Raw genomic sequence first — 115,343 nt, 5'->3', positions numbered from 1 at the left:
TTCGGCTTCGGCAACTTCCGTCCTCATTAGATGCCTGATTTCTAAAGCTATTTTTTCGCATGATGCGGCAATGGAGGCAAGGGAATAAAAAGCATCCGCATAAACGTCTCTCTGTATAACCTGATTAGATAAAATATGTTTAAGCCCTAGAATATCGAGAGCCGCCTGTTCTACTTCGGGCGAAATGTTGGCATAATTCCCTACGGCACCGGACAGTTTGCCAAAAGATACCGATTTTATCGCCGTTTTTATTCTCTCCTCGGCTCTTTTAATTTCTTCATAAAATATGAGGAGTTTAAATCCGAACGTTACCGGCTCTGCATGTATTCCGTGCGTTCTCCCCATTACCGGCGTATGTTTATATCTTAATGCCTGATTTCTTAAAGATTCTCTTAAAATTTCTATTTTTTTAAGTATTAATTCGAGAGATTCTTTTAGCAGTAAAGAAAAGGATGTATCTCCGACGTCGGAAGAAGTAAGTCCAAGATGAATAAACCTTGAATCTTCGCCTACATATTTTGCGACGTTTGTTAAAAAAGCTATGACGTCGTGCTTTGTAACGTTTTCTATTTCCTGTATCTCATTAACGTTAAACTTTGCTTTCCGGATTATATTTTCATAAGAAGTATCGGGGATTTTTCCTATTTTATTGTAAGCCGTGCATACGGCAAGTTCAACCTTCAGCCAAGTCCTGTATTTATTTTCAAGCGACCATACTTTGGCTATTTCCGGAAGAGAATATCTTTCTATCAAATTTAGACCTCCTGATTGCTTTTCTTTTATAGTTTATCTTAATTTCGTCCGATCTTTTATTTTTTCGTAGCGATAGCTATTTTATACAATCCGTGCTCTATGCTTAATCCCATTACGTTTACTATGCTTGCGGCAGTAGATTTTTTATCCGCTTTTATAATTATAGTGGCGTTTCCCTGCGACTTTTTAACGTCTTTTAAAAATAAAGACAATTCTTTCAGCGAAAGCTCTTTATTTCTGTAATATATCTTGCCTGCTTTAGTAATATAAAGCGTTACCGGTTTTTTTGAAGAAGCGAAAGATTTTGCTCCTGATTTCGGCAGATGAATTTTTATGCCGTAATTTGAAGTAAAAGTCGTCGTCATCATAAAAAATATTAACAGGGTTAAAAATACGTCAACCATGTTAATAACGTTAATTATCGGGTCGGGCTTTCTTTTAGACGTAAATTTCATTTTACTTGTCTTATATAATCAGCGCTAATTATGATTATAATAAAATTATTTTCACTCTGCTTTAATAAAAGATATAACCCTTGATGCGGTGTCTTCCATAACCGCTCCAAAGTTAAACGCTTTAGAAGCAAAATATTTAAAAAATAAAAAAGATACTATGGCTATTATAAGTCCGATAGCCGTTGAATACAATGCCTCCGAAATGCCTAGCGCAAGAAGATGCGGATTCGCTATGCCGTTTCTGTATGATACGGCGCTGAGAGCCTTTATCATGCCTACTACGGTTCCAAGCAGTCCCAATAAAGGGGATATAGTAGTAATAGCGCTGAGTCCTTCTAAATTTTTTTCAAGATCTAAGTATGCCCTCTTGCCGGATTCCTCAACCTCTAATTTAACGGTATCTATAGGATTTTTATAGTTGTCTATGATAGAAAGATAAATTTTGGCTATAGGCGTTTTTGCCGTCATGCACATACCTTTAGCCTTTTCTATGTCCCCGTTTTTTAGAGATTTCTCTACATTGGCAAGAAAATCTTCAGGAAAAATTTTGGATTTCCTAAGGCTGTAAAAACGTTCTATTATTATTGCAAGCGCAATAACCGAACACAGTATTAAAGGATATAAAAAAAATTCCGTAAGCAGTTCGCTTTGATTAAACATAATACTTCACCCTCACCTTTTTAAATTCTTTTGTGCTTTCGAGAGCGCCGAAATCCATAAGCCCTGTTAATGAAGAAATTTTATCCATAATATTCCATGCTTCTTCTTTTGATTTTGCATGTATCATAGTAAATATATTATATTCCCATCTTCCGGGATAAACCGGCCTAAGATAACAGTGCGAAACTTCTTTAACGGAAGACATAATTTTGCCGTTTTTATCGGCTTCTTCATTGTTTGTTTTCCATATCCCCATAAGATTGTAGCTGAATCCCGCTTTTTGATGATATAAAACGCAGGCAAATCTTCTCATTTTTCTTTCGCTTATAAAATTTTTTACGGTTTCAAGCAATTTTTCCTGAGAAATACCTAAAACATCAGACATATTCTTAAAAGGCTCATGGGTAATTTCTATATCTTTTTGAAGTTCTCTTATGCAAGCTTTTTCAAATTCGGAAATTTTTATTTCCGAATCTTTTTTAAAATCTTCATGGGAAAAGAACCTAAAAGAAGAAGCATCGTCTGCGCCGGTCATATCAAAATTAACGCCGATTTTATAAAGTTTCAGGGTAGGGAGAATAAGATAGTCTTCCGCTCCCGATTTTTCCGAGAGCTTTTTTATTTCTTGTTCAAGCGAGTATTCGGAAGGAAGAGTTATCGTAAACCATATATTATATTTGTGGTTTCTTAGATAATTATGACTCACTCCGCTATGCGAATTTATTATTTCTGCAGCCGAATCCGCCGATTTATCCGCTACCTTAAAGGCCGCAAGAGTGCTTTTATAGCCGATATTGTGCGAATCGAATATTGCGCTTATCTGTCTGATAATTTTACCGCTTTTCATGCGTAATATTCTGTCTATTGCTTCATCTTCTTTTATGCCGGTAATATTGGCAATTTCTAAGAAAGGGTGTTTGGCGATAGGAAAATCGGACTGAAGAATATTTAATATTTTTCTGTCTGTAAGTTCAAGTTCCATAGATTTTAAATTCGGCAAAATATAATTAATAATTTTATTTATATAAATTATAACAGTTTAGCCGAATAACCGTCAAGAAAAAAGAAAAACCTCCGATCGTATTAAATTTTAACGATTGGAGGTTTTCAAACAATTTTTTGCGTTATCTTTTAGTTTTAAATTATCCTCGGACGATTACTTTAAAGACTCAAGATATTTTGCAATAGTATTAACATCTGAAGCCGGCATGTTTTTGTGATTCGGCATAATAGCCATATAGGACTTTCCGTTAAGAGTAACCGTACTTCCTGAAGCAAAATGCGCTCCGGGATTTACTATCTGCGTTTTAATCCATGAAAGGCTCCTCTGGGAACCTATATGAGAAAGATTCGGACCTACTTGCCCGCCGTGACCGTCGATGGTATGACAGGCTATACATCCTTCAGATCTAAATAATGCAGGGCCGGAAGCAGCAAAAGCCGAAACTGCAAACGACGATACTCCTGCAAATACTACAGCGGCAGTAATTAATTTACCCATTTTTGAAAACATTGTAATTCACCTCCTTTTTTTTAATAAATATTATTATATCTCAATAATATTTTAACGATAAAAATAATCAATAAAAAATTAAAGCGCAAAACTATAGATAAAATTTAAAAAATAAAAAATTAATAATTTATAAATTACGGTATTTAATATAGGTAAATTCGGTATTTTTAAATAATAAATTTATGTCTGTCCTGAACGCCGTCAAATAACGCCGGCATTGGACAGACATAATGATTAATAGAAAAATTATTTCAATGATTCAAGATAACTGGCAAGAGCGTTAAGCTTTGAAGCCGACATATGCTTATGCGCAGGCATAATAGCCGTATAAGATTGTCCGTTTATAGTTACGGAACTGCCCGCCGCAAAATGAGCGGAAGGGTTTGTAATCTGAGTTTTAATCCAAGAAAGGCTTCTTTTGCTGCCGACATGTGAAAGGTCCGGTCCAACCGAACCGCCCTGTCCGTTAATAGTGTGGCAGGCTATGCATCCTTCCGAGCTGAAAAGCGAAGAACCGGTGGAAGCAAAAACCGTAGTAGCGCTAAAAGTTAAAGCAGAAGCAATTAATAAAGACGAAATTACTTTTTTCATTTTCATAATAATTCTACCCCCTTAAAATTAAATAAATTAATAATGCTTTGTTTCTTTATTATCAAATAATATACTAAAAAAAAAATTAAGTCAATATTTTTATCTGTTTTTTTATATATTTTTTTCTTGCATTTTTCGGTAAATAACATATAATAAAAAATCGTGTAAAATTTTATTTATTTATTAAAATTTAGCTGGGGATTTTAGTTCTCCGAAGGAGGTATGTAAAATGAATTCATTAGGAACGCATTTGCTTTTAGAATTAAAAAAATGCAGAAAAAATATCTTAGACGATCTTGAGTTTGTAGAAACTGCAATGCTGGATGCGGCATCGGAAGCAAAAGCTACGATAGTCGAGCATAAATTTCATGAGTTTAATCCGTTCGGAATAAGCGGAATGGTTATTATTGCCGAATCTCATCTTTCTATTCATACATGGCCCGAATACGATTATGCGGCCGTAGATATTTTTACTTGCGGCGACATAATTAAACCTCAGGAGGCCGCAGAATTTTTAGTGGAAAGATTCGGTTCGTTAGAGCCGCAAATTATGGAAATAAAAAGAGGCCTTATATCTATTTACAACGAAGAACTTCCTCATAAAGTACTCTGCGAGGAGAAGCTCGTCGCTCGTTAGCGTGCAATTCCTCTTAAATTTTCGTCGAATTTGGCGTAATAAGATATTTTCTGGGAAGCCCCTGCATCTGTTTTTTTTAAATCTGCAAGGGCTTTTTTTATGCTTTCTTTATCGAACGGCTTTTTTAAAATAAAACCGTTCGAAATATTTATAAGGTCTAATAAGGGAAACATGACGAACAGCCGCTTAAAAATCTCCTTGTGAGGAATTTTTAAATCCGGTAAATCTATATGAATATATTTTTTTGAACTGACATTATAAGCAAAAAGAATATCTATATCAATAACACGGGGCATATATCTTACCGAATATTCTTTTCTGCCCATAATTTTTTCGATATTTTTAAGAAACGACAACAGTTTATGAAAAAAACTTGAGAAGTCGTCTATATTATTATACGATTTTGCCTGAATGCTAAGAATAACAGCGCAGTTTAAAAAGAAAGGCTGATTTTCGTTTCCGACCGGAGAGGTTAGATATATGGACGAAACGCCTGAAATCTTTACATCAGACAGCGGACTTTTATGCTTAGGGCTAATTCCGCTAAAAACTTTTGCTCCGTTTTTAATAAAATCCAATGCTTTTAATAAGTTAGACTCTTTATCGCCGACATTACTGCCTAATCCTAAACATACGATAAAATCTTCCTCGTCAAGCTTAGCGTCTGCTAAAATCATGCTCCCATTCTTACTAAAGCTTCTTTTATACGGTTTTCGCTTATAGTCAATGAAAACCGCACAAAACCTTCGCCGTTTTCGCCGAAACCTGAACCGGGCGTAACTATTATTCCCGTTTCATTTAAGAGCGATACGGCAAAATCCTTAGAAGTCATGCCTGTTTTAGGAACATGCGCCCAAACGTAAAACGTTGCATCGGATTTATACACTTTATAACCCAATTTTTCCAAACCGGACACTAAAAGTTCGCGTCTTTTTTTATATATTTTATTATTATCCTCGACTGCTTTAAGCTCGTTGTCTAATCCGTAGGCTCCGGCAAGCTGAATGGCTTGGAATACTCCGGAATCCAGATTTGTTTTAACGGCTCCGAGTCCCTTTATTATTTCTTCGTTTCCTGCCGCAAACCCTATCCTGAAACCAGTCATATTAAACGTTTTAGAAAGCGAATGAAACTCTATTCCTATTTCTTTTGCGCCGTTTGCTTCAAGAAAGGAATCGTTCCCCTTTTCGCCCGTATAAACTTCGGAATACGCAAAATCATGCGCGACTATAATTTCATTGGTCTTTGCAAATTTTACTACCTCGTTGAAAAAATGTCTGTCCGCCGATGCGGAAGTAGGATTGTTCGGATAATTAAGAAACATAAGTTTTGCTTTTTTTAAAATATCGTTGGGTATAATTGAAAAATCAGGCAAAAAATCGTTTTCTTCTTTAAGCGGCATAATATAAGGGATGCCGCCGGCAAAAATAGTGCCTGCCCTGTAAACTGGATACCCAGGATCCGGTATCAAAACTACGTCGCCCGGATTAACAAAAGCAAGAGGTAAATGTCCTATTCCTTCTTTTGAGCCTATTAAAGACAGAACTTCGGTTTCCGGGTCAAGCGTAATATTAAATCTTTTTTTATACCAGTTCGAAACCGATTCCCTAAATTTCAAAAGACCTTCATATGAAGGATATTTTTGATTTGCGTCTATTTCGCTTTCTTTCTTTAAAACATCGACTATTGCTTTCGGCGTCGGCAGGTCGGGGTCTCCGATTCCAAAACTTATAATATCGACGCCCCTAGCTTTTACTTGAGACTTTAGTTTATCTATTTCAGCAAAAAGATACACCGGCAATTGTTTAAGTCTATCGGACTGATTAAGACGCATGAATAGTAATCCTCCTTAAGAAATAATTATTTTTATTAATATTTTATAATAAAATTTTTTCTAAGTCTATATATTTTAAAGCAAAGTCTTTGTGTACTTTTATTTCTCCGTATCGTTTTTCTTTAGGAATAAATGGAATTTCGCCGATAATAGGAACATCGGTAAATTCGCATAAAATTTCTTTGTTGGAGGATACGCTTTCATCTTTTTCGCCTAAGACATTGTTTATAATTATGCCGGACATTTTAATTCCTTTATTCAATGCATATTCTATACTCAAAAGCGTCTGGTTTATCATTCCTAAACCGGCTTTAGTAACTAAAACAACCCCTGCGTCTAAATATTTTGCGATATCTATCATAAAATGACCGCGTTTTAAGGGAACAAGCATTCCGCCTGCTCCTTCCACCAGCATATAATCGTGAATTTTATTAAGTTCGTAAAATTTAAAAAGGATTTCCTTAATACATAATTCTCCGCCTTCTTTTTTAAGCGCCGCATAAGGCGACAGAGGCAGCCGGAAAGTATACGGAGTTATAATGTCTAGATTTTCTTTTAAATCGCAGTATGTCTTAACGTAAAAACCGTCTATATATTTTTTTAAGCCGTCTTCGCCGGTTTCGACGCCGGTTTCGACGGGCTTCATATAGCCGGCATCATAACCTTTCTCCTTAATAGCCGACAACAGCAGGGAACTGCAAAATGTTTTACCTATGCCGGTATCGATTCCAGTAATAAAAAATATTTTCTCAGCCATATTTTAAACATTAAAAAAGTTAATAGAAATGTGCAATCTATAAAAAATAAACAAAATATGAGCGCTATATATTTAAAAATTAACAACAAAAAGGCGGCAGAAAATTAATCTGTCGCCTTTTTTCCAATAAAATTCAAATTTCATGAAAAATTACTTTACGCCTAATTTTTTAAGCGTCATTGGACCTATTATACCGTCTGCCTTAAGTCCGTTTTTTTTCTGAAAAGCTTTAACGGCATTCGTAGTAACCGGTCCGATCATTCCGTCAACCTTGCCTTTAAAAAATCCGTCTTTAGCAAGAGCCTGCTGAACAGCCTTTACTGTAGCGGAAGATACTGTTTTAACGGCTTTTTTTACGGCCATCTTCTTGGCTACGACTTTTTTAGCTGATGCTTTTTTTGCCTGTTTAACTGCGGCAAAAGAGCTGGAAGGTATTGCTATTAAAGTTAGGAACAAAATCGATAATAATACTTTTTTCAATTAATTTCTCACCTCCTTATTAAAAATATTTAATTAATATTTTTACCATTTTTAATTATTAATTGCAACTTAATTTTAATTTGTCAAAGCACCTTTTTTATAGTGCTTATAAATTCTACCGGGTCGAATTTTACCACATAAAAATCTGCGCCGGCACGCTCTCCTTTTTCAGAATTTTCGGTCCCGCTCAAGGAAGAGTGCATTATAATCGGAATATTTTTATACTTATCGTCGGACTTTAAGGTCTTAGTGAATGTATAGCCGTCCATAACGGGCATCTCGACGTCGCAAATAATTGCGCTAAAATTATACTTATCTTCATAAACCTCATCAAGAGCTGCTTTTCCGTTTTCTGCAAGCACTGTTTTGAATCCTTCCTTAGTTAATGCATTATTTATTATTTTTCTCGCCGAAGACGAGTCGTCGACTATAAGTATAGTTTTATTGCCGCCGAATTCATTTTTTTCAGTTTCTATTTCCATATTTTCCCTGTTGTAAAAACCGAGTTCGTCGACTATCGATTCAAAGTCCAGCAAAAGAAGAAGTTCGTCGTTTTCGACCTTGATAATTCCCGTTACTTTAGAATCTACCGAACTTACAGACGACAGTTCCGGAGCGCTGATATCGTCCCATGAAACACGCCTTATTTTTGTGGTTTCATGTACTATAAATCCTACTTTTATCCTATTAAATTCAGTTATTATAACCTTATAATTCTTTCTGTTTAATTCTTCCGGTTCGACAATGCCCATCCATTTGGGGAGATTGACCAAAGGAACGACGTTGCCCCTTAAATTAAACATGCCCTCTACAAACTCCGAAGTATTAGGGGCTTCGGATATATCTTCCGGCATTTTAATAATTTCTATAACCTTTGCAACGTTTATCCCGTAAATGCCTTCTCTTTCCTCGCCTTCCTCGTCTATGCGAAACAGCCTGAAATCGACCAATTCCATTCTGTTTTGACCTACTTCTAAAATATCGTGGCCGGGATTTATCCTATTTGCCATAGCCTTTCTCCTTTAACAAAAAATTAATTATTTGTACAAATATCGGCGTTACAATATAAATTATAACTTATTCGTCTAACCAGGGATTTTCTTCGACTTCTATAATATCGCCGGCGTGGTCTTCGGAAATTATTCTGTTCCTTCCTCTTTTTTTTGCTTCGTAAAGAAGATCGTCCAATCGTTTCAAAAGTCCTGTCGGGTTGCTATCAAACTCTGTTCTGTAAAAAGTAACTCCCATACTGACGGTTACTTTTTTTATATCTTTTGTTTTAACGTTTAAAACCATCTGCTTAATTTTTCTCGCCACGTCCAATGCGCTCGTTATTTCGGTAGAAGGAAGGCAAAGTATAAACTCTTCCCCTCCAAATCTTGACGCAATGTCGGTTTTTCTGGTATTTGATTTTAATATATTTGAAATCTCTTTTAAAACTATGTCTCCTTTATCGTGTCCGTATGTATCGTTTATTTTTTTAAAGTGGTCTATGTCGCACATAATTAACGTCAGCGGAATACCGTATCTTGAACTTTGATTGAATATATTTTCATAAAACATGTCGAAATATCTTCTGTTATAAAGACCGGTAAGCCCGTCGGTCAAAGCCATATTTTCGAGGTCTTGATCGAATATTTTTTTCTTAAACTTTATTACAATTGCAAATAAGGCTAAGGTTAAAATAAATATAAACGGCTCTGTATATAAAATAATGCTTGAATTATTAGCCGATATATTTATAAAATTAATAATTAAAACTATAGCGGTCGATATAATCTGTAAAAAAATCAGCGAAATTATAACATAATAATATCGTCTCTTATCCATAATATTTTTAATTATTTTTTATAAAACTTAAATTATCTTAAAAGCATTTATCAAATTTTATATTTTTTTATAAATTATTACAATTTATTTTTTCACCTTTTTTAGCTTTTGCCGTCTAAATTTTAAACCGGATATTTTTATTATTTTACCTTTATGACGAAATTAAACAAGCATTCCGAAACCGCTCTTGAAAATATAATTGTTTTAATATTTATTTTCGTTCTTGCGGTTATAATAATAAACAGGTATTACGTCTATGTCAAATTAGCAAAAAAAACAGAATATGTCCAAGAAATCCAGGAATTAAACCTTGCATTGATTTCATACAGAATAAAATATAAAAAATTTCCCAAAAATCTTTCCGTTTTAATTAAAAAAGGCTATATCAAAAACATTAAAACCGATAAGGACGGCTATCCGCTTTCGCCTTTTAATAAAAGATTTATTTACGCCAGAAAATACGGGAGAGTGTATAACCCAACTTCGCCAATAAAGTCTAAAAACCCTTGATACTCCTATGTCTCATTTTGTATTAGCCTCCTAATTGACTGGAATAAAATAAGACGCTATAATTAAGTCAATCGAAGGGTAAAAAAAATGGGATTAAATTTAAGGAGTAGCTAATACATTTAAAATTCAATTGCGAAGTTTCTAACGATGAGATTGAGTACGCATCCTTTCAAAAGGTGAAGGAGCGAACTTTAGATTTATTAAGGATTATAAAATATAAGGCGTAAAACAAGGGATGCTTATGAAAAAGGCGGTTATAGCGCTCGATTTGGGCACTACCGGCAACAGGGCGATAGCTTTCGATAAAAACGGCGGACTCATACATTCTTCCTATCGCGAATTTCCGCAAATACATCCTAAGCCGGCGTGGGTCGAACAAGATCCGTACGATATATTAAATACGGCGGTTAAAGTTTTAAACGAAACGCTTGAACATTGCGGCTCTTACGAAATAGTTTCCTTAGGCATTACAAACCAGAGGGAAACCTCGGTGCTTTGGAATAAAAATACCGGAAAACCAGTGTATAACGCTATAGCGTGGCAGTGCAGAAGGACCGCCGGAACCTGCAAAGATTTATCCGAATACCGCAATCTTATAAAAGAAAAAACAGGCTTATTCTTAGACCCGTATTTTTCGGCTACCAAGATTAAATGGGTGTTAGATAATGTCGGCGGGGCGAAAAATATTGCGGAAAAAGGAGAATTGCTTTTTGGAACGGTGGACAGCTGGGTCCTTTGGAATCTGACCGGCGGTTCCGTTCACGCCACGGATGCTTCAAACGCTTCCAGAACGCTTTTGTATAATATAAATACCTTAAAATACGACGAAGAACTTCTTAAAATATTCGAAGTCAAAGAATCAATGCTCCCCTTGGTATGCGACAGCAATTATGATTTCGGCAACACCGAAAAAAAAATTACAGGAAAATCCATACCGGTAGTCGGAATTCTCGGCGACCAGCAGGCATCCCTTTTCGCGCATTCAGGTTTTGAAAAAGGAATAATAAAAAATACTTACGGAACCGGACTTTTTGCAATGATCGAAACCGGAAACAGAATTTACGCCTCCGATAAATTAGTCGCCACCGTCGCGTGGAAATTAGACGGAGAAGCTCATTACGCCCTTGAAGGCAGTATTTTTACCGGCGGCGAAATTATCCGGTTTATTAAAGACAATTTAGGTATAATAAGTTCGGCGGCGGAATCTTCCGATGCGGCAAAAAGCGTTATTTCCAACGAAGGAGTATATTTCGTTCCCGCTTTATCCGGCCTCGGCGCTCCGTATTGGGACCCGGACGCAAGGGGGCTTATTATAGGATTAACCGGAGCGGCTAATAAAAACCATATAATCAGAGCAGCTTTAGAATCTTTAGCATACCAGACCAAAGACGTCGTTATAGAATTCGAAAATACTTTAAAAAGCGGATTCGATTTATCGAAATATAAATTAAGAGTTGACGGCAAGGCAAGCGAGAACGATTTTTTAATGCAGTTTCAATCCGATATTTTAAATATGGTCGTCGAAAAAGCAGGTTTTACCGAAATGACGGCTTTCGGAATAGCCGGACTCAGCGCCGTAAGCACTGGTTTTTGGACTGACGCGATGTTCCGGAGATTCAAAAAAACCGAAAAAATATATAACCCGCAAATCGGCTATAATGCCGGAAACGCTTTGTACGCAAAATGGCGCGAAGCCGTTTTAAAATCTTTAAAGTGGGTATAATTCTATTACTTAAATAATGCTTGAAGATTAAAAAATGAGATAAAATAAATGTAAATTTATAAACAGTTTTGCATTGTTCTCATTTATCTGTTTTTTGTAAAGAGATTTGATCCCCTTGCGCATTTAAATTTGCTCCCTATATTTAATCTCTTGAATAAAATACTTTTCGCACCCTTTTATAATTTTACCGGCAGTTGCATATTTCTGTTTCACTGGACATCGATTTAAAATTAGTTAAAACGCCGAACGAAAAGTAATGTCGTTATAATTATAACATATTTTTATTTATGCTTTATAATGCCATTTAAGCTTTGAATTCAATCAAAAACTAAATTAGAATTGACAATATATAAGAAGTATCGTCGTTTGATAAAAAAATACGAGGTCTATATCGGAAGTATCAGTAAAACTAGATTTGAAATATAAATATTGATATATTTAGTGGTGGCGGTGCAGGGAATCGAACCCCGGACACTACGGATATGAGCCGTATGCTCTAACCGACTGAGCTACACCGCCAAGATTTAAATATTATAGCAATTATTTAAAATATCTTCAATAGCTTTAATTTTAGTTTTTGGCGTTTGAACCGGAAATATTATAAATCGCAATATAGCTCTTTGGGCTTTTAAAAGGCGTTCCAGGATTTTCTACTATTGCATCCGCAAGATACGTCGCGCCGTTTTCTTTAAAAACTGAAAAACCGGCGCTGTAACCTACTACCGGTTTTATTTCCCATATAGGATAAAAACCTATCTTATTCCATGCAACGCAGAAAATAGAGGTTTTTATAAAATAGTTTAAATGATGCAGGAATGCTCCCTGTTTGTAATTTTTTAACACAATAATTTCAGGTTTCTTTTGAATATTGAATCCGCTGATCTGTGCCGGTATATTATATATAAGTCCGCCTGTATATGAGGAACTTTCTACTCCGCTGAAAGATGGAACTCTAACTTGCAGTGGCGAGCCCCCATATGTTTTTGAGCCGGTATAGATTGTTTTCCCATTGCCGTTAATGATCATCAAATTACCGGATTTTGACAGCGCAACAAGATATTTTTTACCGTTTTGCTTAAAATTTCCGTAAACCGTGCCATAAAGGGTTATGTCGTTAAAAAAAGTCAGCATGGTTGATTTCGTTAATGAATTTGTGCTTTTATTAAATTTATAGATATAGGTATTCCCGCCGAACTGACCTATAGGATAATAATTCTGTCCAGTTACATAATCGTTAAAATATCTTCCTGACGGCACTACCGAGATAGGCTTTTGTCCGACGATAACCCTTCCTAAACCTGGCATATTCATAACCCTTAAAAATATGCCGTAATTCTTGGTCAGCTTTACAAGTTTTCCGTTCCTGTAAATTAGCATATACGATATAATCATACCTAATTTTGCTTTGGTTAAAACTATTGCATTGTAATTTTTAGAAATATTATAAATTCCAAGATATATAACGTTAGATCTGACCGAAAGATTATACTGTGCGAGTTTTTTAAGATTTCCGTTAAGCGAAAGTCCGTACAATATTACCCTATGTCTTGTAGCTACTGCGGTTTGAATTCCGTTTTTTAAAAACCTGCCGGCAGTTATTGCTTGAATAACGTATTTCTTTGAAACCGATTTCGTCATTCCTTCATTATTTTGGGCGAATCTTTTTATAAAAATAGAACTTTTTGCCCTTGCCTGATTTGAAAATGTCGGAGATACGGCAGAGACAGCAGGAACGGTTGGATGAACAGGCGAAACTGAAGATTGAACCGCATATTCGTTTGATTCGATCTCTTTTTTTATTACGGCGGATAATTCGTTGATATCGTCAACTATAAAGTTTACGCCGAGCGCACTAATGTGGTTTCTGAATATTACCTGCCGTTTTGCCGAATCAAAAATATTAGTCTGAATAATAAAAACGTTGCCTATTTTTTCTATTCTTCCATAGATAACGTATTTTGAATTAAAATGCTTAGAAAGGTTTAAAAGACTTGACGAGGAAAAATTAGCATGTGTTTTTTCAATATAAGAGGCAATATCGGAGTTACGTATCACCGCTATTTTTTTCCCGGCGATATTTGAACTTAAAATTAAAGGAACGCTCTTTCCAATATATGCATATCTTTCATAGTTAGACGATATAATTTTATAGGGTAAAATTGAAACTTTAGCGATTGCAAAAACGTTTTTTTGAACCGATAACGACGCAAAAGAAAAAAACAATACTAAAACTATTAATTTTAAAAATTTTTTTGTATTCATTTTATCCCCTATATTATATTTTATATATATTTTAAATATTTTAACATAATTTAACTATTTGTCAAATGATCGTCGTTATAAAAAAATTAATGCAATAATAAATTTAAATACATTCTGAATAATTCATTTCCATAAAAAATAAAAAAAACGGACGCTAACGATAAAAATGGACCGAAAGGTACTTTAAAATTAGAAATGCTTTCATGTAAAGATTCTTTTTGTTGTTGGCCTCTTTTAAATTTTAAAATAATAAATAATGCTAAAAATCCTAACAATGCTAAAACCGCGCCTATAAAAATCGTAAAAATTACGCCTTTTAATCCTAAAAATGCGCCAATTCCGGCTATTAACTTAATATCTCCTCCGCCAAGTCCTTCGCGTTTTTTAATAAATTCATAAAAAAAAGCGATTAAGAAGAAAAATAAACCTCCGGCGAGAAATCCGTATAACGGAAATAAGAATGAGGTATGTAAAAGGAAAATATTTAAAATAAAACCTGAAATTATAAGAAGTATATTTAAAGAATCAGGAATGATGCTGTGAAACAAGTCGATAAAAGCTATGGGAATAAGAATAAAAAGAAAAAATGCCGAAATAATCCATCTATCAAAAATAAAACCTAAATATTCTTTAAAATAATTTACGTCATAAGCATTAATTGAGTAATAGAAAAAAGATTTATAAAAAAATTTTAAAAACAGTGCATAGAGCAGTAAACCGGTTAAAATTTCAATTGCAGGGTATATTATAGAAATTTTATTTCCGCAGCTTCTGCACTTACCTTTCAAGATTATATAGCTTAAAACCGGAATGTTATCGTAAAACTTAATTTTTTTGCCGCATGCAGGACATGCCGACGAAGGAAAAACTATGGAAGTATTATTAGGAAGGCGGTAAATTACGACGTTTAAGAAACTTCCTATCGAAAGGCCGATTAAAAAAATAAAAATAGAAACAATGACAAAACCTTCAAAGGAAAATAAAAAATTTACAAAATTCGTCTGATTTAAAATCATAAATAAATTTTAAGATTTTATAAAATAAAAAACCCCGTAATAATGTTTTGGTTATTTCATTATTCGGGGTATTTAAATCCGGTAACGACCTACTCTCTCATGCAGCTACCCGCATAATACCATCGGCGCTGTAGGGCTTAACTTCCGTGTTCGGAATGGGAACGGGTGTTTCCCCTATGCTATAGTTACCGAAAACTTGTCTATAAAATAATTGAACGAAAATTAAGCAAATTAGTACAGGATCAGGCTTAAAAAATAATGATTAAGCCTCACGATCTATTAGTATCGGTAAGCTAAACACATTGCTGCGCTTACACACCCGACCTATCAACCTCATAGTCTATGAGGGATCTTTAGCTGTGTTGCCACAGGGGAAATCTAATCTTAGGGGGGGCTTCCCACTTAGATGCTTTCAGCGGTTATCCCTTCCGAACATAGCTACCCAGCCATTACCACTGGCGTGATAACTGGAACACTAGAGGTTCGTCCATCCCGGTCCTCTCGTACTAAGGACAGCTCCCTTCAAATTTCCTACGCCCACAACAGATAGGGACCGAACTGTCTCACGACGTTCTAAACCCAGCTCGCGTACCACTTTAATTGGCGAACAGCCAAACCCTTGGGACCTGCTACAGCCCCAGGATGTGATGAGCCGACATCGAGGTGCCAAACCTCCTCGTCGATATGAGCTCTTGGAGGAGATCAGCCTGTTATCCCCAGCGTACCTTTTATCCGTTGAGCGATGGCCCTCCCATGAGGGACCACCGGATCACTAAGACCTACTTTCGTACCTGCTCGACCCGTCAGTCTTGCAGTCAAGCTCCCTTATGCCTTTGCACTCTACAGCTGGTTTCCAATCAGCTTGAGGGAACCTTAGCGCGCCTCCGTTACTCTTTAGGAGGCGACCGCCCCAGTCAAACTACCCACCAGACATTGTCCTAAATCCGGATTACGGATTGTAGTTAGAAACACAGAAAAATAAGGGTGGTATTTCAAGGTTGACTCCACCACGGCTAGCGCCGCGGCTTCCCAGTCTCCCACCTATCCTACACATATCGTTCCATATTTCAATGCCAAGCTATAGTAAAGGTGCATGGGGTCTTTCCGTCTAGTTGCGGGTAACCGGCATCTTCACCGGTAATTCAATTTCGCTGAGCCTCTGGTTGAGACAGCGCGGAAGTCGTTACGCCATTCGTGCAGGTCGGAACTTACCCGACAAGGAATTTCGCTACCTTAGGACCGTTATAGTTACGGCCGCCGTTTACCGGGGCTTCAATTCAAAGCTTCACGCCTTGCGGCATTAACCTCTCCTTTTAACCTTCCGGCACCGGGCAGGCGTCAGTCCCTATACTTCGTCTTGCGACTTTGCAGAGACCTGTGTTTTTATTAAACAGTCGCTACCGCCATTTCATTGAAGCCTGCTAAAGCTTACAGAGTAAATCTTTAACTAAAACAGGCACACCTTATCCCGAAGTTACGGTGTCAATTTGCCGAGTTCCTTAACCAGAGTTATCTCAAGCGCCTTAGGATACTCTCCCAGTCTACCTGTGTCGGTTTGCGGTACGATTACAATATTAACTCGCTACGAGGATTTTCTTGGCAGCATGGAATCGGTCGGTTTATGAATCTTTCGACTCTCCTATTCGCATCTCGGACTTAAAGATACCCGGATTTTCCAAAGTATCAATCCTACCTGCTTAAACCTGCTATTCCGTCAGCAGGACAACCTATCCTTCTGCGTCCCCCCTTCACTGGTGACGCTAATATTGTAGTACGGGAATATTAACCCGTTTCCCATTATCTACGCCTTTCGGCCTCGACTTAGGGATCGACTAACCCTGAGAGGATTAACCTTGCTCAGGAAACCTTAGACTTACGGCGAATATGTTTTTCACATATTTTCTCGCTACTTATGTCAGCATACTCTCTTCCGATTCCTCCAGCAGTTCTTTCGATCTACCTTCAGCGGTTGTCGGAATGCTCCTCTACCCCATGTATTTACATACATAGTCGCAGCTTCGGTATCATGCTTAGCCCCGGTACATTTTAGGCGCGGATTCACTTGACCAGTGAGCTATTACGCTTTCTTTTAAGGATGGCTGCTTCTAAGCCAACCTCCTGGTTGTCAATGCGCTTCCACATCCTTTTCCACTTAGCATGAATTTTGGGACCTTAGCTGGCGATCTGGGTTGTTTCCCTTTTGACCATAGAAGTTATCTCCTACAGTCTGACTCCCGCAATAACATAACCGGTATTCGGAGTTTGATTGAGTTTGGTAGTCCGGTAAGACCCCTAGCTCATCCAGTGCTCTACCCCCGGTTACTAATTTGCGAGGCTATACCTAAATATATTTCGAGGAGAACCAGCTATCTCCAAGTTTGATTGGCCTTTCACCCCCATCCACAGTTCATCACCTAACTTTTCAACGTTAGTGTGTTCGGACCTTCACAGGATTTTACTCCTGCTTCATCCTGACCATGGATAGATCACTTGGCTTCGGGTCTATTACGTATAACTAATTCGCCCTATTAAGACTTGCTTTCGCTTCGGCTCCACCATTAACGGCTTAACCTTGCTATACATAATAACTCGCTGACTCATTATGCAAAAGGCACGCAGTCGCTCTGCTTATTATTGCTAATAAACATAGAGCTTCTACTGATTGTAAACATATGGTTTCAGATACTATTTCATTCCCCTCTCGGGGTGCTTTTCACCTTTCCCTCACGGTACTAGTTCACTATCGGTCATCCGGTAATATTTAGCCTTCGGAGATGGTCCTCCGTAATTCCTGCAAAATTTCACGTGTTCCGCAGTACTTGAGAATATCTTATGGAGACTAATTCATTTCGTTTACGGGATTATCACCCACTATGATCAACCTTTCCAGACTGTTCAACTATGAATTAATTTTGTAACTCCATCGGGTCTCTGTAAAACCCCAAAGACATCTCGTAACCCCATGCATAAAACGCTTACAGGCTATAATTATGCATGGTTTAGGCTCTTTCCGTTTCGCTCGCCGCTACTAAGGAAATCACTATTGTTTTCTTTTCCTGAGGGTACTTAGATGTTTCAGTTCCCCTCGTTCGCCTCTATAACCTATGAATTCAATTATAGATACCGAAATTTTATCTCGGTGGGTTTTCCCATTCAGAAATCACTGGATCATAGCTTGTTAGGCAGCTCCCCAATGCTTATCGCAGCTTACCGCGTCTTTCATCGCTTCCGGATACCAAGGCATCCACCATACGCTCTTAGTAACTTAATCTATATTAAAACATTCGCCTTGATCCTAATCACTAATTGCTTAATTTCACATTCAATTTTCAAAGAGCAAATAAAAAATTTAACCGGTATTAATAAAATGGTGGAGGTGAACGGAATCGAACCGATGGCCTCCTGCGTGCAAAGCAGGCGCTCTGCCATCTGAGCTACACCCCCGATATAAGCCTTAAGCTAATGGTGGGCCTATCTGGACTCGAACCAGAGACCTCACGCTTATCAGGCGTGTGCTCTAACCACCTGAGCTATAGGCCCATAAGCCTTTATAGCCAATAAATGCTAACCGGTATTTCAAAACTAAACAGCACGCTTAATATTTTACTCCCTTAAAAGGAGGTGATCCAGCCGCAGGTTCCCCTACAGCTACCTTGTTACGACTTCACCCCAATTACCGGCAACACCTTAAGCGTTAGCCTCTCTTGCGAGTTAGCATCACGATTTCTAGTATTGCAGACTTTCGTGGTGTGACGGGCGGTGTGTACAAGGCCCGGGAACGTATTCACCGCGGCATGCTGATCCGCGATTACTAGCGATTCCGACTTCATGAAGTCGAGTTGCAGACTTCAATCCGAACTGAGGACTGCTTTTTGGGATTTGCTTATTTTCACAAATTCGCTTCCCTTTGTACAGTCCATTGTAGCACGTGTGTAGCCCTGGATATAAAGGCCATGAGGACTTGACGTCATCCCCACCTTCCTTCGGTTTATCACCGACAGTTCCTTTAGAGTGCCCAACTTAATGATGGCAACTAAAAGTAAGGGTTGCGCTCGTTGCGGGACTTAACCCAACATCTCACGACACGAGCTGACGACAGCCATGCAGCACCTGTCTCTCTGTTTCCTTACGGAAAAAGCTAAATTTCTTCAGTTGTCAGAGGATGTCAAACCCAGGTAAGGTTCTTCGCGTTGCGTCGAATTAAACCACATGCTCCACCGCTTGTGCGGGCCCCCGTCAATTTCTTTGAGTTTTAATCTTGCGACCGTACTCCCCAGGCGGAACACTTAACGCGTTAGCTTGAGCACAGAAAGATAAATCTCCCCATACTTAGTGTTCATCGTTTACAGCGTGGACTACCAGGGTATCTAATCCTGTTTGCTCCCCACGCTTTCGCGTCTCAGCGTCAGAAATGGTCCAGAAAGCCGCCTTCGCCGCCGGTGTTCTTCCTAATATCTACGAATTTCACCTCTACACTAGGAATTCCGCTTCCCCCTACCACTCTCTAGTCTAACAGTTTTAAGTGCACTTTTCAGGTTGAGCCTGAAGATTTCACACCTAACTTATTAAACCGCCTACACGCCCTTTACGCCCAGTAATTCCGAACAACGCTTGCACCCTCCGTCTTACCGCGGCTGCTGGCACGGAGTTAGCCGGTGCTTTCTCTAATAATACCGTCAATCCCGTATTGTATTAGAATGCGGGAGTTTCTTCTTATTTAACAGAGCTTTACAACCCGAAGGCCTTCATCGCTCACACGGCGTTGCTGCGTCAGGGTTTCCCCCATTGCGCAATATTCCCCACTGCTGCCTCCCGTAGGAGTCTGGACCGTGTTTCAGTTCCAGTGTGGCTGATCATCCTCTCAGACCAGCTAACCATCTTTGTCTTGGTAGGCCATTACCCTGCCAACTAACTAATGGTCCATAGGCTCATTTATAATCGATAGCATTGTGAAGAGGCCACCTTTGGTACCGCATCTTGTGACACGGTACGTTATCCGGTATTAGCAGTCCTTTCGAACTGTTATCCCGAACTTATAAGTAGATTACCTATGTATTACTCACCCGTTCGCCACTTTACTCATCCCTTGCGGGACTTTCACGTACGACTTGCATGTGTTAGGCACGCCGCCAGCGTTTGTTCTGAGCCAGAATCAAACTCTCTATAACAATAAATTATTATCAAGAAATTAACTGATTTGTTTTTAATGCTTTTTAATGCGTGCTGTTTAGTTCTCAAAGACCGATCTTCATTAGCAGGTTTGTTTAATACCTAATCTCGAAGTGTTAAAATAGTATATAAAAATGTTAAATCAATGTCAAGCGTTTTTTTAATCTTTTTTTAATTTTATTTTAAATATTTTTTTCTTTCCGGATTTTATAATAAATTCTTCAATGTTTTCAGCTACTTGAAAAAAGTCCTGCCCTACCTTAGACTCAATATTTTTTTCATTTAAAGTATCGAAATATATCTTAACCGCCCCCTGTTTGATAAGCCTTTTTGCTTCGCTTTTACTGGACGCGGCATCAACCTTTACTAAAAAATCTACTATTATATCAGACGAAACCGACGCTGTATTAATATTTTTATATTCGTTTTGCTTTGTTTCACCTTTTAAAAAATTACCGTATTCTTCATATTCAAGTTCAATAACCGTAAGGTCTTCCGGATTCACCTTCTTTTGAAACTTATCTTCAAAGTATTTTAGCGCTTTATCCGATTCGGTTTTATCGTAATATCTTTCTACTATCTCTGCGGCAAGTCTTTTTTTTGCAATTATTGGATTTAAACCGCCTTTTAATTCGGCTATTAAATTTTTTAATTCGTTATTCGATATAAAACTAAGGAGTTCATAGTATTTTATCATTATTTCGTCGGAGACAGACATTATCTTGCCGAACATATCGTTTGGTTCGTCTGAAACGCCTATATGGTTTCCAAGAGATTTGCTCATTTTGTTTTTGCCGTCCAAACCTTCAAGAAGCGGCATAGTCATTATAACCTGGGAAGCAAGTCCGAAACTTTTCATCAATTCGCGTCCCACTATAAGATTAAATTTCTGATCATTGCCGCCTATTTCGACGTCGGCTTCAAGAAACAATGAATCGAAACCCTGCAGAAGAGGATAGATAAATTCATGCATTGCAATAGGCCTGTTATCCTGGAATCTTTTTTCGAAATCGTCTTTTTCAAGCATTCTTCTGACCGTATAGTTAGAAGAAATCTTAATAAATTCGTCAAGATTTAAGTTTGACAGCCACCAGCTGTTAAAAAGGATTTTAGTTTTTTCCGGTTTTAAAATTTTAAAAGCTTGAGCTTTATAATCTTTAGAGTTTTTCAATACTTCTTCTCTCGAAAGCGGTTTTCGCGTCTCCGACTTTCCCGTAGGATCGCCTATCATTGCCGTAAAATCGCCTATTATGAAATATACTATATGACCCAAATCCTGAAAAGTCCGCAGTTTGTTTAACAAAACGGTATGTCCGAGATGTATGTCCGGAGAAGTAGGATCGAAACCGGCTTTTATTTTCAGCGGTATATTATTAGATACGGAATATAAAAGTTTTTCGTAAAGTCCTTCTTCTTTTATGAGCTCGACGCTTCCTCTTTTAATAGAGTCTATCTGCCTGTCGATTTCGATTTCTATCTCTTTTTTTAACATATTTAATTAAGTGGCTATTTTATAAATTTATCCGAATTTTTTCAATATTCTTACTTAATTTCGTTTTTTTGTCAATAGTAACTGCTACTCCGTTTAGTGCGATATCGTTTTCTTCCGGCTCGAATCTTTCGGGTATTCCGGTTAAATATCGTCTAATAGCTATTTCTTTATTTGTTCCGAGAACCGAATATTTTGAGCCTACCATTCCTACGTCGGTAATATAAGCGGTACCTTTAGGCAGAATAATATCGTCGTTAGTCTGTACATGCGTATGGGTACCCAGAAAAGCAGAAACTTCTCCGTCTAAATACAGCGCAAGCGCTTCTTTTTCTGAAGTAGCTTCAGCGTGAAAATCGATAATAATCGCATCGGATTTATCTCGAACTTCCTTTATAATATCTTTAGCAACTGTAAAAGGAGAATCGGACAGAGCTTTCATAAAAACTCTTCCTTCTAAATTTACAACGGCTATTTTTCTATTAAATTTCGAATCGAATATTCCAAAACCTTTTCCATGAGATAAAGAAGGGTAATTTGCAGGACGCAAAAGCCTTTCATGATTATTAATATATGGAATTATGTTTTTTTGGTCCCATATATGGTTGCCTGTAGTTATAACGTCAATGTCTAAATTAAATAAAAAATCTGCGACATCCGGGGTTATCCCCATTCCGTGAGCGGCATTTTCGCCGTTTGCAATAATGAATTCAGGGTTATATTTATCTATTAACGAACCTATAAGCGATTTTACTGCCAAACGACCCGGTTTTCCAATAATATCCCCTATGAAAAGAATATTAATTTCGTTGTTATTTAGCAAATTCCGTAGCCCTCGTTTCCCTGATGACCGTAACTTTAATCTGACCCGGATACTGCATAGTGTTTTCTATTTTTTTTGCTATATCTTTAGATAATACTACCGAATCTTCGTCTGAAATTTTTTGACTCTGAACTATCGCCCTGATTTCTCTTCCTGCCTGTATTACGTAACTTTTTGCAACTCCGCTGAAAGAGTTTGCTATAGATTCAAGATCTTCGAGACGCTTTACGTATGTCTCGAACATTTCTTTTCTGGCACCGGGTCTTGCGGCGCTGAGAGCATCGGCAGCAGAAACCAGAACTGCAAGCACGCTGTTCGGCTCTTCATCGAAATGATGGGCGGCAATAGCATGAACCACTTTAGGCGATTCGCCGAATTTTTTTGCAAGATCGGCACCTATTATAGCATGCGAACCTTCTACTTCATGGTCGACAGCCTTGCCTATGTCATGTAAAAGCCCTGCTCTTTTAGCCTGTTTAACGTTGATATTTAATTCGGAAGCCATTATTCCGCAAAGGAATGCAACTTCAATCGAATGGTTATATACGTTTTGCGAATAACTCGTCCTGTATTTTAATCTGCCTAGAAGTTTAAGAAGTTCAGGATGTACTCCGTGAATTCCGACGTCGAACGTTGCCTGCTCTCCGGCTTCCTTCATAGTCTGATTAAGTTCTTCTTCAACTTTTACGACTATTTCCTCTATTCTTGCAGGATGAATTCTGCCGTCGGCAATCAATCTTTCCAAAGAAAGCTTGGCTATTTCTCTCTTAATAGGATTAAAAGAAGATAGAATAACAGCTTCAGGCGTTTCGTCTATTATTAAATCGACTCCGGTAGCGGCTTCGAGAGCGCGTATATTTCTACCCTCCCTGCCTATAATTCTGCCTTTCATTTCATCGCTTGGAAGTTGAACGGAAGATATAGATTTTTCTGCGACATAATCTCCGGCATAACGCTGTATAGCCGTAGCTATAATTTCTTTAGCTTTTTTATCCGCAATCTCTCTTGTTTCGTCCTCTATCCTCTTAATCGCTTTGGCGGATTCGTGCTTAGCTTCTTCAGTTATTGAATTTATAAGAATATTTTTTGCTTCCGTGGACGTCATGCCGGATATTTTTTCTAATTCGGCGATATTTTCTTTAATTTTGTCTTCTATCAATTTCTCTTTTTCGGAGATTGCTTTTTCGGATTGAGCAAGAATTTTTTCCCTTCTCATAAAATCGCTTTCTTTTTTCTCTATCAAAGATATTCTTTTTTCAAGATTGTCTTCTTTGAAGGATAATCTTTTATCGAGCTGATTTAATTCCTGCTTTTGAAGCCTTATTTCTTCGTCGGCAATTTCCTTTAGCCTTATAGATTCGGATTTAGCGGCTAAAACGGCTTCTTTCTTAATTTCTTCGGCTTTTTTTTCTGCTTCTCCGATAATATTAGCGGCTTTATAAGAAGAACTGCTTAACGAACCTTTGTCTACAAAATATTTAACTAAAAAACCGGCAACGAAAAATATTGCGGCAGTAATAATTATTAAAATCGGTAAAATATACCCAGTCATTTGTTTTCTCCTTATTTACTGCAAATCATAGTTCTATATCAACTTTATAGATTCCATTTTCCGTAATTATTGAATTCATTTTTACGTCTTCAGGCTCAAACTCCAATACATCGTTTTTAATAAACTGAAAGTCGTAACAAACGCCGATAAAATGAGAATTTTCGGCTTTTTTTAAAGACCTGTCGTAACAACCTTTGCCGTATCCAACCCTGTTTCCATATATATCAAAAGCTAACCCCGGCACAAAAAAAACATCTATATCTTTTTCGTCTATTTTATGACCGTTTTTTGGACTTAAAATACCGAAAGAATCCCTTTTCATAAGGTCTATGCTTTCAAATTTATAAAAACACATCCGTCCGCCGTTATCGCAAAATGGCATAAAAAACCGTATATCGCCGTTTTTGTTTTCGTCAATGAGATACTCTATCCTGACCTCATTTTTTATACTCATATATATTACGATTTTTTTAAATAGATTTAATATAATATAATCGTAAGCAATTTTGGAAATATTTAAGCTTGCCGCATTAATGTACGGTTCAGTTAATTCTATCCTTTTATTTTTCATTAATTCTCTTGCATCTTTTTTATTTATCATTTTAAAAGGTGTGATAAAATAGCGGAAGAAATAAAGAGAGAAAGGATAACCCCGCATGTACCGAAGAGATTTTTAAAATTGGACCTATAAAAAAATAGGTGGTAATCGTTTACCTGCTGAAAAAAGGAATTTTTGTTCCCAAAATTCCTTACCGTAGCAGACAGTGACAATCCCTTTCTATCCAACTGTTGGGTCAATTTTAACAACCAGCATCAAATACCGCAGGGTTTATAAAAAATTAAAATACTGCTAAATACTTATATTAAGACTTAGATATATATTTATATATATTATTTACTTTTTCCAAAACCCTTCTGCTCTCGTTATTAGTCTCCATTTTATTAGACATAAAATCATCCGCAATATTAAGCGCGGTTAAAACGGCTATGTTAAAAGAATCTACAGATCTAGTTTTTTTAACCACTTCATCCGCTTTTGCATTGATGTATTCCGCTAAAGATTCCAAATACTTTCTGTCTTTATCGCTGTTTAAAATAAATTTACGATTTAAAATTTTTAATTCTATAAGTTCGCTCATAACTGTATAGAATCTAAATTATTTAATATTTCATCTATTTTTTTTACTACAAAATCATTATCTGTTTCATAAGTTGAAATTTTATCTTTTAACTCTTTAATTTCATCATCTTTTGTTTTAACCTCCGCTAATAGTTTATCTCGTTCCGTTTTAATTTTCTCAAACGATTCCTTAATTAAAATAACCTTTTCTTCTATTATGCTTAAATTATTAATATCCATTTTTTGATTTCCCGAAAATAATTCATTCATAAGTTTAATTGCTAAATTTATTGATTAAATTGCACTGAATTATGCCGAAGTATATAAATGCGCGTAAGGTCTTGCGCTTGAAGGCACAATTTTATAAAACGGTTTTTTATATATCTCTTCTACGGATATATTGAAACTGTTTGAAAAGTCTGTTAAATATTCTTTTAAGAAATCTGCATCTTTATCGTCTATTTCATAAATCTCGGCTTCATTTGAAAACTTTGAAAAATCTATTTTTTTTCTAATAAATATAGTGCCTCCGTGCATGCCGGAAGCAAAATAATCTATATCTAATTCATCGGAATCATCGTCTTCCAGCCCCAGCAATACTATTACGCCGCCGGCCATATATTCTGCAAAGAAACTTCCTACTTTTCCTCCTATAATAATAACCGGCAGTTGTTCATTATATCCCTTCATATGAATCCCGACTCTGTAACCGGCATTACCCCTGATATATATCCTGCCTCCTCTCATGCCGTATCCTACTACGTCTCCGGCATCTCCGTTAATTATGATTTTACCGGCATTCATAGTATTGCCCACATTGTCCTGAGCATTATTGTTTACCGTTAAAGTAGGACCGTCCATAAAGGCTCCTAAATCGTTTCCCGGCGTTCCTTCTATATTGATAACTACATCGTCGCCTTTTATACCGTCGCCGATATAATACTGACCGTTAACGTTTTCTATAAAAAATTTTTTTATCCCGTTTGCTATGCCTTCTCTTATGAGCCTGTTAAGCTCTTTATAGTGCATTCCAGCTGCATCAATCGTCATCATATCCTTTTTTTATTGCTCCTTTTAATATATGATAATATTATATTCTAATTTTTACAAGCCGGCATGCTTAATTCCTAAGGCTTTTAATTCGGCGTCGGTTAATTCTATACCCCTTAATCTTTCTCTGGAGCCTCTCAAACTTTCTATGGAATTAACACCCATTGCTCCTAATACTTCCTGTATCTCGTGGCTCCATGCCGAAATAAGATTATATAATCTTTCTCCGTAAACTTCAGGATCCAATCTGCGAACAAGTTCCGGCCTTTGGGTAGTAATACCCCAGCTGCAATTTCCGGTATTGCATTTGCCGCAAACATGACAACCCATGACTATTAATGCCGCCGTCCCGATTGCTACGGCGTCTGCTCCTAGAGCGATAGCTTTTACGGCATCTGCGCTGGATCTTATGCTTCCTGCGGCTATTATAGAAGCTTCGTTTCTTATGCCTTCTTCCCTCAATCTCTCGTCAACCTGTGCAAGAGCAAGTTCAATCGGTATTCCCACATGGTCCCTGATAACGATAGGAGCGGCACCGGTCCCGCCGGAATATCCGTCAATATAAACTATGTCTGCGCCAGCTCTTACTATGCCGCTTACTATTGCGGCTATATTATGAACCGCAGCTACTTTAACCGATACCGGCTTTTCGTAATCTGTAGCTTCTTTAATTGCATATATAAGCTGTCTTAAATCTTCAATAGAATAAATATCGTGATGAGGTGCGGGAGAAATAGCGTCAGTTCCAACAGGAATCATCCTTGTCCTAGAAATATCGATTCCGATTTTTTCACCTGGAAGATGTCCGCCTATACCGGGTTTTGCGCCCTGTCCTATCTTAATTTCTACTGCCACGCCGCTGTTTAAATAATCCCTGTGAACGCCGAATCGTCCGGATGCAACCTGAACTATAATATTTTTGCCGAAAGGCACTAAATCGTCATGCAGTCCGCCTTCACCGGTATTCATAACTATTCCTAACGCCCTTGCCGCTAAGGCCATAGCCTTTTGGGCATTAAGAGAGATAGACCCGTATGACATAGCGCCGAAAACAAAGGGCGTTTGAAGTTCTATTTGAGGCGGCATTTTTGTTTTTAAAACAGGTTCGCCTTTTTCGTCGAAATCCAAGTCTAATTTTGAAGGTTTCTTGCCGAGATACGTTCTTAACTCCATAGGCTCTCTTAAAGGATCTATAGAAGGGTTAGTAACCTGACAGGCGTCCAGAAGTATATGGTCAAAATATTTTTTATATTTAAACGTGGTACCCATTCCTGAAATAACTATACCACCTGTTTCGGACTGTCTCCAGATATTTTTCACGAGCGGTTCCTGCCAGTTCGCATTTTCTCTGATAACGGTAGGATTTTTAATTATAGAAATAGCTCCTTCGGGGCAGTAGGTGTAACATCTGCCGCATGCTACGCATTTAGAATGGTCTGCAAGAATCTTGTCTCCGCCGAAACTGTAAGTTCCCCATCCGCAATTTTGGATGCATCTTTTACATCTCACGCATTTATTATGATCTATGACCGCTAAATATTCCGATTGAATATTGGAAAAAGAAGATTTTGTCATAAACTAAGCAGTCCTCCCTTCAAAGACGTCTTTTCTTTTATATCGTCAAACTCTACCATAACCGGTTCTCCTGCTTTCGGAGACCAAATCATGTCCGGAAACTGACAAACTGCACGAATAGCGGCTTCTTCCGAAGCGACGTATGTAAAATCGCCATTAGAAGCTGCGACAAGCGGCCTAAGTTTTATTCTATCGTTCATAGCCACCATGCCGCCCGAATATCCAAAAACTATAGCAAAAGGTCCGTTTAAAAGTGCGCTTCCGTAAACCTGTCTTAACGCCGTAAATAAATTTTTTTTGTCGTTTTCCATTTTATCTATTTTTTGATAAAACGGAGAAGCGAGCACCGTTAAAGCCAAACGTACGGGAATTTTATGTTTTCTTATTAAAAGATCTAAAATGTAGGTTATAACTTCCGTATCCGTTCTTAATGCCAGATTATATTTATACATCTCTAAATATCTTTTATTGATTCCGTAAGAAGATATTTCTCCGTTATGGACTATAGACCAGTCCAAAAGCGTAAAAGGATGTGCGCCTCCCCACCAGCCGGGGGTATTTGTAGGAAATCTGTTGTGCGCCGTCCACATATAACCTTCTATTTCTTCGAGTCTGTAAAAATCTGCTACGTCTTCCGGATAACCTACGCCTTTAAATGCTCCCATATTTTTTCCGCTTGAAAACACATAAGCGCCGTCATAATTTTGATTAATGAGCATAACGCTATTTACCACAAAATCATCGTCTTCCAACTCGTGAAACAACTTATCCTGCCTGTCGGATTTAGGTTTTATAAAATAACGGTGAAGATATGGATGGTCGTAAATTTTAGACGTCTTAAATGTAGGAATAGGCTCCTCTTTTTCCACGATGAAATTATTTCTTAGATATTCTTCGACGTCGGCCTTAGCGGAAAGATTATCGTACATTATATGGAAAGCGTAAAGATCGGCATAATCGGGATAATTGCCGTAAACGGCAAAACCGCCTCCTAAACCGTTTCCTCTGTCATGTTCCACCGATATAGCTTTTTTAATGTCGCTTCCGTTGGTCTTAACCTTTTTGGCGTTTATAATGCCGCATAGACCGCAGCCGGATATGTCTCTTTCCGTATTAAATTTATTTTTTATTTTTAACACTTTAATACCTCTACTTTTCGTAAATTTATTTATAAAACATACTTATAATTAAATATAACATATATACGTTTTTTTAACAATAAACCTATAAAATATTTTCGTCTAATATTCTTTTAAACTCATTATCTAAAACCTTTTTAGCGGGAGGAAGCCCCAGCTTTTTGCGCATTCCTTCCTGAGGATCGCCGAGCCTTAAAGTTTTAAAGAAAAGCTCTCCCGCTTTTTTAACTTTCTGCGGACCGACATCGTTTTTTAGCGCAAGATTTTTTAAAGTCGTAAGAACCTTTTCCCAACTGTAATTTTGAGGGCATAATTCGACGCATGTATGACATTCGAGACATTCCCATACTATTTTTGACGACATAGCTCTTTCGATATCGTTTTCTAAAATCATTTTTATTACTAAAGGCGGATTATAAGATTCAAAAGAAAGGCTCATAGGGCAGTCGTTTTTGCATGCGCCGCAGTTATAGCATCTGACTAACGAATCTTTATCGAAAATAGTAGTATAATCGGTTACAGCCTTAATTTTTTTAAATTTTTCAAGAAATTTTCCGGCTTTTATTTTATGCTGAGAAATTAGTTCTTCCGCTTCTTCTATGCCGAAAGCCAGACACATTAGCTCTTCTAAGGTTATAACCGGTATCTGACGCTTTACGCCTTCTTTCAAAAGCATATACTGGTTCGTGTCGAACTGCGTAAAGCACGAAGGACAAACGGTTGTGATTATGTCGGCTCCGCTTTCGTTAACGGCATCAAGTTTTATTCTTGCCATGACGAGAGATTTATCGTGTTCATCCACCCTGTCTAATGCCTGTCCGCAGCACATCATTTTGTTTTTATACTGGACCACGTTAGCTCCTAGAGCTTTTAAAATATTGTCGTATTTACGCGGCTCAAAAGGAGAATCGAAATTTATGGAATGCGACGGCCTTACTAAATGGCATCCGTAGTGTATTGCAATATTTAAACCTTTCAGCGGATACTTAACGTTTGCCCTTATTTTATCCAGCCCCACTTCGTCGTGGAGATGTTCTATAAAATGGTAAACGGACGTTTCGCCGGAAAAATTAAGATTTATTTTCTCTAGAGTTTCGTTAATTTTTTTCTGATACGGAAGGTCGGAAGCAACCTTGTTTCTAATCTGCTTAAGATTGGAATAACATCCTGTACACACGGAAATTATATCTGCATTCTGTTTCTCCGCAAGCGCTATATTCCGAATACCGGTTAAATCAAAAAGATTTTCGTCTATATTTTTAATTAAAGATTTTTCCGGACAGCACGTAAAAGAATCGATATCTTTATGTTTTATATTAAGCCTGTCCAAGACTAATCTCGTAGCTTTTTCCATAAACGGAAACTTAGCCTGTATAGTACATCCCCAAAAAAAAGTATATTCTCTATTCATATTTATTTTTTATTGTTATATAATTAATATAATATTGCTATTTATGCATATTCTATTTATTAAGTTATTAAAAAATAAACCGAGCATAAAATATGCATTATAAACAGTATAAAATATATTAAAAAAAAATTCAATTTTAAAATTATTTTTTTAAAAAACTATGGACATTTTTAATCAAGTCCAGCTTTTTGGATCGGCATCGGATTCGTCGTCGGACGTAAATTACGAAAAATCTTTTGCTTCTGCAAATATGCCTATTGCTATAAAAGGGGTTAAAGACGAAATAATTTACATGAACGAGCAGGCTAAAGTTCTTTCTAATTATTCCGGAGGTTCGATATTCATTTCTTATGACGAAAAATTGCCGGACGATATAATAAGAATCAATGAATTAACCGGTTTAAACATCAATAAAAAAGTTGACTTGAAAATGGCTTCAGGCAGAATCGACCAAAAATTTTTCCGTATAGACGGGATAACGCTTTTAAATAAATTCGGACTATTCTCGGGAACTTTGTTTATATATAACGAGTTCACGGCATCGGTAAAGTACTTTTTGAATTCAAGCGCAAAACAGGGAATCAATAATTGCGTTTTCGACGAAATTACAGGCTTAATGCTAAAAAGCCAATTTAAAGAATTTTTTTCAAGAGAGACCGAAAGAGCTGAAAGATACCGCATTCCTTTGTCGGTAACCGTATTTTATTTTGAAAATTTAGTATTTTTCGGACAATCTTTCGGAAACGAAAAGCTTAATCAAGTGTTAAAATATATAGGTATTTATTTTAAGCAAAAATTAAGAAAAACGGACATAATTTTTAGAATAGATTTTAATGATTTCATAGGAATTCTGCCTCATACTAATTATGAAAACGCCGATAAAAAATTTAAAAAAATTAAAGAGGAATTCAATCAGCTTTTAAAATTTCCGGAAAACGTAAAACCCAAATTTATATACGGTATTTCCGAATTAAATTTAAAAAAACATTATAAGAATTACGAACTGATTCTTGAAGAAGCAAAATTAGATATGTCGCAGAGAAACAGTTTATCCGTTAAGCAGGATACCGGATACACTTTTTAAATATTTATAAGAAGAAATCAAAGAAAACAGTATGCTGATAAAAATAAGGATTAATCCTATATCTCCAAAATTTAAATAAAAATGTTTGTAATATATAAGAAGACAAAGTATTCCAAACATTTGAAATGCGGTTTTCCACTTTCCTTCTCTGCCTGCCGGTATTACAACGCCTTTTTCGCTTGCTATAGCTCTTAGACCGGTAACGAATATTTCCCTGAAAATTATTACGGCTACGACCCAGGCAGGAATTCTTTGCATCGGAATAAGCATAATTAATATAGTAACGACGAGCAGTTTGTCGGCTATAGGATCTAAAAAAATCCCCAAATTAGTTACAATGTTTTTTTTCCTTGCAATATAACCGTCGATAAAATCCGTTGCAATAGCGGCAGCAAAAAAAACAGCGGCGGCTATTCCGTAAATTTCTTTATTAAAAAAGAGCAGAAAAAATATTACGGGTATAATTAATATTCTTGAAAAAGTAAGTATATTTGGGATGTTATATATCTGTTTATTGGATTTCATTTTATTTATTTTTGCTATTAAAGTTTATCGCCCGTCGTAATAATTTAATACCTCTTTTACATAATTTTGGGTTTCCCCGTAAGGAGGTATTCCGCCGTATTTATTTACAGCCCTGCTTCCCGCATTATAAGCGGCAAGAGCCAGCTGCAAATTCCCGTTATATTTTATTATCAGGCTTTTTAAATATTCAGTGCCGCCGTAAATATTTTGAGACGGATTAAACGGATCGGACACATTCAGCATTTTTTGCGTTTGAGGCATAAGCTGCATTAGTCCTTCCGCTCCCTTATCGGAAACGGCGCTGCTGTCATATCCCGATTCGACTTTTATAACCGCCTCGATAAGTTTTGGGCTTACTTGGTATTTCTTTGAAGCTTTTAAAATAATTTGCTTGTATAAATTACTGCCGTAGCCGTCAAATTTAGGGTTATTATAATTTTTAGTGCGCATATAAAGACTGTAGCCGTTAGAAACCGGAACGTTGGAAAAATATACCGTTCCGTTTTTACCGACGCGCATATATATGTCGGCTGCGGCATTACGCGCACAAACTTCTGCCGCAAACGCTATGAAAAAAAATGCAGATAAAAAAAATAAATAATTCTTCATAAACTCTCGTGCAATAAAGCATTCAAAACTGCGGCGGCGGGAGAACTTCCGCCGAAATTTCCAAAATTTCCTATAGAATTGAATATATCGTTTTCATATAATAAAGTTTTAGATTCCGAAGCGCCTACAAACCCTACGGGCATACCTACAATCAAAGAAGGAAAATAGTTAGAAGTTTTTGTTAATTCTCCGCAATAATCTATAACGGCAAGCAATGCGGTAGGAGCATTCCCTATAACTATTATATCCGGTAAAATTTCACCGATTGCATGCCTTATTGCAACTGCCGATTTTGTCTGTCCTGTCGATTTGGGCAGGTTTTCATGATTTATAAAGCAATTAACATCTAAAACCGCTTTTTTGTTTACGTTTTTGCTTATTCCGGCTTTCGTCATTTCGGAATCGCAAACTATCTTTAACGGTTCATTTTTAGCAATTTTATCTTTGATAAGTTCTATTGTTTTTTCCGCCGGTTTATTTTTAAAAAAAACCGAGCCGGCATAGCTTACGTCGCTCGTAGCATGTATAACTCTTTTTACTATTTGCTGCTCTAAACATGAATATTTGTTATGAAAACCTGCATTGTCTTCAAGCAATGATTCTACTATCTTAATGCTCTTTTCGTAAATATTTTCTCCTGCATTTATAACGGCGCTTTGATTCATGTTTAGTATGTTTTATTTTAATGATATAATATTATTATTAATTTTATCTTATTATTTAAAATTTATCATATTTTGTCTATAAAGACAAGCAATATTAAAAGGGCGGAATTCAATTCCGCCCTTTAGCAAAACGTAATAAAAAAGAATGAAAAATATACTGAATTTATCAAAAAAAGAATTAGAAGAATACTGCGCTGTAAACGGATTCAAAAAATACGGCGCGGAACAGATTATGAGATGGATTTATCAAAACAGAATTTTTGATTTTTCCGTAATGTCCGATATTTCTAAAGATTTAAGAAAAAAAATAGATGAAGATTTTTACGTTAAACTTCCCGATATAATAGACGTTAGATATGAAAAAGACGAGGACGGATATTCTAAAAAATATCTGATAAAATTTGAAAACGGGGATACCGTAGAATCTGTATCTATAGCGCATAAAAACAGGAAAACCTTATGCGTTTCGTCTCAGGTAGGATGCAGGATGGGATGCGTTTATTGCGAAACCGCCGGAATGGGTTTTTCAAGAAATTTAACGTCCGGCGAAATAATTTCGCAATTATTGACCGTCGAAAATTATGAAAACGATAAAATTACCAATATAGTTTTTATGGGCATGGGCGAACCGTTAGATAATATAGCCGAAGTCGAAAAGGCTTTGGAAATAATGTCAAACGACAAGTTTGTAGGAATAGCTCCGAGAAAAATAACCGTTTCGACTTGCGGATTGATTAACGCTCTGGGAGGGTTCGATATAAACGAATACAAATATAAGCTTGCAATATCTCTTAATGCCGCAGATAATGAAACCAGAAGCATGTTAATGCCCGTCAATAAAAAATTCCCCATAGAAAAAATAGCAGAGCTGATAAATTTAAAAAAGCCTTCGCTTCATAATAAAATAACCTTGGAATATGTGCTTATAAAAGGTTTAAACGACCGAATCGAAGATGCAAAAAGGATTATAAAATTGTTTTCTCCTTCGAAAGTAAAAATAAATTTAATTACTTTAAATAAAGCTGAAGATTCGGTTTATCTAAAAAATTTCGAAAGACCGGATGATTTTGCGACGGATAAGTTTAAAATAAAATTATCTAAAGCAGGTTTTACTGTAACGGTGAGATTTTCCAAGGGAGGCTCTATTAACGGCGGATGCGGACAGTTAAAGGCTCAAACGCTGAAATATTAAATTTTTAATAAAATGTTTTTGGAAAATCGCGCTTCCTGAAAGAGGAAAATTTTTGGATTTTTTTATTATATTTTCTATGTCTTTTTCTCTTTCTAACCGGGCGGAAAGAATATATTTCAAACATCCGTTCAATACCGAAGATTCAATTGCCTTAATATTTTTTCCTTTAAAAGGAAAAATATCTATTAAATCAATTATATCCGTTTTTATATGACTGCCGAAAGTTCCTGAAATAAATACGTCGAAATCGTTATAGCTAAAAATTTTAAATTTTTCCAATAATATTTCGGAAGCTGATTTTACGGCCGATTTTGCAAACTGAAACTGCCTTAAATCATCCTGGAAAAATTTTACGGCGTTTTTCCCGTCAAAATAAACGACTATTTCATTTTCGCCGTTTTCTTCATTCTTCATAATTACATTAAAATTTTCGGATTCTATCTCTTCCGGCGGCAGTATTCTTCCGTTTTCGTCTATTATGCCTTCTTTTAATAGTTCATAAACTATGCTCATTATACCGCTGCCGCATATTCCGGAAGGACGTGAACCGGATACAGTCTTAGTTTTAAAAATTCCGTTTTCAAGATTAACCTCGGAAATTGCCCCGTCTGAAGAAGCAGTCGTACCAAATTTTATATTTCCGCCTTCAAATGCAGGACCGGCCGGCGCAGAGGTGGTATAAATTTTATCTTTATATCCTAAGGCAATTTCTACGTTAGTGCCAAAATCAGCTATAAAAGCAGGTTTAGCTCTGTTTATCATATCTAAATAATAGATAGAAGCTACGGTATCGCCTCCCACAAATCCGTCTAATACCGGAAAAATGAACATTTTTTTATTTTTTATATTTAAGCCGGGGATATATGCCGTGTTTTCAGGAAAAAAAATTTCGGAAGACGGTTTATAAGGAGGTTTTGATAAAGAAATTAAAGGGTAGCCGCAAAACGCCATTTCCATAACGGTGTTTCCTGCAATCACGATTTCCTTTATATCTTCGTATCCGAAACCTAATTCGGACTTAAAAGAATCTATTAAACTATTTATAGTCGCAACTGCTTTTTCTTGAAGTTTGCCTACGGAATTTTTATCCAATCCGTTCTGTATTCTTTTTACGGAATCTAATCCGAATTCATAATACTGCAGATTAATCGTACTCTTATAAGGATAAACTTTTTTTGTTTCGTCCGTCAAAGCGGCGGCGACGGTGGTAGTGCCTAAATCTATACCTAAGGAATATTGCATATAATTTTTTATTGAATTCCGGCGCCGTATCTATATAATGTTTATATAAATCCCGTTGCGAACGCCTTTTTCTAAGACTCTGCCTATTTTGTATAGAGATTCGCCTTTTTTTGCAAAAGTATCCTCTAAAACGGCTGATTTATCGTAAGGAACAGATAAAATAAGTCCGCCCGACGTTTCTGCGCCGAATGCCGTCCATAATAAATTTTCGTCGACTTCGTTTCCAACGGAAGTATACTGGGCAAAATACTTCCTATTGCGTTTAGTACCTGCAGGATTTATACCTTTTTTAATTAATTCCAATACTCCTTTTATAACAGGAAGAGACTGCAGGTATATTTCGCAAGATAAGCCGCTTGCTATCATCATTTCGCTTAAATGACCTACAAGACCGAATCCCGTAACGTCCGTCGCCGCATTTACGACGCCGGTAGAAACGGCAATTTCGGAAGCATATTTATTCAGCTTGGACATTGATTTTGATGCTTCGCCCAAAGTTTCCTCCGGCAAAAAATCGGTGCATATCGCGCTGACCGCAAATCCCGTGCCGAGACTTTTGGTAAGATATAAAACATCTCCCGGTTTAGCGCCCTGATTTGAATATATATTATCAATTCCGCATATGCCCGTAACGCTTAACCCGTATTTTATTTCTTTGTCGTCTATGGAATGACCGCCCAAAAGAGCAACGCCGGCTTCATTTATCTTATCCAATCCGCCGCTCAGTATAAGGTTAAAAACCTCCTTATCGACGTCGTTTATAGGGAAACATGCGATATTTAGGGCCGTTATAGGTTTGCCGCCCATTGCATATACGTCGGAAAGAGCGTTGGCTGCGGCAATTTGCCCGAAAGTATATGGGTCGTCTACAACGGGCGTAAAAAAATCTACCGTTTGTATAAGGCATTGATTATCGCTTATTTTATAAACGCCGGCATCGTCCTTATATCCAAAACCGACTAAAACGTTATCGTTCTGCGGAACGGATAATTTTTCCAATATTTTAGAAAGGTCCTCCGGACCTATCTTACACCCTCAGCCGTGGGCGCTTGTCATACTGGTAAGTTTATATTTCTTTGAAGTCATAATTACATCCAATTAGATACGGGGACAGAATTGAATTTTGTCCCTGCGACAAATCACGGCATTTTACCGCCTACTATAAGATATTTAAGGTCTTTATCGGTAAATTTAACTCCGCCTCCAAGATAAATAGACCTTTGGGAATTGTTGGTTATATTATCGTATCCCGCATCTAAAAATATATGCCTGTAAAAAGTATACGCCACGCCGGCGTTAATATCCTCGCTTACGCCGTTATTGTCGGAATTAAATCCGAATGCCCTTGCATAAATTTTTAAATTTTTGTTTGTATTCGGAACGTAATAATTAACTCCTACGGCACCCGTAGAATAAAGCAATCCGGCAAGGAGCGTAAAATTATAAAAATTTTTCGCTATTAAAGCATTAAATTTTATACTGTTGGAATAACTGTACTGGGTGGTATTCGTAGTAACGCTTGAAGGATAAAAATGGCCGGATGGAGGATTATTCGTGGTATAGGTAGTCGTCTGCGTTTCTCCGTAAGTATTTCCGTAACCCATAGGAACCGAAGCGACGCCGAGTTCGTAATAATGTCCTGGAGACGGTTCAAGTTTAACGTTTACTTGAGATACAGAACCTTTACTTCTCGCAAGATACTGGGAGCTCATATTAACTTTCACCCTGAACCTGCTGTACCCGCCGACAATATTATTAATACCTTTTAGCGAACCGTTTAAATTATCGTAAACCGAATTTCTATTGACTAATTTTCCTATAGTTCCCTGCCCGTTGTTTATTTTAGAAGAAATCCCGTAAAGTTCGTTAAGCGTAAGTTTTAATTTTTTTGTATCCGCATTTATATTTTTAAGACTTCCGTTAATATTTCTTCTGTTCTTCGCGACTATGTCGTTTAAATTTTTAGAAAGACCCTTTATATTTTGAGTTATAGACGGAAGTTCTTTTCTCAAATTATAAGATATTGCGTTAAAATTATGGATAGTTCTTGTAATTGCGGCATCGTTTTGAACCGTCAGCCCGTTAATATGCCTCGAAATTGCGGCAAAATTAGACATAACAACGTCGACGTTTCTCTGGTTTACATATACGAGCCTGTTTAAATTTTCTGAAAGCGTAGCGATATTGTGCAAAATCGCTTTAATATTCTTTTCGCCGGTCTTAGTGCCTATAGAGTTTTTTAGCGATTTTGAAACTTTCTCAAGATCGCCTGCAGTTTTAGAAAACTTAGTTATCAAGCTTGACATGCTTTGAGGCGACATCTCGCTTCTTATAACCTCTTTATCCAAAACTTTTTCGGACTGCTCCTGCTGCTCTCCTGCCGCAGGAGAGATTGCAATATAAGATTCGCCGAGTAGACTCAAAGACCTTATGGATGCTATATATTGAGGATAAACTTTATATTTTGAATTAATAGTCATATAAACTCTAGCCAATCCTTTTTCTAAGCGTATTTTTTCTACCGAGCCTATTTTTATGCCGGCCATAGTAACCGAAGTTCCGGTACCTATACCGCTTGCGGATTTAAAATAAGCCGAAATTACGTACGTAGGTTTTTTAAAAATATGTATCTTACCCACTTTAATTGAAAAATAAGCAAGTATAGCAAGCACTATTACTACAAAAATACCTACTTTTGTTTCTTTATTAATATTCATAAGTCAAAAAATTGAAAATATATAAAATTTTAAATAGAAATAGGTCCTTCCATACTTCCGGATACAAATTGCTTTACTACCGGATTAACTGAATTTTTGAAGGCTTCCGACTGTCCGTATTCTATTATTTTACCTTCATAAAGCATTGCTATTATATCCCCTGTCTTATAAGCGCCTGCAATATCGTGGCTTATAATTATTCCGGTAAAATTAAATTTATCGTGCATGGATATAATCAGATTATTGATAACGTCCGACATAATAGGGTCTAATCCGGTAGTGGGTTCGTCAAAAAGCATTATCTCCGGATTAAGTATAAGAGCCCTCGCTACCCCTACTCTTTTTCTCATGCCGCCCGATATTTCGGATGGCATTTTCTTGTCATGGCCTTCCAAACCGACGTCTTCTAATACGGAAAATACTTTTTCCTTAATTTCATTTTCTGAAATTTTCAGATGACGCCTCAAAGGAAACGCCACATTTTCAAAAACATTTAAGGAATCCAATAATGCGCCGTCCTGAAAAACCATTCCGAATTTTTTTCTTACTTCGTTAAGTTCTTTCTTTTTTAAAAGATTAATATCTATGCCGTTTATTAAAACTCTGCCGGAATCTGGCTGCATAAGCCCTATTATGTGCTTCAGCATCACGCTTTTTCCGCCGCCGCTCCTGCCTATTACTACCGTTATTTTTTTATCCTCGAATTTTATATTTAAATCGTCTAAAACTTTTATTCCGTTAAAAGATTTCGACAATTTGTCTAAAATAATCATAAAAAAATAAATTTTAAATACCTTTCCCGATGCGAACGATTAAAAACTAATAAATAATGTTATATCTATATTTGAATATTTATAATTATATACCTCTATATAAAATTAATCAATTTAAGACAAACCGACGGTTTAAAAATCAAAATAAAATCGACGTTAAAAGATAATCGGCAAATAAAATATAAATCGAACTTAACACTACCGCCTGCGTAGTAAATTTTCCAACTCCTTTAGCGCCTCCGGAAGTCTGAAACCCTTTATAAGTACTGATAACAGACAATATAGCGCCGAAAAATACGGCTTTTAACAAGCCGTTATATATATCGCTAAGTTTGACGTACTGATATATTTTATCTATATAAGTTACATGGTTTAATCCTAAAAAATAAACGTAAACGATATATCCGCCTATAATTCCTATTAAAGAACATAGCACCGCCATTACCGGAAGCATTATCATTGCGGCAAGAATACGTGGAACGGAAAGGAAATAATAAGGATCTACCGCCATAACCTCTAGAGCGTCTATCTGCTCGGTCACCCTCATAGTTCCTATTTCCGAAGCCATAGAAGAACCGCATCTTGCGGTAATCATAAGCGCCGTCAGAACAGGACCCAGTTCCCTCAGCATAGACAGCGCTACGGTAGGGCCTATCATATAAGTGACGCCTACTATTTTAGCGGCATAATAGGCTTGCAAAGACAAAACCATGCCGGTGAAAAGACCCGTTAATCCGATAACGGAAAATGAATCCATGCCGATAAATATCATCTGGTCTATAAGATTTTCTAAATTAATAAAATATGCGGCTATGGAAAGTATCATGTCCCATATATAAATAGTTATAGAGCCTAGTTCGTTAACCGTGTATATAACGAAATTGCCTATTTTTTCAAACGGACTCAGCAGTTTAATTATTATATTCATAATTTGCGGAAAAACGCTTTTTTATTTTAAATATTTTGAAAACTTGCAGGAGGTAAATTCTTACATAAATTAAGACTCTTCTAATTCAACGTGCCAGTAAGCATTGTCGACAATATTTAAAAACGGCATCCATTCCTTATACATAATATTTGTAAGGGAAATATGATAGTACGGCGACCATTCCGGTTTCCTAGGTTTCTTGATAAGTTTCATACCCGCTTGTTCCGGCGTTCTTCCGCCTTTAATTCTATTGCAGTTTATACAACTGCATACTACGTTTTCCCAAGACGAAACGCCTCCTGACATCCTAGGTATAACATGGTCTAAATTCAGCTCGTTTTTTTTAAATTCTTTGCCGCAATATTGGCATCTGTTATTATCTCTTAAAAAAATGTTGGCTCTTGAAAATTTTATGTATCTTTTTGGAAGTTTATCGTAATTAACCAATATTATAACCCTCGGAATCCTAATGGCTCTCCCTATCAATCCGATTGAACCGCTTTTCTCGCTTACCGCGAGATCCTGCCAAGAATCGAAACTGAACGTTCTGTAATTTTCGTCCACCGCCTTGGCGATATCTTGATAAAGAAGTATCAGCGCTCTTTTTAAAGACGTAACGTGAACCGGCAAAAAAGACTTATTCAAAACTAAAACGCTTGAAGACAACATAAGAAAATATTTTTATTATTTTTATAATTTTAGTTATATATTATACCAATAAAATAAAATAAAAACCACATTATCGACGGAAGACTCGGCTGAGGACAGGTATCATTTGTTAACGCTTTTTATTCACAAATTAAACGTAAGTTATAGCATCAATTATATCGTTAAAATCGCCGTGGAACACGGTTCGCATGTCAAGCCTAAACTCGCCGTTTTTTATTTTTCCTATGACCGGAATTTTGGCTTTTCTGAATATTTCGCCTATTCCCGATGCGCCGATTTTTTTATGGATTATGGACAGCGAATATGTTTTAAGTTCGTAATCCGGAAGGGCTCCGCCGCCTACGAGACTGAAATCCTCGGTTATTTTAAATTCAAATACGGCTTTGTCTATATTTTCGGACATTTTAATCAGGTTTAAAAGTTTTAAAGCCTTTCGTTTTATTTCCGATTCGGATTGAGCGATAAGGGAAAGCGTAGGAATATTTTTAACGGCTCTGTCAAGGTCTAAATATTCAAAAAAAACGGCTTCGAGTCCGGCAAGCGTCATTTTATCTATTCTAAAAGCCCTATTTAACGGGTTAGCGGCTATCCTGTCTATGTATTCTGCCTTTCCGGCTATTATTCCGGCCTGCGGTCCGCCGAGAAGTTTATCGCCGCTGAAAGTAACGACATCGACCCCGTTTTCTATAACCTCTTGGGCGGTAGGTTCATATGGAAGCCCGAACCTTCTTATATCGACGAAACTTCCGGAGCCTAGATCCTCCATGACCGGAATACCGTGCTTTTTGGCCATGGAAGCTATATCTTTTCCCGAAGGACTTGCAGTAAAACCTATTATCCTGAAATTGCTTTGATGCACTTTTAGCAGCAAAGCCGTATTTTCGTTTATGGCAGATTCATAATCGCCCAGTTTAGTTTTATTGGTAGCCCCGACTTCCGTTAAAACCGCCCCCGAAGCCGACATAATATCCGGTATCCTGAACGAGCCTCCTATCTCTACGAGTTCGCCCCTTGAAACTACGACCTCTTTTTTTGCTCCGGAACAAAATGTAGAAAGAGCCATAAACACCGCCGCCGCATTATTGTTAACTACTATAGCTTTTTCGCATTTTAAAATTTTTTTAAGAAGGTATTCTACGTGCGAATATCTTTTTCCTCTTTTTCCCTCCAAAAGATTAAACTCCAGGTCGGAGTACGAAGACGATATTTTTAAAATATTCTCTAAAGCGCTTTTCGGTAAAATAGAGCGTCCTAAATTAGTATGAATAACGACTCCCGTTCCGTTAACGACTCTTTTTAAACTGAAAGAAAAATTGTTTAAATCGTTAAGAAGTTTTTTAATAAAAAATTCCGGTTCAAGTTTAGACAGGTTTTCCGAAATATCCATATCGATTCCGTTTTTCATCGACTCGATAACTTTTTTCTTTTCGGATTCTATTAAATTTTCTAATTTATCTTTTACAAATTCATAGGGAAAAGCCTTATATTCCGAAGAACCCTTAATTCTTTCCAATACAGACTGGACGCTTGGAAACCGCCTTAATATTTCGTTTTTATTTTTATTTTCCATTTTTTAACTAAAATATGGGATATATTAAATAGTTTCAAAAGACTTAAGTCTTTTTCCGGTATGAAACGTTAAAAAATCACGTAAAAACGCCGAACAATCTATAAGTATATCTTCTTTGACGTTAAGCTTATTTATTATGGAAATATCGGATTCTGTCATCAAATTAGACAGATTTATAAAGTTAACCGGCATATTTTTTATTTCTAAATATTTAAAGCCATTGTTTTTATCGTTAACGCACGAACTGCATATAACGCCCCCTTTTTTAAGGCTGAATCCAAATTCGTTATAAACATTATTTTTGCCGCAGATTATACAGTCGGTGAAATTAGGATAAATTCCGGTAAATTTAAGAAGATTGGCAATAAAAAAAATCTCATATTTAAGAAGAATAGAGTTTAACGGTGTATGTTTGCTGTCCTGCGAATTTAAAGTTTCTAATTTATTAAGTCCCGTATAAATATTTCTTATAAGATTAAATATATTTTTGTTTATGTCTCTTTCCTGGCACAAGACTCTTGAAATCTCGATAAGTTTAGTTAAAAAAAGATATACGTCGATATTTTTTCTGAGATTTTTATAATCCTCTACAAGATCTACTTCATATAATATATCAAGCGTCATGCCCGGTTTTTCATAAAATTTAATGATGGTAAGCATAGCGGGCTCTAATTTTCCCAGAAACCTTTTTTTACTTTTCCTTGCGTTATTTGCAAAACACGTAATTTTCCCGTAATCCTCGGTTATATAACTTAAGAGCAGATCCGCTTCATTCATTTTTTTTGCGTAAATAACAAATCCCTTAGTGGAATGAAGTTTCATATATTTAATTTCTCCAGATATTTTATATTTTATTCTTAAAACATAAAGATAATCATTTGCCCGAATTGAATATAATAAATATACCGGCTATGATGATAAAAACGCCTATCCATCTTTTAAAGCTTACTTTTTCTTTTAAGAATAATTTAGAAAGAAGGACGACGAGAACGTAACCTCCCGACAACAAGGGGTAGGCAATAGAAAGAGGCATGGAAGACAATGCCAGCAGGTAAAATATAGTCGCAAAAAAAAGCATAATAAGAGCCAAAAAAATATAGCCGTTAAAAAAAACGAGAATAGATTTTATGCCTATTTTTAAATGCTCTTTTTTTATTTTTCCGGAACCTATTTTTTGAAAAATCTGCCCTATAGAGGTAAAAACCAGCGCAAAACCGATAAAAATGTAAGACGTTAATATCATGATTTAATTATTGTTTTAAATTTATTATTTAAATTTTTATATATGCCGTTTATTTTATTTTATACCGTTTATATATTTTTTCAACCTTAATAATTCGGTATAGGTAGGCAATATATATATTTTTTTTTCGTTCAAACCCGCCGCCTCCGCTTTATTCATAATAGTCTCTACCGCTTTTTTTAAATTATATTCTACGGTTATTTTTTTAGGGTTCATACCGGCCGTTTTTAGTCTTAACGCCATGTCGTAAGGCCTTAAACCCGAAATAACGGCGTTTTCTATGTAATCCTTATATTTTTCAAAATCTACGTCCCATATCCATGAAACGTCCCTTCCGTCAGCCGCCCTGTCTGAAAAAGCGAATAAAATATTAACCTTAGAACCGCTTTCGGTCAATTTTTTAAGAACTCCCGAAAATCCTGCCGGATTTTTAACTAAGTCTATATTTATTTCAAAATCTCCTGACTTTTTTTTATACGACCTGCCAAATTTAGTTTTAAAATTTTCAAACGAAGTTTTTATAATATCGTCGCCGATATTAAGATGATATTTTAAAATCGAATATGCCGCAAGATAGTTCGCCGCGTTATAATCTCCGGATAAAGCGGGTTTAAAAGAAAAAAATGAAGGTTTTTCTTCCTTTAATTCTAATGTCAAACTGCCCGAAATGTTTTCCGTTGCTTTTATGTCGGGTTCATGCCCCGCAAAACCGCATTTTTCGCATTTAAAATCATATAAAAAACGATTTTTCGTATGGCCTTTTGAAGAGAACATCATATTTTTACAGTTAGGGCAGGTTACCGCATCGGATAATTCAATTCCTGTAAAATTTTCTGCGGAATTGATATCGTTTGAATAATTTGAATTAAAAAATGATTCGTCGAAACCGAAATATTTTTTATCCGCGTTTATATCATATCCCAAAAAAGCCGCTAACGGCTCAAAAGAAGGCAGAACTAACGAAATTCTTCCTGAGTTATTATTTTTAAGCTCTTCCGATATTTTTTTTACGGCTTTTTTTATTCCAAATACCGTAGAGTTTACTTCTCCGTACCTGTCTAACTGATCCCTGTAAAAATTAGTAGCCGTTATTATTTTAGGATTTAAAATCGAACATACGTCGGGAAAAACTTTTTCGTCGCATTCCATGACTATAATGTCTGCGCTAAATTTAAAATCAAGCAATGCAATGTCTTTAATACCTAAACCCGATGATTTCGATAATTTGTAAGAACCGATAATAGCCCCCAAAATTCCGTTCGTCATATTAGCGCCGTTAGAATTAAAACATACTTCTTTTCCTGAAAATTTAACGGTTTCGGCAATAATGTTGGAAGTAGTCGTTTTTCCGTTTGTGCCGGTTACCAGTATAACGGGAATGCCGAGAGAGGTTATATGTTTCGCAAAATTTTTAAAAACATTTTTATCTATTTTTCGTAAAATATGAGCCGGAAGAACGTCGCCTTCTCTTTTTAATATTTTATTTAAGATGAATTTTAAAAAAATATATAAAAAAATTTCCGCTTTTTGTTTTTTATTGAGAAGCATAATAAAATTAATAAGTTAATTTATTTTACTTTAAATATCAAAGGCTTAATATTGATTAAAAATTAATCACTTTGATTAACTGCTTAATTTTTCTAAAATCTTTTTTCAAATTATAAGGCTTTCACAAAAGAAATTCACAGGCTTTGTAAAATTGTAATAAAAATGTAATAAATTCATAATGTTACATTAAAACTAATGTAACATTAATATTATAATTTTGCAAAAAAGCTCTTAATCTTCTCTACCGCTTCCATGGCATTCTTCGCATAGATATCGGCATTAATCGATTTAGCATAATCTTCGGTTACTACGGCCCCCCCGACCATAGAAAAAACTTTTACGCCATGTTTCTTTAGTTCTTTTATAACATGCTCCATCTCTGTTACGGTCGTAGTCATTAAAGCCGACAGTCCTACAAAATCGACTTTATTCTTCATAGCTTCTTCTATTATTTTTTCGGTTTTTACGTTTCTTCCCAAGTCTATGACATCATAGCCGTTATTCTCGAGAAGCATCGTTACTATATTTTTTCCTATATCGTGTACGTCGCCTTCTACGGTAGCCATTAATATTTTCGGACCCGAAGAAATTTCCGAATTTTTGGGCATTTCCTGCTTAATGCGGCTAAAAGCCGTTTTCATGGCATCGGCGCTTTCCATTACTTGCGGAAGAAAATAGATATTTTTTTCAAACAGCCTGCCGACTTCTTCAAGCGCCGGAATTAAATATTTATTGCCTATGTCTAACGGCGATTCTCCGTCAGACAATAATTTTTCTACATATTGTGTTATATGTTCTTTTTCTCCCCGGATTACAGCTTCGCGCAAAAGTTCTCCTTCGGTTTTATCTGTTTCGCTTCCCGATTCTTTTCCGGCATTCTTATTTGAAGAATAGTTTTTCGCGGAATCGGAAAATTTGTTTATATAGTTCTTAAATAAATAATCTTTGCCGAGAAGCGCATTCATAGCATAAAAATTAGCCGTTAAATACTCGTCCTCCGGATTTATTATAGCGGCGCTAAGTCCTTCTTTCAGGCATAAAGAAAGGAACGAAGAATTTATATAAGATCTTTTGGGAAGACCGAAAGAAACGTTGCTGACGCCTAAAACGGTAGGGAGATTAAGGCCGTTTTTATTTTTAGACAGAGCATCTATCGTTACCAAAGACTTTTCCTGCCCTGCGCTTATAGGCAGGGTTAAAAAATCTACGATTATATCGTATGGTTTTATACCGTAATCTATAAGTCTTTTATATATTCCATAAGCTATATCTATTCTTTTTTCCGCAGTTTCCGGAATGCCTTCGTCGTTTAAAGCTAAAATTAAAACTCCGGCGCCGTATTTTTTTATTAACGGCATAATTTTAGAGAGTTTCTTTTCTTCTCCGCTTATAGAATTAACAAGCGGCTTACCCGGATACAGCATAAGAGCTTCCTCTAATACATCGGGATTAGAGGAGTCTATGGATACTGGAACATGCGATACGGCAGCAACTGCAATAATGCCGTTTTTCATCGATACTTTTTCGTCGGTTCCGGGAACTCCGACATTTAAATCGAGGACGGCGGCTCCGGCTTCAACCTGTTTAACCGCAGTTTTTCTTATATAATTAGTTTTTCCGTTTTTAAGCTCTTCTATGAAGTCTTTTTTGCCGGTAGGATTAATTCTTTCTCCTATAATAACAGGAGGATGTTTATAACCGATAGGGACGAATTCCGTTCTCGACGTTATTAATAATCCGTCCTCTCTTTTTATGCCTTTCGCAGGTAGTCCGGAGTTATTAACGATGTCTATCTCTTTTCGTAAAGCTTTTATGAAATTTTCGTTACTGCCGCAACAGGCCGAAATAATTCTGACGCCTATAAGGGCAAGTTCCGAAACTAATGACGTGAAATCTTCTGGCTTCCCGGGAAAAATAGTAATACCGTCTTTTAATTTAGGAATGCCTGCATTTGGTTTAGAAATTAGCGGCATGTCCGTAACCGAAGCCATCTTTTTTAAAATCTCGTAAATTCCGGACGGCCCGACGGAACAGTTGGCTCCTATAACGTCCGCCCCGAGGCTGTCTGCCGTTATCGCAAAAACTTCCGGAGTAGTTCCTAATATAGTCCTGTATGTAGCGTCAAACGTCATCATCGCTATAACCGGTTTATCGGACAATTCTTTTACGGCTATAATTGCGCTTCTTATTTCCTGCAAATCTATCATAGTTTCAAGCTGAAAAATATCGGCTCCGGCGTCTAAACCGGCTTTTACTTGCTCTTTGTAAATTTCGACGCTTTCTTTAAAATTAATATCGCCTACCGGATAAATAAATTTTCCCGTAGGACCTAAAGACATAGCCGTAAGCGCATCGCCGCCAGCAATATCTTTAACCGCTTTAACGGCATTAAAATTTACCTCGTAAATTTTATCAGACAAACCGTATTCGGCCAATTTTGGCCTGTTGGCGCCGAAAGTATTAGCCACTATTATTTCGCTGCCGGCATTATAATAACTTTTATGAACTTCTTTTATATATTTAATTTTTCCGGTAATATTGAAACTTTCGGGAAGAAGTCCTTTAGGCAGGAGGTTTTTGAGCTGAAGGACCGTCCCCATAGCTCCGTCCGAAAGTATCAGCCTTTTTTTTAATTCTTCCCTTAAATTTTTTATCATATGATAAATACTCCTGTTTTATGCTTATAATTGATTATATATATTACTTAATAATATTTAATAGCATTTTTTATAAAGAAAATGCTTCCGCTACGAAAAATTAACGACGTAAACGTTATCAATGGACCTGCCGAGAAATTTACCGCCAAGTTCCTTAAATCTTTCTGAATCGTCGCTTACAAAAAAGGTTTCGCTTCCGAATTCAGTTCCGGATTTAAGCATTCCAAATTCTTCCAAATAATTTTTAACGGACCTCGCCGTTTCGACTCCGGAGTCTATAATTTCTGTATTTTCTCCTATTTCTTTTTCTATAAAATCTTTAAGAATAGGATAATGGGTACAGCCGAGAACGAGGCATGCAGGTTCTTCCTTTACGACGGAAGCTAAATAATATTTTATTATATTTTTCGTTATTTCTTCGCTTAAAAAGCCTTCTTCCACTAAAGGCACGAAAAGCGGGCAGGATTTTTCTATAACTTTTAAGTTTTCGTTAAAATCTATGTTTGAAACATTTGCCATTTCGACTTTTTTAATGCCGTATAATAATCCGGCTTTTTCTTTTATCGTCTTAGAATATGCTCCGCTCTTAACGGTTGCGGAAGTGCCTATTACGGCTATAATCTTCCGTCCGGAAATTTTCAGGGATACCTCAACCGCTTTTTGCGCGCCCGGCTCTATAACTCCGAATACCGGAACAGGCGATATTTTGCGCAAATAATCGAGCGCCAAGCTCGAGGAAGTATTGCAGGCTACTATAGCTATCTTTATCTTTTTATCGGTTAAAAAACCTAATATTTCGGAGGAATATTTGATTATAGTTTCTTTAGATTTGTTTCCGTAAGGGACTCTGGCCGTGTCTCCGAAATAAATTAAGTCTTCAAAAGGCAAAATTTTTCTTATTTCTTTAAAAACGGTAAGTCCGCCGAGACCTGAATCAAATATTCCTATAGGAGAATTATTAAATTTCATTATTAAATTTTATTTATGATTTAAAATAATTATGTTATAATTTATAAAATACAGCAAATACAGTAAATATTATAAAATAAAAATCAAAAAATAAAAATCAAAAACTAATGGAAGATAAATATTTAAATAAAAGATTCGATATTTTAGACGAAAAGAACATAGACGTAGAAATATTAGAAACATTAGATTTTCGGTATAAAGGAAGCGGAACGGCCGTAACTATATCTACTAAGGAATTTACGTCCGTCTGTCCTTGGACGGGACTTCCGGATACTGCGGAAATTTTTATAACGTATATACCGTCAAAAAAATTAGTCGAAATGAAATCGCTGAAATATTACCTGCTTTCTTTCAGGAACGTAGGGATCCTGCAGGAACACGCCGTAAACAGAATCATAAACGATTTGAGCGGCCTGTTGAAACCGGAATTTATGGAAGTTACTGCAAAATTTGAATCAAGGGGCGGATTAGACACTTTGGTTAAAGTAAAATACGAAAAACGGAAAATAGAGAAGAGCTAAGAGCTAAGAGAGAATCTGGATGAAAGTTATAAACTGATATTAAAGCTCTAAATAAATCCTTTTAAATCGCGGACGTCTTTTCTGGCATTTAATTCAAAATTATTGTCTATTTCGCCTGCTTTCACGCCGTTTATTTCCAATGCTTCCAATAAATTAAAACCGTATTTATTTTGCAAAGCTAAGTCAATAAGATAATCGCAAAAAACAAAATTTTTGGGCAGAAAACTGCCATGCATATATGTTCCGAAAAAATTACCGGTTCTCGCACCCTCGGTTTTATCTTTACCGTTGTTTCCGTGTCCTTTCAATACGGTTCCTATGCAATTTTGACTGCCGTCTAAATATGTCCTTCCGCCGTGATTTTCAAAACCTATTAAAACCGTACCGCCCGATTTAACGGCTATATTTCCGGTCAGCCTCGGCGTTCCGGATTCGGTATAGCCCTTAAATATCGATATGCCTTTCATTATTTTACCGTCTGCAGATTTGTAATGGTTGCACAAAAGCTGATAACCGCCGCATATAGCAAGCATAATTTTATTTTTATTCAAAGATTCTATTAAAATATTTTTTTTACCGGAAAAAAAATCTTCGTAAATTAGAGCCTGTTCGGCATCCTGTCCCCCGCCCATAAAAAAAATATCCGCCGATTCGCATTCTTTTTCATAGTTTCTGCCTATGGTAACATCTATTATTTTGATTTCTATGCCGTAAACGGAGCATCTATATTTAAAATAAATAATGTTTCCCCTGTCTCCGTATATATTCATAATTTCTGGATAAAAATCTACAGCCGTTAATTCTAATTTTTTCATGATAATTTGATAATCAATTTTTTTTACAAATTAAGCAAATAAATTAAAAAATAAATTAAATAAATCTGACCCCTTTAAATTAAATAAATCTGACCCCTTTAAATTCCATATTTATTTAAATATGCTATAATATTTAATGTTATGTCTATATTATCGGAACTAATTTCAAAAAAAATAGAAGAAAATAAAAAATCGGGGTTTTATCGAAAAATTCCCGATATAAAAATAGAAAAATTAAATAGCGAACCATATTCCTTCACTTCACATTATAACACCGTAACCGTCAATCTTGCAACAAACGATTATCTTGGACTCTCTTTAAACGAAAGAGTAAAAACGGCGGCAAAACAAGCAATCGATTTATACGGAACTTCGGCCGGATCTTCTTTTTTAATATGCGGTCATTATGATATCCACTCCGAACTTGAAAAAGAATTATGCAGATTTAAAGGCGGTTATGATAATTGTATATTATACCCTTCGGGATATCAGGCTAATACGGGAATTATAAGAGCTCTTGCCGGTATATCTCCGCTAAACACGGTTATAATTTTTGACGAACTTTCCCATGCTTCTATTATCGACGGAGTTATCGCCTCCGGTGCTAAATTTAAAAGCTTTAAGCATAACGATTTATATTCTTTAGAGAATGTACTTTTAAGATATAAAGATTATCAAATAAAATTGGTTATAACGGAAGGGGTATTCAGCATGGACGGCGATATACCGGATTTGCCGGCTATTTTAGATTTAACCGAAAAATACGGCGCATTAAGTATAATCGACGATGCTCACGCTACAGGAACAATAGGAAAAAAAGGCGGAGGCAGTTCCGATTTTCATAATGCAAAACCGGATATAACTATAGGAACTCTCGGCAAAGCGCTTGCTTCAAACGGGGCGTTCGTTCTTTCGAGCGGCTCTATTATCGAATATCTCGTTAATTTCAGCAGGGCCTTTATATTTTCTACAGGAATCCCGCCTTCTTCTGCCGCATCCGCTCTATCGGCTTTAAAAATTGTAGAAGAAAACCCTGATATAGTTTTAAAATTGCAAAATAACGCTAAATTTGCAAGGGAATATTTAAAAGAATCTGGATTAAATACTTTAAATTCCTCTACCCAAATTATTCCTATATTAATCGGCGAAGAAGAAAAAGCCGTTTCAATAGAAAAAGAACTTTTAAAAGGCGGCATATACTTAAAGGCAGTAAGATATCCGGCAGTCGTCAAAAACAAAGCAATATTGCGGCTAGGAATAAACCTGACCGTAGACGATGCTTTATTTAAAAATGTATTAGAAGAAATAGTCCGTAAAGTTAAATCCTAAATTCGCGGTCGTAAGTTAATTTAATAATTAATAATTTTTTAAATATGATAGATAAAAATAAAGTTAAAAAAAATTTTTCTAGCGCCGAAGAGTACGATAATCATACTTCTTACCACAATATAACAATGGCGATGATATCTGAGTCCGTCAAAGAATTTAATAAAAACGGCAAATTCTTACAAATTCTCGATGTAGGCTGCGGAACTGCCCAAGGCTACGATGCATTAAAAACAAATTTAAATCAGGGCGGATTTAAATACTTTGGTCTGGATATCGCCATAGGATTATTGGACAAGGCAAAAGAAAGAATTAATAAAACCGGTAGAGGAAGCAATGACGCATACTTAATTAACGGAGATGCAGAATTACTGCCTTTTAAACCTGACAAGTTCGACGTCATATTTTCAAATATAACTATACACTGGTTAAACGATATAGATATTTTTTTATTAAGATGCAAAACTTCTCTAAAAAACGACGGAATAATGATATTCGCTTTTTTAATTTCCGGAACCTTACAAGAATTAAAGGAAAGTTTCAAATATGACGAAAACTGCTGCGGATTAAAATTTCATGAATTTCCGGAAATAGGCAGTTATAAAAAAAAAATAGAAGCATTCGGGTTAAAAATAGAATACTGCGATATTATAGAATACACGGAAACTGCAGAATCTTCATTAAGCTTACTAAAAAGAATAAATTTGCTCGGAGCGAAAAACACTTTCGATAATAATAATCATAAAACCGGTTTATTAAGAAAAGGGTTAAAAAATTACGACAAAAATTATCGAAACGAAGACGATATGGTTTACTGCACTTATAAAATTGCATATTTAATTATTTCAAAAAAAATAAACCTCCGATAATTTTATAATTATCGGAGGTTTATTTAAAATTAAAATTTCTTTTTTGTTATCTTGCAACTGCAAAATGATCTCTTCTGTTTATTGCATAACATACTCTGGTATGTGCTCTGCATAAAGGTTTTTCTTTGCCGTAGCTGATTGTTTTTAATCTGTCTGCAGATACTCCAAGATCTTCAAGATAAGCTTTTGCGGCATTAGCCCTTCTCCAGCCAAGCGCAAGGTTGTAAGCTTCCGAACCTCTTCTGTCACAATTTCCCTGAATCTGGATAGCAACATTTGGATTATACTTAAGATAAATCGCATCCTTTTTAAGTATCATTTTGTCGAGAGGAGTAAGTATCGACTTGTTGAAAGCAAAATGGATGTTGTTGGAATTAGATTGAATGTTGTAATTTGCAAGCCACGGATACTTTTTCAAGTAAGAAGGAACCTGCTGGACTTGCGGTTTAACCGCTGCTACCGCCGGTTTTTTTGCGGGCGGTAATGCACTGGAAGACGTTTTCGTTACTTTTGGCGCGCATCCGGAAAGGACAGCCGAGACGCCGAAAACCAAACCAAGAATAGAAAGACCTACCTTTGTTTTTTTGTTCATTGTGAACTCTCTCCTTAAAAATTAAAATTTAATAAAGTTAAATTACTTTGCTTTAAAACATTTTATAATTAAATTTGCATAATATATATATACCATTATTTAAAAAAAAATCAATAGTTTTTTATAAACTTTTTTATCCTTCTTTATTACTTTATTAATTGAATTTTTTTTGAATTTTTGATATAAATAATGTATGGAATATAAAGACTATTATAAAATATTAGGTGTAGATAAAACCGCTGTGAGCGAAGAAATTAAAAAAGCTTACAGAAAATTGGCAAGAAAATACCATCCCGACGTTAATCCCAACGATAAAACCGCCGAATCAAAATTTAAAGAAGTTCAGGAAGCTTATGATATTTTAAAAGACGAAAAAAAACGAAAAGAATACGACGAGCTTGGAACTAATTATTTTAATTATAAAAACGCCGGAGCCGGCGGAGGGGCTTCAAGCGGACAATATTATTACGATTATTCCGGAGGCGGTCCTTCCGGTTTCGGTTATAATTTCGGCAATACCGGCGGAGGAGAAAATTTTAACTTCGAGGATATATTCTCCGACCTTTTTAACAGGTCGGGAAAAAAACATGGCCCCCTAAAAGGAAACGATTTAAACGCTTCGCTTGAGATATCGGTTGCGGAAAGCGTAAAAGGTACGGAAAGAATAATAAATTTAAACGGTGAAAAGATAAAAATAAAGATACCGGCCGGAATTTCCGACGGCGGAAAAATTAAGCTTTCGGGAAAAGGTTCGCCTGGTTTAAACAATGCGCCGAACGGAGATTTATACATTACTATCTCTGTTTTAAACGATAACGTTTTCGAAAGAAATGGCAACGATATCTTTATCAATAAAAAAATAAAACTGACTGAAGCCGTGCTTGGAGCAAAAGTAGAAGTATCTTCTATCGACGGCAAATTTATGCTTACTATACCGGCGGGAACCCAAAATGGCACTAAATTCCGCATTCCTAAAAAAGGAGTAAAGGATATTTCAGGAAAAAAAGCGGGCGATTTAATAATTACGATTACAGTCGATATACCTGCCGGAATATCGGATAAAATTAAAAAAACATTTATAGAACTTTCAAAAGAAGGCATATAAATATATAAAATAAATAAGGAATCCAAATGGATTATTTTATTAATCTGTCAGAATTTTGCGGAAATATAAATTTAAGCGCCGAGTCCGCAATGTTTTTTATCGATGAAGGAATAATATGCGTTGAAAAGAGAGAAAACGAATTTTATATCGATGAAAAAGCGGCCGACGATTTAATAATTATATCGGAAATAAAAAACGAACTTGGAATTAACGACGAAGGGGTCTCGGTAATACTTAATTTAAGAAAAAAAATTATCGATTATCAAAATATGCTCTCGACTGTTTTTGACGCCGTTAAAACTTCCAAAAGTATAGACGAACTTATTTTTTTAATGGAAAGGAGCGAATCTTTCAGGAATATATTAACTAATTTAAAAGAATTGTAACGAGGAAAAAATAACCGATGAGCATAATGCAAGAGATAAGAGAACTTATAAATGAAAACATTGAAATTCCGGACGATCTTCTGCTGTCCGTTTTTGAACTTTCAGGCGCAAATCTTATGGGGATTTTTTCTTTAGCTTTGGAATTAAAAGAAAAATACACCGGAAAAAAAATAAATTTTTGTTCTATCGTCAGCGCAAAAACAGGAATATGCTCTGAAGACTGTTCATTTTGCGGCCAATCGGCAGTCGCCGGAAAAAAAGAAAAAAAAATAAAAGTAAATTCTCTAATGTCCGTTTCCGAAATAGTGGAATCGGCTAAAATTGCTAAAAAAAACGGTGCAAACGAATTTTCTATAGTCACGAGCGGAACCAGAATATCCGATAAAACCGAATTAAAAACTATAGCGGATGCCGTAAAAACGATTAAAAACGAAATAGGCATAACTCCCTGCGCTTCTTTAGGGCTTATGGAATATGAGGATTTACTTTTTCTAAAAGAATGCGGACTTGAAATATTTCATCACAACATAGAAACCAACAGCGATTTTTTTAAAAGCATATGTACGACCCATTCTTTCGAAGATAACATAAAAACGGTTAAGTCAGCAAGAAAAGCCGGATTAAAAGTTTGTTCCGGGGTCATAATAGGAATGGGCGAATCCCGTTTGGACAGGGTAAAAATGGCTAAAGAGATAAAAGAACTTGAAGTCGATAATATACCGATAAACTTTTTAAACCCCATAAAAGGAACTCCGCTTGAAAATATAGAACCGCTTACGCCTATGGAATGCCTTAAAACAATAGCAATGTTCAGAATAGTCAATCCGGAAAAGAACATACTGGCGCAGGGCGGCCGTGAATATAACCTGCGCCAGCTTCAGCCTCTTGCTCTTATGGCGGGAGCCAACGGACTGCTTCTTGGAAACTATTTGCTTACGTCCGGAAGAAACCCCGAACTCGACATAGAATTAATTAGCGATCTTGGGTTTGAAGCAAACAATCTTATTAACTCTCCCGCATAACTTATCGACATGCCAAACGTCAAAAATAAAAAAGCGCTAGGCATAGATTACGGCTTAAAAAGAATCGGATTATCCTTAAGCGACGACACTCAAACAATCGCTTTTCCTTTAAAATATATATTAAACGATTCGGTAAAAAAAACGGTTTCCGAGTTAAAAAAGGTAATCGAGGAAGAAAATGTCGGACTTTTAGTTATAGGAATGCCTATAGGCCTTAAGGGAAAAAAAACAGAAATATCAACGGAAATAGGAAAATTAATAGAAGTTTTAAAAGAAAGCTTAAAAGAAAAAATTGGCGACGGTTTGATATTGACGGTTTATGATGAAAGATTTTCTTCGGTTCAGGCGCAAAGAAGCCTTATAGAGCAAAATATTAAAAGAAATAAAAGGAAAGAAAAAATAGACTCTATAGCTTCAACTTTTATACTTCAGTCTTATCTGGATAAACAAAAAAATATAATTGAAAAAAAAATATTCTAGTAAACAATTTAATGTTTTGCGCTATAAAAATCGTAAAAAAATAAATGTGCTATTTCGACTATACGCTTTATAAGCGGGTAAAAAAAATAACTTTTATTTTAAAAATTTCAATCCCGATAATCATTATAGCATATCTTTTTTTATATGCCTTTACTCCGCAATCTTTTATAACTTCAAAACCAAAACTAATCGTCATTAATAAAGGAAGCTCATTAAAGGAAATAGTATATAGACTTTATAATAAAAAAGTAATAAATAATCCGTATCTATTCTACTTTATAGGATTTATAAGCGGTTATTCGAGATATATACAAGAAGGCACCTATTATATATCGATAAATGAATCGCCTGCAAAAATATATCATGAGATTGTAAACGGCAGAGTAGCAACATCCAAGGTTTCAATTGCTCCCGGATTAAATATATTTGAAATAGCCGAAATTTTATCTAAAAACCATATAACAAACAAAAAACTTTTCTTAAAAAAATGCTACGATAAAAAATTTCTTTTGAGTATTAAGTTAGATGCGCCAAGCGCGGAAGGTTTTTTGTATCCGGACACTTATATTTTTAAAATAAATTCAAATCCTAAAGACGTAATTAAAGATATGGTAAATAATTTTTATTTAAAAACTAAAAAAATCAAACCAAATTACAAAGACTTAATTATCGCTTCGCTTATAATAAAAGAAGCAGATGAAAAACTTAAAAATTCTACAGGTTTTATATCTTCGGTCATACATAACAGATTAAAAATAAATATGCCGTTAGATATCGATTCTGCATCTATCTATGCTATGAACGTTAAAATGTATAAAAATTATTTAAGGGATGGAAATGCTTATAATGTTATTCTTAATATGAAACCTCGATATCTTAAAGTAAAATCAGCTTACAATACGTATCTTCATTATGGACTTCCTCCTACTCCCATTGCAAATCCGGATATAGAAGCTATCGAAGCAGCAATGCATCCTGCCAAAACAAAATATTTATATTATATATCGACAAAAACCGGCAAAACGATATTCTCTGACAATCTTTCCGGTCAAATAAAAAATATTGACAAATATCTTAAATAATAATTTAATATATTTAATTATGTAATTTATTAACCTATACCGCAAAAACATTATTGTTTAAAAAATCATCGAACTAATTATACTAAAATATATAAATTATAAAAACTAACTTTAAGAATGGAGGACTATTAATGCATTTGACAAATAAAAAGATTAAGATTTTTGCTTTAATTTTAGCGCTTCTTATACCGGCGCTTGCTTTTTCAGGATGTGCAACTACCGCAGGAACGGGAACCAGCGCCAGCGGATTATCTTCCGGCAACGTAGCATTAAGCACTAAAATGAGTTCCAGCATATTTCTGCAGCCGGTATCGCCGCAGGATAAAATAGTTTATGTAAGCACTAGAAATACATCTACGGCTACCGGACTCAATTTTAAAAATCAGTTAATTTCCGAATTAATAAGCGAAGGCTACAGGGTAACTAATAATCCGCAGGAAGCAAATTTTATGGTAATGTCTAATGTGCTGTATATTGGAAAAGAAACTTCAAATTATACGCTTGCCGGAGCTTTAGCAGGAGGTTTCGGAGGAGCTTTGATCGGTTCCCGATATAATTCAGGCACTTCCACCGTAGAAGGCGGCGCTTTAGGAGCGTTAGCCGGCGGTATACTTGGCTCTTTACTTGCTACCACCAAATATATGATGGTTGTCGATATTCAACTGGAGGAAAGACAAGCCGGCACATATACCACTAGTTCTACTAATGCAAGTCAGGGCATAGCCAGCAATGTAACTACTTATAATGCCGGAGTTAAAAATTGGGCTATTTACAGAGACAGAATTATATCTCAGGCCTCTGCCATGAATTTAAATTTTGCATCAGCCGAGCCTTTATTAAAACAACAGATGGCTCATTCAATTGCAAACTTACTGCCGTAATAATTTAGATGCATTAATAAAAAAGGGAGCTGAGAAATATTTATTTATCAGCTCCCTTTTTTATTTTTAATGGTAATCTTGTATTTGTATGTATACCTAAAAAATTGCCGACGGAAAATTATTTTGCTGGATAGCCGCCTACACTGGTTTGGGTATATGCCATATGCTGTTTCCTTTTTATTATATGTATTGCTGATTTCTTAAGTGAAATCGACACCGTCTTGCCTGCCGATAATTTCATTATTTCATAAGCATGAAACGGCATTAAAACTTTAAATTGTATATTATCTGATTGATTTTCGGATGTACTTATCAATATTTCCATCATACGCGAAGTAAAAATCGCAGACGTTATCCGTCCTTTGAAATGATTTTCTTTTACGGCATTTGAAGGTATTCTGTCTTCCCTTAAAATTATTATATCTTCAGGCCTAATTACGAAATATACATTCTCATTTTCTTCAAAATCAGGCTGATAAAAACATTCAACATGTTTATCGTTATTTATTGAGCCGCTATTCTTAAAACAAATAATAATTCTATTATTTTCTTTATCTGACGATATTATTTTACCCTCAAATATGTTTTCGGTTCCCATAAGACAGGCAGTATCCCAAGAAGACGGCTTTTTTATAATATCTTCCGGATTTCCAAACTCCTGGATGTATCCTTTATTTAAAATAAACATCGTATCTGAAAGGTTCATAACGTCTTCGATGTCATGCGTTACTAAAAGTATCGTTATTTTAAGTTCCTTTTGAATATTTTTAATTAAACTTCTTACTTTTGTTTTAGAAATAATATCTAAATTAGAAAACGGTTCGTCCATAAGTATAATATCCGGGTTTGTAACGATAGCGCGCGCCAAACTTATTCTTTGCGATTGTCCCATACTTATCTCACCGGGGTATCTATTTTCTAAACCGGATATACCTAAAATATCCATAATATTTAAAACTATATCTTTAACGGATTTTTTATTTTGTTTATGCAAAGACAGTTTTGTTCTATTTTTATTTAATTTTAAACCAAAAGCAATATTTTCCATTGTATTCATATTAGGGAACAAAAGCGGTTCATCCATTACAAGAGAAATAGAGCGTTCATATGGTTCCATTTTGCTAATATTTTTTCCGTTTAAAAAAACGTCTCCGGAATCCTGTTTTAATAAACCGCAAATTATAGATAAAACGGTACTTTTGCCTTCGCCGGAATAGCCGAATATCGAAGATATTTCGCCTTTTTTAATGTTAAACGTTACATCTTTAAGTATTTTTTTGTTTTTAAACGATTTATTAATATTTTTTACTTCTAAAAAGTCCATTATTTTAAATTATATTATTTTTTAAGTTTTGCCCTGTAATAAAAAAATTTAAAAACTCCGAGCGATATAAAAGAAATCATCATTAATATAGCAGAAATAGCAATTGCCGCCGGATAATTTCCATAGCTTGTTTTAACAAAAACTTCTATCGGAGCGGTTTCAGTCAGGTTTGGTATAACTCCCGACACCATCTGGGTAGCGGCATATTCGCCGATAGACCGCGACCAGCTCATAGCTGCGCCTGCCAATAAACCGTTAAATGAAAGCGGAAGTATTATTTTATGCAATATTTCAAAAGACGATGCACCTAAGGTTTTACTCAAATTAATCATTTTTCTGTTTATAGAATCGAACGATTCCTTTAAAATATTAACGAAAAAAGGGAACGAAATTATTAACTGAACAAGAACTATTCCTTGCGGCGTAAAAACAAATTTTATGCCGTGCGATATAAAATATTTACCTATCGGATTTAAAGGACCCATTGTAATTAATACTGCAAAACCTATTACCAGAGGCGACATAGTAAGAGGCAGAGTGCTTATTAAATCCAACAGAAAAGAAACTTTATTTTTTTTAAAAGATAATATATAGCTTAAAGGTATGCCTATTGCAAGATTTATCAATACTACCAACGAAGATAACTTAAAGCTTAAAAAAATTGAGTTCCAGAGATGAGAGTTAGATAATTCCGAAAAAAATATTTTTAACGAAGTTTGAAAAAATATACCGGATAGAATTAAAGATAAACTTATAAAAAAAGCAAAACTTATAAAAAAAACTATAACATCGAATATTTTATTGTTTCTAATGAATAATTTTTTAAAAATTTGCATATAGTTAAATGTTAAATTAATATAATCAACAAATAAAAAAATTAATAACTATCGCATAAATGATACGGCGATAGTTATTAATTATATAACACGGACTATCAAATATCTATATTTTTTATTATCTTACAGAAGTAAAACCCCAATATTTAAGTATTTTCCTTCCTCTATGCGAAAACAAAAGTTTTTCAAAATCTTTATCTAAAGATTTATGCTTTGACTGATTAAGTATAGATACCGTAAATTCTGCGCGCGTATTATATTTAGCCGGAATTTTTATTATATTAATTTTAGCGCCCGCTTTTTGAAGTTCCAATAGCTGAGAAGTATATAGTATTCCTAAATCGGTGTTTCCTGATTCTAAAATCGGCATTACAAGCGCCGCGTCTAATAGATGGTCGGCATGAGACGTAATTGTTTTAAAAGCTCCTGGATATTTTTTATTTATCCTTCTGAACATTGCCCATGTATAGTCGCCTGCAGGATCGCTATGCGGGCTTGACGTCGTTAAAGACACGTTTTTATCCATTAATTTTTTTATCAGATTGTTTTCGGTTACATTCGCCGGGTTATCTATAGGAGTTGCGGCGGCAAGATAATCGTAAGCAAATATTTTATATGAATTTAAAAAACCTTTTTTTTCAAGCTGTCTTTGAAATTTTCCGTTGGCCGACAAAAACATATCGGCAGGAGCGCCCTCTTCGATATCTCCTTTCAAAACTCCGGCGCCTAAAAAATCGTAATATATATGAACGCCGGGATGTTCTTTTTTAAAAATTTTGCCTATTTCCATTATCGGTTTAGGAAGCGCATCGGCTGCAAGTATTCTTAAGGTTACCGCATTTGCTTTCTTAAACCCAAAATTAAATGAAATAAATGAAATCAGCACAAGCAAAAACAAAAATGCCGATAATTTTTCAAAAATTTTTACAAAGGCTTTCTTTTCTTTTTTCATTTTTACACCCTCTTTTTTAAATTAACATTATATTATTTTACGATATTTATTACTATTAAAAAGTTCTCACAACCATAAAATTAATCGTATTCTGCGTGCTTTTTCCGTCTCCGAAAACTTTATGGTTGGTTATCTGATTTTCTAATTCTACTCTGAATTGAGTATGTTTAAAAATATTCATATTAGGCCTGAATCCTAAAGTAAGAGTCGAATCGAAATAATTAAACGCTTCTCCCGGTACGCTTACAGACTCCCACATGCCGTTTGGATCCCACACCCTGACTTCTCTGATAGTTTGGGAAAATCTTCCTATTTTTGATAAACCGTAGTGATGTATATAAAAAGCTAGTCCTGAAAAATGCGATCTGCCGTATGTAGAATCCGAAGACTGAAACAGGGCGGTATTAGGCGATACCGCATTTTCGATATTAATATTATCGTTTTGAATAATAGAATTGTTAATACCTCCGTTTATTCCCATTTCATAATCTAATACAAAATCTAAACAATGCAATGTTTTATACTCCGCGTCCATATAATTATAAAAATATTTATTTAAATTATCGGGAATTATATTGTTGTCGTAAATAAGAAAATTTTCCGCGCCGTAAACCATTCCTTCATGAAAATTAATTATTTTTAAAGGCTTGTATGAAATATAAAATTCATAAGTAGGATAGCTGTTTATCGGTTCCATAGACTGATAAACGTAAGACACCTGAAAAAATGTTTTTAATTTTTTATGAATTATAGGATAACTTAGCGCTATTCCGGTTAGCGAACCGGGTTCTACGGAATCGATAATAGAATATGTATTTTCCCAATTTTTTGCTAAATTGTGCGACTCAAAACCTATCGGAGAATTATGCATGCCGACGTCAACCTTAAGACCGTTTCCTATGGGTATGCCGAATGACAAAAATAGATTTCTAAAACCGTAAAGAGGTCTTTTATAGGCTGGTTCCAAATAATACGAAAGATTACCCATGTACGACTCAGGGTGCTGTATGCTTTCGCCGGTATCCATCGTTAACGTAAAACCTATTCCAAACTTATTCCTTCCGTTTGAAAAAGGGTTCTTAGACAATGTAATATCTAATTCATTCACCGTAAAACCGTTAGCCTTAAAATCGTCGTTATAATTTCCGTTGTAATTTCCTTTAGGATACTGCGAATCTGCAACGGGATGAGCAAAATTATAAGTATAAGATGTTGCAAAAACTCCGGAAAGCTTAATCTGCGATAAAAAATTATTTTTTTTACATATTTTATGAGCATAAGTTTTTTTAGGCGCATTTAGTAAAGCTATAATCATAAAAGGCATGCATGCTAAAAAAATAATAAATAATTTCGAATAATAAAGCCTTTTCTTTTTCATATAAATTTCCCCTTATTAATTTCTGTTTTATTTATTTTATAAAGTTTTTACGATATATCTTAATTGATATAATGCTAAATAAAAAAATTGAAAATGCAAAAAAAATATGCAAAAAAAAAATGTTATGTCTATTATGATACAACGAAAAATAAAAGTCAAGAAAATAATAATCTTTTTCATTGCCGATATTTTTCAATTTATACAATAATATTTTTGTCAATAACCTGCAAGCGCAGTCGGGAGTAAAAAAATAAATAAATCTGACACCTTTTCTTTTTCACCTTTTCTTTACGACTTTTCCGCAGAAATGATTTTGGTCTTCAATCTTCCGTCGCTTAAAAGCAATATTAAATTTTCGTTTTCTTTAACCTGAGATACCGAAGAAACCACAATATTTTTCTCGTTAAAGGTTATAGAATATCCTCTTTTTAAAACGTTATAAGGACTTAAAGAGTTTAGTGCTTTTTGTTCGGCGTTTATGCGGCCCCTGTAGTTTGAAATTTTTACTAGAGCGTATTTTTCGAGTTTTTCCGATAATCCATTTACATGAAGTCTGCGTTCTTTAATAATATTTAACGGATTTTTAAGAAAAAGTCTTTTTCTTAAATGCGAAATATTTATATTTAATAAGTTAATTTTTCCGGCGATTAATTCATGCATATTTTCTACAAGGTCGTTAATGCGAATTTTTTTATTTTCTATTATTCTCTGCGGAGAAACTTTTTCAATATTTTGAATTAAATGCGAAATTGAGTTTTTTTTGTTTGAGATAATTTTATATACTGCCGAGTGCAACCTGGTATTTAAAGACTCTACCTGCCTTACAAGCTCTGATTTTACCGGCACAACCATCTCCGCCGCATTTGACGGAGTTGAAGCACGCCTGTCGGCGACGAAGTCTGCAATCGTAAAATCAGTTTCGTGTCCTACCGCGCTTATAACCGGAATTTTAGAATTATAAATAGCTCTTGCGGTAATTTCTTCGTTAAACGACCATAAGTCCTCTATACTGCCTCCGCCTCTCCCTACTATTATTACGTCTATTTTTCTTTCGCGTTCGTTGTATTTATTTAATAAATCGATAGCATTTGCTATTTCGATGGCGCTGTTCTGACCCTGAACCGATGCGTTTGCGAAAATTATAGACGCATTTTCAAACCTTTCAGATATTATTTTTACCATGTCGTGAAGCACGGCGCCGCTTCTTGAAGTAACTATGCCTATTGTTTCCGGTAAAAATGGTATACTTCTTTTTCTGGATTCGTCAAAAAGTCCTTCTTTTTTTAATTTTTCTTTTAAAAGCTCGAACATTGCATAAAGTTCGCCGTGACCGAGAGGTTCGATTTCCGAAACTATAAAACTATATTCGCCTTTGGGTTCGTATAGGTTTAACCTGCCGTAAACCGCTACGGACATACCTTCTTTCAAGTCGCATTTTATTTTGCGCAAATCGCTTTTAAATATTATACATTTTAATTTGGCAAATTCGTCTTTTATATCGAAGTAATAACCCGATGAATAATTAGTTTTTAAACCTGATATCTCTCCTTTGACCCTTATATTATAAAAATTATCTTCAAGAGTTGCCTTTATTAGACGTGAAAGTTCGGAAACTGTAAAAACCAAATGGTCTCTTTGTATGTCTTCCATGTTTTTTATATTTATTAAAGTATTTATTTATCGATTTAATTTAAGTTATTTATTATTATACCTTTTATTTTTAATAAAAAAAGCCACTAACGCTCCGCCAAGGGTTATATATCCCAGTATTGCGAAGGAATCTCCGTAGGAAGCTACTGCAGCTAGCATTTGAACGATTTCGTCAAAAAATCCGTGCGCAGGACTAGGGTAAATAGTGCCAGGCCTGAAATAACCTGATGCTTTTGAAATTAAATCTCCGTTTATAAAATGCATTACGTTGCTATAAGCATTTGAATTGTATTTTATATCTCTTGCGTACTGATTTAAATGATAGGCCTGTCTAACGACAAGCTCATTGCCTATATACGCAATTCCAAAAGATGCTCCAACCTGCAGTGAGACCGGTATTAACCCTGAGGCTTCCGGTATAAGCTCTTTTTTTACCGAATTTAAAGCGGCGCTCATAACCGGAGCATTCAAAAGTCCGATACCTACGCCTCTTATAAGCTGATTTACAATTATGTCGTAAACGCTGGTATTTAACGAAAGATTATCGAACAGGAACATTGAATAAGCCACTATTAATAATCCGGCAAAAAGAGGATATCTCGGTCCTATTCTGTCTGATATTTTTCCAGAAAAAGGAGATACTAAGGCTACGGCAATAGCCGTAGGGGCCATAAGAATACCTGCGTGCATAGCATTATAGTTCATAACGTTTTCTATAAAGAGCGGCAAAAGAAACATAGCTCCGAAAATCCCTACGGCTCTTACCATATTAACGATAAAAGCAATAACGAAATTATAATTTTTAAAAATATCCAAATTGAGAAGGGGAGTTTCGACAAATAGTTCGGTTATGATAAAAAAAACGCACGAAAAACCGCTTATTACTTCCGACTGTATTATTATAGGAGCGTGCCATCCGAGCGTCTGCCCTTCGTTAAGAGCGTACAGCAAGGAAGCCATCGATAAAGACATAAATAAAAAACCGAGAAAATCAAATTTTTTAATATATTTTTTTACAGGTATATCGTGAGTAAGAATGGCTATCGCTCCTAAAACCGAAATAATTCCGATAGGCACGTTAACGTAAAATATCCATCTCCAATCGACGTAATCGACGAGATATCCTCCTAAAGCAGGACCCACGGCAGGAGCAAGCATTGCCCCTATAGACCATATGCCCATTGCTTCGCCTCTTTCGTCCGGAGGAAAAACTTCGGCAAGCAGTGTTAATCCGGTCGGCGTTAGTCCCGCGCCGCCTATAGCTTGAATTATTCTAAATATTACAAGATCGCTGAATGAAGGCGAAACCCCGCATAATGCGGAACCTATTACGAAAACGACTATCGATATTATAAAAGGATATTTAATTCCCCATCTTCTTCTTATATAAGCCATGGGAAGAATAACGATAGAGTAGGCAATAGTATAGGCTATCATAACCCATTCGGCATCCGTAACGTTTATGCCGAAATGCGACATCATTTTTGGGATTCCGACCGTTACGATATTGACGTCGAGTATAGCCATAAATGAAGACACGACGACGAGGGCAAGCACTATCCATTTATAGCTTTCGTGGGATTTTTCGACCATAATTATTGCAAGTTATTTTACGGAAATACCGCGCATAAATAAGTTTAATATTTCTTCGGTATCTTTTTCTATCATTTCGGAAGTTAAATCAAACATGCCGTTAAGAAAATTGTATATAGCGCCGGTTTTTATCAAAGATACAAGCATATATGCAGACTTGGAATAATTCAGGTCTTTTCTGAATTCCTCAGATTCCATACCTGATTTAATAATGCCGGCGATATACTCCGTATATCTTTTTCTTCTTAAATTATAAGATTCCTTTGATTTTTTTTTCAAAAACACTACGTTTACTTCGTCCAAAAAAATAGTTTTAAAAAAATATCTGTTTTCGTAAATATGCTTTATATTTTCGTTAATTAAAGATTTCAACTTATTAAACGCTCCGCTTTCATTGCCGACCCTTGTTTTTATTCTTTCAAACATTTTTTCGAATCCCGAAGACAATACTTTCTCCAGAAGGTCGTCTTTGTCTTTAAAATAAAGATAAACCGTCCCTTTAGCTATACCGGCTTTTTGAGCCACTTTGTCCATAGTCAATGCAGAAAAACCTATTTCTTCTATAAGTTTTCTGGACGAAGATAAAATTAATTCGTATTTATCCTGAATTTCGGTCATATATACATTATAATGACTTAATAGTCATAATTCAATAAAAAAATATATCTTATTACTACGGGGACAGAATTCAATTCTGTCCCCGTCTCAAAATTGATATTTAATTCTGGCAAAACTGCATTAAAGGCTGTTTTAATTTTTTAATCAAAAAAGAAAGCGACATGAAAGCAATTATAACATAAACGGCCGAAAAAATAAAATGTACAGTTTCGTTACTTTGTGCGTTTAGTCCGTAAATTAAGATATTAGAAAATACTATTAACGGAAAAGACCACATTAAAATCCAACCTTCAAAAAAATGAAAACAGTGGGCTTCTTTTCCGTAAAGTCCTGAAAGTCCGGCGAGGACAAGTCCTGCCGATACAACTAATATCTCAGGATTTTCAACGAAAATATATATAATCCCGCTTATAATACCAAAAGTTACGCAGGATAATATAAATATTTTTATTTCTTTTTTCCATACCAAAAGAAATAACGAAGATATTAAAGAACCTGCATAAAACATAAAAAAAGCGATATAAAAAAATATAATGCCGCTTGAAACGTTATTAAGAAAAATATAAGAAAAAACAAAAAAAAGCATGCCGATAAATCCTATAACGTAACCCGACCTGTATATGACGTCGTATAATTTTGGATAATAAACTTCAGTTTCCATTTGTTCACTTCCGTTTTGTGATTGTGCCGGAATTAAATTCTGTCCCCGTATCTATTTTATTTTGCCGAGAACCGAAATATTTCTGCCGGCTTTGTTTAAAAATAAGCGGTCGGCTGCCTTTTTTACGGCATGCCTGTCGACTTTTTCTATATCTTTAAGAACTTGAGTTTTCGGTATATATTTACCCTCATAAATTTCATTAATTGCATTTCGGTTCATTATTTGGCTTGTAGACTCCATTCCCAAAAGAAAACCGTCGTATATATGTTTTTTTGCGTTAGATATTTCGTCGTCGCTTATATTTCCTGAAACTATTTCATCTATAATTTCAAATATTAATTTTTTGGATAACGCAAATTTTTTCGGAGAAACGCCTGCATAAATATAAAAAAAACCGTCGAATTTATGAAAAACGGAATTAGAATAGATAGAATACGCAAGACCTTTGTTCTCTCTTACTTCCTGAAAAAGTCTTGAACTTACTGAACCGCCTAATATTGCATTAAGCACTTCAACCGAAAAAAAATCTTTATCCAATCTGCTGACTCCTTCTAAACCTATTAGAAAATGGGTCTGCTCAAGATCTTTTTCGTGAACAAAATCGCCGAAAAATTTATCGGTAATTAATTTTTTATCTGTTTTTACGTTATCAAATTTTGATACGATTTTTTGCATATAGCAGTTAACAGATTCAGCGATTTTATCATGGTCTAAATTGCCTGCCGCCGAAATTACCACATTTTGAGGATTGTAACGGGATGAATAATAATCCAGTATTTTTTTTCTGTTAAAACCGCTTATAGTATCTTCCGTTCCAAGTATCGGCAAGGCATAAGGAGAATTTCCGTATAAATCTTTATGAAAAAGCTCCATGGAATAATCTGATGGGTCGTCTTGAACGCCTGATATCTCCTGCAGTATAACGTCTTTTTCTTTTTCTATTTCCTCTTCCGGAAATAAAGAATTAAACATTAAATCTATAAGGAGATTTAATGCGTTATCGTAATTTTTATATAAAACTTTAGTATATATGCAGGTTAATTCATTGCCAGTAAAAGCGTTTAGAGCTCCGCCCATCAGGTCTATTTCCCTGTTTATATCTTTATACGACCTGCTTGCGGTTCCTTTAAAAAAAAGATGTTCTATGAAGTGGGATATTCCGTTAAGTTCTGCCGGTTCGTAAACCGAACCGGTTTTAACCCACAATCCTATACTTATAGAATTGAAATAAGTTTTTTTTTCGGTTATTAAAGTAATGCCTGATTCTAAAACTTCTTTTTTAAAGTTTTTCATAAAGCTTCTTTCATAGACAGTTTTATTTTACCTGTTTTGTCTATATCAATGACCTTGACTTTCACTTCGTCGCCTTCTTTTAATACGTCGGAAACTTTTTCCACTCTTTTATTATCTATCTGCGAAATGTGGACTAATCCGTCCGTACCGGGAAATATCTCGACAAAAGCGCCAAAATCCATTATCTTTCTTACTTTACCGAGATAAATTTTGCTGATTTCGGCTTCCTGGATAATATCGTTTATCATAGCGACGGCAAGCTTAAGAGATTCTCCGTTGTTTGAAGAAATCGTCACTTTTCCGGAATCTTCTATATCTACTTTAGCGCCGGTCTTTTCTATTATTCCCTTTATTACCTTGCCGCCAGAACCGATCACTTCTCTTACTTTTTCGGGTTTAACGGTCATAGTAATTATTCTCGGAGCATTTTGCGCCATGTCTTTTCTCGGTTCCGAAATAGACTGAAGCATTATATTAAGTATATGCAAACGTCCTTCTTTTGCCTGCGATAGCGCGTTTCTTAAAATTTCGCTCGTAACGCCCGAAATTTTTATATCCATCTGTAAGGCCGTAACTCCGTTCGACGTTCCGGCAACTTTAAAGTCCATATCGCCGAGATGGTCTTCGTCGCCAAGAATATCAGATAGTATAGCTATGCTGTCGCCTTCTTTTATGAGTCCCATGGCTATTCCCGCAACGGGAGCTTTTATCGGAACGCCGGCATCCATTAAAGCAAGAGTGCCGCCGCATATCGTAGCCTGAGAAGAAGAACCGTTAGATTCTAAAATTTCGGAAACCAACCTTATGGTGTAAGGAAATTTTTCAGCGGGCGGAATTATATATCTTAATGCTTTTTCGCCCAGCGAGCCGTGTCCGATTTCTCTTCTGCCGGGAGACCTTAACGGCGCTACTTCGCCGACCGAAAAAGGAGGAAAATTATAATGCAGCATAAACCTTTTGGCGGATTCTTTCTCAGGCGCGTCTATTATCTGTTCGTCGAACTTTGTCCCAAGAGTCGCGGCAACTAAAGCCTGCGTTTCGCCCCTCGTAAAAACTGCGCTGCCGTGAGCCATAGGCAATTCGCCGACGGAACAAGTGATGGGCCTTATATCTTTAAGTCCTCTTCCGTCAATTCTTAAACCGTCTTTTATTATATTATTCCTCAATATGTCTTTCTGTATCGATTCCATAATATGCAGTATCGCTGCTTCATGCTCCGGATAAGATTCTTTAAGGAGTTCGATAATTTTATTGTCTAAACTTTCGACTCTTTCGTTTCTCTCAAGTTTTGCAGGAATTTTAAGAGCATCGGATAAATCGTCGAATGCAAGCTCTTTAACCCGTTCATATAATCCGTCAGGCAGTTTAATTTCTTTTATAGAAACTTTTTTAACGTCGATTTCAGATAAAATACTATTCTGAAATTCGATTAATTCCTTGATCTTACCGTGAGCAAACTCTATAGCCGAAATAAGCTCTTCTTCGTCTAACTCGTTAAAACTTCCCTCCACCATCGTTATAGCATCTTTAGAACCGGCAACTATAAGAAAAGTGTCGCTTTCTTCAAGTTCTTTATATGTCGGATTGGCGATAAAATTACCGTTTATTCTTGCTACTCTGACGCCTGCCGTAGGTCCGTTAAAAGGAGCTTCGGATACCATCAAAGAAAATGAAACGCCTATCATTGCAGCCATATCCGGATCGTTTTCGCTATCCATAGATATAACGGTTGCTATAATCTGGGTATCCAAAAAATAGTTATCCGGAAAAAGCGGCCTTATAGGCCTGTCCAAAAATCTTGAAGTCAAAACCTCTTTTTCGCTAGGTCTTGCTTCCCTTTTAAAAAAACCTCCGGGTATTTTGCCGGCGGCATAATATTTTTCGACATAGTTAACGGTAAGCGGCAAAAAATCGATGCCTTCTTTAATATTTTTGTTTAAGCACGTAGTAACAAGGACTTTTGTGTTTCCTATAGTTACTAAAGCGCTTCCGGATGCCTGCTTTGCAAGCCTACCCGTTTCCACGGTTATTTTTTTACCGTCGAACATTATTGTTTTACTTGTCATTTCGTCTCCTATAAAATTATAAACAATTTAACCGGCTCTTGTAAAAATATAAATGCCGTTTTTATTTGCGAAGGTCGAGGGCTTCTATAAGAGCTTTATATCTTGCTTCGTCTTTATTTTTTAAATAATCCAAAAGATGCCTTCTTTTTGCTACCATCTTCAGAAGGCCTCTTCTGGAATGATGGTCTTTTGCAAATTTTTTAAAATGCTCCGACAATAAATTAATTCTGTAGGTAAGCAGCGACACCTGAACTTCAACCGAACCGGAATCATGTTCATGAGTTTTAAATTTGCTGATAATCGTAGTTTTTTCTTCTTTAGAAATAGCCATTTAATTGAACCCCCTTAAGGACATATTTAATTTTAATTTGTATCTAATTTGTTATGTGTCGGAATTGAATTCCGCCTTTTTAATTTGTGATTGGTCGGAATTAAATTCCGCCCAATATATAATAAAGTTAAAGTTTAACGTTAATATTGACTGTCGGTATAATATTTTTAATCAAAAAATCTGCGTCTTTTTCTATGAAATCATGCGGCAATGCGTTAGAAACGTCAAAACCTCCGGCGCTTGTTCTTCTGAGGCTGTAAAGCTGAGCCGGAATATCGAATTTATCCATTATTTCCTGAGCAATAGCCCTTATATATGTCCCTTTAGAAACGGTGCATTTAAAATCTATAAAAGGATTGCCGGCAGATTTTATTTCAAAATTATATATTTTAACGACCGACGTAGGGTTATCGGTAACTACGTCGATATTATTTCTCGCATACTTATATAGAGGAATACCCTTATATTTTCGCGCGCTGAAAGCCGGTATCTTCTGGATAAAATCTCCCGATATATTTTTCAAATAAGCGGCTATGCTTTCTGCTTCGGAATCCGACACTTCCCTGAAACCGTTTTGTCTGCCTGTAATATCAAGAGTATCGGTGCTTATTCCAAGCCTTAAAGTTCCTTCGTAAGATTTAGGCATATTAACCAAACGATCCTGAAGTTTGGTCGCATTATTTAGAAGGACAGGCAAAACTCCGGTGGCAAACGGATCAAGCGTACCCGCATGCCCTACCTTTGAACAGTTAAGCCGTTTTTTTATATGATAATCTACATTAAACGAGGTCATATTTTCCGGCTTATCTATAACCAAAACTCCGCTTAAACCTTTATCGTATATTTTCATATTTTTTATGCTTTTTCGTTTAATATCTCGCCGCAATATCTATATACTTCTTTTTTAATTTCATTTATATCGCCGTTTACTTTGCATCCTGCGGCAAATTTATGCCCGCCTCCTCCGAACTTTTCGGCAACGTATGCGACGTTTGCATAACTTTTTGACCTGAAATTTAACCTATACTGGTTGAAACCGGTTTCCCTGAAAAATATTGCAATTTCTACTCCCTGAATAGACCTCGGATAGTTAACGAAATTTTCATACAGTCCGTTAATTTTTCCGGAATCGGCTTCTTTAAGAACGTCTTCTATCATTTTTTTTGTGCCGACCATAGATGCAACTTTTCCGCCTGATGAAAATTCTAATGTATTCAGGCTCTTTCCAAGCAAAAAATACATCTCGGCGGGTTTAGTCTCAAAAAGTTCGGTAGCTATTGCAGAAGGATCCATATTATATTCGTTTAACACAGAACATATATAGAATGATCTTTTATTTGCCGAAGAGTAATGGAAAGAACCGGTATCCGTAAGAATAGACGTGTATAAAGAAAGCGCTATATCGCCACTTATAAAAGACAATATTTTAGCGCGTTCTTCTTTATCGCAAGGCAAAGGTTCCGAAAATTTATCTCCAAGGAAATTATCGAACGGCGAATATCTAATATTGTTTATATATGCCCCGTATGCAAGAAAAAGGTAAAACAGAACTTCTCCTGCAGAACTTGCATCAGGCAGGACGAGATTTGCATGCCCGAAATACGTATTGGTAAAATGATGGTCTATATTAATTATTCTGTTTATTCCCGAAAGCTGTTCATAATTCGAACCTATTCTGGAAAATTCGCCGCAATCTACTACAATAAGAAGATCTATAGGCTCTTTTGGAAATTCGTTTAAAAATTTATCCGACTCCGGTAAAAATTTCAAATTAGCAGGTATCTGATCTTTTTCGTAAAGATATACTTCTTTATCCAAAGATTTCAAAAATAATCCCGTCGCTATAGCGGAACTTATAGCATCTCCTTCCGGATTTTCATGGGTAGATACCATTATTTTTTTTGACGTTTCTATTATGCGGAATATTTCGTCGGCAGTATTTTTAAAAGCGTTTAAATCCGAAACCGAATAATCTTTCTTTGGAGATATCATAAATTTATATGCTTTTTTGTTTTATTTGTTTAATTTATTAATTTTATAATTGTTTATTATATTATTTATTTCAAATGCCTGCTTTAATCCGTCGTAATATTCAAATCTTATTTCCGGAACAACTCTTAAAAGCACCTTTGAAAAAACTACTTTTTTAATAAAATTTTTAGAACTTTCAAAACCGCTTAATGCTTTTTTAATTTCTTTCTCGGAACCCATAACGCTGAAAAATATTTTACAAAATTTCAGGTCTTTAGAAATTTCGGCGTTTATAATAGTAACATTTTTTAGTCTTGTATCGTTTACTTCAAATTCTAAACATAACGATACTTCTCTTGCTATAAGTTCGGCGACTCTTTTATTTCTTTCTATCAATTTTCCTAAAACCTCTTTTATTATTTTATTTGACCGTCTTGGGATTCCAGAGTCTGTTTTATATATTCTATATCAAAAGCTTCTATTATATCGCCGGTCTTTACGTCGTTGAAATTTTCAAGCAAAATACCGCATTCAAAATTAACCTGAACCTCTTTAACGTCGTCTTTAAATCTCTTAAGAGAATTTATATGCCCCGTATATACTACCACATTGTCTCTCAGTAATCTTACGTTAGAAGACCTTTTAATAATGCCGTTCAAAACGAAAGAGCCTGCAACGGCTCCGAATTTTGGAACGTTAAAAACATTCCTTACTTCGGCTTTTCCTGTAATTTTTTCGTTTTCTATGGGAGCAAGAAGTCCTTCCATAGCATCTTTAATGTCTTTGACTGCATCGTAAATTATGCTGTAGTACCTTATTTCTATTCCTTCCGTTTCGCTTAAAGCCGAAGCTTTTGGTTCCGGTCGTATGTTGAACGCTATAATTATCGAATTGGTAGCTTTTGCAAGCATAACGTCGCTTTCCGTTATAGCGGAAGCGCCGCCGTGAATAACGTTTACCTTTACTTTTGGATTGGAAAGTTTTTTAAACGACTGTATTAAAGCCTCCATCGAGCCGTAAACGTCTGTTTTGACGATTAGCTTAAGTTCTTTTACGTCGCCCGTTTTAATCTTTTCATACAAACCTTCAAGGGTTAATCTTGCATTTGAATTAAGTTCCGATTCTCTGTGTTTCAACTGTCTTTCCAAACTTATTCTTTTTGCTTCTTTTTCGTCTTTAAGTGCGATAAAATTATCTCCGGGAGACGCAACTCCTTCTAATCCGAATATCTCGACGGGAGTAGAAGGTCCGGCCGATGATATTTTATTTCCTTTATAATCCAGCATAGCTCTGACTTTAACGTAATATAAACCGCAGACTGCGCTGTCGTTAACGTTTAACGTTCCGCTCTGAATCAATACCGTGGCAACCGGCCCCCTGCCTTTATCGAGCTTTGCTTCTATAACTGTTCCTCTTGCGGGTTTATTTGGATTTGCTTTTAATTCCAATATCTCAGCTTGAAGAAGAATAAGTTCTAATAGTTCTTTTATTCCGGTACCTGCTTTAGCGGAAACCTCCGCATAAAGGGTAGTTCCGCCGAGTTCTTCGGAAACAAGACCGTATTCTAACAGGCTGTTTTTAATTTTAGCGGGGTTAGCCCCCGGCTTGTCTATTTTATTTATTGCAACTATAATAGGAACGTTTGCCGCCTTAGCATGATTAATAGCTTCTATAGTCTGGGGCATAACTCCGTCGTCTGCCGCAACGACTAAAACTACGATATCCGTTATACCGGCTCCTCTTGCCCTCATTTCAGTAAAAGCTTCATGTCCGGGAGTATCTAAAAAAGTTATCATGGAACCGTCTATTTTGACGCTGTATGCTCCGATGTGCTGAGTTATGCCGCCGGCTTCGTTGGAAGTTACGTTTGTCTTTCTAATGGCATCCAGCAGGGAAGTTTTTCCGTGGTCTACGTGACCCATGACCGTAACTACCGGAGCTCTGGGTAAAAGCGATTCTTCCGCATCAACGGATTCTTCCAAAGCTACCGCTTCGTTAAAACTAACGTTTTCAACGGTATATTCGTATTCCGATGCTATAAGGGACGCTGTATCCACGTCTATTACGTGATTCATGGTAGCAATAATTCCGATGTCCATTAGTTTTTTTATAACTTCTGCGGCTTTAACTCCAAGAGCCTGCGACAGCTCGTTAACGGTAATACCGCTGCTGATTTTTATTACCTTTTTGGAAGCTTTTTTCTCCGGTATTATCTGTTGGACATGCTTAGCCTGCTTGCCGTGCTTGCCGCCGAATTTTCTTTTATTGTGCTTTCTAAAAACAAAAGATTCACCTTCTTCCGACGTATCAATAAATTTCTCGTTTTTAGAAAATTTTAACTGAGGTCCTTTCTTTATTTCTTCTTTTTTTACGGGTTTTTTATGTCCTGAAGCATCGGCGGTTTCTTCGGCCAACGCTTTAACTTTCGATACGTCTAAGGTCTTTATTACGCTAAGAACGTCCGGTTTTTGAACGGGTTCGTTTTTTGCTCCTTTTTTTAATTTATCCGTCTTTTCTTTTTCTTTTGATTTTTTTTCCGATAATTCGGCGTCTTGCGGCTGTTTAGTTTTTACCTGCCCTTTATTTGCTTTATCGGTTTCGACGGAAGCAACGGTTGCGGCAGAAACTTCGGCGGGAACGGCGGGTAATTTTTTTTCGATATTTCCGGCTATTTCAGCTTTACCCTCATCTGCGGAAGTCGTCGGTTCAGGCAAATTAACTTTAGATACTTCCGGCTCTGCAGCGCTCGCCCTTCTTCTTATAACTCCCTTAGAAACTCTTCTTTCTTCCATTATTTTTTTCCTTGTCGATAAAGATGTTTATATCGTATCCTGTTCTATTTTTTCTTTCAGTTCTAAATCCGCTTTAATTTTTTCCAAATATTCTATTGCGGAATTTATAATTTTTTCCGCTTTTTTATTATCGACCGTAATATCCTTAGCTAATTTATCGGCGCCGGCGCCGGCAATGCTTTCAATAGAAACATAACCGTTTTGATAAAGAAGTTTAGCGGTAATATCTCCAACACCTGGTATTTCCAGTAGTTCTTTATAGGCGTTCTTATCTTTAGAGCCTATTTTGGACTGGCTTAATATGTCCAATTTATAGCCTATAAGCTTGGAAGCAAGCCTCACGTTCTGTCCCTGCTTGCCTATAGCAAGGGCAAGCTGATCGTCGGGAACTATAACCGTAATAGTTTTTGAATCTTCGTCTATCGTTATATTGGAAACCTCTACCGAACTTAATGCGCTCACGGCAAACTTTGCCTGATTATCGGAATAAGGTATAATATCTATTTTTTCGCCCCTTAGTTCGTTAGTTATACTCTGTATCCTTATGCCTCTCATACCGACGCATGCGCCGACAGGATCTATGTCTTTGTTTGTTGTAGCTACCGCTATTTTAGACCTGAAACCCGGCGCTCTTGCAACCCTGACTATTTTAACCGTACCGTCGTATATTTCGGGAACTTCCGTTTCAAAAAGCTTGGTCAAAAATTCATCCGAGGCACGGGACAGAACAAGCTTTGGTCCGCCTTTTTCCATTTTAATATTGGATAAAACGGCTCTTATCCTGTCATGCGGCCTGTATGTTTCGCTGAATATTTGCTCCTGCCTCGGTAAAATAGCTTCAGTTTTTCCAAGATCGACTATTATCATAGATTTTTCTACTTTTCTTACTAAGCCGCTTACGATTTCTCCTCTGCGTTCGTTAAATTCGTTAAAAATATTTTTATGCTCTATTTCTTTTATTTTTTGAAAAATAATCTGCTTTGCAACCTGCGCTTCTATCCTGCCATATATATTTTTTTCGACTTTTAATCCAAGAATATCGCCCATAATTGCACCCGGATCAGCTTTCAGAGCTTCTTCTAGAGATATTTCCGTTTTAGGGTTTTTAACGTCTTCGACAACCTTCTTAAACATAAAAATTTCTATCTCTCCGGTTTCATCCGTAAAATGCGATTCAAGATCGTATCCCTGTCCTAGATTTTTTCTGGCAATTGCTAAAATAGCCTGCTCCAAAGCTTCAACGACTAATTGTTTTTCGATGTTCTTATCTTTAGATACCTGGTCGATTACAGGATTTATATCGCTTATAATAATCTGGGGCACCTTAAAACTCCTTAATTTTATTAATTAATATTATAAAATATATACTATACTACTAAAAGATTTCCTTTTTTTATGTCGCAAAAATCGACTTTTACAATTTTATTTTCTATTTCGTCTAAAATTGAGACTTTTTTATTTTTGTCTCCGCCCGAAACCTCGGCTATTTCACCTATAAGATTAACTCTGCCTTCGGTTTTATTTTTTAAAACTATTTTAGCTCTTTTTCCGATAAATTTTTCATAATCGTTAAACTTTATAAGTACCCTGTTAACGCCGGGAGAAGAAACTTCAAGCGTATATTTAAATTTTATGATGTCTTTTACATCTAAAATCATTCCTATCTCTTTAGATATTTCCGATAAAACCGATATATCGACGCCTTTTTCCGAATCTACGTAAACCCTTAAAATTACTCCGCTGTTTTTTTTCGCGGGAAAAAATACGGCGCCTACTAAATAACATCCGTAATAAGGCACTATATCTTCTATAATCCTTTCTAAGTCATTAATTAAATTTTCGTGCATAAAACAAAAAAAGCGGGTAAAACCCACTTTATATAAAAAACAAAATTAGGTGAAACTTTTTTATATACAACTAGATATTAAAATTATAATTAAAATTTAATAAAATATCAACAATAAATTTTATGTTTATATTTTACGGAATGCAAAAAAAGACCGCAAGACGGAGCGCATACGGAATTGCAAATAAAGTTTCTTTCTTTCAACATTTTTTTTAAACAGTCTATATCGGTTTTTCCAGTTCCGCAAAAAATTAATGCTCCTACTATTCTTCTGACCATGTTTCTCAAAAACCCGCCGCCTTCTATAAAAATATCGTATCCGTAATTTTCTTTGCATATTTTTATTTCACTTATGATCCTGTTATAATTTTTATTTTTTTCATTTCTTTCCTTTCTCGTAAAATTAAAAAAATCGTTCATTCCAAGAAAAACTGAGGCTGAGCGGCTCATCAAGGCAAAATTCAATTCTTCTTTTACAAACCACGATTTGTTAATTAATAGAGGGCTTCTAAAGCCTGAATTAATTTTATAAAGATACGTTTTTGACAGGACATCGCGGGTAGCATGGAAAGAATCGTGGACGATCTCTATGTTTTTTATAGATATATCATTAGGAAGAATACCGTTTAACGCTATTTTAAATTTATTAATATCGTAAAAAAACGGAAGTTTAAAATTGGCAACCTGGTTTAACGCATGAACCCCTGCATCGGTTCTTCCGGAGACTAATAGCTTTGCATCGGTTCCGGTAAATATTTTTATAGCTTTGTTAATCTCGTTTTCCACGGTTTTACCGCCGCAACGGCTGCCGGTTTCGGATTGAGACTGCCAGCCTTCGTAATTGGTTCCGCAATATTCTATAACCGCTAAATAATTCATTCTACCGTTATATTATCTTATTATCTGCCGTTACCGCATTTTGAAAGTATATATCTTAACGACCTCAAAGACAAACCCAAGGTTTTAGCCGCTTCCAATTTAGAGTTTTCTTTTTTTATACTGTCCGCAACTATATATTTTTCTACTTCTTTTATAAAATCGGCCAGCGTCAATTTTCCATGCCGTTTCTTTAAATTTTCAAAAATTCCGGCTATTTCCGCCATATAATAGTCCATGTTAATATCATCCGTTTTGCGGATATTCGTATCTGGAATATTTTTATAAACCTGCAAAGAAAGATTTTCTTTTCCATCGTGTTTATTTTTTTCTAAAATATAATCCGGCAGGCAGTCTAAAACAATCTCTTTATCTTTATTTAATAAGGGCTCTTCCTCGGTATCCGAACCGCCGCAGTAAATACAAGCTCTTTCTATTATGTTTTCCAGTTCGCGTATATTGCCAGGATAATCATATTCCGTAAGAAACGCAAGAGCTTCCTGCGAAATTGAAGCGATAGATTTAGAATATTTTTTTATAAAATACGGGATTAATTCCGGCAAGTCTTCTTTATGTTCTCTGAGCGGCGGCATTAAAATATTTATTTTGTTCAACCTGTAATAAAGGTCTTCCCTAAATTTCCCCTCAGATATTAAAGCCGGCAAATCTTTATTTGTAGCGGCTATTATTTTAACGCCCAGAGACTCTTCTTTGTTTGAGCCTAATTTCCTGTATGTTTTTTCTTGAAGAATCCTAAGCAGTTTAACCTGAACCTGCATAGGCAGATCGCCTATTTCGTCCAGAAAAAGTATGCCTCCGTCGGCGCACTTTATTAATCCGGTTTTATCGGTTTCCGCTCCGGTAAAAGTCCCCTTGGCATAACCGAACAATTCGCTTTCTACGAGATTATCGGGGATTGCAGCAATATTTACAGGGACAAAAGGTATTTTTTTTGAATCGTTAGAATTTTTAGAATAAATTTCGTAAATTAATCTTGCCGCCAGTTCCTTGCCGGTTCCGGACTCTCCCGTTAAAAGTATAGTGGTAAAACCTTTAGAAACACGGTTTAAATCGTTAAGAACCGAGTTTATGGCTTTCGAAGAACCTATAATGCCGCCTCTTAAAAACACCGTTTTTTTTAAATCGTTAAGTTCGTCTAAAACCGAAAAATAATCCAACGCATTTTTAATTACTATTCTGAGATCTTCATTGTCTAAAGGTTTTGTAAGGTAATCGAAAGCGCCTAGTTTTATAGCTTCTATTCCTATTTTGACATCCGAATATGCAGTCATTAATATAACCGGAATTTTGCCGTAATTTGAAGCCGATTCCCTGTATTTTTGTTTTACGTGCTTTATTAAATCCATTCCTGATACCTCCGGCATTCTTACGTCGGATATTATTAAATTAAAAACTTGTGTTTTTAAAAGTTCTAAAGCCGAATTTCCGCTCTGCGCCGTAACAATCTCATAACCGTCTATTGAAAGAAGTATGGCAAGCGATTCAAGAATAGATTTTTCGTCGTCGACTATTAGTATTCTCTGTTTATTGTTCATTTTAACGCATTTGTTTATTTAATAAATTAATTATTAACCGGTCATGACGGTATATCTATTTTAATTAAAGTACCTACAGATTTTCTGCTGACTATGTTTACGTTCCCCCCAAGGCTTTCGGTCACGGAATATACTATCGACAATCCCAGTCCAAAACCGTTTTCTTTAGTTGAAAAAAGAGGCTTGAATGCATTTCTAAGAGTAAAATCGTCCATACCTTCTCCGTTATCGGCAACTGTTATAGAAATAATATTTTTTTCTTCAGTTTTTTTCTCCTTTTTAGCTCCTATCCTTACGATTCCTTTTTTTTTATTTTCTTTTATTAAATAAGACGTGCTCATTTCGACCGATTGCACCGCATTTTGAATTAAATTTGAAAATATTTGAATAATTCTGTTTTTGTCCAAATATATCCTTTCTTCTTTACCGACCGAATTATGAATTTTTACTTCCGTACCGCCGGTATATTTTAATATTATCTCATTTATGAGCTGATATAAATTAAAATTTTCGGAATTGCGGTTTGCCGCCGTCGATTTTGTTTTTATTAATCCTAAAAAATCAGTTACTAAATTGTTAAGCCTGTCGGATTCGGTTTTTATTATATTTATCAATCTTTTATGATCTGATTCTTTAATGCTTGAATATCCCGAATCCAGAACATAAGCGGACGTATTTATAGCCGATAGAGGATTCCTTATTTCATGTGCGAGCCAGCCTGCAAATTTACCGGCAGTTTTAAGGCTTTCGTTTATTCTGGATTCCATTTCTAATTCTTTTATGTAAGTTATATCTTTGAAAAGCAGAATATAATTTCCTACTCTGCTCTCGTTAACCGAATGCTCCGTAACTGCAAAACCTAAAACGGTATTTTTATGGTTAATTTCAAATCGGTTACCGTCTTTTTTCTCTTTTTTCAAAAAAGCGTTAACAGGAAAATTTTCGAAAATATCGGTTATCTTGAGGTCGAAATCAAAAAGAATTCCGGTTTTATTTTTAAAATTTCGTTCAGAATCCAGATTAACGATTTTAACCGCCGCTTCGTTTATAAAAACTATATTAAAATTTTCATCTACTACGATAATCCCCTGAGAAAAAGAGTTAAACAGCTCTCTGTTAAAATTTTGCGATTTTTTTATAAATTCGTCTTTCTCTATTATTTTATTGCTTAAATTGCCGAGTTCGCCGGAAAAACGGTAAAAGACCCAAGTAAATATTAAAACGCCGAGTATGTTGGTGCTCGTAACAAATAAAAGTTTATCGGGATTATACAAAAAATAATAATGACTGCCTATGTCGAAATAATAATGAAGATCGGCCGACACCCCTATAGCTAATGACGAAGCAATGCCGTATATTAAAACTCCCGATTTTAAAAAAATAAATCCCGCTATAAGAATTAGAAGATAATATAAAAATATGAACTTATCGTTTAAACCGCTGCTTAATATGATTATTAGAGATATAACGATAAAATCTAACGATAACTGAAAAAAACCAAAAAAAACCAAAAATTTATAATTGTCTTTTTTTCTAAAAAAAAACAAAATTACATAATAAATAATAGTTATAGATATTACAAAGGCGGTAAAAAAATATATAAAGACAGAGTAACGAATTATATCTTTATAATTTAGAAGGACGTATGACAGGACTATTAAAGAAAAGGCTAAAACTCTAAAAGTTATTGCAAATTTTAACTTGTTGTATAAATTTTTAAAATCTCCTTCATTAATTTTTTTCATCCCTTAATGGCTTTTCCCAAATTGAATATCGGTAAATACATGGCTACTACAAGCGTGCCTACTACAATACCAAGAAATACGATAAGCGCCGGCTCCAACATCTGGGTAAGATTATTAACGGCATTATCTACCTCTTCATCGTAATAATCGGCTACTTTTGCAAGCATAGCATCCAGATTTCCCGTTTTTTCTCCTACGGTAATCATCTGAATAACAAGCGGAGGAAAAAGGTTGGTTTTGTTTAATGACGAGCTTAAAGGCGAACCTGAAGAAACCTCGTCTTTCGTCCGCATTAAAGATTCTTCTATTATCTTATTGCCGCTTGTCTTAGAAACTATTTCTAATCCCGCAAGTATCGGCACGCCGCTTTCTACCATAGTCGAAAGCGTTCTCGCAAATCTTGCTATAGCGACTTTTTTCAGCAGGATGCCTATGACCGGTATCTTCAGAACCATTCTGTCGATATTGCGCTTTCCGTTTTCCCTCTTTCCGTATGCTTTAAAAGCAAATATCAAAATGCCTAATGCAATAATAATATACAGTATATATGCTCTCATAAAATTAGAAAAATCTATTACGTCTCTTGTCAGTGCCGGCAGTTTAGCGCCTACGCTTGCAAAAAGATTGGCAAAAACGGGGATTACGAACGTCATTAGTATTATAATTACGCCTACCGCAACGCTTAAAACTACTATAGGGTATATCATTGCACCCTTTATCTTTCTTTTTAATTTTAATATTTTTTCAAAATAAACCGACAATCTTTTGAAAACTCTGTCTAATACTCCTCCTTTTTCGCCCGATTCGACTAAATTAACGTAAAGTTCGTTAAAAACTTTTGGAAATTTTCTCAAACTGTCCGATAAAGAAGCGCCGCTTTCTATTCCTTCTTTTATCTTTGTAAGAATACCCTTTAGGTCTTTATTTTTCTGCTGTTCAATCATTATGGAAAGACCTTGCAGTATGGGAACTCCAGATTCTATAAGCGATGAAAACTGTCTCGTAAAAGCTATCAAATTGTTATCGCTTATTTTTGTATTAGGACTTATTTCTTTGTTTCCATGAAGGCTTAAAGTAAAAAAATCGCTTTTTTTCTTGACGCTTATAGGATAAACGTCCATTTTTCTTATCGCTTCTATAACCTGCTCATTATTATCGGCAGTAATTTCGCCTTTTGCATATTCTCCTGAATGCTTTTTTCCTTTCCACTGATAAGTCGCCATTTAAAAGTTTCTCCGATTATAAATTACTAAAATCTATTCCCGAAAAAGGGTTGTCTGCGCCGATGCCGGTTTTCCCGACGGAAGCGCCTGGAGTATTAGAAGGCTTGTTTGATGCCGTATTTAATCCTCCTTTAGACGTTAACCCTGAATTTATAGCCTGTTTCAGCTCCTCCGCATCGGACGACCTGCTATATGCTTCTTCTTCGCTTATTATTTTTTTATTCACCAAAGAAGCAAGCGCCTGGTTAAGCGTCTGCATGCCGTATTTTTCCTGCCCCAATTGAAGTTGGGAATATATTTGATGTATTTTATTTTCTCTAATTAAGTTTCTAATAGCTGCATTGGGAATCATTAACTCTGCGGCCAGAATCCTACCCGGAGTGTCGATTCTTGGAATAAGAGTCTGGGAAAGAACGGCGACGAGCGAAAGAGAAAGCGACGATCTTACTTCCGGCTGCTGATTCGGAGGAAATATGTCTATAACCCTGCTTATAGTTTGAACGGCAGAGTTTGTATGAAGCGTACCGAACGTAAGATGTCCGGTTTCCGCTATTGTAAGGGCGGCCTCCATAGTCTCCATATCTCTTATTTCGCCGACGAGAACGACATCGGGGTCTTCCCTTAAAATATGCCTTAAAGCTTCCGAAAAACTGCTTGAATCCTGACCTATCTCTCTCTGATTGACTAAACATCCTTTATGCGGAAAAACATACTCGATAGGATCCTCGATAGTAATAATATGTTCGCGTCTAGTCTGATTAATTGCATCTATCATTCCCGCAAGCGTAGTAGTTTTACCCGAACCGGTAGGTCCGGTAACTAAAACGAGACCTCTCGGCGCCTTAATAATTTCTTTAACCATGGGTGGAAGACCGAGATTGTCGATAGAAGGAATTTCATGCGGTATAACCCTGAACGCGCCTGCAATCGAACCCCTGTCGTAATATAAATTGCCTCTGAATCTCGAAACGCCTTTCTGGCTGAAAGAAAAATCTAATTCATGGGTTTCTTCGAACTTCTTTTTCTGAAGATCGGTAATAATGCTGTAACAAAGTCCCTGCGTGTCTGCGGGACTGAGAAGCGGAAAATTTAACGGAACCAATGAGCCCCTTAATCTTATTTGCGGAGGAGTCCCTGCGGCTATATGAAGGTCTGAAGCGCCTTGATCCACCGTGGTTTTTAATAAATCTGCTATGGAAGGCATATGCGGCTCCTTTTATATACGTCGATATATTTTAATTATATTTAATATTTTTACTAATAATATATAGCATAATAATATTAATGATTAATGTCAAGCGTTTCAAATTATATATCTATATTATTCGAATCCAAATATTGAATTATCTCCTCCAATGAAGTAATCCCTTCTAAAAATTTTTCTTTTGCCGATTCTCTAAGCGCTTTCATTCCCTTATCTACGGCAGTATTATGTATTTCGGATTCGTTGGCATTTTCATAAATTTTATTTTTAATATCGTCGTTTACGTCCAGAACTTCGTATATTGCTATCCTTCCCTTATATCCGGTTTTGTTGCAGGCGTTGCAGCCCTTTGCCTTATAAAAACGTTTGCCCGAAAGTTCCTGCATATTGAATCCTAGTTTTAATATTGCATTTACATCCGGATAATACGGTTCTTTGCACTCGGCGCATAATTTTCTTATAAGCCTCTGGGCAATGATAAGGTTCAAACTTGAAGCAACCAAAAAAGGCTCTACTTTCATGTTAATAAGCCTTGAGATTGTAGAAGCGGCACTGTTTGTATGAATGGTCGAAAGCACTAAATGCCCCGTAAGCGCCGCTTTTATGGCAATTTCGGCAGTTTCTAGATCTCTAATTTCGCCGACCATTATTATATCGGGGTCCTGCCTCAAAAACGACCTTAATGCGGAAGCAAACGTCAAACCTATTTCTTCGTTAACTAAAACCTGATTAATACCCTGAATATTATATTCGACGGGATCTTCCGCCGTAGAAATATTCACGTCCGGTCTGTTTACGTCCGAAAGAGCGCTGTATAACGTGGTGGTTTTACCCGAACCGGTAGGTCCGGTAACTAAAATCATGCCGTATGGCTTATGTATAGCATTTTTGAAGTCTTTTAACTGCTGTTCCGAAAATCCGAGTTTTCGCATATCGAGCTGTAAATTGGCTTTATCTAAAACCCTGATGACTATTTTTTCTCCGAAAAGAGTCGGAAGGCATGAAACTCTCATATCGACTTCTTTGTTGTCCATCCTCGCCTTAATTCTTCCGTCCTGAGGGAGCCTTCTTTCCGCTATGTCTAATTGCGCCATTATTTTAAGCCGGGACGTTATCGGATTTTTTAACTGTCCGGGTATTTTCATCTGCTCTATTAATTTGCCGTCGATACGATATCTTATTCTTACTATCGTTTCGTAAGGTTCTACATGTATATCGCTTGCATTAAGTTTTACGGCATCCAAAAGAACCTTATTTACAAATCTTATAATAGGCTGTTCCGATGACGACCTTTGAAGTTCGGATATATCCAATTCTTCATTGGTTTCTTCTATGGCAATGGAATTAAGATAATCTTTATTTTCCGTAAGAATACTTGACGCGTTATAATATTTAGATAAAGCTGAGGCTATCTCGTTTTCCGATGCGACTACGACTTCTATATTTAAACCCGTTAAAAATTTTATATCGTCTAAAGCTTCTACCCTTGTAGGGTCGGCTACAGCAAGATACAGAGTATTGCCCTGCCTTTTAAAAGGGATCACCTGCAGTTTAACCGCTAAATCGGGAGGAATAAGTTTTATTACGCTTTCTGGAATTTCGTTATCGAGGAGATTTACCGTAGCGGCGCCGAACTCTTTGGAAAGAAAAGAAACAAGGTCGGCATCTTTAATAAAACCTAACTTAGTCAGCTGTCTGCCTATACTGCCGCCGTAACGTTTTTGTTCTTCTAACGCGGAATTTAATTCCGCAGGGGTTATTATGCCGTTTTTAACTAAAATTTCGCCGAGTTTTAAATCTTTTAGCTTTTCCCCTTTTGAAATTCCGCTGCGGATCCTCTCCTGCATCAGAAGAGCGTTGGATATATCGTCTTTTTTGGCGACGCCGTGCTTTACTAATATATCGCCTAATTTATCGCTAGTAAAATTAGAAGGCGTCATAAAATCGTTATTCATATTGATACCGTCGCGATTATACAATAATAAACATGTAATTTTTAACGATAAGTTCGCTTATTAAATTTTACCACATAAGCATATTTTTTAAAATATACCGCTTAAAAAATCTTTAATGCAATCAAACTCGATTTTTCTGCCCGTCCATATATAAAAACTTTCTATAGCTTGAAATAAAAGCATGGAAAGTCCGTTTGTAAATTTCAAACATTTCTCTTCTAATCCGTTTGAAAGAAAAGAAGATTTTTCGGAATAAGATATGTCCATGAAAAAAAAATTATTTTTAAAAAATTTTAGGCGGCTTAAAAGGCCGTCGGCAAAATTTTTGTTCCCATCCGAAGGGGTTACCGTATTGATTAATATATCGCAACCTTTAATAGAGGCAATATCGGTTTTTTCCGAAATACCGTTAAATTTAAAATCGGAACAAATAATTTCGGTAAAAGAATTTAAAGATTGCTTCCATAAATCTGCTTCTTTTTTTAGTTTTTCCGCATTGGAGAAACTGCGGTTTATTATCAGAACATATTTTGCGTTGGATTTTATTAAAGCATACAATACCGCTCTTGCCGCTCCTCCTGCCCCTAACAGAATAACGGTTTTGCCGCTTAAGTCTTCGTTAAATTCATAATTTACGGCATTAATAAAACCCGTTATATCGGTGTTATAACCGCGATAAAAACCGTCAGGCTCTAAATTAATCGTATTGACGGCGCCTATCGTTTCGGCCTGGCAGTCTAAACAATCTAAATATTCCAGAACTTCGGTTTTATAAGGCTGAGTTACGTTTGCTCCTTTCATCCCCATAGCCTTGAAACCTTTAACCGCGGCGGGAAACAGTTCCGGAGAAACGTCGAATTTACCGTAACATAAATTTATATCGAGGAGTTTAGCTATAGAATTGTGAATTAAAGGGGAAAGGGTGTAATCTATTTTATATCCAAAAATACCGCATAGACTCAAGTTGAAGTCCTTACTTATTTTCATATTGAGTTCATCAGCATCTGCTTTAAAAGATAGTCTATTTTCGCCGCTTTCTTATCGTCTATAAACATATAAACGTATCTTTCTATATCCTGAATAGTTTTAGTAAGCGCCTGTTTGTCTCCGCTATTTAAAACATTATAATCGACGGGTACTTTTTCGGCTTTATTTCCTAACTGCTCCTTAAGTACCTTTTTAACGGAATTTATTAATTCCTGCCTGTTTAAATGTTCGTTATGAGGTGGATCGACTTTTATATATCCGCTCTGCAGTAAATTATAGAGAGTTTTAAGAACAAAAAAATCGTTTTCTACGGTCAAAGAAAGAATCTGATTTATGCTTTTTTTTCCGTCCACCAAAGAAAGAACGTTCCATACCGTGGGAGTAAGAGACAGCGGCCGTATATTTCCGCTTCTGTTAGTAACTACCGAAGGAATATAATTTTTCGAAGGTATGACTTTAGAAATCACGGATAATTCATCGCGCCTTTTTTTGCATTCGGTTAAAATAGGCGACAGATCCATAGGATTTGCAAAATTTATTATATCGGGCAAAGGCTTTTCATCGAACGCGAATTCTCCGTTGGTTAAGAATAGTATATAATTTAAAGTCTCCGATATATAACTTGAAGTAAATTCGTTTTCTTTAGATTTTGGAATAGACTCCGATTTAAAAAAATATATGTCGAAACCTGCAGTAGTTTTATAATAAGTACGGTATTTTTCTAATATCTGAAGATAGTCTTTTTTGCCCATATCCAGAAGTTTTACCGCTAATTTTTCCAGAATATTGTTATCGGAAATCGACAGAAAATAAAGCTTGCCTTCTTTAATGAAAAGTTTAGCGGCAAAATTTTCGAATCTTAAATTTAATACTCCCGTTTTTTTTGAAATTTCCAGAAATTTCAAAACGTCGAAAAGTTCCAGATTTGTTATGTTTCCTTTTATGTCCATAATAGCAACCTTTTTATAATTTCTCGTTTAATATTTTATTTTATTATATATTAATTATAATACAATAAAAATATAATGAGTTGATTATTTATGAATTTCAAGTTCTCTAATTAAATGAAATATGAATCTGTTTACCACGCCCACGAATATGGAACCGAAAAACAGAACCGACCCTATTAGAAAATATGACAAGTCTATATTATTAAGAGACGAAATGAAAAAAAATGCTCCCGCCTCCGCAATGAAAAAGAAAAACATAAAAACCCACATGATAGCAAGCCATTTTCCTACAAACCCTCCCGGTATTCTCTTTCTCAAAGAAGCTGCAACAATCATGTTTGCAAACATAATTATAGCGCCAAGCACGACCAGGACGTAAAATAAATTGATAAAACTTAAAGCATGACTTAAGTAGGACATTTTATTTCTCCATTTTTGTGATGGGTCAGAATTGAATTCTATCCCATTGTTTAATTTTGTGATGGGTCAGAATTGAATTCTGCCCCATTGTTATTTAAAAAATTAATATTAATTTAATAATACAAAATAGATATATTTTTTTCAATATATTTTTTTATAAATAATAAAACTTTTTAAATTTAGATTGATATTTTTTTTTGTTTTTCTTATAATAAAAAATATATGGAAAATATTAATACTTCCGAAAAAAAAATAAACAACTTGACATTTGAAGAAGCGCTTAAAAAATTAGAGGAAAACGTCCTAACCCTCGAAAAAGGCGATATAGGATTAGACGAATCCATAAAAATTTACGAAGACGGAATAAAATATTCGGATTATCTTCTCCAAAGACTTGATTCTGCGGAAAAAAGAATAGAGGAATTAAGCGCAAAAAACGCCGAAAAAGATAAACAGTCTTTCGGCGTCGAAAATTTAAATATATGACCGGCCTGCCTTTATATATAGAAACCAATAAAAAATTAATAGATATCTTCATTAAAGACCATTTTAAAAAAATGGGTTACGGAAAAAAATTTCCGCATAATAAATTTTCCCTTCCGGATACAATGTTATATACTCTTACTACGCCGGGCAAAAGAATAAGGCCTATTATGGTTATGCTTACGGCTGAAAGCCTCGGTTTTTCCGATAAAAAAAAACTGCTTCCTTTCGCATCTTCTATTGAACTTATTCACTCGTATTCTTTAATACACGACGATCTGCCTTCAATGGACAACGACAGCCTAAGGAGAGGGAAACCTACAAGCCACATAGTATTCGGCGAAGCTTCCGCAATACTTGCAGGCGACGCTCTTCTTGCGGAAGCTTTCGCCATGCTTTCCGATAAAAATTACTGCGGATGGCTGGAACCGGAAAAAACGTTAAGTATAATCAGGGAACTTGCATACGCCTCCGGAGCAGGAGGTCTTGTCGAAGGGCAGTTTCATGACGTCGATTCTTTCGGCAAACTTTTGAATCCCGAACAAATAGAATACATCAACGAAAAAAAAACGGCGTCGCTTATTTCGGCTGCTTGCGCCGTGGGTGCAATTTTGTCCGGAAAAGACGAACCGGCAGTATTAGAATTTAAAAGATTCGGATTAAATTTAGGATTAGCTTTTCAAGCCGTAGACGATATTCTCGGTATTTTAGGAAACGAAGAGGTTATAGGAAAAACGGCGGGCATCGACAAAATAAACCGCAAATCCACCTTCGCCGAACAAATGGGCATTGAAAAAACTAAAGAGCTTATTAAAGAATACAACGAAATAGCGCTATCGTCTATAGAAAAAACAGGCGCCGAAAAGACATTGCTTATAGAATTAATAAATTATCTTACCGACAGGATAAATTAAATTATTTAGACTAAATACAAAAACTTTTTCTATGATACTGGAAAAAATAAAAAAACCGAACGACGTAAAAGACTTAAATATAAATGAGCTTGAACTGCTTTCGGACGAACTTAGGAAAGAAATAATTTCCGTATGCTCCGGTAACGGCGGACACATTGCGTCGAGTCTCGGCGTCGTCGAACTTACGGTTGCGCTTATAAAATCTTTCGATTTCGAAAACACAGACAAGATTATATGGGACGTCGGACACCAGTCTTATCCTTATAAAATTCTTACGGGAAGAAAAGAAAAATTTAATACATTAAGAAAATTAGGCGGTATATCGGGTTTTCCGTCAATATCGGAAAGCAGATACGATTATTTCGGCACTGGCCATGCAGGTACGTCTATATCCGCCGCGCTCGGCATGAGCGTGGCAAAAGATTTAAAAAACGATACGGAAAAGAACGGAAGAATTATAGCCGTCATAGGAGACGCTTCAATTTCAAACGGACTGGCTCTCGAAGGCTTAAATAATGCAGGCTCGTTAAAAAAAGACGTCATAGTTATACTTAACGATAACGAGATGTCGATATCTAAAAACGTTGGAGCTATTTCTAATTATTTGAATAAAATAATGAGCGGTAATTTTTATCAGGGCTTAAGAAAAGAAATAGAAAAAATGTTGAAATCTATCCCTTTGTTCGGCTTACAAGTGGCAAAACTTGCGTCTAAATTCGAAGAATCTTTCAAAAATCTTATAGCGCCGGGTATTATCTTTGAAGAACTAGGTTTTACTTACGTCGGACCTATAGACGGGCATAACTTCCAGCATCTGCTCGATTCTTTCGACAACATAAAAAAATTAAAAAAACCGATACTGCTTCATGTTATAACAAAAAAAGGAAAAGGTTACGAACCTGCGGAAAAAAATCCGTCGATATTTCACGGGATTTCAGCTTTTGATAAAAACACGGGTTTAACTTTAAAAAAATCCGGCAACGTTTCATACGGCGAAACGGCTTCCAACTTTCTTGCAGATATGGCATCGGATAACTCCGATATAATAGCCGTAACGGCGGCAATGCCTGATGGAACAGGGCTTTCAAGATTTTCAAAACTTTTTCCCGACAGATTTTTTGACGTCGGCATAGCCGAAGAACACGCCGTAACGTTTGCTGCAGGCGCCGCATCTAACGGATTAAAACCTTTTGTTTTTATATATTCTACATTTCTTCAGCGCTCTTTAGACCAGATAATACACGATGTCTGTCTGCAAAATCTTCCCGTCGTTTTCTGTATAGACAGAGCAGGAATTGCCGGAGAAGACGGCGCAACCCATCAAGGAATATTCGACATATCTTTTTTAAACTACATACCCAACCTAATTTTTATGTCGCCGAGAAACGAATATGAACTTATGCGTATGGTTAAAAGCTCTTTGGTATATGGAAAACCGGTCGCTATAAGATACCCAAAAGCAGAAACTCCTTATTTTGAACTTCCTAAAAAAGAAAGCGTTGCGGTTTTAACCGAAGGAGAATTTGAGATATTGCTTGATGCAGTCAACTTTAAAAATATAGTAATAAGTATAGGCGCGCCGCATACTTCAATATTAAATAAAATACTTAAAATATTTAACGAAAATAATGCCCGAACCCCCGAAAATTTAATCAGTCTTATAGACGCAAGGTTTATTTCGCCTATTTCCGCCGAATTAATAAATAAAATTAAAAATGCGGAAAAAATAATGACCGTAGAAGAAAATGTAGAGTTTTCGGGTTTTGGAGCAAAAATTTTAACTTTGTTAAGCCGGCAAACTAACTTGAATTCATTAGAATATAAAATAGTATCTCTCGGCTCCGATTTCATAGAACACGGATCGCGGTCAGAGCTTCTTGCTTTAAAAGGATTTTCGGAGGAAAGTTTATCGGATACAATAAAAGCTTTTTTTATCTCAGACGGTGAAAAAAATAAGATTAGATATTCTTCTTGCTGAACCTTCGTCGGGATACGACTTAACGAGAAGCAAGGCGGCGGCGCTTATAATGGAAGGTATGGTAAGCGTTAACGGTTTAAAATGCGTCAAGCCCGGAACGCAGGTTGAAATAGACAGTTTAATAGAAATTAAAAAAAACAATCCTTACGTATCGCGCGGAGGATTAAAGCTGAAATGCGCACTGTCGGATTTTAAAATAGACGCAACTGGTAAGAGAATAATAGATATAGGAGCTTCTACCGGAGGTTTCACGGATTGCCTACTAAAAGAAGGTGCGGATTTTGCATTCTGCATCGACGTAGGTTATGGACAGCTTCATTATTCTTTAAGAAACAATCCAAAAATTAAAAATTTGGAAAATACCGACATTAAAACTCTTCCTTTTGAAAAGATAGGAGAAGAAGTAGATATTGCGGTATGCGATGCATCTTTTACGTCGCTTACTAAAATTATCCCGTATATATTAAAATTTGTTAAAAATGAAGGCATAATGCTTTTTTTAATAAAACCGCAATTTGAAACAGAAAACAAAAAAAATATTAAAAAAGGTATAGTAAAAGACGATAAAATACACGAATTAGTAATTAATAAAATAATAGATTTTTCAAAAAATTTGAATCTCGGCGTATTGGGAGTAAAAAAATCATGCATAAAAGGAAAAAAGGGGAATACGGAGTTCTTTATATTGCTGAAAAAAAACGTTTGATAACTGCGGCTTATTTATGTATTGCGCTATTTTTCATTCTTTTTAACGTAATATATTTTACTAAAAAGACCGATGCGGCAAGTCTTACAAGAACGTCTTTAAAATCGGAAACCGTATTTAACGCCGCGGCAGGTTATATTAATTATTACGGCGGAAATTACGGTTCTGCCGTAAAATATTTTAAAAGAGAGCCTTCGTCCTATTTCCAAAAACCTTATTTAAATTATATAACGGCGCTTTTATATTTTAAACAGTCGAAATATAAAAAAGCATTAAAATATATAGATACGGCTTTAAAACTACTATATAAAAGCAACGGTTCCGGAAAATTATCGTCAGCTAATATTAATTATTTGATTCTAAAAGCAAAAATAGAAGCCGGCGGAGACAATATGAAAGGCGCGGTAACTATACTTAAAAGTATTTTAAATAAAAACCCTTACAGCCTAAAAACACTTCTATTCATTGCCAATATTTATATATATGAAAATAATTTGAAAACCGCTGTTTTTTATCTTAACGCGGCAAAAATGCAGCATCCGGGCAATATAGATTCATATTACCTGCTGTCAAAAATATATTCCGTATTAAACGAAAAAAATAATGCCGAAAAAAATCTTATAAGCCTCATCGGTATAGACCCTTATTTTAAAAAAGCATATTTCAGGCTTGCGGCTCTTTACATATTGGATGGAAAAATAAAAAAAGCCGCCGGCATTTTCGATAAATATTTAAAAATAGATCCCTATTCTAAAACGGCGCTTTATCAATCTGCGATATTAGAATACACACAAAAAGAATATTCGAAGGCTAGAAAAAGATTTTTAGATTTTATCGACGTATCCGCAGACAAGAAAAATAATTTCAGGCTGAAAAATAACGCATATTTTTTTATCGGAATTTCATATATATTAGAAAAAAAATATAAAAAAGGGCTTTCGTTTCTGGGTATGCTCAAACCCGGCAGGCATTACATAGACGCTAAACTTGAAACTATGGAAATATACATTAGCCGTTACAAAAAAACGAATAAAACGAAATATAAAAAATATATAATTTCGACTATATCTAAAATGCTTAACGATATTAAAATTAAAAAAAATTTAAAATTTTATTATTTTTCGGCAATAGCCCTGTCGGAAATGAAGGATTATAACCTTGCTGAACTTGTAATAAAAAAAGGTTTATTTAAATTTAAAAACAATACGGCTCTTTTGTATGAATTAGGTTCGGTATATCATTATCTTAAGGCAGATAGAAAAGCCGCCGCCGTTATGAAAAAAATATTAAAAATAAACCCGTACGATGCCTCCGCACTTAACTATTTAGGATATTACCTCGCGGTAAAAAATAAGGATATCAAAACGGCAGAAAAATTGATTAAAAAAGCTCTGTCATACGATAAAGGCTCCCCCTTTATAATCGACAGTCTTGGATTTGTATATTACAGAGAAGGAAAATACGATAAAGCGCTTAAACTATTCAAAACCGCCCTTAAAAGGCTCGGCAAGTCTCCGACCGTTTTAAAACATACGGGCATGGATTATTTAAAGTTGAAAAACTACAAGAAAGCTATAGAATATTTCAATAAATCCTATAAAATGAAGAAAACGACGCAGGTAAAAAAATATATAGACGAATTAAAAAAAATTCATTAATTTTTTTCTAATTTCCTGTAAACGGTTTTTAAACCTATTTTTAAGTCATTTGCGGTTTTTGCCTTATTAAATCCGTTTATTTCGAGCGTCTTTTTTATGATAATATTTTCGGCGTCTTCTAAGCTAATTCCAAATGGAATCTTTATAAAATCTTTACCGCCTGAGTCCGAATAGGTTTCCTTTTTTTGATTTATTTTCTTTAAATAATCGGGTATGGACGATTCGTCTATAACCGAACCCTTAGAAACCGCCGTCATGTATTCTATAATATTTTTAAGCTCCCTGACGTTGCCCGGATAATCGTAATTTAATAAAATATCGAAAACTTCTTTGTTTAATCCCGTAATTTTTTTTCCGTTTTCCTCGGCAAAATCGCTTAAAAAACGCTTAACCAGAAGCGGTATATCTTCCTTTCTTTCCCTTAAAGGTATAAGATTAAGGTTTATTACGTTAAGCCTGTAATATAAATCTTTCCTAAATTCGCCGTTAGAAACCTTTTTGGTTATATCTTGCGATGCGGCTATTATCCTTATATCTATTTTAATAGTTTTGCTGCCCCCGACTCTTTCAAACTCTTTTTCCTGTAAAACCCGCAATATTTTAGTCTGCGTTTTTAAAGAAATTTCCCCTATTTCGTCAAGAAATATAGTTCCGCCGTCGGCAATTTCAAATCTTCCCTTATATAAGGAATCCGCGCCTGTATATGCCCCTTTTTCGTGTCCGAAAAGTTCGTTTTCCAAAACAGTCTCTGAAAGCGCCGCGCAATTTACTTTAACGAAAGATTTATTTTTTCTTTTAGAATTATTAACTATTATGTTGGCAAGGAGTTCTTTGCCGGTACCGGATTCTCCTTCTATAAGAACGGTAGAATTAGTACCGGATACCGAGATTGCGGTATCGACGGTTTCTATCATTTTTCTTGAAGACGTTATAAGGTTACCGAAATTATATTTTTCGTCAAGCCTGTTTTTAAGAATATTTAATTCATCTATGAGGTTTTTATTGGATATTATACGGCTTATCAGCAGATCTAGTTCTTCAAGATTTACCGGTTTGGTTATATAATCGTAAGCACCAAGTTTAATAGCTTCTACCGCCGTTTTGACCGAACTGAAACCGGTAGCTATTATAACTTCGGCATTTTGATTTAAGCCTTCTTTTATAGATTTTAATAATTCCAATCCCGTTCCGTCGGGAAGTTTAAGATCGGTAATTATAATGTCTATTTTATCTTTATTGTTTTCTAATTCGGCTGAAGAGTTTAAAATTTCAAACGCGGATTTGAGACGGTCGGCCGAAAAAACTTTATAGCCCTTAAGGTTGAAATACTCGACAAGACCGTTCCTCGAAGCATCCTCGTCTTCGACTATTAATATATTGACGGATTTTCTATCGGACAATTTCATTTATAACGATTTAATTTACCGCTGCAGCGTTTTTTTTACTGAATTTCTTTCATAATTAAAGAAACCTTCGTTCCAACACCTATGCGGGATTCAATATTTATATCGAATTTATGAGCGTCGGCTATTCTTTTAATCAGGGCAAGACCGAGTCCTACGCCGTTTTTTTTCGTCGTAAAAAAAGGTTCAAAAATTTTATTTAACTCTTTTTTTTCAATGCCGCACCCATAGTCTTCAACCGTTAAACAAACTTTATTTAAGATATAAGAAGAATGTATTAAAACTTCTCCGTTTTTGCCGCCGTACGACTCTGCGGCATTTAATATCAAATTTTTAAAAACTTGAACCATTAAATCTTTATCCATAAAGATATTTATGTTTTTATCGACGGAAGAAAAGAATTTAATTTCTTTCATTGAAAATCCGTCTTTAACCGCTTCGTATGCTTCAAGTATTAATGAGGAAAGATTAACCTCTTCTAAATTTAAATCTAAATCTTTTGTAAACTTAAGTATGTCGTCAATAGTAAAAGCTATTTTCGATATTTCGTCTTCTATGACATATCCTGTTTTAGCTATATCGTCTTTTTTATTAAATTCCGAATTTTTAATCTTTTCCGTCAATATTCTGGAGTTAATCATAATAGAATTTATGTTGCCTTTAATCTCATGGATAATGGTAGAAGGTATTTCAAGAATATTTTTTTCTAGAGATCTTAACGATTTCTCCGTATTATCATTAACTTCAATCAGCCTATAAAAATATACATACATAAAAATTATGGCGGCGGCGGCAAATAAAACGGCTAAAATAAAAATGAAATAAAAAAAAGTTCCGCCGAAAGTACCCGACAATGAAGGATATGCAAGTTTTATCCCGCTGTTTCCGTTAAAAAAAACCATGCGGGATTGTTTTAATGAGTACGCCGCACCTGAAGTTCCGGAAGAACGAATCATACCGAACATGTCTAACGCCGCATATGCAAAAAAACCGACAGTTAAAATAATAAATCCGACGATAGCGTTTAAAATAAAAATTTTAAATTTTTTTGTTTTTTGACGCTTCATAATAAAATATTTTATTACATTTTAGATTAAAAATCAAAGGCAGTGTCTTTTTTTATAACTTCTTTTTAAAATTAAACCCGCAAGTTCTATGTCTTTTTTAATTCTCTCTTCAAGTTCGTTTATATTGTCAAACTTTATCTCTTCCCTTAATCTTTCAAGGAAGAAAACTTCTATTTCTTTGTCGTATAAACTCTCGTCGAAATCAAATATATAGGTCTCTATTCTTCTTTCGATATCGTCAAAAGTAGGATTTGAACCGACGTTGGTAATTGAATCGTAAAGTTTTCCGTTTATCCCTACGTTTGTAACATAAACTCCGTCTTTAGGAAATAATTCTTCCTCCGGAATAATATTTGCGGTAGGATACCCAAGCTGCCTTCCTCTTCCGCAGCCCTTAACTACTCTGCCGTGAACCGAATAGTCTCTTCCTAAAAATCTTTTTACTGCGCAAACCTTGCCCGTCACGACCAATCTTCTGATAAGGGTGCTTGAAACTATTTGATTATCGATTATAACAGGTTCGACTACCTCAAGTTTAAAACCGAGTTTATTTGACAAATTCTCTAATAAAGCAATATTTCCGGATTTATTAATGCCGAATCCAAAATCGTGTCCCACTATTATTTTTACCGGATTTAATTTTTTTACTATAACGTTTTTAATAAAATCATCAGGCCGCATAGCGGCGAATTCTGGAGTAAACGTAATATATACCAAGTAGTCCATACCTATTTCTTCTATTAATTCTGTTTTTTTTTCAAAAGTAGTTATAAGTTTAATTTTAGCCTCGGGATTTATTATTCTGGAAGGATGCGGATGAAATGTAAGAACTACGGAAACCGAGTTCAGCTCTGCCGCCGAATCTTTAGCCATTTCCATTAATCTTCTGTGTCCTAAATGAATGCCGTCGAAACTTCCTATAGTAACTACCGAATTTTTAAAATCTAATTCGGCGCTGTTTATTTCTAAAACTTGCAATATTTTGCACCTCCGCATACTTTTATAATATTTATAACGGTTAAATTATTTAAGCAATAAAATTAATATATACATTAAACCCATTACCCATCCGGCTATGCCCATAATCAAAATATAAAAATGCAAATAAACGCTTCCTATGAAAACCAAAATGCCGGATGAAATTATCAAAGACGCTATCAAAAGTCCGTTCGTCATTCTCTTACTGGATTTCTCCATTTCTCCTATAAGACCGTCTAAACCTTTATGGATAAAATCTATGGAAAAATTATCCTCCGACATTTTTTTAAGTATTTTATCAGCTCTTTTAGGAAATCCGCTAAATAAATCTTTATAATTTTTAAATTTATCTACGAAAGATTCTTTAATATCTTTTACTTTTTCTTTTTTATCGATTAAAACGTCAAAATCAAAGAATTTTAAACCTGAATCGACGAAAGAAAAATCGGGGTCAAGCGTTTTAGCTATAGATTCTATTGGCAGTAAAGCCTTGAACAACAAAGAAAGTTCCGACGGTATCGTTAATTTATTTTTTTGTCCTATTCTTAAAGTTTCCAATAGAATTTCGGAACTGTAAATATCCTTAAAAGGTTTATTATAAAAACTTTCTATGAATTCCATGAGTTCAAATTTAAAAATCTGTTCTTCTTTATCGGTTAAATCTCCCATGCATATTTCTATAAACAAAGAAGCAGCTTCTTCATAATGTGCGTTAAAAAATTCTATAAAATATTTCAATATTTTTTTTCGCAAATCTTTCGTCAGTATTCCAACCGAACCGAAATCTATTATACCTATTTTTTCCCGATCTATTACAAAAACGTTCCCCGGATGCGGATCGGCGTTAAAATAACCTATTATAAATATCTGTTTAAAGAAGTGATTTAAAAATATTTTAAGAATAACTTTATTGTCGTAACCTTTTTTAGAAAGTTCGTCTATATCGCTGACTTTTACGCCGTCTATAAAATCTTCGACCAATATAGATTTAGCTGAATACTGCCAGTAAATTTTTGGAATTTCAACGGTGTCTTTGTCTAAATTGGATTTTCTTATTTTTTCGGTGTATCCGGCTTCAGCCATGAAATCCAGTTCAGACATAATGCTTTTGCTGAATTCTTTAAATAAATCTTCTACGTTGTCTATATATAAAAGTTCTTTTACGGCTTCCTTAATTATACCGACTATAAAATATAAAACGTCTATATCGTTTTTTATAGATTTATCTACGTTTCTTTTTTTTATTTTTACCGCAACCTTAGTACCGTCTTTCAAAACGGCTTTATGCACCTGTGCTATTGAAGCCGATGCGACCGGAATTTCGTCGAATGATTCAAAAACGTCTTCTATATTTTTGCCTGTTTCGTTTTTAAATATTTCGTCTATTTCTTTTATGTTATTAAAATCCGCACGGGTCGCATCCTGAAGTTTTCTAAGCTCCTCGATATATTTTAACGGCAGGGTGCGTATTTCCTGAGAAAATACCTGTCCGAGCTTAATAAAAGTAGGTCCAAGCTCTTCCATGGCATATCTCAGCCTTATTTCAGGCGGAACGTTAAGGTAGTCGTCGACGGGGTAAGCCGCCTTTAGATATTTTTTAAATATAAAAAATTTAGACAGGCCTATATTAGTTATAATCTGATAAAAACCGTGTTTTGCAAATATAGAAATAACCTGTCTTATCCGCCTGATTGCTCTTATCAGTTTTACAAAATCGCTTATTTTCATGGTAATAAATTATTTATTTAGTTATATTTAAGAAAAAAGCGTCATGAAAAAGGTGTCAGATTAATTTTACGCAACATCTTTTATCGTTAATTGTTCTTTTTCTTATGCGTAAAATAAAATCTGGCACCTTTTTCTTACAAATTTTTCCAGTAATAATAACATATTCTATCTATATTATATTATTATATATTTTTCATTTTTGAAATTTAACGAATCTAAGGTCTATTTCTCTTTTAAGAAGGTCTATGGAATAAACGCTAATCAAAACTCCGTCCCCAGTCTTAAATATTTTTCTTGTATGCCTTCCCTTAAGAATTTTAGAGTAATCGCTGTATTCATAATAATCGTCCGCTATCGTTGAAACATGCACGAATCCCTGTATAAAAAATCCTTTAATATCGACGAAAAAACCAAAATTCACGACGTTGGTAATAAAACCTTCATAAAGAGACTGTTCGTGTTTCTTTAAAAACTGCATCTTTTTAAAGTCTAAATATTCCCTTTCTGCGTCTGAGGAAAGCTTTTCCCTTCTGGAAATTGCGTTTGAAACCGATTTTAAATATTCAGGATTTAACCATTCCGGAATTTTATTTTCGTTTCTTTCATTGCTAATTATAAACGCAAGTATTCTATGTATTATAAGGTCGGCATATCTTCTTATCGGCGAAGTAAAATGCGTGTAAGACGACAAAGCAAGACCGAAATGGCGTATATTTACCTGCGAATAAACCGCTATTTTCATAGACCTTAAAAATGCCTGTTCAAGAAAAGCCGAAAGCGGCGTTCCTTTTATTTTATCGAGCATTTTTTGGTAATCGGAAGGATTTTCCATTGAAACGTTTGGAACGGAAATTTTAAAATATTTTAACATTTTAAAAAAATCTTTTACCTTGTCTTCGTCGGGTCTTTCATGCACCCTGTATATCGAAGGTATTTTTTTCGATTCGATAAATTCGGCAACGGCGCAGTTCGCGGTTATCATGAAATCTTCTATTAAATCATAGGCAAAATTTCTCGGCTCCGGAACCACGCTTATAGGTTCTTTATTTTCGTCAAGCTCCACTTTGCTTTTTACGGGGTCAAAATTTAAGCTGCCGTTTTTGATTCTCTTATTCCGTAATATATTGGAAAGGTTTCTCATACCGACAAGCATATCTTTTATAGGTATTAGTTTTTCGTTTAAAATATCATTTTTATTTTCGTCCAACGCCTTAAGAAAATTATATACTTCGTTATAAGTCAACCTTCCGAAAGTTTTTATAACGCCTTTGTATATTTTTTTCTTTTTAATAATACCCTTCTTTAAGTCTATATCCATTTCGCAAACCATAACAAAACGCTTTTTTTCCGGCAGAAGACTGCACAATCCGTTTGATAATTTTTCCGGAAGCATGGGATATACGCTGCCGGGAAAATATGTAGAATTGCCCCTCTTAAAAGCTTCATCGTCTATTGCGCTGCCGAATTTTACAAAATAAGAAACGTCGGCTATAGCCACGTAAAGTTTTGCCGCACCGGTTTTCGATTTGCCTCCCGACTGCAAATAAACAGCATCGTCGAAATCTTTCGCATCTTCACCGTCAACGGTAATAAAAGGCAATGCCGTTAAATCAAGCCTTTCTTTTTCTTTCTTATCCGATTCTTCTATATCTGAAGAAAATTCGTCTAATTCTTTTAACGCTTTTTCTCCAAAAGATTTATAAATATTATATTTATTAAGTATTATCTCTTCCTCGGCATCTTTTTCTTCAATATCGCCCAAAATTTTATCTATAGATACTATACGCGACGAAAAATCGTCCGTTTCGGACAAAACCGCATTTACGATAACGCCGTTTTTTAATTTATCCTTGTCTTTAAATTTATGCATATCGAAATAAAATAAGTCGTCAAACTCAGGGGATAAAGGCGTCAAAACTGCAATATTTTTTTCGACCTTAACGACTGCTTTGATGTTTTTTAAATTTCTTTTGATTATTCTAACTACCCTTCCGCGTTTAGTTTCGGAATTTCTATTTTTTTGCTTTTTCTTTAAATAGTAAGCGCTATCCGGCATAATCTGCATAACGACGGTATCCTGGGGAATAGCTCCGGCAAGATCGGAAATTTTAACAAAAATATCTTTCCCACCGCCGGTTTCATCGGTGACGAATGCGAAATTTCGTTTTTTTAATACTACAGTGCCGTGTATAAAATTAAGTTTTTGAGAAAATATATATTTTTCCCCTTTAGTAAAAATTAAGTCGCCGTCCGCCGTCATGGAATCGAGGATTTTTTTTACAGTATAAAGGTTTTTTGCAGATTTAACGTTTAAACCATGTTTAATATCGGCAAAGGAAAGAGGAACGTCTGATTTTCCGGAAAACAGATAGATTATATCGTCTCTTGTTACGGTTTTCATCGGTTTTTAGTATTATTTATTTTTAAAATATGATAAAATTATAAAAAAATAAAGTATGTATATAAAATATATATAATAATAGCACCTGTAGTATTTTTTGTCATTATAATTATTTTTATTTATTTTCTGCCGGAATGGCGGAACTGGTAGACGCGCACGGTTCAGGGCCGTGTAAGATTTATCTTGTGGGGGTTCGATTCCCCCTTCCGGCACCATAAACACAAATAATTATAAAAAAATAGCCGGCCGCTCAAAATAAACAAAATAATTTAATAACTTACATAATTAAATATTAATAGAATACGGAGAATTTATGCAATGTAAAAGATTTACAGCAGAGATCGCATTTTTTGCGCTTTTTATAATTATGATGTTAATCGGGTTTAATTTTAATACGGCAAAATGCTACGCATATACGCGAAATTACTCCGCTTCTTCGTCGGAAACTTTATTGGATTATACAGCGGAAACTATAAAAAGAAATTTCGAAGACGTTATGACGGAGCACGAAATAATAAAAATATTTAATAAAAAAGGCGTAAAAAAATACTCGTCACTTTCATTCCCTTTTTCAAGCAAAAATCAAAAATTAAAAGTTTATTTTATTAAAATAATCCAGCCTAACGGAAATATCATACATATAAATTTAAATAACTTAAAAACGGTAACAGCCCCTTTTAATCCGGAAGCGCCTATTTTTTCGAACCAGCTGTTAAAAACTATACAAATTCCGGGTCTTTCTAAAGGCTCGATATTAGACTATAAATTCAGGTCTATAGTATTAAAACCTTATATGAAAAATAATTTTTTTACGGAAGACTATTTCGGAGGACTCTCCCCTTTAAAAAAATCCGTATATAAATTAACTATACCCGACGGAGTATATTATAGATACGCCGAATACGGTTTTAAAGAAAAACCCGAAATAATAAAAAATTCGAAAAATATTACTCTTGTCTGGTCTTTATGGAACAGAAAAAAGTTAACCCCCGAGCCAATGGGTCCAGGTGAATCTTTTATAGTTCCTCATGTTATGGTATCGTCGGTAAAATCATGGAACGACGTAGCAGGATGGTATGCAAATCTGACTAAAGATATAATAAAACCAGGGAAGCAACTTAAAGATTTTATAAAAATAACTGCTTCAAAAAAAACAAAATTAGCAAAAATAAAATCTATCTATAATTTTGTAGCAAAAAAAATCAGATACGTAGGATATGAATTCGGCATAGACGGATATAAACCCAGCAACGTAAACGCTATTTTTAAAAACAGGTTAGGCGACTGCAAAGACCATGCTACGCTTTTTGCTTCAATGCTAAATCAGATAGGGGTTAAAGCATATCCCGTTCTGATACCGACAACCGAAATTCCAAACATGAATCCTGATATACCTACGCCTTTTGTATTTGACCATGAAATTACGGCAATAAAACTCAAATCCGGAAAATTTATGTTTGCGGACACTACGTCTAACGTTACTACTTTCGGCGACCTGCCGCCGATGGATCAAGGCAGAAACGTATTGATAATAGTCGGCGGAAAGGCTGTAATAGCAAGAACTCCTATATTTCCTCCGTCAAAAAACTATATTAGCGACAAGGAATATGTATCGGTTTACACAAACGGCAGCATTAAAGTCAGAGCAGCTATAATTTACGGCGGCGCATACGATATGTATAAACGGTACCTTTATTCTTCTATTTCCAAAAAAAATAAAAGAAACGGGGTATTAAAAAATATAATGTCTATAGCTCCCAATGCAAAACTCATAAATTATTCTTTTGAAAACGGCGACAGCATGACTAAACCATATATCGAAAGGTTTTCTTTTACGGCAAAAAAATATGCAGGCAAAAACGGCAAAAAAATAATGATAAGAATTCCGTTAAGGACGCGTAACGAACTTGCAAAAATAACCGCCTTAAAAAAAAGAAAATATCCTATAAAATTCGGTTATAACTTTTCCGAAAAAACCGCCGTCAATATAAACTTTCCAAAAAATTACAAAATTATGTATATACCTCAAGCTGTCAGTTTTAAAAATAAAGTCGGCTCTTTTAAAACTGCTTATAGTATAAAAAACGGAGCGCTGATTTTTAATTCTATTTTCTCCGTATTCGGATATAAAATTAAAACGGCAAATTATGCGGCGGCAAAAAAATTGTTCAATTATACTATTAAAACTTTATCATCTCAAGTTATCATATTTAATGAGCGATAAAAATTTATCCAAACACAATAACTGGTTTAAGGAAATATCTTCTTCCGACGGTTTTTTAGAAATAGGATTGGTTCAGGTTTATACCGGAAACGGAAAAGGCAAAACTACGGCGGCTATAGGTCAGGTATTAAGGGCGAGCGGGCATAATATAAAATCGTTAATAATACAATTTTTAAAAGGCGGCTCTTATTCCGGAGAGGTTAAAGCATTGGAGGCTTGCTCTCATTCTATTAAAATATATCAAGCAGGAAGCCCCTATTTTATAAACAAAGACAAACTGCGCGAAAAAGATATAGCATCTAACCGAAAAGGTTTATCGCTTGCTTTAGATACAGCCTGTTCGGATAACGGCATAGGTATTCTAGTGCTTGACGAAATTAACGTAGCTATGAATATAGGTATAGTAAAAACGGAAGAAATAATCGATTTAATAAAAAATAAAAGAAAAAATTTGGAACTTATACTCACAGGAAGAAATGCCCCGCAAGAAATAATCGATATAGCCGATCTTGTCACCGAAATGAAGGAAATAAAACATTATTATAATAATAACGTACCGTCGAGGACAGGAATAGAAAAATAACGGATTGCTATAAATATTAATTGATTTTTTATTCCGCTATATAATATAATAATTTTCGTCTAATTTTCTTTTTCAATTAAATTTATAAATAAATCTGTATTTTAAAAATCAATTAATTATAAAACCATTATTAAATCGGAGGTTTTTAATGAAAGTAAGCATAATCGGCGCAGGCAGACTCGGAGCGACATTGGCATATACGCTTACCCTGAAAGACATAGTAAGAGAAGTTACGCTTATAGATATAAATCATAATCTGTCTAGAGGCGAAATGCTGGATATTTCGCACGGTACGTCCTTAACCGGATATACAAGGGTAAAAACAGCCGATTACGACTCGGTAAAAGACGCCGATATAATCGTTATTACGGCAGGCATTCCAAGAAAACCAGGCGAATCGAGATTAGATTTAAATAAAAAAAACGTGCACATATTAAAAGATATAGTAAGCAATATCACAAAATATAACAGAACGGCCATTCTTTTCGTCGTTTCAAATCCGGTAGATATAATGACGTACGTAGCATATAGGGTCTCCGGCTTTGAAAGGAAAAAAGTCTTTGGAATGGGAACAATGCTCGATACCACAAGATTAAGGTCTGCGGTAGGCACGTTTTTCGACTTAAATCCTAAAGACGTAGATATTATGTTCTTGGGAGAACACGGCGACAGTATGACGCCGGTTTTTTCGCTTGCAAGCATTAACAGCGTCCCTTTAAGCTGTATTCCCGGTTACGACGCAGAAAAGCTTGAACAGATTGCCGAATATTCAAGAACTTGCGCGGCGGAAGTAATTGCCTTAAAAGGCGGAACGATATTCGCTCCAGCAGTGGTAATGGCTGAAATAATAGAATCTATGGTTAAAGACAGAAGACAGATAATGCCTTTATCGGTTTATCTTGAGGATTATTACGGGATTAACGGCATATATACCGGCGTTCCGGCAATTCTTTCAAAAGACGGCATAGAAAGCGTTATTAAACCTCCGCTGGCGCAGAAAGAAATAGACGGATTAAAATGCTCGGCGTCGGTAATACAAAATGCGATAAAAGACCTCAAAGACGGCGGCTTTATAGACTAAAAGAATCTTTTACTCGAAAGAACGCCTATTATTTCTTTATTTTTACTCTTTAGCGCATTCAGATAAAATCTGCCGGTATGCATTTTCATATCGTAAATATTAAGATAAATTACGTAATCGTTCATAAGGTTTAAAGTTCTCGTAAAGCCTTTTTCCAATGAAAAAACGGAAATGGCGACTTTACCTTTGTTGACGGATATGGATTTTATTCTACTTTCGCCGAACCTGTGAAGCGACAGAAGATATAATATATAAGAAACGTTAACCTGGTTTTCGGCGACTTTTCTGAAAAATATAATATTAGAGTTAAGTCTTTTAAGTTTTAGAGAATCGTTTTTAAGTTTGTAATTTATACTTTTTAAAACATCGTCGTATTTAGTTGTCTTGTTTACATAAGATACATACAGATAAATAATAAGCGTCCATAAAAAAAGTATCAAAAAGACAAAAACGCCTATTTTAAAATACGGATTTAATTCTAAATTATTTTTATTCCTGCCGCTTTCAAATATTTTATCGAAATCGGAATGAAAACTTGAATTGCTCATTTCGTCCATAAAAATTTATCCCGCTTTTATTATTTTATTAATAATTATATCGATATCAAACTTATATTTTAAGTTATATCATATATTCATATAATATACAATTACACATTATCATTCTATGCTTTCAACCCTGTTCCTGCCGTTTTGTTTTGCCTTATACATGGCTTCATCCGCTCTTTTTATTATGCTTTCGGCGTTGTCTTCCCGTTTATAAGCCGTTACTCCGAAACTACACTTGACGTTAATTTTTGAGGAAAAGTCGTATGTTTCCACCTTTAGCCTTAATTTTTCGGCAAGTTCTACAGCGCCCCTAATCCCGATATTATTAGATATTATCATAAATTCTTCGCCGCCGAACCTTGCAAAAAAATCATCCTTTCTTATATTCCCTTTAATTAAAAACGCAAGCTCGGAAAGAACTGAATCCCCCGCCTGATGCCCGAAGGTATCGTTAATTTCCTTAAAACGGTCTATATCGAACATTATCAAGGAAAATTTTGCATTTTTAAGCATAGCGTCGCTTATAGAATTATCTAATCTCTCGTCAAACGACCTTCTGTTAGCAATATTCGTCAAGCCATCTAACTCCGAAATTTCTTTGAAAATATCTCTTTCATTCTGCAAATTTAGTTCTTTGACTACCCTGTCGCTGACATCAGTGATAATCACGAGTCCTGTCCATTTATTTTCAAAAAAAACGGTCATGGCAATTATTTCTCCCCAGAATGTTTCGCCGTTCTTTTTCTTCACTTTTAACGTGTATTTTTCATTGAACGATTCGCCGTTAAGCCTTCGTTTCATATTTTCAATCAATTTTAATTTTTCTTCTTCGCGCACATCTACTAAATCCAGCGGATTTAAATCGGCAATATCGTCTACGGAGTAACCGAGAGCTTTCAAACAGAATGAATTCATGTAAATTACTTTTTCGCGGTATAAGCTTACTATTGACGGAATGTTCTCGCTCAATATTTTAAAAAACTCGACCGATTTCTTTAAAGAGTTTTCGTAAAGTATTTTTTCCGTTATATCTATAATCGAATTAATAAGATATTCTTTGCCGTCTATTTCTATTTTTGAGAGGGTTACTTCTACTCTTTTTATGTCGTTATTTTTAAGTTTATGATTAAAAATTTTTGCTATCGGGTTTCCTATGCCTTTACTATACGCTTCCATTCTAAACCGCTTATCTTCTTCTTTGCTTACTAAAGCAATATCGGTAATATTCATAGCCGTTAACTCTTTTCTTGTATAACCGTAAAACTTTTCCGCCGTTTTATTAGCGTCGATAATATTTCCCGTTTCTATGTCCTTAACCAGATGCGCGACCGGACTGCTATCAAACATAGTCCTAAATCTCTCTTCGCTTTTCCTGATTTCTCGAAAAAATTTGTTTAAATAATATATGACGAGAATGCCGAGAAATATAATTACTATTGTTCCAAAAATAAATACGAATGCGGCAAAACGGACTAAATATACGAAACCGGCGGATATTTTACGGATAAACGCATACGTCGGCAAAACGGATTTATTCAGGGTATATTCGAGAAACATTTTGTCCGACAATTTTAAAGTCACAAGACTGGAATACTTAATAAATCTTTTGATTATCGGCTTTGAAACATATTCCCAGTGATAGTAAGATTTTCGAGCAAACGAGGAAAAATATTTATTATTGCGAAGAGATATTTTTTTTAATTTTACAGGAGTTTTAATGTTTAGCAGGATAAATAATTTTTTATAATCACCGTCGGTCTTATTTACGATAAGAGATAATTTTTTTAGATATTTTTTGACTTTATTTTTATAGTTAACGGGTTTATATGTTTCGTAAAAAATTACCCTTTTTATTAAAGAGCCTGTTCGGGTTAAATCGTCGTTAATTACGGATACTTCTAATACTATTTTTGAATTTTTGCCTATATAGTTTTTTAAAGGTATAAAAGTCCTGTCGAAAGTTACGGCGGCTGTTATTATCCATAAAATTATAGCAGCTATTCCGGTTATTATTATCGTTTTATTATTGTTCAGCCTGTTAATCGCCATATGCCATATATACACATATTTTTATTTCTTGCGTTATAGTTTTCGGTTAAAAATTTATTTCCTCTCCGTAAGAAGGTATATAAACATCAAGCCCTTTTTCTTCCAGCTTGCCCTTATAAACATTCATTACGTCTTCGTCGCCGTGAACTAGGCAAGCTTTTTGAGGCTTGAACTTTAAGGCGCTAATCCATTCCATGAGCTCATTCTGGTCTGCGTGCGACGAAAAACCGTTTATAGTATAAATTTTGGCATTAACTTTAAAGTTTTCGCCCAAAATACGAACTGCCTGTTCTTTTTCCACTATTTTTCTGCCGAGCGTTCCTTTTGCCTGATAACCTACAAATATTACCGCATTTTCTTTTTTCCATATATTATGTTTAAGGTGATGAAGGATCCTGCCGCCGTGCAGCATACCGCTTCCTGCTATTATAACGGCTCTTTCCGATACTTTGTTTATACTTTTCGATTCTTCTATGTCTTTTACTATATTTAAATACGGAAAATCGAAAGGGTCGCCTTTTTTAAAAAGCGGAATATTGTCTTCTTTAAAGTAAGAAAAATTTTGGACGAATATATTAGTAACGTTTAACGCGAGAGGAGAATCCAAAAAAACCCTGCATTTCGGCAAAAGCCCTTGTTCGTAAAACTCCCTGAGCATATACAGTATATCCTGCGCCCTTTCCGTAGCATAGCTTGGAATTAATACATTGCCGTTATTTTTAAAAGTTTCCGTTATAGCCGCCAAAAATTCTTCTTTTGATTCTTTAAAACTTCTGTGATTTCTGTCGCCGTAGGTTGTTTCGGTATATACTATATCCGCCTCGTCGGGATACTCGAAATTTCTAACTATAGGTTTTTCTTTGTTTCCGAGGTCGCCGGAAAATATTGCCGATTTGCCGTTTTTACCGACTTTTACAAAAGAAGAACCTAAAATATGTCCGGCATCATGCACTGAAACGACAAAACCGTTTTTTAATTCATGGGGTTTTCCGTATTCCAGAACGGGGTCGAAATAATCAAAAGAACCAAGCACGTCTGATTCGTCGTATAAAAGACGGGGTTTCTCTTCGTTTCTCCTTAAGGCTTTTTTCAATTCGTATCTGTAGCCTTCCGTCATTATTTTTCCTGTGTCTAAAAGCAATACCTTCGCAAGCTGATAAGTAGGCTTCGTACATAAAATCCGCCCTTTAAATCCGTTTTTAGCCAAAAACGGAATCCTGCCGCAATGGTCTATATGTGCGTGCGTTAAAATCAGATAATCGAGGTCTTTAGGGTCAAAATCTAGTTTGTAGTTTCTGTCTTCAAATTCCCTTTCCTGAAACAAACCAAAATCTATCATTACACTCGAACCATCTTTCTCGTCTATGAGCATATGGCAACTTCCCGTAACATTTTTTGCCGCTCCGAAAGATTTTATTATCATCCCTTACCCTCCTATTGATTAATTCCGGTAATTTGCATAATCAAAGAACATTATATATAATACAACACATAATTAAAATTATATTATGTATTATGCATTATTATATCTTTCATTAAATTTTTATGCAAAAAAAAATTTCGGCTGCGGAAAAAACGGTTTTTATATTTTTATTTTTAATCATCATATCCGCCTTAAATATATTCAATTTAGTCAAAACGGCATGTGCCTACAACATCTCAAAAGCACATAATGCCGGCAACTATTTAAAATTTAATAAGGTAAATAAAATAAAATTAATTAAAACATTTGGAATTCAACCTTCAATATCTGACGGAATTATAAAAATAACCTTAACACAGGCTATTAAAAGAGCTTTAGCAAATCAAGGAAACATTTTAGAAGCCGAGCATATAATATCAGAAAAAACGGACTTAGAAAAAGCGGCGGACGCCGGTTTACTTCCGGATATCGCAGTAAATGCCGGAGGAATCTGGACACGAACGAAAAACGGATATCCCGTATTCGCTTCAGCAAACGGAATGAGGGAGTTAATAGGGCAGGTAAGTTTAAGCGTTCCGATATTCGACCCGAAAATATACGGCGAAATTTCGCTTGCGGGAGATAATCTTAAGATTGCGGAATACATGCTTCGTCTGGCGCGCCTTTTCACTGCCGCCCGTATAACGCAATATTTTTACGGACTTATCCTGCTAAAAGACGAAATAAAAATAGAACGAAAAGCGCTAAGCGGCGCGAAAAAAATTTTAACCGCCGCAAAAATAGGATATAAAGCCGGCAGTCTTTCGCGTTTTGACGTCGTTCAGACTGAACTTATGACCGACAAAATTAAAACTAATCTGGAAATTTTGAAATCAAAATTAAAATCCTCTGAACGAATGTTTCTTATGGAGATATTTTACGGCAGCATCCGTCATGCAAAACTTTCTTTGCGCATAAACGCTCCGAACAGCGCCGGTTTCAATTACCGGATTCCTCCTTTAAAAAGGCTGATTTCTAAAGCTATAAAAAAACAGCCTCTGCTTAAAATAGCCGATGCGGAAATTAAATCCGCCAAATCATCCGTTTCAATAAGTAAAGCCGGAAGTCTCCCGAACATTCAGGGCGGCGCCGCATACGGAGAAGACACCGTAAGTTCCTTCGACGCCCCTAATCTTGGGTGGCAGTTTTTCGTCATGCTGAACGTTCCTATTTATAATTTCGGACTTCATAAAGGTTACATAGACGCGGCGAATGAAAGGCTTATGGCGCTTAAATCCGCCGCATCAGCAGTTAAATTGTCCGTAAAAAAAAGGCTTACAATAGATTACGGCAGAGCGTCTGCCTCAAAAAATAAAATTTATGGAGTAAAAGTTTTAGTCAAAAAATCCGGTGAAGTTTTTAATATGACGAAAGAGGCTTATTTGGCAGGGGCTTTTAATGCCCTTGAATTGCAGGAAGCCCAGAATAATTGGATAAAATCGCGTATAGAACTTGTCAAAGCGGTAAACGGGTTTTATTTGGCAATTTCTCAATTAGATATAGATATGGGAATAATCCCCTCCGGAGAAGGAAAACTATGAGACCGAAAACTATGAAAAATGTAATTTTGATTTCAATTTTAATTTTTATCTCCTGCATCCTTTGCGGTATCGGCATGCCCTTAGCCTTTGCCGGTTCCGTAATGCCGATAAAAGTGGCATATGCTAAAAAAACTTACACGGCAAAAAGTATTTTTTCTATCGGAAAGGTCATTAGTAACGGCAGGCAAGTTTTTGTAGCTCCTTTTACGGGAAGACTTATGGAATCTTTTTCTTTCCCAAAATTCGTAGCAGCAGGAACCGTCATCGCAAGAGTCGTAAATCCAGGTTTATACGCAAAGATAATTTCCGCAAAGAGTAAAGTAAAGTACGCAAAGATAAAGTTTAAAAGAGAGAAACTTTTATTTCATTACGGCGTAGCCGCAAAAAAAAACATGGAGGCGGCTGCTTTAAGCCTGTCCGACGCATACTATTCTCTTCGCTCTTTAGAATCGATAAGCAGTGAAGGCCTTATCGTTTCCCGTTCAAAAGGAACGGTTCGTTATATAGCGGCGAACGGCGCTATCGTTGCGGCAGGAAGTCCCGTAGCGGTACTAAACGGAAAAGGCCTGCCCTGGGTCAAAACATATGTAACGCCTTCCCAAAGTTTTGAACTTTATAAAAATATGACGGTTAAAATAAAAAAAGGGCGTACCCGTGAAACAGGCAAAATAATATCTATCGGCGGCAATGCGTTTCATAACGGACTCGTACCGGTTTATGTAAGCCTGCAAAAGAATTCTATATTGCTTCCAAGCGAATGGGTTAAACTGCGATTTGAAGAATCTTCCGCCTCAGTTTTTTCTTTGCCGAAAAGAGCGGTTTTTATACATAAAGGCGGAACTGCGGTATTTACTATAGTAAATAATAAAGCGCAAGCAGTCGGCGTAAAGGTGATTAGGCAAAAAAACGGCATAGCATACGTTAAAGGGCGGATAAAACCAGAAGAACCGATAATAATATATCCCGTTACTAGACTTAAATCCGGCGTTCCCGTGGAGATAAAACATTGAAAAGATATCTTAATTTTCTTTTGAAAAATAAATTTTCGGTAATTCTTCTTTCTTTAATGATTATAGGCGTCGGGTGGTTTTATACACGCAATATGTCCGAGAGCATTTTCCCCGACGTCAATTTTCCAAGAGTTTCCGTTTTAGTACACAGCGGCAGATTGCCCGTAAAATTTATGCTGGTTCAGGCGACCAAACCTCTCGAAGCAGCGGCGGAAGGAGAACAGGGCGTCCGCCTAGTCCGCTCGCAAACCGGCAACGGTATATCTAAAATTACCGTTTATTTTCAATCGAACATAAAACCTCATATAGCTTATTTAATGCTTGAATCGCGTTTAAGTCAGGTGGCGCTGCCGCCGGGCAGCAAGATGACCGTCCGGCTGATGTCTCCTAACGTATATCCTTTTGCCGAGTATGCCCTTGTTTCTAACCGTAAAAATTATGGCAGTTCCGAAATGATGTCAACTTTTGCTTATAAGATAAGACCTGCTTTACTATCGGTTAAAGGAATTTATCAGATAGAAGGAACGGGACGAGGCTGGCCCGTGGCTGGAATAAACTTAAATCCGCTTCGTCTTGCCCAGTATCATATCGGTCCGGAAAACATCGTAAAAATACTAAGGTCGTATCAGGGACCTTTTTTTTCGGGAGTCCTGAATACATATCATAAACAGTTCGTAGTCGCGACTACCCCGCGTCCGGCGGATATAAAAGCTCTTTCCAATATTATGATTCAGGTAAAACATACTCTTTTACCCTTGAAAGACTTAGGAACCGTAAAAATTGGGTCTCCGCCGTTAATCCGCGAAGCGGCGGTAAGCGGTTACCGACACGCGCTTCTTATCGATATTATGCCGGATTTAAATATAAATACGGTTAAAGTCGCCGGAAATATCGGCCGCCGCATTAAATCTTTAAACGGCCGCCTGCCGAAAGGTTTAAAAATAATTTCAGTCTATAATACAAGCCGACTTATCCATTCCAATCTTAAAGACGTCTGGATTGCCCTTATTCTCGGCGGCTTAATAGCATTGTTCGTAGTATTTCTCTTTTTAAAGCGGCTGGACGGCGCTCTTATAGCCCTTGCCGTAATACCCGTTTCGGTATCTTTAACGGTAGTTATTCTTAATGCCTTAGGCTTCGGTCTTAATATTATGACGCTCGGCGGATTAACGGCATCAATCGGAGCTATGATAGACCATGCAATAGTAATAGTAGAAAGAGGTTTTCATAAGATGAAGGGAGGGCTGGCTAATGAAATGGGCGGCGACTCGGCATTAGAGCGCGTAGGCAAAATACTTCCGCTTATGACCGCGGCGACAATTACGTCTTCCATAGTTTTTATACCCCTTATCTTTATACACGGAACTCTCGGCATACTTTTTAAGCAAATGGCGCTTTCGATAGTTATCGCGCTGATAACGTCGCAGTTAACGGCTTTAACTCTTACTCCGATACTTACTATAATGCTTGCAAAAAGAAAAAACGCCGGAAAAAAAAGTAAAATTTATAAAAAAAACAGGCTTAGAAAAATTTACGGCTATATACTGATTAAGGGCATGAGGTCGCCTTGGCTTGCATTGCCGATAATTTTTGCGCTCATAATAACTATAGCGTTTTCTATGTTTTATCTGCGGACGGCTTTTTTGCCGAAATGGGACGAAGGTATTTTTGTAGTTCCGTTCAGGACTCCCGTGGGAAGCAGCGTTGCCGGCACCGAAAGAACCGGAAAATATCTTATGCGCATAGCTAAAGAAAACTCTAACGTAAAAAAGGTTTCATTAGTAGTAGGCAGGAGTTTGGACAATCCTTATTCTACGCCTAATAAGGGCGATTTAACGATAGTTTTAAAAAGAAACCGCACCGAAACTACCGAAAAAATAATGAGAAAACTTTATAATAAGTTTCATAATGCGGCTCCCGACCTAATCGACCTTAATTTTCAACAGCTCATGGTAAACCGTCTCGGGTTTTTATCGGGCTCCCATGCGCCTTTAGAAGTCATGCTTTTCGGCAAAAGCTCCAATGCGCTCAGAAAATACGGTAAAATTCTAGCAAATAAATTAAGAAAAACCGGCAATTTCCAGTACGTCAATTTTAAATCTCCTTCGGCAGGACCGGAAATAACCCTTACGCCGTCCTATTATGCGGCGGTTTACGGCATATCTCCGCCCGTTATAGCGGATAAAGTCAAAAGGCTCCTGTGGGGACAGAAAGCCGGCTTTTTGCTGTACGGAGAACAGGTACTGCCCGTGCGTGTCTTTATTAAAAATAAATCCGTCTCGGTATCCGAGCTAAAAAATTGGCCTTTTACCCTTAAAAACGGGACGCATACAAGATTAGATTATATTTCTAAAATACGCGTCAAAAAAGCAGTTCCTTTTATAACCCACCAGAATATGGCTCCATATGCCTATATCTTCATTCAGCCGGTAAAAGGCGAAGGTCTTTCGGCGGGCGCGGCTAAAGCCCGCAAGGTTATCGATTCTATGCATCTTCCGCCGTCCGTTACCGCCTCTATCGGAGGATATTATCGTTCGCAGGTAAAAAGCTTTAAACAGATGGCCGTTATGCTCACGTTTGCGCTTATACTTATATTCGTCTTTTTCGGTTTTCAGTTCGCAAGCCAGCGTGCTGCAATAGCATCTATGACGGCTATTGCGCTGTCGGGAGCAGGAGCGCTTGCCGCTCTTTTAATAACCGGTATAGAACTAGATAGCACGGCATTTCTAGGCATTCTTTTAGTTTTTGCAATTTCCACCAATAATGCAATTCTTATATTCGCAAGGTCGAGGCAGATCAGCGGCACCGTTAACTCGTCCCCAAGCCCGTCGTCCGTTTTTCTTGCCGCCAGAGAACGCCTTCGTCCAATACTGATGACTATGCTTGCGGACGTTTTCGGTTTTCTGCCGCTGGCTATAGGCATAGGAAGAGGTACGGATCTACTGAAACCCCTTTCCGTTGCGGTTATGGGCGGCTTGCTAATATCCGTTTTTATGTCCCTGTGGCTTGCCCCCATTATATACGTCGGGCTTTTTAGTAAAAGTAAAACAGATACAAACAGAATTAAATCCCAACATAACGGCTAATTTAGATTATATTTAATGTAATTACAATCAAACTGCTTTCTGCAATCTCCAAAAATTTTATTTTACAAAACCCGTAAAATTATGCTATTATAAGCTAATATTTATTATTTTAAATAAAAATTAAAAATTTCAACAATAAATTAGTAAATAATGAATAAGTACTTGCAGGTTACTTTTATTTTCCTTGCTTTTCTCAGTATTTCATTATCTGTCGGCATGCATGATTTGAATTATTTTTACAATATATCTTCAGTCAGTAATTACCATAGCAAAGTATATAGCGGCAAAAAATTACTTGTACAAAATTTTAGCAATATTTTAACAATTAAAAAATCGCCTTCTATTCTATTAAATTCCCATAATCTTTCTTTAAAGCGTGCCAGATTTGCTAATTGTT

General features: G+C 35.6%; 100 protein-coding genes, 4 tRNA genes and 3 rRNA genes (1 of these 107 running past the window's edge). 26 read left to right on the top strand and 81 right to left on the bottom strand.

Annotated features, from left to right (window positions below; translation table 11 throughout):
- From EVJ48_02615 to EVJ48_02590, 6 genes are all read right to left on the bottom strand, one after another.
- Positions 1 to 753: the 5' portion of an adenylosuccinate lyase gene (locus tag EVJ48_02615; protein RZV40079.1), read on the bottom strand. 540 nt of this gene lie to the left of the window's left edge; 753 of the gene's 1,293 nt are visible here — the first part of the coding sequence; the start codon lies at positions 751 to 753; its stop codon lies off the left edge, out of view.
- 56 nt (positions 754 to 809) lie between these two features.
- On the bottom strand, positions 810 to 1,208 hold the full coding sequence (locus EVJ48_02610; GenBank protein RZV40078.1) for a biopolymer transporter ExbD: 399 nt from the start codon (positions 1,206 to 1,208) through the stop codon (positions 810 to 812).
- A gap of 51 nt (positions 1,209 to 1,259) precedes the next feature.
- Complete coding sequence (locus tag EVJ48_02605; protein ID RZV40077.1) at positions 1,260 to 1,868, bottom strand: MotA/TolQ/ExbB proton channel family protein; 609 nt, start codon at positions 1,866 to 1,868, stop codon at positions 1,260 to 1,262.
- Positions 1,861 to 2,850, bottom strand: coding sequence for an Lrp/AsnC family transcriptional regulator (locus tag EVJ48_02600; GenBank protein RZV40076.1), 990 nt, complete (start codon positions 2,848 to 2,850; stop codon positions 1,861 to 1,863). The genes EVJ48_02605 and EVJ48_02600 overlap by 8 nt, the downstream gene beginning before the upstream one ends.
- A gap of 174 nt (positions 2,851 to 3,024) precedes the next feature.
- The gene (locus EVJ48_02595) at positions 3,025 to 3,381 is read right to left on the bottom strand and encodes a cytochrome c (protein RZV40075.1); all 357 of its coding nucleotides are present in this window, start codon (positions 3,379 to 3,381) and stop codon (positions 3,025 to 3,027) included.
- A gap of 246 nt (positions 3,382 to 3,627) precedes the next feature.
- Positions 3,628 to 3,978 (bottom strand): c-type cytochrome, encoded by a 351-nt coding sequence (locus tag EVJ48_02590; protein RZV40074.1) that lies wholly within the window; start codon positions 3,976 to 3,978, stop codon positions 3,628 to 3,630.
- Between the two features lie 223 nt (positions 3,979 to 4,201).
- Between EVJ48_02590 and speD the strand changes: the two genes are divergently transcribed.
- Positions 4,202 to 4,609: an adenosylmethionine decarboxylase gene (gene speD, locus EVJ48_02585; GenBank protein ID RZV40073.1), complete on the top strand. Its 408-nt coding sequence runs from the start codon at positions 4,202 to 4,204 to the stop codon at positions 4,607 to 4,609.
- Here speD and folK read toward each other — a convergent pair.
- The 6 genes from folK to EVJ48_02555 form a co-directional block, all read right to left on the bottom strand.
- Positions 4,606 to 5,286, bottom strand: coding sequence for a 2-amino-4-hydroxy-6-hydroxymethyldihydropteridine diphosphokinase (gene folK / locus EVJ48_02580; GenBank protein RZV40072.1), 681 nt, complete (start codon positions 5,284 to 5,286; stop codon positions 4,606 to 4,608). The genes speD and folK overlap by 4 nt on opposite strands.
- A complete protein-coding gene (locus EVJ48_02575) occupies positions 5,283 to 6,443 on the bottom strand; it encodes an LL-diaminopimelate aminotransferase (protein RZV40071.1) in 1,161 nt (386 codons plus the stop codon). Before EVJ48_02575 ends, folK begins: the two co-directional genes overlap by 4 nt.
- A 43-nt stretch (positions 6,444 to 6,486) precedes the next feature.
- Positions 6,487 to 7,200, bottom strand: coding sequence for a dethiobiotin synthase (gene bioD, locus EVJ48_02570; protein RZV40070.1), 714 nt, complete (start codon positions 7,198 to 7,200; stop codon positions 6,487 to 6,489).
- Between the two features lie 150 nt (positions 7,201 to 7,350).
- Positions 7,351 to 7,563, bottom strand: a complete 213-nt coding sequence (locus tag EVJ48_02565) for a peptidoglycan-binding protein (protein ID RZV40092.1) — start codon at positions 7,561 to 7,563, stop codon at positions 7,351 to 7,353.
- A gap of 200 nt (positions 7,564 to 7,763) precedes the next feature.
- Entirely contained in the window at positions 7,764 to 8,690 is a 927-nt protein-coding gene (locus tag EVJ48_02560) for a chemotaxis signal transduction protein CheV (GenBank protein ID RZV40069.1), read from the bottom strand.
- Between the two features lie 67 nt (positions 8,691 to 8,757).
- On the bottom strand, positions 8,758 to 9,510 hold the full coding sequence (locus tag EVJ48_02555; GenBank protein RZV40068.1) for a diguanylate cyclase: 753 nt from the start codon (positions 9,508 to 9,510) through the stop codon (positions 8,758 to 8,760).
- Between the two features lie 153 nt (positions 9,511 to 9,663).
- Here EVJ48_02555 and EVJ48_02550 point away from each other — a divergent pair, with 153 nt between their 5' ends.
- Both EVJ48_02550 and glpK read left to right on the top strand, forming a co-directional pair.
- Positions 9,664 to 10,020 carry a hypothetical protein gene (locus tag EVJ48_02550; GenBank protein RZV40067.1) on the top strand — a complete coding sequence of 119 codons (357 nt, stop codon included), beginning with the start codon at positions 9,664 to 9,666 and terminating at the stop codon, positions 10,018 to 10,020.
- Between the two features lie 241 nt (positions 10,021 to 10,261).
- On the top strand, positions 10,262 to 11,743 hold the full coding sequence (gene glpK / locus EVJ48_02545) for a glycerol kinase (GenBank protein ID RZV40066.1): 1,482 nt from the start codon (positions 10,262 to 10,264) through the stop codon (positions 11,741 to 11,743).
- 442 nt (positions 11,744 to 12,185) lie between these two features.
- Here the strand turns inward: glpK and EVJ48_02540 are convergent.
- The 18 genes from EVJ48_02540 to EVJ48_02455 all read right to left on the bottom strand — a co-directional run bounded on the left by EVJ48_02540 (position 12,186) and on the right by EVJ48_02455 (position 30,349).
- Positions 12,186 to 12,262: transfer RNA gene (locus EVJ48_02540), tRNA-Met, on the bottom strand.
- 51 nt (positions 12,263 to 12,313) lie between these two features.
- Positions 12,314 to 14,005: a hypothetical protein gene (locus tag EVJ48_02535; GenBank protein RZV40065.1), complete on the bottom strand. Its 1,692-nt coding sequence runs from the start codon at positions 14,003 to 14,005 to the stop codon at positions 12,314 to 12,316.
- An 86-nt stretch (positions 14,006 to 14,091) separates the two neighbouring features.
- A complete protein-coding gene (locus EVJ48_02530; protein RZV40064.1) occupies positions 14,092 to 15,021 on the bottom strand; it encodes a prepilin peptidase in 930 nt (309 codons plus the stop codon).
- 76 nt (positions 15,022 to 15,097) lie between these two features.
- Positions 15,098 to 15,214 (bottom strand): 5S ribosomal RNA (gene rrf, locus EVJ48_02525).
- Positions 15,215 to 15,272: 58 nt separating this feature from the next.
- Positions 15,273 to 18,297: ribosomal RNA gene (locus tag EVJ48_02520) — 23S ribosomal RNA — on the bottom strand.
- Between the two features lie 92 nt (positions 18,298 to 18,389).
- A tRNA-Ala gene (locus EVJ48_02515) sits at positions 18,390 to 18,465 on the bottom strand.
- 19 nt (positions 18,466 to 18,484) lie between these two features.
- Positions 18,485 to 18,561 (bottom strand) — tRNA-Ile (locus tag EVJ48_02510).
- A 74-nt stretch (positions 18,562 to 18,635) separates the two neighbouring features.
- Positions 18,636 to 20,188 (bottom strand): 16S ribosomal RNA (locus tag EVJ48_02505).
- Together the 16S, 23S and 5S rRNA genes with 2 tRNA genes alongside form the textbook arrangement of a ribosomal RNA operon.
- Before the next feature lie 162 nt (positions 20,189 to 20,350).
- Positions 20,351 to 21,682, bottom strand: coding sequence for a tyrosine--tRNA ligase (locus EVJ48_02500; GenBank protein ID RZV40063.1), 1,332 nt, complete (start codon positions 21,680 to 21,682; stop codon positions 20,351 to 20,353).
- A gap of 19 nt (positions 21,683 to 21,701) precedes the next feature.
- Positions 21,702 to 22,484: a TIGR00282 family metallophosphoesterase gene (locus EVJ48_02495; protein RZV40091.1), complete on the bottom strand. Its 783-nt coding sequence runs from the start codon at positions 22,482 to 22,484 to the stop codon at positions 21,702 to 21,704.
- A gap of 7 nt (positions 22,485 to 22,491) precedes the next feature.
- Positions 22,492 to 24,054 (bottom strand): ribonuclease Y, encoded by a 1,563-nt coding sequence (gene rny / locus EVJ48_02490; protein ID RZV40062.1) that lies wholly within the window; start codon positions 24,052 to 24,054, stop codon positions 22,492 to 22,494.
- Positions 24,055 to 24,079: 25 nt separating this feature from the next.
- The gene (locus EVJ48_02485; GenBank protein ID RZV40061.1) at positions 24,080 to 24,712 is read right to left on the bottom strand and encodes a 5-formyltetrahydrofolate cyclo-ligase; all 633 of its coding nucleotides are present in this window, start codon (positions 24,710 to 24,712) and stop codon (positions 24,080 to 24,082) included.
- A 205-nt stretch (positions 24,713 to 24,917) separates the two neighbouring features.
- Complete coding sequence (locus tag EVJ48_02480) at positions 24,918 to 25,193, bottom strand: cell division protein ZapA (protein ID RZV40060.1); 276 nt, start codon at positions 25,191 to 25,193, stop codon at positions 24,918 to 24,920.
- The gene (locus tag EVJ48_02475; protein ID RZV40059.1) at positions 25,190 to 25,414 is read right to left on the bottom strand and encodes a hypothetical protein; all 225 of its coding nucleotides are present in this window, start codon (positions 25,412 to 25,414) and stop codon (positions 25,190 to 25,192) included. Before EVJ48_02475 ends, EVJ48_02480 begins: the two co-directional genes overlap by 4 nt.
- A gap of 69 nt (positions 25,415 to 25,483) precedes the next feature.
- Positions 25,484 to 26,224, bottom strand: a complete 741-nt coding sequence (locus EVJ48_02470) for a hypothetical protein (protein ID RZV40090.1) — start codon at positions 26,222 to 26,224, stop codon at positions 25,484 to 25,486.
- Positions 26,225 to 26,278: 54 nt separating this feature from the next.
- Positions 26,279 to 27,799, bottom strand: coding sequence for an FMN-binding glutamate synthase family protein (locus EVJ48_02465; protein RZV40058.1), 1,521 nt, complete (start codon positions 27,797 to 27,799; stop codon positions 26,279 to 26,281).
- Positions 27,796 to 28,929: a hypothetical protein gene (locus tag EVJ48_02460; protein RZV40089.1), complete on the bottom strand. Its 1,134-nt coding sequence runs from the start codon at positions 28,927 to 28,929 to the stop codon at positions 27,796 to 27,798. Before EVJ48_02460 ends, EVJ48_02465 begins: the two co-directional genes overlap by 4 nt.
- 94 nt (positions 28,930 to 29,023) lie before the next feature.
- The gene (locus EVJ48_02455) at positions 29,024 to 30,349 is read right to left on the bottom strand and encodes a 4Fe-4S dicluster domain-containing protein (protein ID RZV40057.1); all 1,326 of its coding nucleotides are present in this window, start codon (positions 30,347 to 30,349) and stop codon (positions 29,024 to 29,026) included.
- A 160-nt stretch (positions 30,350 to 30,509) separates the two neighbouring features.
- On the opposite strand from EVJ48_02455, the gene EVJ48_02450 reads away from it, so the two are divergent.
- Complete coding sequence (locus tag EVJ48_02450) at positions 30,510 to 31,433, top strand: diguanylate cyclase (protein ID RZV40056.1); 924 nt, start codon at positions 30,510 to 30,512, stop codon at positions 31,431 to 31,433.
- On the opposite strand, the gene pgsA is transcribed toward EVJ48_02450, so the two are convergent.
- From pgsA to cbiC, 3 genes are read right to left on the bottom strand one after another with little or no spacing between them, the layout of a single operon-like run.
- Entirely contained in the window at positions 31,398 to 31,958 is a 561-nt protein-coding gene (gene pgsA, locus EVJ48_02445; GenBank protein RZV40055.1) for a CDP-diacylglycerol--glycerol-3-phosphate 3-phosphatidyltransferase, read from the bottom strand. The genes EVJ48_02450 and pgsA overlap by 36 nt on opposite strands.
- Positions 31,959 to 31,982: 24 nt before the next feature.
- The gene (locus EVJ48_02440; GenBank protein ID RZV40054.1) at positions 31,983 to 32,567 is read right to left on the bottom strand and encodes a lytic transglycosylase domain-containing protein; all 585 of its coding nucleotides are present in this window, start codon (positions 32,565 to 32,567) and stop codon (positions 31,983 to 31,985) included.
- Positions 32,564 to 33,232, bottom strand: coding sequence for a precorrin-8X methylmutase (cbiC, locus tag EVJ48_02435; protein ID RZV40053.1), 669 nt, complete (start codon positions 33,230 to 33,232; stop codon positions 32,564 to 32,566). The genes EVJ48_02440 and cbiC overlap by 4 nt, the downstream gene beginning before the upstream one ends.
- A 145-nt stretch (positions 33,233 to 33,377) precedes the next feature.
- On the opposite strand from cbiC, the gene rlmN reads away from it, so the two are divergent.
- Entirely contained in the window at positions 33,378 to 34,424 is a 1,047-nt protein-coding gene (gene rlmN, locus EVJ48_02430) for a 23S rRNA (adenine(2503)-C(2))-methyltransferase RlmN (protein ID RZV40052.1), read from the top strand.
- On the opposite strand, the gene EVJ48_02425 is transcribed toward rlmN, so the two are convergent.
- The 12 genes from EVJ48_02425 to EVJ48_02370 all read right to left on the bottom strand — a co-directional run bounded on the left by EVJ48_02425 (position 34,398) and on the right by EVJ48_02370 (position 48,740).
- Entirely contained in the window at positions 34,398 to 35,666 is a 1,269-nt protein-coding gene (locus EVJ48_02425; GenBank protein RZV40051.1) for a DUF4445 domain-containing protein, read from the bottom strand. The two genes, rlmN and EVJ48_02425, sit on opposite strands and share 27 nt — an antisense overlap.
- A 30-nt stretch (positions 35,667 to 35,696) precedes the next feature.
- Positions 35,697 to 36,692, bottom strand: a complete 996-nt coding sequence (gene selD / locus EVJ48_02420) for a selenide, water dikinase SelD (GenBank protein ID RZV40050.1) — start codon at positions 36,690 to 36,692, stop codon at positions 35,697 to 35,699.
- Between the two features lie 113 nt (positions 36,693 to 36,805).
- On the bottom strand, positions 36,806 to 38,383 hold the full coding sequence (locus EVJ48_02415) for an MCE family protein (GenBank protein ID RZV40049.1): 1,578 nt from the start codon (positions 38,381 to 38,383) through the stop codon (positions 36,806 to 36,808).
- 29 nt (positions 38,384 to 38,412) lie between these two features.
- Positions 38,413 to 39,156, bottom strand: coding sequence for an ABC transporter ATP-binding protein (locus EVJ48_02410; GenBank protein ID RZV40048.1), 744 nt, complete (start codon positions 39,154 to 39,156; stop codon positions 38,413 to 38,415).
- 139 nt (positions 39,157 to 39,295) lie between these two features.
- On the bottom strand, positions 39,296 to 40,084 hold the full coding sequence (locus tag EVJ48_02405) for an ABC transporter permease (protein RZV40047.1): 789 nt from the start codon (positions 40,082 to 40,084) through the stop codon (positions 39,296 to 39,298).
- 69 nt (positions 40,085 to 40,153) lie between these two features.
- Positions 40,154 to 40,753, bottom strand: a complete 600-nt coding sequence (locus tag EVJ48_02400) for an HNH endonuclease (GenBank protein ID RZV40046.1) — start codon at positions 40,751 to 40,753, stop codon at positions 40,154 to 40,156.
- A 130-nt stretch (positions 40,754 to 40,883) separates the two neighbouring features.
- Positions 40,884 to 42,323: an L-seryl-tRNA(Sec) selenium transferase gene (locus tag EVJ48_02395; protein ID RZV40045.1), complete on the bottom strand. Its 1,440-nt coding sequence runs from the start codon at positions 42,321 to 42,323 to the stop codon at positions 40,884 to 40,886.
- 24 nt (positions 42,324 to 42,347) lie between these two features.
- Positions 42,348 to 43,145, bottom strand: a complete 798-nt coding sequence (gene recO / locus EVJ48_02390; GenBank protein RZV40044.1) for a DNA repair protein RecO — start codon at positions 43,143 to 43,145, stop codon at positions 42,348 to 42,350.
- Between the two features lie 52 nt (positions 43,146 to 43,197).
- Entirely contained in the window at positions 43,198 to 43,566 is a 369-nt protein-coding gene (locus EVJ48_02385) for a hypothetical protein (GenBank protein ID RZV40043.1), read from the bottom strand.
- Positions 43,567 to 43,620: 54 nt separating this feature from the next.
- Positions 43,621 to 45,114, bottom strand: a complete 1,494-nt coding sequence (locus EVJ48_02380) for a Mur ligase family protein (protein RZV40042.1) — start codon at positions 45,112 to 45,114, stop codon at positions 43,621 to 43,623.
- 209 nt (positions 45,115 to 45,323) lie between these two features.
- Positions 45,324 to 47,771 (bottom strand): 5-methyltetrahydrofolate--homocysteine methyltransferase, encoded by a 2,448-nt coding sequence (locus EVJ48_02375; protein ID RZV40041.1) that lies wholly within the window; start codon positions 47,769 to 47,771, stop codon positions 45,324 to 45,326.
- Positions 47,772 to 47,861: 90 nt separating this feature from the next.
- Positions 47,862 to 48,740, bottom strand: a complete 879-nt coding sequence (locus EVJ48_02370) for a glutamate racemase (protein ID RZV40040.1) — start codon at positions 48,738 to 48,740, stop codon at positions 47,862 to 47,864.
- 107 nt (positions 48,741 to 48,847) lie between these two features.
- On the opposite strand from EVJ48_02370, the gene queF reads away from it, so the two are divergent.
- Entirely contained in the window at positions 48,848 to 49,261 is a 414-nt protein-coding gene (queF, locus tag EVJ48_02365; GenBank protein RZV40039.1) for an NADPH-dependent 7-cyano-7-deazaguanine reductase QueF, read from the top strand.
- A 47-nt stretch (positions 49,262 to 49,308) separates the two neighbouring features.
- Here queF and EVJ48_02360 read toward each other — a convergent pair whose 3' ends face one another.
- On the bottom strand, positions 49,309 to 50,076 hold the full coding sequence (locus tag EVJ48_02360) for a glutamine amidotransferase (protein RZV40038.1): 768 nt from the start codon (positions 50,074 to 50,076) through the stop codon (positions 49,309 to 49,311).
- 141 nt (positions 50,077 to 50,217) lie between these two features.
- Here EVJ48_02360 and EVJ48_02355 point away from each other — a divergent pair, with 141 nt between their 5' ends.
- Both EVJ48_02355 and EVJ48_02350 read left to right on the top strand, forming a co-directional pair.
- Positions 50,218 to 51,405 carry a pyridoxal phosphate-dependent aminotransferase family protein gene (locus EVJ48_02355; GenBank protein ID RZV40037.1) on the top strand — a complete coding sequence of 396 codons (1,188 nt, stop codon included), beginning with the start codon at positions 50,218 to 50,220 and terminating at the stop codon, positions 51,403 to 51,405.
- Positions 51,406 to 51,449: 44 nt separating this feature from the next.
- Positions 51,450 to 52,271: a methyltransferase domain-containing protein gene (locus tag EVJ48_02350; protein ID RZV40036.1), complete on the top strand. Its 822-nt coding sequence runs from the start codon at positions 51,450 to 51,452 to the stop codon at positions 52,269 to 52,271.
- Positions 52,272 to 52,317: 46 nt separating this feature from the next.
- On the opposite strand, the gene EVJ48_02345 is transcribed toward EVJ48_02350, so the two are convergent.
- On the bottom strand, positions 52,318 to 52,863 hold the full coding sequence (locus EVJ48_02345; protein ID RZV40035.1) for a peptidoglycan-associated lipoprotein: 546 nt from the start codon (positions 52,861 to 52,863) through the stop codon (positions 52,318 to 52,320).
- 193 nt (positions 52,864 to 53,056) lie between these two features.
- On the opposite strand from EVJ48_02345, the gene EVJ48_02340 reads away from it, so the two are divergent.
- The 6 genes from EVJ48_02340 to EVJ48_02315 all read left to right on the top strand — a co-directional run bounded on the left by EVJ48_02340 (position 53,057) and on the right by EVJ48_02315 (position 57,819).
- Positions 53,057 to 53,968, top strand: a complete 912-nt coding sequence (locus EVJ48_02340) for a J domain-containing protein (protein RZV40034.1) — start codon at positions 53,057 to 53,059, stop codon at positions 53,966 to 53,968.
- A 26-nt stretch (positions 53,969 to 53,994) separates the two neighbouring features.
- A complete protein-coding gene (locus EVJ48_02335) occupies positions 53,995 to 54,354 on the top strand; it encodes a hypothetical protein (protein RZV40033.1) in 360 nt (119 codons plus the stop codon).
- A 17-nt stretch (positions 54,355 to 54,371) separates the two neighbouring features.
- Positions 54,372 to 55,376: a biotin synthase BioB gene (bioB, locus tag EVJ48_02330; GenBank protein RZV40032.1), complete on the top strand. Its 1,005-nt coding sequence runs from the start codon at positions 54,372 to 54,374 to the stop codon at positions 55,374 to 55,376.
- Between the two features lie 9 nt (positions 55,377 to 55,385).
- Positions 55,386 to 55,856, top strand: coding sequence for a Holliday junction resolvase RuvX (gene ruvX / locus EVJ48_02325; GenBank protein ID RZV40031.1), 471 nt, complete (start codon positions 55,386 to 55,388; stop codon positions 55,854 to 55,856).
- Between the two features lie 44 nt (positions 55,857 to 55,900).
- Positions 55,901 to 56,938, top strand: a complete 1,038-nt coding sequence (gene mltG, locus EVJ48_02320) for an endolytic transglycosylase MltG (protein ID RZV40030.1) — start codon at positions 55,901 to 55,903, stop codon at positions 56,936 to 56,938.
- A 131-nt stretch (positions 56,939 to 57,069) separates the two neighbouring features.
- Positions 57,070 to 57,819: a glycine zipper 2TM domain-containing protein gene (locus EVJ48_02315; protein ID RZV40029.1), complete on the top strand. Its 750-nt coding sequence runs from the start codon at positions 57,070 to 57,072 to the stop codon at positions 57,817 to 57,819.
- Positions 57,820 to 57,937: 118 nt separating this feature from the next.
- Here the strand turns inward: EVJ48_02315 and EVJ48_02310 are convergent, their stop codons facing one another.
- The 26 genes from EVJ48_02310 to EVJ48_02185 all read right to left on the bottom strand — a co-directional run bounded on the left by EVJ48_02310 (position 57,938) and on the right by EVJ48_02185 (position 88,046).
- Positions 57,938 to 59,143 (bottom strand): ABC transporter ATP-binding protein, encoded by a 1,206-nt coding sequence (locus EVJ48_02310; GenBank protein RZV40028.1) that lies wholly within the window; start codon positions 59,141 to 59,143, stop codon positions 57,938 to 57,940.
- Positions 59,144 to 59,157: 14 nt separating this feature from the next.
- Positions 59,158 to 59,979, bottom strand: a complete 822-nt coding sequence (locus EVJ48_02305; GenBank protein RZV40027.1) for an ABC transporter permease subunit — start codon at positions 59,977 to 59,979, stop codon at positions 59,158 to 59,160.
- Positions 59,980 to 60,097: 118 nt separating this feature from the next.
- Complete coding sequence (modA, locus tag EVJ48_02300; GenBank protein RZV40026.1) at positions 60,098 to 60,931, bottom strand: molybdate ABC transporter substrate-binding protein; 834 nt, start codon at positions 60,929 to 60,931, stop codon at positions 60,098 to 60,100.
- Between the two features lie 55 nt (positions 60,932 to 60,986).
- A complete protein-coding gene (locus tag EVJ48_02295; GenBank protein ID RZV40025.1) occupies positions 60,987 to 62,309 on the bottom strand; it encodes a hypothetical protein in 1,323 nt (440 codons plus the stop codon).
- Between the two features lie 288 nt (positions 62,310 to 62,597).
- The gene (locus tag EVJ48_02290) at positions 62,598 to 63,959 is read right to left on the bottom strand and encodes an exodeoxyribonuclease VII large subunit (GenBank protein ID RZV40024.1); all 1,362 of its coding nucleotides are present in this window, start codon (positions 63,957 to 63,959) and stop codon (positions 62,598 to 62,600) included.
- A gap of 45 nt (positions 63,960 to 64,004) precedes the next feature.
- Positions 64,005 to 65,552, bottom strand: a complete 1,548-nt coding sequence (locus EVJ48_02285; GenBank protein ID RZV40023.1) for a DHA2 family efflux MFS transporter permease subunit — start codon at positions 65,550 to 65,552, stop codon at positions 64,005 to 64,007.
- Between the two features lie 12 nt (positions 65,553 to 65,564).
- Entirely contained in the window at positions 65,565 to 66,170 is a 606-nt protein-coding gene (locus EVJ48_02280) for a TetR/AcrR family transcriptional regulator (GenBank protein ID RZV40022.1), read from the bottom strand.
- Between the two features lie 100 nt (positions 66,171 to 66,270).
- Positions 66,271 to 66,831, bottom strand: coding sequence for a hypothetical protein (locus tag EVJ48_02275; GenBank protein ID RZV40021.1), 561 nt, complete (start codon positions 66,829 to 66,831; stop codon positions 66,271 to 66,273).
- A 51-nt stretch (positions 66,832 to 66,882) separates the two neighbouring features.
- Positions 66,883 to 68,124 (bottom strand): insulinase family protein, encoded by a 1,242-nt coding sequence (locus EVJ48_02270; GenBank protein ID RZV40020.1) that lies wholly within the window; start codon positions 68,122 to 68,124, stop codon positions 66,883 to 66,885.
- Positions 68,121 to 70,190: a polyribonucleotide nucleotidyltransferase gene (pnp, locus tag EVJ48_02265; GenBank protein ID RZV40019.1), complete on the bottom strand. Its 2,070-nt coding sequence runs from the start codon at positions 70,188 to 70,190 to the stop codon at positions 68,121 to 68,123. Before pnp ends, EVJ48_02270 begins: the two co-directional genes overlap by 4 nt.
- A gap of 61 nt (positions 70,191 to 70,251) precedes the next feature.
- Positions 70,252 to 70,521, bottom strand: coding sequence for a 30S ribosomal protein S15 (locus tag EVJ48_02260; GenBank protein ID RZV40018.1), 270 nt, complete (start codon positions 70,519 to 70,521; stop codon positions 70,252 to 70,254).
- 127 nt (positions 70,522 to 70,648) lie between these two features.
- The gene (truB, locus tag EVJ48_02255; GenBank protein RZV40017.1) at positions 70,649 to 71,371 is read right to left on the bottom strand and encodes a tRNA pseudouridine(55) synthase TruB; all 723 of its coding nucleotides are present in this window, start codon (positions 71,369 to 71,371) and stop codon (positions 70,649 to 70,651) included.
- 5 nt (positions 71,372 to 71,376) lie between these two features.
- On the bottom strand, positions 71,377 to 72,513 hold the full coding sequence (locus EVJ48_02250) for a bifunctional oligoribonuclease/PAP phosphatase NrnA (GenBank protein ID RZV40016.1): 1,137 nt from the start codon (positions 72,511 to 72,513) through the stop codon (positions 71,377 to 71,379).
- Positions 72,514 to 72,534: 21 nt separating this feature from the next.
- Positions 72,535 to 72,954 carry a 30S ribosome-binding factor RbfA gene (gene rbfA, locus EVJ48_02245; GenBank protein RZV40015.1) on the bottom strand — a complete coding sequence of 140 codons (420 nt, stop codon included), beginning with the start codon at positions 72,952 to 72,954 and terminating at the stop codon, positions 72,535 to 72,537.
- Positions 72,909 to 75,284 (bottom strand): translation initiation factor IF-2, encoded by a 2,376-nt coding sequence (locus EVJ48_02240; protein ID RZV40014.1) that lies wholly within the window; start codon positions 75,282 to 75,284, stop codon positions 72,909 to 72,911. The genes rbfA and EVJ48_02240 overlap by 46 nt, the downstream gene beginning before the upstream one ends.
- A 27-nt stretch (positions 75,285 to 75,311) precedes the next feature.
- The gene (nusA, locus tag EVJ48_02235) at positions 75,312 to 76,607 is read right to left on the bottom strand and encodes a transcription termination factor NusA (GenBank protein RZV40013.1); all 1,296 of its coding nucleotides are present in this window, start codon (positions 76,605 to 76,607) and stop codon (positions 75,312 to 75,314) included.
- 44 nt (positions 76,608 to 76,651) lie between these two features.
- Entirely contained in the window at positions 76,652 to 77,131 is a 480-nt protein-coding gene (locus EVJ48_02230; GenBank protein RZV40012.1) for a ribosome maturation factor RimP, read from the bottom strand.
- Positions 77,132 to 77,238: 107 nt separating this feature from the next.
- Positions 77,239 to 78,009, bottom strand: coding sequence for a tRNA pseudouridine(38-40) synthase TruA (gene truA, locus EVJ48_02225; GenBank protein ID RZV40011.1), 771 nt, complete (start codon positions 78,007 to 78,009; stop codon positions 77,239 to 77,241).
- 20 nt (positions 78,010 to 78,029) lie between these two features.
- Complete coding sequence (locus EVJ48_02220) at positions 78,030 to 79,562, bottom strand: sigma-54-dependent Fis family transcriptional regulator (GenBank protein ID RZV40010.1); 1,533 nt, start codon at positions 79,560 to 79,562, stop codon at positions 78,030 to 78,032.
- A 41-nt stretch (positions 79,563 to 79,603) separates the two neighbouring features.
- The gene (locus EVJ48_02215; protein RZV40009.1) at positions 79,604 to 81,307 is read right to left on the bottom strand and encodes a hypothetical protein; all 1,704 of its coding nucleotides are present in this window, start codon (positions 81,305 to 81,307) and stop codon (positions 79,604 to 79,606) included.
- Positions 81,304 to 82,530 (bottom strand): type II secretion system F family protein, encoded by a 1,227-nt coding sequence (locus EVJ48_02210; protein RZV40008.1) that lies wholly within the window; start codon positions 82,528 to 82,530, stop codon positions 81,304 to 81,306. The genes EVJ48_02215 and EVJ48_02210 overlap by 4 nt, the downstream gene beginning before the upstream one ends.
- Before the next feature lie 16 nt (positions 82,531 to 82,546).
- Complete coding sequence (locus EVJ48_02205) at positions 82,547 to 83,734, bottom strand: type IV pilus twitching motility protein PilT (GenBank protein ID RZV40007.1); 1,188 nt, start codon at positions 83,732 to 83,734, stop codon at positions 82,547 to 82,549.
- 104 nt (positions 83,735 to 83,838) lie between these two features.
- The gene (pilB, locus tag EVJ48_02200) at positions 83,839 to 85,581 is read right to left on the bottom strand and encodes a type IV-A pilus assembly ATPase PilB (GenBank protein ID RZV40088.1); all 1,743 of its coding nucleotides are present in this window, start codon (positions 85,579 to 85,581) and stop codon (positions 83,839 to 83,841) included.
- Positions 85,582 to 85,776: 195 nt separating this feature from the next.
- Positions 85,777 to 86,676 carry a shikimate dehydrogenase gene (locus tag EVJ48_02195; protein ID RZV40006.1) on the bottom strand — a complete coding sequence of 300 codons (900 nt, stop codon included), beginning with the start codon at positions 86,674 to 86,676 and terminating at the stop codon, positions 85,777 to 85,779.
- Positions 86,673 to 87,626, bottom strand: a complete 954-nt coding sequence (locus EVJ48_02190; GenBank protein ID RZV40005.1) for a DUF4388 domain-containing protein — start codon at positions 87,624 to 87,626, stop codon at positions 86,673 to 86,675. Before EVJ48_02190 ends, EVJ48_02195 begins: the two co-directional genes overlap by 4 nt.
- 84 nt (positions 87,627 to 87,710) lie before the next feature.
- Positions 87,711 to 88,046, bottom strand: coding sequence for a hypothetical protein (locus tag EVJ48_02185; GenBank protein ID RZV40004.1), 336 nt, complete (start codon positions 88,044 to 88,046; stop codon positions 87,711 to 87,713).
- A gap of 222 nt (positions 88,047 to 88,268) precedes the next feature.
- Here EVJ48_02185 and xseB point away from each other — a divergent pair, with 222 nt between their 5' ends.
- The 5 genes from xseB to EVJ48_02160 are packed head-to-tail and all read left to right on the top strand — an operon-like array spanning position 88,269 to position 93,785.
- Complete coding sequence (xseB, locus tag EVJ48_02180; GenBank protein RZV40003.1) at positions 88,269 to 88,532, top strand: exodeoxyribonuclease VII small subunit; 264 nt, start codon at positions 88,269 to 88,271, stop codon at positions 88,530 to 88,532.
- Entirely contained in the window at positions 88,529 to 89,443 is a 915-nt protein-coding gene (locus EVJ48_02175) for a polyprenyl synthetase family protein (protein ID RZV40002.1), read from the top strand. The genes xseB and EVJ48_02175 overlap by 4 nt, the downstream gene beginning before the upstream one ends.
- A gap of 31 nt (positions 89,444 to 89,474) precedes the next feature.
- The gene (gene dxs / locus EVJ48_02170) at positions 89,475 to 91,421 is read left to right on the top strand and encodes a 1-deoxy-D-xylulose-5-phosphate synthase (GenBank protein RZV40001.1); all 1,947 of its coding nucleotides are present in this window, start codon (positions 89,475 to 89,477) and stop codon (positions 91,419 to 91,421) included.
- Positions 91,387 to 92,127 (top strand): TlyA family RNA methyltransferase, encoded by a 741-nt coding sequence (locus EVJ48_02165; protein RZV40000.1) that lies wholly within the window; start codon positions 91,387 to 91,389, stop codon positions 92,125 to 92,127. Before dxs ends, EVJ48_02165 begins: the two co-directional genes overlap by 35 nt.
- Positions 92,067 to 93,785 carry a tetratricopeptide repeat protein gene (locus EVJ48_02160; GenBank protein RZV39999.1) on the top strand — a complete coding sequence of 573 codons (1,719 nt, stop codon included), beginning with the start codon at positions 92,067 to 92,069 and terminating at the stop codon, positions 93,783 to 93,785. Before EVJ48_02165 ends, EVJ48_02160 begins: the two co-directional genes overlap by 61 nt.
- Here the strand turns inward: EVJ48_02160 and EVJ48_02155 are convergent.
- The 5 genes from EVJ48_02155 to rnr form a co-directional block, all read right to left on the bottom strand.
- On the bottom strand, positions 93,782 to 95,191 hold the full coding sequence (locus EVJ48_02155; GenBank protein RZV39998.1) for a sigma-54-dependent Fis family transcriptional regulator: 1,410 nt from the start codon (positions 95,189 to 95,191) through the stop codon (positions 93,782 to 93,784). The two genes, EVJ48_02160 and EVJ48_02155, sit on opposite strands and share 4 nt — an antisense overlap.
- Positions 95,192 to 95,226: 35 nt before the next feature.
- The gene (locus EVJ48_02150) at positions 95,227 to 96,255 is read right to left on the bottom strand and encodes a HAMP domain-containing histidine kinase (GenBank protein ID RZV39997.1); all 1,029 of its coding nucleotides are present in this window, start codon (positions 96,253 to 96,255) and stop codon (positions 95,227 to 95,229) included.
- A gap of 33 nt (positions 96,256 to 96,288) precedes the next feature.
- Positions 96,289 to 97,251 carry a bifunctional riboflavin kinase/FAD synthetase gene (locus EVJ48_02145; GenBank protein RZV39996.1) on the bottom strand — a complete coding sequence of 321 codons (963 nt, stop codon included), beginning with the start codon at positions 97,249 to 97,251 and terminating at the stop codon, positions 96,289 to 96,291.
- A gap of 27 nt (positions 97,252 to 97,278) precedes the next feature.
- On the bottom strand, positions 97,279 to 98,961 hold the full coding sequence (locus EVJ48_02140; GenBank protein RZV39995.1) for an AarF/ABC1/UbiB kinase family protein: 1,683 nt from the start codon (positions 98,959 to 98,961) through the stop codon (positions 97,279 to 97,281).
- A 193-nt stretch (positions 98,962 to 99,154) separates the two neighbouring features.
- Positions 99,155 to 101,362 carry a ribonuclease R gene (gene rnr, locus EVJ48_02135; protein ID RZV39994.1) on the bottom strand — a complete coding sequence of 736 codons (2,208 nt, stop codon included), beginning with the start codon at positions 101,360 to 101,362 and terminating at the stop codon, positions 99,155 to 99,157.
- Between the two features lie 128 nt (positions 101,363 to 101,490).
- Here rnr and EVJ48_02130 point away from each other — a divergent pair.
- The 4 genes from EVJ48_02130 (at position 101,491) to EVJ48_02115 (ending at position 105,250) form a co-directional block, all read left to right on the top strand.
- Positions 101,491 to 101,577 (top strand) — tRNA-Leu (locus tag EVJ48_02130).
- Between the two features lie 98 nt (positions 101,578 to 101,675).
- On the top strand, positions 101,676 to 103,586 hold the full coding sequence (locus EVJ48_02125; GenBank protein ID RZV39993.1) for a DUF3857 domain-containing protein: 1,911 nt from the start codon (positions 101,676 to 101,678) through the stop codon (positions 103,584 to 103,586).
- Positions 103,576 to 104,169: a cob(I)yrinic acid a,c-diamide adenosyltransferase gene (locus EVJ48_02120; GenBank protein ID RZV39992.1), complete on the top strand. Its 594-nt coding sequence runs from the start codon at positions 103,576 to 103,578 to the stop codon at positions 104,167 to 104,169. The genes EVJ48_02125 and EVJ48_02120 overlap by 11 nt, the downstream gene beginning before the upstream one ends.
- A gap of 148 nt (positions 104,170 to 104,317) precedes the next feature.
- Positions 104,318 to 105,250 (top strand): L-lactate dehydrogenase, encoded by a 933-nt coding sequence (locus tag EVJ48_02115; protein ID RZV39991.1) that lies wholly within the window; start codon positions 104,318 to 104,320, stop codon positions 105,248 to 105,250.
- On the opposite strand, the gene EVJ48_02110 is transcribed toward EVJ48_02115, so the two are convergent.
- The 3 genes from EVJ48_02110 to EVJ48_02100 form a co-directional block, all read right to left on the bottom strand.
- Positions 105,247 to 105,807: a hypothetical protein gene (locus tag EVJ48_02110; GenBank protein ID RZV39990.1), complete on the bottom strand. Its 561-nt coding sequence runs from the start codon at positions 105,805 to 105,807 to the stop codon at positions 105,247 to 105,249. The genes EVJ48_02115 and EVJ48_02110 overlap by 4 nt on opposite strands.
- A gap of 102 nt (positions 105,808 to 105,909) precedes the next feature.
- Positions 105,910 to 107,862 carry a sensor domain-containing diguanylate cyclase gene (locus tag EVJ48_02105; GenBank protein RZV39989.1) on the bottom strand — a complete coding sequence of 651 codons (1,953 nt, stop codon included), beginning with the start codon at positions 107,860 to 107,862 and terminating at the stop codon, positions 105,910 to 105,912.
- Positions 107,863 to 107,893: 31 nt separating this feature from the next.
- Positions 107,894 to 109,270, bottom strand: coding sequence for an MBL fold metallo-hydrolase (locus tag EVJ48_02100; protein RZV39988.1), 1,377 nt, complete (start codon positions 109,268 to 109,270; stop codon positions 107,894 to 107,896).
- 122 nt (positions 109,271 to 109,392) lie between these two features.
- On the opposite strand from EVJ48_02100, the gene EVJ48_02095 reads away from it, so the two are divergent.
- Genes EVJ48_02095 through EVJ48_02085 form a run of 3 tightly spaced genes read left to right on the top strand, consistent with a single transcriptional unit; the run spans position 109,393 to position 114,946 of the window.
- A complete protein-coding gene (locus EVJ48_02095) occupies positions 109,393 to 110,850 on the top strand; it encodes a TolC family protein (GenBank protein ID RZV39987.1) in 1,458 nt (485 codons plus the stop codon).
- On the top strand, positions 110,847 to 111,860 hold the full coding sequence (locus EVJ48_02090; GenBank protein RZV39986.1) for a hypothetical protein: 1,014 nt from the start codon (positions 110,847 to 110,849) through the stop codon (positions 111,858 to 111,860). The genes EVJ48_02095 and EVJ48_02090 overlap by 4 nt, the downstream gene beginning before the upstream one ends.
- Positions 111,857 to 114,946, top strand: coding sequence for an efflux RND transporter permease subunit (locus tag EVJ48_02085; protein RZV39985.1), 3,090 nt, complete (start codon positions 111,857 to 111,859; stop codon positions 114,944 to 114,946). The genes EVJ48_02090 and EVJ48_02085 overlap by 4 nt, the downstream gene beginning before the upstream one ends.
- The last annotated feature ends 397 nt before the right edge of the window (positions 114,947 to 115,343 follow it).

The organism is Candidatus Acidulodesulfobacterium acidiphilum (assembly GCA_008534395.1).
In the GTDB taxonomy this organism is placed as follows: Bacteria; SZUA-79; SZUA-79; order Acidulodesulfobacterales; family Acidulodesulfobacteraceae; genus Acidulodesulfobacterium_A; species Acidulodesulfobacterium_A acidiphilum.
Note: the sequence above shows the minus strand (reverse complement) of the source record. Positions and strands in the feature narration are given on the sequence as shown.

Coding starts and splice junctions, on each gene's coding strand:
- mltG (RZV40030.1), top strand. CDS start 55,901: ATGTGCTATTTCGACTATACGCTTTATAAGCGGGTAAAAAAAATAACT.
- rnr (RZV39994.1), bottom strand. CDS start 101,362: ATGAAAACCGTAACAAGAGACGATATAATCTATCTGTTTTCCGGAAAA.
- rlmN (RZV40052.1), top strand. CDS start 33,378: ATGAAAAATATACTGAATTTATCAAAAAAAGAATTAGAAGAATACTGC.
- pnp (RZV40019.1), bottom strand. CDS start 70,190: ATGACAAGTAAAACAATAATGTTCGACGGTAAAAAAATAACCGTGGAA.
- EVJ48_02380 (RZV40042.1), bottom strand. CDS start 45,114: ATGCTTCTCAATAAAAAACAAAAAGCGGAAATTTTTTTATATATTTTT.
- EVJ48_02315 (RZV40029.1), top strand. CDS start 57,070: ATGCATTTGACAAATAAAAAGATTAAGATTTTTGCTTTAATTTTAGCG.
- EVJ48_02195 (RZV40006.1), bottom strand. CDS start 86,676: ATGAAAATAAGTAAGGACTTCAACTTGAGTCTATGCGGTATTTTTGGA.
- EVJ48_02240 (RZV40014.1), bottom strand. CDS start 75,284: ATGGAAGAAAGAAGAGTTTCTAAGGGAGTTATAAGAAGAAGGGCGAGC.
- EVJ48_02415 (RZV40049.1), bottom strand. CDS start 38,383: ATGAATATTAATAAAGAAACAAAAGTAGGTATTTTTGTAGTAATAGTG.
- EVJ48_02210 (RZV40008.1), bottom strand. CDS start 82,530: ATGGCGACTTATCAGTGGAAAGGAAAAAAGCATTCAGGAGAATATGCA.
- EVJ48_02575 (RZV40071.1), bottom strand. CDS start 6,443: ATGCGTCTTAATCAGTCCGATAGACTTAAACAATTGCCGGTGTATCTT.
- EVJ48_02355 (RZV40037.1), top strand. CDS start 50,218: ATGTCTATATTATCGGAACTAATTTCAAAAAAAATAGAAGAAAATAAA.
- EVJ48_02440 (RZV40054.1), bottom strand. CDS start 32,567: ATGAAGAATTATTTATTTTTTTTATCTGCATTTTTTTTCATAGCGTTT.
- EVJ48_02175 (RZV40002.1), top strand. CDS start 88,529: ATGACCGGCCTGCCTTTATATATAGAAACCAATAAAAAATTAATAGAT.
- queF (RZV40039.1), top strand. CDS start 48,848: ATGGAAGATAAATATTTAAATAAAAGATTCGATATTTTAGACGAAAAG.
- EVJ48_02205 (RZV40007.1), bottom strand. CDS start 83,734: ATGCCTTCCATAGCAGATTTATTAAAAACCACGGTGGATCAAGGCGCT.
- EVJ48_02270 (RZV40020.1), bottom strand. CDS start 68,124: ATGAAAAACTTTAAAAAAGAAGTTTTAGAATCAGGCATTACTTTAATA.
- EVJ48_02155 (RZV39998.1), bottom strand. CDS start 95,191: ATGAAATTGTCCGATAGAAAATCCGTCAATATATTAATAGTCGAAGAC.
- EVJ48_02360 (RZV40038.1), bottom strand. CDS start 50,076: ATGAAAAAATTAGAATTAACGGCTGTAGATTTTTATCCAGAAATTATG.
- EVJ48_02425 (RZV40051.1), bottom strand. CDS start 35,666: ATGCAATATTCCTTAGGTATAGATTTAGGCACTACCACCGTCGCCGCC.
- EVJ48_02340 (RZV40034.1), top strand. CDS start 53,057: ATGGAATATAAAGACTATTATAAAATATTAGGTGTAGATAAAACCGCT.
- EVJ48_02350 (RZV40036.1), top strand. CDS start 51,450: ATGATAGATAAAAATAAAGTTAAAAAAAATTTTTCTAGCGCCGAAGAG.
- EVJ48_02480 (RZV40060.1), bottom strand. CDS start 25,193: ATGAGCGAACTTATAGAATTAAAAATTTTAAATCGTAAATTTATTTTA.
- EVJ48_02345 (RZV40035.1), bottom strand. CDS start 52,863: ATGAACAAAAAAACAAAGGTAGGTCTTTCTATTCTTGGTTTGGTTTTC.
- folK (RZV40072.1), bottom strand. CDS start 5,286: ATGATTTTAGCAGACGCTAAGCTTGACGAGGAAGATTTTATCGTATGT.
- truB (RZV40017.1), bottom strand. CDS start 71,371: ATGAAAATATACGATAAAGGTTTAAGCGGAGTTTTGGTTATAGATAAG.
- EVJ48_02385 (RZV40043.1), bottom strand. CDS start 43,566: ATGATATTAACGTCTTACATTTTTATCGGTTTTGCGCTGGTTTTTACC.
- modA (RZV40026.1), bottom strand. CDS start 60,931: ATGAAAAAAGAAAAGAAAGCCTTTGTAAAAATTTTTGAAAAATTATCG.
- EVJ48_02160 (RZV39999.1), top strand. CDS start 92,067: ATGCATAAAAGGAAAAAAGGGGAATACGGAGTTCTTTATATTGCTGAA.
- EVJ48_02290 (RZV40024.1), bottom strand. CDS start 63,959: ATGGAAGACATACAAAGAGACCATTTGGTTTTTACAGTTTCCGAACTT.
- EVJ48_02215 (RZV40009.1), bottom strand. CDS start 81,307: ATGAAAAAAATTAATGAAGGAGATTTTAAAAATTTATACAACAAGTTA.
- EVJ48_02600 (RZV40076.1), bottom strand. CDS start 2,850: ATGGAACTTGAACTTACAGACAGAAAAATATTAAATATTCTTCAGTCC.
- bioB (RZV40032.1), top strand. CDS start 54,372: ATGAGCATAATGCAAGAGATAAGAGAACTTATAAATGAAAACATTGAA.
- EVJ48_02450 (RZV40056.1), top strand. CDS start 30,510: ATGGACATTTTTAATCAAGTCCAGCTTTTTGGATCGGCATCGGATTCG.
- EVJ48_02100 (RZV39988.1), bottom strand. CDS start 109,270: ATGATAATAAAATCTTTCGGAGCGGCAAAAAATGTTACGGGAAGTTGC.
- EVJ48_02125 (RZV39993.1), top strand. CDS start 101,676: ATGCAATGTAAAAGATTTACAGCAGAGATCGCATTTTTTGCGCTTTTT.
- bioD (RZV40070.1), bottom strand. CDS start 7,200: ATGGCTGAGAAAATATTTTTTATTACTGGAATCGATACCGGCATAGGT.
- EVJ48_02395 (RZV40045.1), bottom strand. CDS start 42,323: ATGGAAAATAAAAATAAAAACGAAATATTAAGGCGGTTTCCAAGCGTC.
- EVJ48_02090 (RZV39986.1), top strand. CDS start 110,847: ATGAGACCGAAAACTATGAAAAATGTAATTTTGATTTCAATTTTAATT.
- EVJ48_02375 (RZV40041.1), bottom strand. CDS start 47,771: ATGATAAAAAATTTAAGGGAAGAATTAAAAAAAAGGCTGATACTTTCG.
- EVJ48_02260 (RZV40018.1), bottom strand. CDS start 70,521: ATGGCTATTTCTAAAGAAGAAAAAACTACGATTATCAGCAAATTTAAA.
- EVJ48_02145 (RZV39996.1), bottom strand. CDS start 97,251: ATGCGGAGGTGCAAAATATTGCAAGTTTTAGAAATAAACAGCGCCGAA.
- EVJ48_02485 (RZV40061.1), bottom strand. CDS start 24,712: ATGCGGGGTTATCCTTTCTCTCTTTATTTCTTCCGCTATTTTATCACA.
- EVJ48_02230 (RZV40012.1), bottom strand. CDS start 77,131: ATGCACGAAAATTTAATTAATGACTTAGAAAGGATTATAGAAGATATA.
- EVJ48_02590 (RZV40074.1), bottom strand. CDS start 3,978: ATGAAAATGAAAAAAGTAATTTCGTCTTTATTAATTGCTTCTGCTTTA.
- EVJ48_02190 (RZV40005.1), bottom strand. CDS start 87,626: ATGGACATAAAAGGAAACATAACAAATCTGGAACTTTTCGACGTTTTG.
- EVJ48_02305 (RZV40027.1), bottom strand. CDS start 59,979: ATGCAAATTTTTAAAAAATTATTCATTAGAAACAATAAAATATTCGAT.
- EVJ48_02310 (RZV40028.1), bottom strand. CDS start 59,143: ATGGACTTTTTAGAAGTAAAAAATATTAATAAATCGTTTAAAAACAAA.
- rny (RZV40062.1), bottom strand. CDS start 24,054: ATGACTGGGTATATTTTACCGATTTTAATAATTATTACTGCCGCAATA.
- EVJ48_02250 (RZV40016.1), bottom strand. CDS start 72,513: ATGATATCTCCAAAGAAAGATTATTCGGTTTCGGATTTAAACGCTTTT.
- dxs (RZV40001.1), top strand. CDS start 89,475: ATGATACTGGAAAAAATAAAAAAACCGAACGACGTAAAAGACTTAAAT.
- EVJ48_02475 (RZV40059.1), bottom strand. CDS start 25,414: ATGGATATTAATAATTTAAGCATAATAGAAGAAAAGGTTATTTTAATT.
- EVJ48_02455 (RZV40057.1), bottom strand. CDS start 30,349: ATGAATAGAGAATATACTTTTTTTTGGGGATGTACTATACAGGCTAAG.
- EVJ48_02095 (RZV39987.1), top strand. CDS start 109,393: ATGCAAAAAAAAATTTCGGCTGCGGAAAAAACGGTTTTTATATTTTTA.
- EVJ48_02595 (RZV40075.1), bottom strand. CDS start 3,381: ATGTTTTCAAAAATGGGTAAATTAATTACTGCCGCTGTAGTATTTGCA.
- EVJ48_02500 (RZV40063.1), bottom strand. CDS start 21,682: ATGTTAAAAAAAGAGATAGAAATCGAAATCGACAGGCAGATAGACTCT.
- EVJ48_02465 (RZV40058.1), bottom strand. CDS start 27,799: ATGACAAAATCTTCTTTTTCCAATATTCAATCGGAATATTTAGCGGTC.
- ruvX (RZV40031.1), top strand. CDS start 55,386: ATGCCAAACGTCAAAAATAAAAAAGCGCTAGGCATAGATTACGGCTTA.
- EVJ48_02560 (RZV40069.1), bottom strand. CDS start 8,690: ATGGCAAATAGGATAAATCCCGGCCACGATATTTTAGAAGTAGGTCAA.
- EVJ48_02110 (RZV39990.1), bottom strand. CDS start 105,807: ATGGACGAAATGAGCAATTCAAGTTTTCATTCCGATTTCGATAAAATA.
- EVJ48_02555 (RZV40068.1), bottom strand. CDS start 9,510: ATGGATAAGAGACGATATTATTATGTTATAATTTCGCTGATTTTTTTA.
- EVJ48_02115 (RZV39991.1), top strand. CDS start 104,318: ATGAAAGTAAGCATAATCGGCGCAGGCAGACTCGGAGCGACATTGGCA.
- EVJ48_02410 (RZV40048.1), bottom strand. CDS start 39,156: ATGATTATTTTAGACAAATTGTCGAAATCTTTTAACGGAATAAAAGTT.
- EVJ48_02140 (RZV39995.1), bottom strand. CDS start 98,961: ATGAAAATAAGCGATTTTGTAAAACTGATAAGAGCAATCAGGCGGATA.
- EVJ48_02565 (RZV40092.1), bottom strand. CDS start 7,563: ATGGCCGTAAAAAAAGCCGTTAAAACAGTATCTTCCGCTACAGTAAAG.
- recO (RZV40044.1), bottom strand. CDS start 43,145: ATGAAACTTCATTCCACTAAGGGATTTGTTATTTACGCAAAAAAAATG.
- EVJ48_02610 (RZV40078.1), bottom strand. CDS start 1,208: ATGAAATTTACGTCTAAAAGAAAGCCCGACCCGATAATTAACGTTATT.
- EVJ48_02275 (RZV40021.1), bottom strand. CDS start 66,831: ATGGAAACTGAAGTTTATTATCCAAAATTATACGACGTCATATACAGG.
- EVJ48_02605 (RZV40077.1), bottom strand. CDS start 1,868: ATGTTTAATCAAAGCGAACTGCTTACGGAATTTTTTTTATATCCTTTA.
- xseB (RZV40003.1), top strand. CDS start 88,269: ATGGAAAATATTAATACTTCCGAAAAAAAAATAAACAACTTGACATTT.
- cbiC (RZV40053.1), bottom strand. CDS start 33,232: ATGAATCAAAGCGCCGTTATAAATGCAGGAGAAAATATTTACGAAAAG.
- EVJ48_02405 (RZV40047.1), bottom strand. CDS start 40,084: ATGAATATAATAATTAAACTGCTGAGTCCGTTTGAAAAAATAGGCAAT.
- EVJ48_02150 (RZV39997.1), bottom strand. CDS start 96,255: ATGAAGCGTCAAAAAACAAAAAAATTTAAAATTTTTATTTTAAACGCT.
- EVJ48_02280 (RZV40022.1), bottom strand. CDS start 66,170: ATGACCGAAATTCAGGATAAATACGAATTAATTTTATCTTCGTCCAGA.
- EVJ48_02400 (RZV40046.1), bottom strand. CDS start 40,753: ATGTTGTCTTCAAGCGTTTTAGTTTTGAATAAGTCTTTTTTGCCGGTT.
- EVJ48_02370 (RZV40040.1), bottom strand. CDS start 48,740: ATGAAATTTAATAATTCTCCTATAGGAATATTTGATTCAGGTCTCGGC.
- EVJ48_02550 (RZV40067.1), top strand. CDS start 9,664: ATGACGAAATTAAACAAGCATTCCGAAACCGCTCTTGAAAATATAATT.
- EVJ48_02120 (RZV39992.1), top strand. CDS start 103,576: ATGAGCGATAAAAATTTATCCAAACACAATAACTGGTTTAAGGAAATA.
- pgsA (RZV40055.1), bottom strand. CDS start 31,958: ATGAAATCCAATAAACAGATATATAACATCCCAAATATACTTACTTTT.
- EVJ48_02295 (RZV40025.1), bottom strand. CDS start 62,309: ATGAAAAAGAAAAGGCTTTATTATTCGAAATTATTTATTATTTTTTTA.
- EVJ48_02285 (RZV40023.1), bottom strand. CDS start 65,552: ATGGTCGAAAAATCCCACGAAAGCTATAAATGGATAGTGCTTGCCCTC.
- pilB (RZV40088.1), bottom strand. CDS start 85,581: ATGCAGGAGAGGATCCGCAGCGGAATTTCAAAAGGGGAAAAGCTAAAA.
- EVJ48_02220 (RZV40010.1), bottom strand. CDS start 79,562: ATGAACAATAAACAGAGAATACTAATAGTCGACGACGAAAAATCTATT.
- EVJ48_02185 (RZV40004.1), bottom strand. CDS start 88,046: ATGTCCTACTTAAGTCATGCTTTAAGTTTTATCAATTTATTTTACGTC.
- EVJ48_02530 (RZV40064.1), bottom strand. CDS start 15,021: ATGATTTTAAATCAGACGAATTTTGTAAATTTTTTATTTTCCTTTGAA.
- EVJ48_02470 (RZV40090.1), bottom strand. CDS start 26,224: ATGACGATTGATGCAGCTGGAATGCACTATAAAGAGCTTAACAGGCTC.
- speD (RZV40073.1), top strand. CDS start 4,202: ATGAATTCATTAGGAACGCATTTGCTTTTAGAATTAAAAAAATGCAGA.
- EVJ48_02335 (RZV40033.1), top strand. CDS start 53,995: ATGGATTATTTTATTAATCTGTCAGAATTTTGCGGAAATATAAATTTA.
- glpK (RZV40066.1), top strand. CDS start 10,262: ATGAAAAAGGCGGTTATAGCGCTCGATTTGGGCACTACCGGCAACAGG.
- EVJ48_02535 (RZV40065.1), bottom strand. CDS start 14,005: ATGAATACAAAAAAATTTTTAAAATTAATAGTTTTAGTATTGTTTTTT.
- truA (RZV40011.1), bottom strand. CDS start 78,009: ATGAATTATTTAGCGGTTATAGAATATTGCGGAACCAATTACGAAGGC.